The organism is Shewanella sp. 1CM18E, assembly GCF_023161665.1.
Lineage (GTDB): Bacteria > Pseudomonadota > Gammaproteobacteria > Enterobacterales > Shewanellaceae > Shewanella.
Genome location: NZ_JALNTW010000004.1, coordinates 202524 through 317866, shown reverse-complemented (window position 1 = coordinate 317866; position 115343 = coordinate 202524). Strand labels below are relative to the sequence as shown.

Here is a 115343-nt window from a genome sequence, read left to right as displayed (position 1 = left end):
GCCGCGCTTAAGTTGGTCAACGGCACGTTCACGTGCTTGCTGGTTCATGTCACCGTGTAGTGGTGATGAAGCGTAACCGCGAGCTTCTAACTTCTCAGCTAGTTCAACACAGCTGTTACGAGTACGAACGAAGATAATGATACCTTCAGTCTTCTCAACTTCTAGAACACGTACAAGTGCTTCTAGTTTATTGTGTTGTGAAACTTGTACGAAACGCTGTTCGATTGTTTCAACAGTAGTGTGAGTCGCAGCGATGCTTACATGCTGTGGCTCATTTAGGTATTTGTTAGCAACACGCTTAATTTGCTCTGGCATAGTTGCAGAGAATAGCGCTAGTTGACGTGACTTAGGCGTGTGCTCAAGGATCCATTCGATATCATCGATGAAGCCCATTTTTAGCATTTCATCAGCTTCGTCCAGTACCATAGCTTTTAATGTATCAAGCTTAAGTGTGCCACGACGCATATGGTCCATAACACGGCCTGGAGTACCAACGATGATTTGAGGGCCACGACGCAATGCATTTAACTGCTGGTGCATGCTTTGTCCGCCGTAAATTGGCAGAACATGTAGACCTTTCATGAATTTTGCGTAGCTAGCAAATGCTTCTGCAACCTGAACTGCAAGTTCACGAGTTGGTGCTAGTACTAGAATTTGTGGTGCATTGGTAGTTGGGTCAATGCTGTTTAGTAAAGGTAGTGCGAAAGCACCAGTTTTACCTGTACCAGTTTGCGCTTGACCTAAAATATCTTTACCAGCCATTAGAGGCTCGATACTTGCTGCCTGAATAGGAGTTGGTTTTTCGTAACCTAACTCGTCAAGAGCACGCAACAAAGGCTCGGCAAGGCCGAGTTCGCGGAAAGTTTTTTCATTGGATGACATGGGTTGTAGCCTTGTGGAATAGCTGAGCACAATAGTATGTGCTTAAGTGTAATAGACAGAAAATCAACCCCGTGTCGACTTCCCGCACCGAAAACGTATCAGTAAGCCGACTAGTATAGCAGCACCTAATTGGTAATACCAATTAATCTTGAATTTTTATCGAATTACAAAGCAAATAGTAGGCCAAATAATGATTTACACATAATGAAAAGTCAGTCTTTGTTCACGTTAATGGGAATTTTGTAGCAGTAAAGTGTCTATTTTTAGCAATTGGTACGCAGATTCGCTTACTGCTGCAATAAAGTTAATATTTAGCTTTTCCTGTGTATCTGTTGGTTGGTGGTAATCCCTGTGAGTCGGAACGCCAAAGTACAGCCAAGGAATGCCAACTTTATGTAGTGGGTAATGATCAGATGCTCTTAGATAATCAATAGTAATGGCTGAGCCGTCAAAGCTTTTAGGCTGCTGAGTACGTATACATAATTGATTATCTTGTATGAGCGTTTTACGGATCTCCACAGCCGAATGAAACCTTCTAAGCCCTTCTATATAAATCGCTTTCGTTCTATTGGGTCTGCCAATCATATCTAGATTTATAGCAAGTTGTATTTGCTTAGCTTGCGGCGTTGTGGCGGTTAAAGCGAATTGTTCGGTTAACGCATAGGCGCCGTATAATCCTGGCTCTTCGGCATCTGTGGCGACAAACAGGAGGTTAACGTCATTTGTTTGCTTTATTGCGTGTTCAGCGAGTTGTAATAATCCGGCAATGCCTGACGCATTATCATCAGCACCGGGATAATAACGCTTATTGCTACCGCCTAAATGGTCGTAATGGGCAATTACCATGCGCCAGTTGTCACTATGAGAGTTGGCTGGCACGACACCAATAATATTGATACCCACTTTATTGCTAAATGAGTGGCGATAAGTAAAAGCGTGCTGGTATTGGCCTTGCCATGGCTCAAGCCCAATTAGTTGAAAGCGTTGCTGCAGAAAATCTCGGGCAAGCGCCGCGCCTTGAGAGCCGGTTTTACGGCCGGCCATGTCGCTACTGGTTAGGGTTTTGATATCGGCGGTTATAGTTGCAGTATTAGCCCAACTGAGCTCCGGCTTTTTATTGCAACTTGGGCCAGAAGCACAGCCACTCAGTGATACAAATATAATTAAGCACAGTAAACGCAACATCCATTTTCGCCTTTTTAATAACTTGCTAACTATTATGTTAGCAAGTTATCGGCTTAATGAGGCCAAAACAAGTGAACTTATATTTGGCTGAATTGCATAACGTTTTTGTTAACCTGCGGTAGGTCAATGGCTTTAACCTTGTACACTTTTACCCGCGAGAACAAGCGCCGCTTAGCACCGACTTGAATTAACGACTGCTCTTTAAGATTGCCCACTGCCACACTCGATACTGTGCCGTTTGGCAGTGCAATCGTGCTGGATTCTTTATCGCTGCTAATGACTCTAGCGCTATGAACGCTGCAACTGCCAATTAAAGGGTCGACCACGGCAGTAAGTAAAAGGCCGAGTGAAAACACTAGGCCCAAGCTTAAAAAGAGATTACCAAAATGCATTTTTTGCTTTTTAAACCTTTATTACTTAGCTAAAAGTGGCTTTAAGAAGCGTGCTGTATGGGACTCTGTATGCTCTGCAACCTCTTCTGGGGTACCCGCAACTAAAATAGTGCCGCCACCAGATCCACCTTCAGGACCTAGATCGATAATCCAGTCTGCGGTTTTAATCACATCAAGGTTATGCTCAATAACAACGATTGTGTTGCCGTGAGACTTGAGGCGGTGCAGTACATCCAATAGCAATTGAATATCTGCAAAGTGCAGACCGGTTGTCGGTTCATCAAGAATATACAGTGTTTTGCCGGTATCACGCTTAGACAGCTCTTTGGCAAGTTTAACTCGCTGCGCTTCACCGCCTGATAGCGTAGTTGCACTTTGACCTAAACGAATATACGACAAGCCGACATCCATCAAGGTTTGCAGCTTACGTGCAACAGCTGGAATCGCTTCAAAGAACGGACGCGCTTCTTCAACTGTCATCTGCAGCACTTCGTGAATGTTCTTACCTTTAAAGCGTACATCTAAGGTTTCACGGTTATAACGCTGGCCTTTACAGCTATCACATGGCACATACACATCCGGTAAGAAGTGCATTTCTACCTTGATTAAACCATCGCCTTGGCAAGCCTCACAGCGACCACCTTTGACGTTAAACGAGAAACGACCCGGCTGATAACCGCGAGTTCGCGACTCTTGTGTTGCAGCAAATAGCTCACGGATTGGGGTGAAAATGCCAGTATAGGTAGCTGGATTTGAGCGTGGAGTGCGGCCAATTGGGCTCTGGTCGATATCGACCACTTTATCGCAGTGATCCATACCAACAACTTTCTTATAAGGTGCTGGCTCATCAACAGTCGCGCCGTTAAGTTGCATGTGAGCAATTTTGTAGAAAGTGTCGTTAATAAGCGTTGATTTACCTGAGCCAGACACACCTGTGATACAGGTGAATAAGCCAACAGGAACTTGCAAATCAACATCTTGGAGGTTGTTACCCGATGCGCCAAATAGCTCGATAAGCTTAGTTGGGTCAAATTCAGTACGTTCAGTCTTGATGTGAATTTGCTTTTCGCCAGATAGGTACTGACCTGTGATGGACTCTTTGCAGTTAAGTAGGTCTTGCAGTGTACCTTCACCAATCACTTGACCACCGTGCACACCGGCACCTGGGCCGATATCAATCACGTGATCAGCCATACGAATCGCATCTTCATCGTGCTCAACCACAATCACAGTGTTACCGAGATCGCGCAGATGAATAAGGGTTTGTAGCAAGCGCTCGTTATCACGTTGATGCAAACCAATTGATGGTTCGTCTAACACGTACATTACGCCCACAAGGCCGGCACCAATTTGGCTGGCAAGACGAATTCGCTGGGCTTCACCGCCTGACAATGTGTCAGCAGAGCGTGAAAGGCTTAAATAATTTAAGCCAACGTTCACTAAGAAACCTAAGCGATCGCGCACCTCTTTAAGGATTTTTTCGGCAATTTGCGCGCGTTGGCCTGTTAGCTCAAGTTTGTCAAAGTAGTCCATGGCTTCGCCAATAGACCACTGAGTCAAAACTGGAAGATTCAGATCTTCAATAAACACGTTACGAGCTTCTTCACGCAGACGTGAGCCGCCACAGCTTTGGCAAGACTGAGTATTAATAAACTTGGTGAGCTCATCACGGACCGCATTTGATTCGGTTTCGCGGTAACGGCGGTCCATGTTGTTTAAAATCCCCTCGAATGGATGATTTCTAACAACTACATCGCCGCGATCATTGATATATTTAAAGGCGATGCTTTGATTGCCTGAGCCGTAAAGTACAATTTTACGTACTTCATCGCTTAGTTGCTCGAACGGCTTTTCAATATCAAATTTGTAGTGCTCGGCAAGCGAGGTCAGCATTTGGAAGTAATAGAAATTACGTCTGTCCCAGCCGCGAATTGCGCCGCCTGCTAATGAAAGCTCGGTGTTAGTGATCACGCGCTCAGGGTCAAAAAACTGCTGTACGCCTAGACCATCACAGGTTTGGCAAGCACCCGCTGGGTTGTTAAACGAGAATATGCGTGGCTCAAGTTCTGCCATTGAGTAGCCGCAAACAGGGCAAGCGAAGTTAGCTGAGAACACATGCTCTTCAGGCTTATTTTTGCCTTCAGCAGGATCCATGCTAGCAATCTTGGCGATACCGCCAGAAAGCTCTAGCGCTGTTTCAAATGATTCGGCTAAACGTTGCTTGATATCACCACGTACTTTAAAGCGGTCAACCACCACTTCAATGGTATGTTTTACGTGCAGGTCTAGCTCTGGCGGATCGGTTAAGTCGCAGACTTCCCCATCGATACGGGCGCGGATATAACCTTGTGCCGATAAGCTTTCAAGTAGCTTAACGTGCTCGCCTTTGCGGTTATTAACTACTGGAGCGAGCAGCATTTGACGACTGTCTTCTGGTAGCTCAAGCACCTTGTCGACCATCTGGCTGACGGTTTGTGCGGCTAATGGCTCACCATGAGTTGGGCAACGTGGCTCACCAACGCGAGCAAACAGCAGACGTAAATAATCGTAGATTTCGGTAATAGTACCCACGGTTGAGCGCGGGTTATGAGATGTTGATTTTTGTTCGATAGAAATTGCCGGGCTCAAACCTTCAATATGGTCAACATCAGGCTTTTCCATCAAGCTTAAAAATTGACGCGCATAAGCAGATAAAGACTCGACATAGCGTCGTTGCCCTTCTGCATATAACGTATCAAACGCTAGAGAAGATTTACCTGAACCCGAAAGTCCTGTGATCACGATAAGTTTGTCGCGAGGAATGGTCAGGTTGATGTTTTTAAGATTGTGGGTACGAGCACCACGTACTTCAATATTTTCCATCTAGCGTTCAGATCTCAAAGCCGAAAAAAGTGGTTAAGTATCTCACAAATTTGCCTCAGGAAATAGACAGAACTGGCTATCAATTGTAGGTGACAAAATAGATTTTTCCATGGTGAAGCCCCTAAGCCCTTTGATATGGCTGCTTTGAGAACCAAGAACTTAAAACATGGCTTGACTATACATCTTTAGTTTTTACTTTTGGGCTATGAAAAACTTCGTGATAAACTCCGCGACCTAATTAAGGTTGACTGATCAGGGCGGGGGCATGGCCAACAACGGACTTTCTAAGACTGAGAAAAAAGTCGCGTTTTCTTTAGCCAGTGTATTTGGATTGCGCATGATGGGCTTGTTTATGATCATGCCTGTTTTTGCTCTTTATGGGCAACACCTTGAGGGATTCTCGCCTTTATGGGTGGGTATTGCGATTGGCGCATATGGTTTAACGCAAGCGGTTTTGCAGATCCCTATGGGGATTTTATCTGACAAATTTGGCCGCAAACCTATCATCTTAGCCGGATTATTAATCTTTGCATTAGGTAGCTTAGTAGCCGCCAATGCTGAAACCATTTATGGCGTCGTTGCCGGTCGAGCCTTGCAAGGTATGGGCGCGATTGCCGCTGCCGTATTAGCACTTGCTGCAGACTTAACCCGCGATGAACAGCGCACCAAAGTGATGGCGATTATCGGTATGTGTATCGGATTCTCGTTTGCACTCTCCTTACTAGTGGGCCCAATTGTAGCGCAGCACCTTGGATTATCCGGGCTGTTCTTTATGACTGCTGGCCTTGCTTTGCTTGGTATGATTATTGTGCAAGCCTTAGTGCCTAATCCTATTTCACAAGCACCTAAGGGCGACACGGTCGCCGCGCCAGAAAAGCTCAAGCGCATGTTGCTCGACCCACAATTATTTAGACTTGATGCCGGTATCTTTATTTTGCATCTGGTATTAACAGCTGTGTTTGTGGCTTTACCGCTCGATTTAGTTGATGCGGGACTTGCCAAAGAAGAGCACTGGATGCTGTATTTTCCAGCCTTTATGGGCGCGTTCTTTTTAATGGTACCGCTGATTATTATTGGGGTTAAGCGCAATAATACCAAAGGCATGTTCCAAGTTGCCCTGTTGATTATGATGGCAGCTCTTGGCTCAATGGCGATGTTTGCCGATAACTTAGTGGTATTGAGTATTGCGGTGGTGCTGTTCTTTACTGGCTTTAATTATCTTGAAGCATCATTGCCAAGCTTAATTGCAAAGTTTTGCCCGGTTGGCGATAAAGGCTCGGCAATGGGCGTTTATTCGACTAGTCAATTTTTAGGTGCATTTTGTGGTGGTTTACTAGGCGGTGGTGCCTATGAATTACTAGGTGCATCTGGGGTGTTTTCTGTTGCATTAGGCTTGATGGTTATTTGGTTTTTATTGACCTTCGGTATGAAAAATCCAGTGCTACTCAAGAGTTACACATTAGAGGCTAACGTAACTGATAAACAGAGTGCAGTGACCATGGCGACTGAGTTGTCGGCACTTACCGGTGTGTCAGAGGCGATAGTGGTACTCGAAGAAAAAGTGGCTTATTTAAAAGTAGATGACCATTTCGATTTGAGAGAAGCCAGAGCTGTGTTACGCTCTGTCGATTAGTAAAAATTTAATATACGTTCCAGGAGATTTCAATGGCTAGTCGTGGTGTCAATAAAGTAATTTTGGTCGGTAATTTAGGGCAAGATCCTGAAGTACGTTACATGCCAAATGGCAATGCCGTAGCCAACATTACCGTGGCGACAAGTGAGTCTTGGAAAGACCAACAAGGTCAACAGCAAGAGCGTACTGAATGGCACCGTGTTGTGATGTTCGGCAAACTAGCTGAAATCACTGGTGAGTATTTACGTAAAGGCTCTCAAGTTTACCTTGAAGGCAAGCTACAGACTCGTAAGTGGAAAGACCAAAGCGGTCAAGATCGTTACAGCACTGAAGTGGTTGTCGATCAAGGTGGTAGCATGCAAATGCTAGGTAGCCGTAACCAAAATGCGGGTGCTCCATCTCAAGGTGGCAACCAGAACTATGGCGGCCAGCAACAGCAGCAAGGTGGCTACGGTTCACAGCAGCCTCAACAGCAAGGCGGTTACGGTTCACAGCAGCCTCAACAGCAAAACAGCTACCAGCCGAAGCCACAAGCTCCAGCTCAGCAAAGTGGTTACCAACAGCAACCACAACAGCAACAAGCACCTCAACAAGGTGGTTATGCACCTAAGCCACAATCTGCACCAGCTCCGCAGCAAGCGCCACAGCAGCGTCCAGCTCCGCAGCCACAGCAGATCACTCCAGATTTGGATGATGGCTGGGATGACGATATCCCGTTTTAAATGATATAAATACTTAAATGTTAACTTGAACATTGAAAGCCCAGCGAGTAGCTGGGCTTTTTTATGGCTGTAATTCGTAAAATATAATCTTACCCAAAAGTACTACGCCTTTTTTCTACGTTTGTTCGCTTTGCTGTAAACAGGTCAAAGCAAGCGTCAAAAGCAATTCAATTACTGCTAGTGTAGAAAACCGATAAATGGTTGGGCTTAGCCATGCCAATTGTAAGCGGTTTATCTAAACATAGGTTCTTATTAAATGCAGAGGTTGTATTTGCGATGCGGGTAAAGCTTTCAATTTTTTTGCTGATTTTTTGCTGTTCATTACCTACGTGGGCGCAGGACAGCGATATTGAGATCAGTGGCCTAGTAATTGATAGAACCTTAACGCGCTTTGGTAAGGACTTTAGTTTTTACTATTCAAGTTACTGGCGAGATCTGCCGTTTACACAGGGCTTTAATGTCACTCTATATGAAACCGTTTTCCCTCAAGCTGGAACTTTGCTTAGTTTGGAAGTTAACGGCGTCACGATTTATAAAACTCACTTTGGGCGCAGAGCTAGCCCGATAAAAGAAAGAGCAGAACAAGCTATATTACTCACCATAGATCATCTTGCTCGAGTTAGAGCAAATGCCATTACAGGAGAGTTAGCTGATAGTTCAGACGGATATTAGGATAACTAAAATGAATAACAGGATGTTAATTTTAGCCGCTGTATTCTTGGCTAATTCAGTACAGGCTACAGAGCTAGTTTATACGCCAATCAATCCCAGTTTTGGCGGCTCGGCGCTTAATGGGTCTTATTTGCTAAATAAGGCGAATGCACAAAATGATCATACCGCCAAAACGACGGAAGAGGATTTTGTTTCTCGTTTTAAAGAGTCGCTTGAGCGCAACATTATGAATACGATTACCCGTGGTGTCGCTAGCGGTGAAATCACTGACGGAACATATGACACCGGGGACTTCCGTATTGAAGTGGCCTCTATTGGTGGTGGAGTGATGCTTACTATCACTAATTTAATCACTGGTGAAGTCACAGTGATTGAAATGCCAACATACGGAGGGTAAAACATGAAACGTTTAACTACTTTTATGGTTGCACTTGGTTTGTGTGGTTGCAGTCTTATTCCTAAGCCTGAGCTAAATATTACAGAAGCTAAACTCAACCCAACTAGCGAAACGATGCAGGCGCTAATGGCTAAACCTGGTCCTAAGTATCCTATTCCTGTCGCTGTTTACTCTTTTAGAGATCAAACCGGGCAATATAAGCCGCAGCAAAATGTTAGCTCTTTCTCTACTGCAGTAACCCAAGGGGCCACATCTATGTTGGTGCAAACGCTGCTTGACTCTAAGTGGTTTACGCCAGTAGAAAGGGAGGGCTTACAGAACCTGCTGACTGAGCGAAAAATAACAAAAAAGCAGCCTGAGAAATCTAAGAAAGAAGAAGTGCCCCAGCTAACCAATGCCCGTTTGTTATTAGAGGGTGGCATTATTAGTTACGAGACAAACATTAGTACGGGCGGTGCTGGCGTAGAGTATTACGGCATAGGTGCTTCGGAGATGTATCGTGAAGATCAAGTGACCATTTACTTGCGCGCTGTAGATGTACATACGGGCAAAGTTATGATGTCAGTTTCAACCACTAAGCGCGTATTCTCTCAAGAAATGCGTGCCGGCTTAATCCGCTTTACTAGCCTTAATCGACTTGCTGAAGCAGAGGTTGGATTTACTACCAATGAGCCGGTGCAGTTTTGCGTATTACAAGCCATTGAGCTCGCTGTTGCCGAATTGGTAGATAAAGGCGTTGCTATGGGGTACTGGGCGCCAGCTTAAATACCACAAGTCATAGCTCTATGTTGGAGAGGCCCTGCAAGGGCCTTTTCTTGGTTATCTTTTATTTAGTATTCAATATTCAGTCCTTTCTACCGCGTACTTTTTTATTTACGGATAATTTGGTTGTTAAAGCAGCTTTTTGTAGCTATTCACTTCGCAATGTTATATTAATGTTAAGCGCTTATTGCCGCAGCGGAGTAGTGCAGAAGAGCAAAGGATTACCTTACTCTTTAACATTTGCGGCTCAGTCAGATTCATGGAGAGAATTCAATGAGTAAAATTGATGAGTTAGTGTTTATTCATCAGGTTGCATCACCTTGTCATTTGGCTATTTTAGCCGAGTCAATTGGCTTAAAAACTCGAGTGATAAAAAAGCCTTCAGATTTAGTTTTGGCAAAGGAATGCAATCGTTTTTTTCTAGTCGCTCAAAAAGGAACTGCATTAGATAGTAAAGGGATCCCGTTGGTTGCTGCTAGATTAGTTTCCCAATATCCAATTGCGCTATACCAAGTTGAGCGCGATACCTTGGATCCTAAGGCCGCAATGTTGCTTGGCATTAAAGGTCTATTGTATGCCGATCAGGGGATGGATTTACTATTGACGGGTTTGCGTAAAATGGTTGCTAATGAGCTTTGGTACGACAGGGTTTTGCTTAGCGAAATGTTTAATCATTTGGTCAAGCGTCTTGATAATGGTGGAGAGTCATTACAAGACACAGTTGTTATGCTACAAATGCTAACCGATCGCGAAAGAACCATTATCCAACTTGTTTCAAGTGGTGCGCGTAATAAAGAGATTGCTCATCAACTTTGTATCAGTGAGCATACAGTCAAAGCGCATATATCTTCTATTTTCAGAAAGACGCAATCACGTAATCGAGTTGAGTTATTACGTTGGGCACAAACTTACCAAAGCCAATTCGAGCTGTGCTCTTAGTGAGTTATTTTGCGATTTAGATTATTGATTTAGATTATTGATTTAGTTTATGTATTTAACATATAAAGAAAGGGAGCTAGTGCTCCCTTTTTTGATTGTTACTTATATCTTAGCTTCTAGTTTTGCATCACTGTAGCAGTGTTGAAATCACCAGTTTGAGAAACGTTAATTACGTTGCCTGAACCAGTTTGTGAACCCATAACTAGGTTGTCGTTACCTGTTTGTGCGATATTCAGGCTGTTATCAACTCCGCTAACTTCAAAAGAATCGATACTTTCACCGCCAACCCAGTTACCGTTACCTGTTTGTGCGATTGTTGCAATATTCTCATCGCCAATAATGATTAGGTCGATAAGGTTCAGATCACCTTCTTGGGTCATTTCAACTTCAGTATTATCAAAACCATCAACCGAAACTAAGGCTTCGTTTGCATTGCCATCTTGCTCAATATCAACATCGTTACCAAAACCTTCCACATCAGCGTATCCGAAGTTTTCATTACCTTCTTGCGCTATTTCGATACCGTTATCATCAAGTTCTGTGAAAGCGACGGCTTGGTTATCATCACCATCAGACATGATTGAAACATCATTATCGTTACCATATTGACCGATAGTGGCAAAGTTACCTGTTCCTTCTTGATCTAGCATTAAGCTATTTTCGTTACCAAAAACTTGGAACTCAGCACCATTGTTATCGCCATCTTGTTCGATGCGAATCATGTTGTCGCTACCCTGAATTTCAGCAATTAATGTATCGCCAATAGTGTTAGACATACCATCTTGTTCTATTTCGATATCGTTATCATCGCCAGTTGCCAGTGCTAGGAACGCTGTATTGCTAGTACCTACTTGATCGATTTCAATCTCATTATCAGAGCCGGTCAGCTCATAGACAAAACCTGTGTTGCTATCACCTTCTTGCGAGACGATAAAGTTGTTGTTGTCACCTTCAACACCTTTTACAGCACCAAGGTTATCATTACCTTCTTGATACACCTCAACGTCATTATTGTTACCAACATTAGGTGTAACCTCTAATGACACAAAACCTGCGACGTTATTATCACCAAACTGGGTAATATCACCGTCATTGCCATCGCCCTCAACACGGAACGTGGCAAAGTTATCGTTACCGTCTTGCTCTATGTAACTTGTATTTTCGTCACCGATTAACTCGACTACTGCGCCGTTTTGCTCACCTAGTTGAGCAACGGTCGCTTCGTTGCCATCGCCTGTGATATCGATATCTGTTTCACTGAAAAAGCCGCCTTGCTCTACAGTAGCTGAATTGCTGTTACCTGTTACGTCAGCAGCTGCAATATGCCAATCTTCAGTTTGGTTGATATCAATCGCATTATCTTCGCCTGTTGAATCAACATAAGCTTCGTGCCATACGCCGTTTTGAGTAACGTTTGCTTCTTGTGCATCACCCGTTTGATCAACTGCAGCTATGTTTAGATCACCTGTTTGGCTTACCGTAGCATCCTGGCCAAAAACAGCGCCTGATGCAGCTGTTGTTTGAGTAATTTCTGCAGTGTTAGCTGAATCCGCTAATGCAGCGCTGCTCATACCTAAACTTGCTGTGATGGCTAACGCAATCATAGTTTTAGTTGTTTGCGATCTCATTTGACGCTCCCTTTAATATTGAGTAATTGTGATTGCGGCACCATCTGCAATCTGTTCAATTGAAAAACTGGCACTCCCCAGCTGATTAATTTGTACTAAATTGTCATTGCCAATCTGGGTGATAGAGGCTTGATTATCATTACCAGATTGTAAGAGTTCGACTTCGTTATCTTGACCAAACTGCAAAATTTCAGCCTGATTATTAGTACCGACCTGTAATAAGTCAGCGATATTATCTTCACCAAGCTGGCTAAGCGTTGCTTGGTTAAGCACACCAGACTGTGCAAGGTTAATAACGTTGTCTCGGCCTGAACTCTCGAGAAGTGTTTGTAGTGTTATGGGCAGCTCGTAGGCCACTAGCTTAGATTCATCGCCAAGACATGAGGCTGAATAAAGCGTGAGGGCAAAGATGACTCCAATTGTTTTAAAAACGGACACTTAACGCTCCTTTTCTTTCAATTACAAAGTGAAGCTAGCTTCATTTTGCGGTTTGCTGGTGAACGCTAATAAAAGGCCGTTCGCCAGATCTGCAACTCAAGTTACCTTGCTGCTTTTTTGCCGCAATCAGAAAAAGGTCTACTTATTCGGGGCGCTTTTTTGTTTAGTGAAATAATCCGATTTTTAGCTAACCATATGCTGAAATTGGTTTTTTTATCTTTTATTGAACTAATTAAAGGTTTTTTCTAATTCCATGGGATTAGTAGTTTAGTGCTAAATGAATTACGCCTACTTTTAAATGAACAGTCACTATGGCAACAATCCTTACGGTTAAAAAGCTCGCGGCGCACAGACCTATTTCACTGGCAAGCTTGCTGCTAATGGAGATGTTTAATGCGCCAAATTGGGGATACTTAAAGGATTAAAGGGACCTGTTATGTTGAAAAAATTAACACCGTTAGCAGTCGCTATCGCAGGAGTAATTGCGGTTTCGTCTGTACCTGCACAAGCTAAGTCTGTTGTGCAACCTGAATATATTAAAGACTCACTTATCGTTGTTTATAAAGACAATGCCACTAAGGCTGAACGTGAATCAGCACAGCGTTTAGTGCGTGGGTCAATGCGAGATCTCGACGCCAATGGTGTTGATGATCGTTTTGCCAATTTGCTTGATGGTAAGTTAGCTCGGTTAACTTTAAGATCTGGCTCTGATGTGGGGCAAGCAATTAAGATTATTAGCCGCCACCCTGCGGTTAAATACGCTGAACCAAACTATGTTATTAAGGCTATCGGTACACCAGATGATCCTGACTTTGTGTCGTTATGGGGACTAAATAATACTGGCCAAGACGGTGGTACTGCTGATGCTGATATTGATGCTGTTGAAGCGTGGGACATTACAACGGGTGATAGCTCTGTCGTAATTGGTGTAATTGATACTGGTGTTGATTATAACCACCCAGATTTGCAAGCCAATATGTGGACTAACCCTAATGAGATCCCTGGCAACGGTATTGATGATGATGCTAACGGCGTAATTGATGATATCCATGGTTTCAATGCTAATAATAATAGCGGTGACCCAATGGACGACAACGGCCATGGTACTCATGTTGCTGGTACAATCGGTGCTTCAGGTAATAACGGTGTCGGTGTGGTTGGCGTTAACTGGGATGTCAGCATTGTTGGTTGTCAATTCCTAAATGCTAGCGGTTCAGGTTCAACTGAAGGCGCAATTGCTTGTATTGACTATATGACAGACTTAAAGGTGAATCATGGTGTTGATATTAAAGCGACCAACAACTCTTGGGGCGGCGGTGGATTTAGCCAAGCGTTAAAAGATGCTATTGAGTCTGGCGGTGATGCAGGGATCTTATTTGTTGCAGCAGCAGGTAACGGCGCTTATGACAATGACGCTAGTGCTAGTTACCCTGCAAGTTACGACTCTGACGCGGTGATGGCGATTGCCAGTACCGATCGCAATGATGCAATGTCTGGCTTTTCTCAGTGGGGTTTAACCAGTGTTGATATGGGCGCACCAGGCTCGGCAATTTTATCAACGACTCCAGGTAATACTTATTCAACTTTCTCTGGTACTTCTATGGCAACACCGCATGTTGCCGGCGCAGCTGCATTGGTATGGTCTATTAATCCAGATCTTTCACCAACGGAAATGAAACAGCTATTGATGGACTCTGGTGATGTGAACGCGGATCTAACGGGTAAGACTGTTGCAGGCTCTCGCCTTAATGTGGCTAACGCTCTTGATCTGGCCGATCCAGATCCTGGATATCGCTTTACTGTGACTCCAGCGTCGCAAACTGTAGAAGCGGGAAGTTCGGTCAGTTTCGACTATAGTGTTGGCAGTGTCGCAGGTTGGGATGGCACTGTTGCATTGTCGGTTGCAGTATCACCGGCACTAGCAGGTGTAACTTTATCAAGCAATAGCGTAATGGCTGGTGATTCGTTTACTGTTAATGTAGCAACTGATGCTGCGGCTGCATGGGGTGACTACACCATTACAGTAACAGGTGATGATGGTTCAACAGTTAAGGATAAAGCTGTTTCGTTGAGCGTGTTACCACAAGGGTTACAGGACTTTACTTACACTAACACCGACTCAGTGGCTATTCCTGATAACGCTCCAGGTATTGTGAGTACTATTGATGTTGCTGATGATGTTCAAGTATTTGGTGTTAATGCCAATGTTGATATTTCACATACTTGGATTGGTGATTTAGCTGTAACACTGACTTCACCAGCGGGTACTGAAGTGGTATTGCATAACCGTGAAGGTGGCAGTGCAGATGATATTGTTAAGAGCTGGGACTTAAGCGCATTTAATGGCGAAGTTGCAACAGGTACTTGGAGTTTATCTGTTGATGACAATGTTGGTGCAGATACAGGCACATTGAATAGTTGGGGATTAGTCATTTCTGGCGTGGGTGAAGCAGCGCCAGCAGCGCCAATTGCTGATTTTAGCTATGCAGTTGATGGTTTGAACGTAGCCTTTACTAACTTAAGTAGTGATGTGAATGATGACATCGTTAGCTACAGCTGGGATCTCGGTGATGGCAGTGTATCAACAGATATGAGCCCATCACATGTTTATGCAGTAGCAGGAACTTACACTGTTTCTATGCTAGTAACAGATGCTGACGGAAACACTGATACAGCAACAATGGATGTTGAAGTGTTTGAGCACAATATTACTGCAGCAGTTGCACGTACTAAACTGTCGCGTCGCGGAAGCGCATTAGTTGACTTAACTTGGGATGGCGCTGCTGGCGATGATGTTGTTATCTATCGTGACGGCAATGCAATTGCTACAACAAGTAATGATGGTCGTTACCGTGACCGTTTCACAGATGCACCAGCATCAGTAGAATATAAGATCTGCGAAGCCACAAGCAGTCTTTGTTCTGACGTGATAACAGCTTCTTTCTAGAAGTTCGTTGATTGCGTTTAAAGCGGCCATTTGGCCGCTTTTTTATTGGGGTTAGCGCTTACTCACTGACTTTTGTCGACTCTTCAAACTCATAATCACTGAGCTTCTCATTGTGACTAATATCAACCGCAGTTATAGGATTACCGGTTGCCCATAGCTTACGCAATTTTGGGTTGTGGCTAACATCGAGTTTGCTGATTTTATTATCAGTGATGTACAGCTTACTTAATTTAGGGCTATGGCTTACATCTAATTGAGTTAGCTGGTTATACATAAGCCCTAAACTTGAGATTTGGTTATTTACAGGCAACTTAAGTTCATTAAGTTTGTTTGAACCTAAATCAATTTGTACTAGGGCTTTGTTGGCGCTGAAATCCATTGATGTGAATTGGTTTTCTTTGGCTGAAAAGTAACGTAATGCCGGTACTTTACTGAGATCAAGTGCAGTCAGTTGATTACCCACAATGGCAAGATCGGTCAGTAAAGGTGTGTGACTAAGATCCAGCGAGCTTAGCTGGTTAAATGATACGTTTAGCTCTTCTAATTTCGGTGTGTGGCTTAAATCAATCTCAGCCAATTTAGCAGACATGACTGCTAACTCTTTCAATTTAGAGTTGTGGCTAAGATCAATTTTGCTAATTAACTTAGCATCTAGGCTTAAAGCTTCTAGTTGAGGAGTATGGCTTAAATCGATTGCGCTTAGTTGATTTGAGCTAATTGAAAGGTCTTTTAGCTTAGGGTTATGGCTTAAATCAATCGCACTTATCTGTGGTCCTGCCAAGGTTACCGTTTCTAGTGCTGGAAAGAATTTCAAATCACTAACACTCTGCATCGGTAAATGGCGACAATTTAACTTCTTAGTTTGGCTTGGATCCGTGACGCGATGAACTTCTACGCACTTTTTAAAATTAGCATCTGCAAAAACAAGTCCCTCTACTGAGTTGGCTGCTTGAGCCTGAGCTAAAGGCACTAGCCCCACTAATACGGCTATAATCGTTTTATTATTCATAATGTTGAGTGTCTGATTTGAATGTAGGCGCGCATCTTATCTTGTTAAGTTGTTCGTTTTCAAGTCACTATATTTAATAAGGTTTTCATCTAATTTAGCTATCTTTAACTGAGTTGTTAACAACAGTTTGACTAAGTGTAGGGCTCACTCTTGAAGAGGGATTTGAATAAATGCGCTCTTTTTGGACATAGATAAAAAATTTCATCAATTTCAATAATTTCTTAGAAACTCTACTTGTAACTCAATTCCTCCAAAAAAATACGATCAAACTCACATTTAGTTAACGGTTTGCTTACATGTCTTTTGTAAGCTGAGCAGAATATAAAGGCACAATAATAACAAGGTTATTTAAATTGTAGCTAACCGGAGATGAAAATGATGAAAAATATACACTTTCTCATTGCTATACCGATGATTCTTAGCATAGGGATGTCTAATGCGCTTGCTCAGTGGGATGAGAACACAGGCTGCTTGAGCTGCCATGAAGGAATCGAACAGTTTTCTGATATAGATATGATGGCGGAGTTAACTTGTGTTGACTGTCATAACGGTAATGGTGATGCCACAACCTTAGAGAATGGCCACAAAAATATGTGGGCAAACCCAACTGACTTGCGAGTTGTCGAGAAAACCTGTGGCAGTTGTCATAGCGAGGAAGTTGATAACGCAAGGACATCCTTACATGCCACTATGGCGGGTATGATTTCTGGTACCCGTTATAATTTTGGTAGCCAAACACGAGATTCTATTCACGCAACCTACGATGTAAAAGCGTTGAAAACCGGTAGAGAAGGCACAGTAGATTCATTAACGCAGTTACCTAGCTATGATCCTAGCAAAGCTGAGTCAGGTACGAATTCACCGGGTGATGACTATTTACGTAACCAATGCTTACGTTGCCATATTTGGAGTGATGGTCATCAAAGAGATGGTGATTACCGTGCGTCTGGCTGCGCGGCATGTCACGTTGAGTATAGTAATGCCGCAACCTATGAAGGTGGCGACAAAGCGATAGATAAGACGCAAAAGGACCGTCCACGTAAACACAAAATGACCAGAGCTCCATCAGTTGAACAATGTCAGCACTGCCACAACCGTGGCGGCCGTACTGGTGTCAGCTATATGGGAATGATGGAGTCAGATGGTTATGGTACGCCTTATAAAGCTGATGGCAGTAAGCAAGGCAAGTTACATGGTAAACACTATAACTTCTTGCAAGCTGATCTGCATTACGACGCTGGTATGAGCTGTATTGATTGCCATACAAAAGATGAAATGCATGGTGATGGCTATCTATATACCAAAAAAGAGTATGCGTTAGAGGTTCGTTGCGAGACGTGCCATGGCACAACATCAGCTGATGCCACTTTAGAAACTTCACGCGGCAATAAGATGACCAACCTAAAGCGTGACGGCAGTAAAGTGACTTTAACGACAAAGATTGATGGAAAAACGCTTAATGTGCCGCAGCTTAATGGCGCAGAGTTATCGGAAGAAGGCCAAGTGGCAATGGTCAAGATTGCTAGCCACATGGAGAAAATGGAATGTTCGACTTGCCATGCAGCGTGGGCGCCTCAGTGTTACGGATGCCACGCCAAGCAAGATGTCAGTAAGCCTAATGGCGACTGGCTTGTGGGTGAAAATAGCGACATATCACAGCTAGGTAAAAAATCTAACCTTAAAAAGCAGGCATTTAGCTGGAGTGAATCTCGCTCCTATGTACGTTGGGAGAACCCGGCTCTTGGGATTAATCATCGTGGTAAGGTTTCTACTTTTGTTCCTGGTTGCCAGGTGTTCTTAACTCAAGTTGATGGCGAAAAAGCGATCGTGACTAATAAAACCTATATGACTAAAGATGGCACTAGTGGTTTATCTCACAATCCGATTCAGCCACATACCATGAGTAAAACGTCGCGTACTTGTGAAGAGTGTCATACCAATCCTAAGGTTTTAGGCTTAGGTAGTGGTCAATACGATATCGAGCGTAACTTTCCAGATGGTAAGGCTCCAGTGGATTTTGAACTCGAACGTTTTGTGGATGAGCAGGGCAACCAACTGCAATCAACTTCCCACGAGGGGGCACGCCCATTTTATAAACAAGAGATGGATAGAATCAGCCGAGTAGGAGCTTGTTTAGCTTGTCATGGTAGTGATGAGCTAGGTGCAGAGGGGAAGGCGCCTGATGATGTGACTCATAATAAGGTGATTCAGAGAATGGTTGAAAAGGCGCGCTAGTCTTGTAGCCACGATAAAAACGAGCCTTTCGGCTCGTTTATATTAATCGCTTAATCAGGTATCCCGCAGTGAGTAGGACTATAGTGCTTAATAGGCATTAATGAGTGACGATTCAGTGTCTGGTGAATTTGTCTGAGAGAGTGAGGCAAGAAGGTGAATAAGTGATGATTTTTAGTCATAAAGGCGATTTTGTTGGTCCAATTTTTGTAGAAGATATGTGCAAGTAGGCCGGTAAAATCGAACAGGCTTTGACCGACTAATATAGGCTTGTCATCTTGTGTTCATATTATAGCGATAGCCTAATATCTATAGAAAATCAGCTTGTTGTCTTTCATTAGTATTTGTTGTCTAAACGGTTGATGTTGTGAGGTTTGTTAACTAGGTGGATGTTTTTTTACATTTATTGATAACGAAAAACTTGAATAACCGCTGCTTTGAACTAAATTCGATAAGAGCTGAATAATTTATGTGATTTATTTCATCTTTGAGAGTGATATTTCGTATTTTCAACTATTGATATTCGGCAAAAATCTGTAAAAATACCGCTTCTGTCCCTGATGAAAAAATATAGGGAAAACGGAGGTAAATGTTAGCGCAATTTACTTCTTATTTATTTTTGTATGTGTTGATTTAAGGGCATTAACATATATGTATAAGACTTCAAAAAAACCAGTTTGGTACGGTGAGCTAAGAACTGCTCGTGGCAATACCATTCTAATTCATGATAAACAGTTTCCTGATGCTTCTGCTGGACGCGTTTACTTCTATAACGCAACTCGCGAATCAATCATCGAGTATGCAGAAGATATCGTTAAGCCAAACTTACATGAGCTTGATGATCAGGCTATCGCAGAAGTTGAAAAGACTTGCGGTGCAGCTTGGTTTGCAGCCAGAGAAGAGTTTATGGCTAAGCATCAAGGTTGGGTTGAAGCAAACAACCCAAAGAGTGTTGCAGCACCAAAGAAAGCTAAAGCAGCACCAGCTGATGATGACGACGAGCCAGAGTTAGAGTCTGCCGATGGCGACGATTACGATGACGATTGGTCGGACGATTACGACGATTAAAAAAAACAGCGCCTTATAGGCGCTGTTTTTTTATGTGCTTTGTTTGCTATTACTCACTTTCAAACTGATAGCGACTAATGTGGTGATAGATTTCGCCCGGTGCGATTAACGCACTGCCCGCTATTTGTGGTTGATTTGGGGCATCAGGGATCTGCTGTGGCTCTAGACATAGGCCTTGATACTGCTTGAGCACTTGCTGGTTCTTACCTATAGTCCCATGCAAATAGTTTGCACCATATACCTGCACACCTGGCTGATTGGTATATAAAGTTAAGCTGCGGCCACTAAGTGGAGAGCTTAATGTGCCAAAGCGCTGCAATTTAGATTCGCTTTGGGGTAATAAATAGCAGTGATCAATACCCTTGGTGCTGGTGAACTCTTCTTGACCAATTAGTGACTGTAGCTGTGTTGGAATGGATAAATCTAAACCACTACCTTGGCTTCTACAAATCGCAGTAGGTATGCCGGTTTCATCCATCGCTAAATACTGCTCAGCATAGGTTTGTAGCTGATGGTTAAGGGTTGTTTCGCTGGCGTCTAAGTTAAAATAACTGTGTTGTGAAAGGTTGATAGGGCTGGTTTTATCTGTGCTTGCTAATATTTCTACGTATAAATTATTGCCTACAAGACGGTAATCTAGCTGAATATTACAATTGCCTGGAAAGCCCATATCGCCATCTGGGCTGCGTAAACTTAAGCGCACGCCATCAGGGAGCGTACCTAACTGCCAATTTCTTCGATGAAATCCTTCGTGACCGCCGTGTAAGCAATTACCAGCTTGATTAACATCTAACTGGTAGTGTTGATCAGCAACAGAAAACTGCCCCTTGGCGATTCGGTTAACAAATCGTCCTGCAATTGCACCTAAATGCGCTTGTTGAGTTAAATAGTCTTCAGCGCTATCGCATCCTAAAACAATGTTGGCACGTTCGCCTTCTCTATCTGGGGCCCATAGAGAGCGGATTATCCCACCGAGGCTTAATACCTCAACGGCAAGAGTGCCGTTATCCATGAGTACTCGTTCAATCTGTCCACCACGTGGATCCGTCCAAGGTTCAAGAGCGCGAATACGTACCATTTTTCGTCCTGTTAGCGTTATTTTAGTCGTCGATGCGTTTGGCACCATCGCTGGCTAAGCACAAGTAAATATCTGCTTCTAGCCCGGTTTTATTCGTAAACTTTTGTTCAATCGTAGCAACTACAGCATCGGTGAGCTCATGATCAACTAGCGCGACAACACAGCCACCAAGGCCACCGCCGGTCATACGCACGCCGCCACGATTTCCTATTACCTCTGATACTATCTCGACAAGGTAATCAATTTCAGTGGTGCTGATCTCAAAGTCATCACGCATTGAAATATGAGACTCGGCCATTAGCTGACTTAATTTAGCGATATCGCCAGACTCCAATGCCCAAGCTGCATTTTGTGTGCGGCGATTTTCACTGAGTACATGCTTAGCGCGCTTGTAGTAAGCCTCAGGTAGTTCGACTTTGGCTGCCTCTAAGGTCGCGAGGTCAAGATCGCGCAATGACTCAAGGCCGAAGTGGTTGGCAGCTTGTTGGCATTGCTCTTTACGTAAATTGTATTGGGCTTCAATTTCGCTGCGTTTAACATTGGAGTTGATGATCAACAAGCTCAAATTTTCTGGGATACTAACGGCTTCGCTATCAAGATCGAGGCAATCAATTAAAAAGGCGTGGTCTTGCTCGCCAAGGGCGCATATCATTTGATCCATAATGCCGCAAGCATGGCCTACAAATTGGTTTTCACCGCGTTGCGCAAGTTGAGCGATAGCAAGAGGTGAGAGTTTTATTTGGCTACAATCGTTAACTGCAGTACCAAAAGCGACTTCTAAAGCGGACGACGAAGATAAGCCCGCATTCATAGGTATATTGCTAACTACAGCAATATCTAGCCCTTTAGGAGCAAGCCCTGAGCTTGCCATTGCGGCAGTAAAGCCTTTTAAATAGTTAGACCAGTGCTTTTTAACTGGGGTGCCTTCCTCACCAAAGGTCCAAGATACAATCTCACCGGGATAGGCATCCGACACTGCGCGAAATTGCTGGTCGTCACGGCGCTTGGCCACAATAGCAGTATGAAAGTTAATTGCAGCTGGCAGCACAAAGCCGTCATTGTAATCGGTATGCTCACCGATAAGATTCACGCGTCCAGGGGCACAATAAAGCTCATCAGCTTGAGTGCCAAAAGTTTGCACAAACAATTTGTTTGCTCGCTGAGCGGGATTGGACATAATTTAATTTCCGAATGTTAGTATTTGCGTTCAGTACAAAACGTTGCTGTAAACTGAGTGGTTTAGCTGCGGTTTGATTCTAACGACCAAATTAATAACAGCGGTTTACCTAAATAGCTTGGTTTAACTCAAGCGATTGAGCGGCAGCGAGGTCATAATCTATGCTTGATGCTGTAAAGCGTACTTTAGTGCTCAAAATCCATCTATTGATTTATATCATGTCTTTGTAACTTGTGTAACTGAGTTTTTCTTTTGCCTGTCGGTTGGCGGGCTTGCTGATTAATTAAATTGGCTTGGAATAAGTATATAAGTAATACCTGATTAAGGTGCGGCTATTCGCCTTGAATTAGTTTGCTAAAAGTCGCTCTGAGTAGAGCAAATTCTTATATTGATTGGTGTTAGATGTGAGTATTACAGCTTTGCTCTATAGCGATGCTTAGCTAAGGTGAATCTTGATGGCGTTAAAGCAATGATTATCCTCCTACAGCAAATACTGTAGGAGTGAATCGCTGACTTTTTTTACTAACGAACTAACTCATTAGCCAATTAGTCTTTTGCTGCAACCGTAGTTTCAACTTGGTTTTTATGGTTAATCGCATCAGGGTTATCTGGTGCGGTACCGCTAGGGGTTAATAGCTCTTTAACTAAGTGCTCAACAAAACCGGCGCCAGCAGCCTCATAGAGGTTATATACACTGTCGACGCCTGATTCGCTTAGAGACTCAGCATCTTCTTTATATTTTACAATTGCACTTAACTTACCTTGATATTCAAGAGATTGCAGCTGCTCTACGGCAAAAAGATTACCAGCATGATGCGGCATAGTTAATAGCACTAGCTCAAGGTTTGGCGCCCTGTCGAGCTTTTCCCAAAAGTCAGTATCAGAGGCATCGCCTTGTACAACGTTTCGGCCTTGGCTGATATGAAAATCAACTAGATCTTGCTTGTGCTCAACACCAAGAATTTCACCATCATAACGAGATCTGAGCTCATCATAAGCACCTGAGCCAATGCGTCCCATACCTAAAATTAAGAAGCGCGGATTGCCAACCGGAATAGGTCTATCTTCAGGGTGCAGCGGATGTTTCTCTAAACGCTTAAGCCAAGCTTGGTACTTTTGATAAAGTCGGCTTGATGCGATATTCAGTGGTGCTGCAAACAAAAAACTAAAGCTAAGTGCTACCGCTAAAATGACCATCCACTGCGGTGGTAACCAGCCTTTTGAGGTTGCTACTGCAGCGACAATTAATCCAAACTCACTATAGTTGCCCAAGCTAAATGAGCTCATTAGTGCGGTACGTGAACGTAGCTTAAAGTGAGTGAGTAAATACAGAAATAAAATGACTTTTATCGGTACAACCAGCACTAAAATTGCCGCGAGTCCAATATCAGAGAAGCTTGGTAAGCCATTAAGGCCAACAGTTAAAAAGAAGGCGACTAAGAATAGTTCTTTAAAGTAAAACAGTGATTTAGCAAGCTCTGATGATTTAGGGTGACCAGCAAGCAAAATACCAATAATCAGCGCACCAAGATCAGGCTTTAAGCCAACAAGCTCAAATAGACCTGCGCCCATAACTAGCGCCATAACCAAACCAAACAGCACCAGTAGTTCGCCATGTCCTACGCGATCAAAAGCTTTATAAATAAGTGGCTTTGCTAGCGGGAGCAGCAATAACCCTAATGCCCAATAGGATGGAATGTCGCCTTTGGAAATCGTTAAAAATGCCACGGCAAAGATATCTTGCATAATCAAGATACCAATGGCTACACGGCCATATAGCGACTGCATGTCACCTTTATCTTCCAGTATTTTTACTGCAAAAATGGTGCTCGAAAAACTTAACGCGAAGGCGAGTAGGGCTAATTGATTTAGTTCGAGTCCGGTTAGTTGCTCAAGTCCTAAAAGCCCAAGCAGCTTTAATAACGGAATAAAAAACAGCATTGAGCCTAAAAGATGTAAGCTGGAACCTGCCCAAACTTCTGCTTTAAATAAACTTCTGAGATCGAGTTTTAAACCGATGGCAAATAGCAGCAGGGTTACACCTAAGTTTGCCAATTGCTCTAGCATAGGCAAACTGGACTCTTCAATCCCAAATAAAAACAGCATAAATCCCGCAACAAGATAGCCAATTAAAGGGGGAAGTCCCACACGGCTAACTAGCATGCCGCAGGCTAAGGTGATTATGAGTATGGCGGGTTCCATGGTGCTCCTTTTTAATTATGGAATGATGCACCATTGTATAAGAAATTTATGAAGTTGAGCTGAAAAATGTGAACAAATTTGATCGATGTTAACGTTTTATCTTCTTTGCTATGGCAGGTATATAAAAAGCCCCTGTTTAGGTTAAACAGGGGCTTTATTTTACGCTAATGTATAAATACTCGCGTCGGAAGCTATTTCACTAAGTGGTCTAAATGCTCAGCGAATGCTTTTGGTCGCATAAAGCCTGTAACACGCAAATCATCACGAATTACGCCATTTTCGTCAAACATCAATAAGGTTGGCAAGCCGAGAATGTCGTAATGCTCAAGTAGCTCGATATCAATATCATCGTTTTTGGTGACGTCGGCTTGTAGTAATACCATTTTATCCATTCGCTCTAGTACCTGAGCATCTTTAAAGGTAATCGCTTCAAACTCTTTACAGGCGACACACCAGTCAGCGTAGAAATCGACCATTACTGTTTTGCCTTCAGCGGTTGCTGCAGCGATTTCAGTTTTTAAATCATCAAGTGATTTAATGCGGGTGAAACCGTGGTTTTCTGCAGCGCTGTTAGTCGCAACTGTAGTGTGAGTATTAAAACCAAGTTTAGTCATTACTGCCTGCATGCCGTAAGAGAAGCTTGCTAGTAGCGCTAGCATCAACAGCACTGAACGTACAGTTTGTTTCCAGCTAAACTCGGTAAGTTTGTTTTGATGCATCAAGTAACCGATCAACACAATGCCCCAGATTGACCATAATAGATCTGAGATAAAGTTTGGCCAAATACGACCTATCATCACAATTGATACTGCGATCAATAGGAAACCGAAAATAGTCTTGATGATATCCATCCAGCTGCCAGCTCTTGGTAATAGCTTACCGCCTGATGTACCGATAATAAGTAAAGGCAGACCCATACCCATGCTGAGTACGTAAAGTGCTAAGAAGCCTTGCATTAGATCGCCAGTTTGCGCCACATAAATCAGTGCGCCAGAAAGCGGGGCTGTAGTACAAGGAGAGGCGACTAAGCCAGAGATTATGCCCATTACAAATACACCAATAACGTTGCCGCCTTTTTGGTTATTCGAGAACGCGTTCATCTTCTCTTGCCACTTAGATGGCAGTTTTAAGTCGTATAAGCCAAACATTGAAAGGCTTAATACAAAGAACAGAATTGCTAATACAATGAGCACTGCAGGGTGTTGTAATGCAGCTTGATACTTCATACCCGCAGACGCAACGATAAGCCCAACGAGAGAATAGGTAATAGCCATACCTTGCACGTACACCATAGACAGTGTGAACGCTTTAGCGGTAGACAGCTTTTCGCCCTGACCGACAATAATACCTGAAAGAATTGGGTACATTGGGAAAACACAAGGCGTTAACGCTAAGCCAATACCTAGACCAAAGAAGATCACTAAGGTCCAAATGAGGCTGTCGCCCGATAGCATAGCGCTTAAGCTATCTTGCTGGGTAATTGGCGCGGCCGGAGTTACTGCTTCAGTTGCAGTGGTAACATTGCTGCTTAGTGGCTTTTCGGTTTCAGTGAGTAAGCCATCATTTTTAGCGACTTCAGTTAGCTCTGCACTACGCTTGGTTGGCGGGAAACATAGTTTGCCTTCAGCGCAACCCATAAAGGTGACATTAAGCTTGTCGCCAGCGCTAGCCTCTTTAATCGCCACAGGCATTTCAACAAAGGTGTAGTAAACCTCTTGCTCACCAAAATATTCGTCAGTATGAGACTTACCTTGTGGCAGCGCTACTTCACCGATTACCGCACCATCAGAGGTTTCAAACTTGAGTTTGTCGCGATACATGTAGTAGCCATCGGCAATGACCCAGCTGATTTTGACTTGGTCGCCTTGCTGCTTAAAGTCGAATACAAAGGCTTGGTCGACAGGCATGAGCTCAGGCTCGCCTTTTAAGAAATCAAATTTATTACTGCTAAAAATGCCATCAGCATGCGCCAATGGCGTAAGCAGTAGTAATGAGGCTAAAAACAGGTTAATAATTTTTTTCATGGCTGTGTGGTTTCTTTTATCCAATCAAAATAGGCTGGCAATCCTTGAGTTACTGGGATTGCTATTAGCTCGGGTACATCATAGGGATGCAGCTTAGAAAGAGTGTGCTCAATGGCACTGTAATGCTGCGCTAAGCATTTAATTTGCAAATTAAACTCTTGCTCTTCACACAACTCTCCTTGCCACTCATATACGGATGAAATCCCTTGCGAGATCTGTACGCAAGCAGCAAGTTTGCGCTTAACTAGTTCACGAGCGAGCTCTTTGGCTTGGTCGGCACTGGGGCAAGTTGTGATGACGAGTATAAATTCGGTTTGCATTAAACTATTTCTATTGTCCAACAGATTAAAATTGTATTAAGCCAACGAGGTTAATATGGCCGATAATAAAGCTGAACGGTACTGTACGTGTTTTAAGTTAGCCTTGCATTAAGCTATGGCTAAAATAGTGATGCCAGTAGTTTTTGCTTACAATTATGGGCATAAATGCAGTCTTAGTTAGCATTTATACTGTTTATTGCCAGTACGCTTTTGGCAATGGCTTGAAAATAGACCGAGTTACCCCAATTTAGTTTTCATAAGTAGCAAGAAATGTGAGGTCAGTGTGTTTTTTATTTTGTTATTAATCTTTGTTGTCGTTCCTGTTATGGAGCTATCAGTACTGATCCGCGTGGGCGAAGTATTAGGCAGTTGGACAACTGTCGCCTTAGTGATTTTTACTGCTGTTGTGGGTGTATCTTTGGTGAGAAGCCAAGGGATCAGCACCTTAATGCAAGTGCAGCAGAAGTTAGCCCGTGGTGAAGCGCCAGGGCAAGAGATTGTTGAAGGTATGATGTTGGCCGTTGCTGGCTTACTGTTACTCATTCCAGGCTTCGTAACTGACTTTATTGGTTTGGTGTTGCTGACGCCGTTTACGCGTATTCCTGTGGCCGGTTTTTTCTACAAGCGCATGCAATTAAAAGTGCAGGCTAACGGTGGGTTCCAGTCAGGTTTTGGTGGTGGTTTTGGTCCGGGAATGGGACCACAGGGTCGTAATCCTTTTGAGCAAGGTGGCAATTCACCATTTGATCAAGGCAATACTTTTGATGGTGACTTTGAGCGTCGTCCAGATCCAAGTGACAAACGCCCAGAAAGCCATCAAGTCAAAGGCTCTACGATTGAAGGTGAAACGGTTTCCCATAAAGATGATGAAACTAATAATGAGTCACCTAAGCGATAAACAACCGCTGTTTTAGTTTTCTTCAAGCTGCTTTGGATTGCGCGGATAAAATCTGTCTGCGCGTCGCTCAATTAAATTAAATTTTCGGGTGTTTTTGTAAGGCAGCTTCATAAACCCTGAAACACCTTTACCTTGGATTTTATCAACATGAGATAAGATCCTATCGAGACTTGCCCTAAATGCCGCTTGCTTTCTTGGGTTAAGCAACCGCAGGTAACTGTGGATCTTCATGTGGTTAGGCAATACTTCAAAAATAATGCAGCCGGTATGATGGATTTGGTTTATCCAACCTAGCTCAGTCATAATCTCTTTTGGCAGCTCAAGATTTTCTTCAGGGTCGCGGCCATCTTCAAAGTAAGAATGCAGGCGAGACTTATCTTCAAGTGATGGCACATCACCCACTTCAAAAGGTAATTGCTGATCACTTGCGCAGCTAAAAGGCTGCGAGCTATCGCTGCGCTCAACATGCAAGGTGTCGCGAGCGTTAAAGAAACAAGCTTTAAATACTCCTATTCGGCGGATCCCACGAGCCAAAGTGACCATGTTATTAACCGCAAGTGTAATGGCGTGTTTTTGCTCTGCCTTGTAAATGGCTAAGTTAGAGTCGATAAAGACTCCGGTTTCGCGCCAATGAATTGCCAAGCCACCAACAATTGCATATTGGCTTAAGCGCCCCACAGCAGCAATAAAGCCTTTTTCGGTATCGCCCATACCCGCCATAAAGTTGCGGTAATACTTTTCGAGCTGCAGGTCGTCCATTTTGGCAATGGGATCGTCGTGGTTATGCTCTTTTAAGAAGGCTTTACGCGAGCTGTAGCTTACGGTTTCTACTTCTTTATCTCTTGGTAGATGCCAAACAGGGATCTCGGGTACTAAGGGAAAACTGTTGATTTCAGGCAAATGCATTCGATGGCTATGGGCCATACTTTTTAAAAAGTAATCTCCAGCTTTTTTTCGTTGCAGCGGATCGTCACTTAACATACCGTCTAAAGTACGTGCTAGCTCAACAGGCAGGCCGATACTGGTGGGGGGGATCACTTTACTGCCAAAGCGGCTGGCTTGGCCTGACGCAAGTGCATACAAGGTAGCAGCAACGCCTTGCTCATCAAATCGTGGGCTCGATAGCGCGCCGTTGAGTTGCTCGTCACCAATAAAGTACACATCGCCCATTCTTGCATTGGTATGTTGTTGATCGCTCGACATTAAGTCCATCACATTACCGTTAACTGGATTGCCTTCTGTATCACGCTGGGCAAACACGGCAGAGCCCCAATCGATCAGTGATAAGTGTTGAGTTTTAACGTCATAAACTAAGTTGGAAGGCTTGATGTCACCGTGGATCAGCGGTCTGCCATTATGCAAATATTGTAATATGGCTGCGAGTTGCCGAGCGATATTCATTATCATTGCCACAGGAAGTGCACCGACTCTAACGCAAAGCTGCTCTAAGTCTTCACCTGGCGCCCTTGCCATCACTAAAATGCCTTGCTTGCCTACATGCTCAAATTTGATGACTGGCGGTACATTAGGGTGAATAACTTGCGACAACATAAAGGCTTCTTCTTCAAGCCTATCTTGGATGTGCTGTGGCAAAGTGAGGCGTGAGAACTTAAATACATGGGCCTCATCCTGTTGGTTCACTCCCGCAAACACAAAGCCATAAGCGCCTTTACCAATAAGCTCTAAATTCTTATATCCTAGTTTGCCTAGTTGCTGTTTACAAAGACGGATCCACGCTTTGTGTTTACGTGCGTCATTAGCACCGAGCAGGTAGATTGATTGCTCTTCAGAGATATAAAAGTGCTGTAGTTCAGGTGTTTGCAATAGTGTTCCCTCGGTTGCCAATTCCATTAAATCAATAACCTGTAAAAATGTCCAAAGCTGTGTTTTTATCGGGTTATTTTCTCAATTGTAAAAAGCCTGTGTAGGTCACACCTAACCAATAATTTCGGATTAGATATTGATGTATATCAAATCTACCAGAATAAGAGAAAGGTAATCTTGAACTTGGGACTAGTATTTAGGATATGGGCCATTGAAAAGGCTTACATATCAATCCAGAGGTGGCTTTATGTCAGGGTTAGACAAATCACAGTTAATTGCATTACTTGAGTATCCTAGGCGTCGTATTTTGCAGTCAATGGAATTACGTTATTGCCCTCATGCAGGTTTTTATAATCCAACGGATATGGAATGTATTAATTGTCATCAAGGCATGGAATGCACTTGGATGAATCATAACGATGAAACTATAGCGGTAGAAAGAAAGACGGTAGAAGATTTAAAGCAGCAGTTATTGGTTGCTGTCGATTTTATTGATTCGAGCTTAACGCCGCATCATTTATCGCGCCGAAACTGTGAATGTGAAAACTGTGTTTGGCTTAGAAAAGTACAGCAAACACTTAATATGTAAACTTGCTTTATCTATACCTAAGCTGTAGCTGATTTAGATACAGTTTAAATGTTTGCTGTGTTTGCTGTGTTTGTATGACTTGGTATTAGTTGTTAACGACTTCTTAGTTATCGTTTGAGTTTTTTTGCTTCTGTATGGCTCTGCATATAGAGTAACGGCCATAGTGGTATACCAAGTCTTGAAGCTTTGTTAAGTTGAGCAGCTAGTTTAGTAACATTAATTAGATTTACTCTGCAATGTATTCTGGTCTGTGGCATGCCTAAGTTTCTCTGTTATGGACATAGATTATGCAACCAAGTTTTTGGCATGAAAAATGGGATGCCCAGCAAATAGGCTTTCATTTAGATGCAGTAAATCCTCTTCTAGTACAATATTGGCCGCAATTACAACTCAATTCATCTTGCCAGGTCTTTGTTCCTTTATGTGGTAAATCATTAGATATGTGTTTTTTGGCAGAGCAGGGGCATCAAGTACTAGGCTGTGAACTCAATGAGCTAGCGGTGCAGCAGTTCTATCAAGAGAACAGCTTGCCAGTAAAGCTTGAGACGATTGGCGAGCATCAACGTTTTACTACTGAGCAGGTAACCATTTATCAAGGTGATATCTTTACTTTTTCTGCTGCAGAAATGTCACAAACAACAGCATTTTACGACCGAGCAGCACTGATAGCTTGGCCTGAAGAGATGCGCTTAGCTTATGCAAAACAGCTGGCTAAATTAATTCCTACTGGCAGCGTTGGTTTGCTGATTACTTTGGACTACCCACAAGCTGAGTTAAATGGTCCGCCGTTTGCGGTATCTGATGATTGGGTTAATGCAAATCTTAGCGATGACTTTGAGATTGAATGTTTAGCGAGTGCCGACGTACTTGCTGAAAATCCACGCTTTGTGAAAAAGCAGGTGTCATGGCTGACTGAAAGTGTTTATAAGTTAACGCGTAAAGGTTGAACAAAAGGTTTTAGGTCTTAGGAAAGGCAAAGACGGAAAAGCAGCATAAAGCAAATGCGGTAAAGTTAAGATGATAAAAGCTGAACGGCCTGCTGCCTAGGGAATGCTTCGCTCACGGATAACAGAACGCTGCGCTTACGGAAAAGAATCAAAGCTGGGGCTTCACTACTCTGTTGAGACAAATACAACTGGGTCACAGCGAGAGTGCAGGGCTAACTGGAAAAATTAAAAGTGTTCGAAAATCTAAAGTCTTTAGAGCCGTAAGCAAAGCGTTCTGTGAGTGAGCTGGCGAACGTTCTGTTATCTGTAGCGTAGCGTTCATCGGATCTAACCAGATCAAAAAAGCGACCAGATGGTCGCTTTTTTATCGCTTGAAATCGTCAGAGTCTACAGACTCAATCGATTAGAAGTTGTAACGCATACCGATAGTGAATACGCTGTCGTCTTCTAGATCAATCTTAGCGCCAGCAATTTTGTAATCGCCTTCGTACATAGCGTAGTGGCCATATACCATAGTTGATTTAGAGATCTTGTAGTCAGCACCGACAGTGATGTTTTGTACGTTCACATCAGATGTATCTAAGTGCACGCCGCCAGACTTCTTGAAGTAAGAACCTAGACCTGATTCATCAACACCATACTGAACTTTCAAGTTAACACCGTTTAGGTTGTAAACTGCGTTTACAAAGTAAGTGTTACCTTCTAGCTGGCTGTTTTTCTTGTCGCCAGAAGTGATAGTACCTTCAGAGTTTTGGAAGAAACCGCCAACTTTAAAATCACCAAACTTAGCTTGAGCTACAGCGCGGTATGCATCAATGTTTGAGATACCTTTGTTGTAAGCTGCTGCGAAGTAGTAGTTTTGTGCTTTGAATTTCTTGTCACCAAGAGTTGCGCTTAATGCGTACTGAGCATCAGAGTCTGTACCAGCACCTTGATTGTTGTCAGTCATTAGGTAAGTCGCGTTTAATGTTACTAGATCAGCGATTTTTGGAGAGTAGTACCAAATACCATCTGCTGCACGAGTTTGAGCAGACGCTAGACGGTCGATATCGGCGTTAGTATTACCGAATGCATCGATGCCACCTTCAGCTTGCTTGAATACTGTGTCGTTACGGCCAACAAGTACTGTACCAGCTTGAGACTTAAGACCTAGGAAAGTGTTACGTGCTTTAAATACGTCACCAGATCCTGATGTGTTTTCTACTTGGAATTCCATTTGGTAGATAACGTCGATGTTGCTAGTTAGGCTTTCGCTACCTTTAACACCAACATGAGAGAAGTTGTTTTCTAAGTATGTACCGCTTTCACCAATGTTTACACCGTTGGTACCACCCTGAAGGGTAGTGCCTTGATCTGAGTTAGTAACAGCTAGATCTAGACGACCGTAAAAGCTTGGACCATCGGCTAGCGCGCCGAAAGAAGCTAGGGTTAAAACTGATGCCACTGATGCAGAGATTAGTGTCTTTTTCATTTCATTTGCTCCCAGAACCTAAGTTCCTATTCGTTTCTTATGGTTTTTTACATAAACTTTTGTTTTTGTTACTTGCATCCAAGCTCATAACAATTGTGGGGCTAAATATTACAGTTTTATGGCATCAAGATTGTGGACTGGATCAAGTTTTTGGGGTTCAAGAGCAGAATTGATACTTTTTTGTGACCATTGGGGAACTTTGGCAGATTAATTAGGAATATCTATAAAAATAGCTACTTAAGACTATCTCTAAAGTAGTATTTATGCGGCTTGCCAATATAATAGCTATTGCTTTTTAAGGGCTTACTAAGGTTGCATTTATGTTGATTTTTGGTTTTTAGGTGCGAACATAAATTAACCAGTAGCATGTTGGGGGCAAAAAGGTTGGCAAGAGGCTGTAAATGTTGCTTTTATGTTGTTATCCCTTTGTCAGTCTAGGTTTATAAAAGCTGCTTAATAAATAGCCATTAAAAAAGGCAGCCAAGCTGCCTTTTTAGTTTTTAACATGGATTATCGTTTTAGCTCAGATTACAGATTGCTCTGTTAACAGGCTTAGAAATCGAAACGCATACCCACTGTTACGATGTCATCATTTAGATCTTGTGAAGCGCCGCCTAACATCATGTTACCATCGTACTTAGTATAGTGACCGTATACTAAAGTGTTTTTGCTTAGACGGTAATCTGCACCTAGGCTGAACTGTTGTAGATCAACGTCACTAACAGTTTCTAAACCGCCATCAACACTTCCTACGTAGCGGCTTACATATTTACCAAGACCTGAGTCATCACTACCGTACATTGCTTTCAGTTTTAGGTTACCCATAACGTAAGCAGCATTTACGAAGTAAGTGTCACCTTCTAAATTAGCGTACTTGCTGTCAACGTGTTCGCTATTTTGGTAGAAACCACCAAGAATAACTTGGCCTAGCTTAACTTGGGCAACACCACGGTACGCTTTTACGTTGTCGATGCTGTCGTTATATGCAGCAGAGACATAGTAGTTTTGTGCTTTAAGTGCTTTATCACCAATAGTAGCGCTTAGGGCATACATATTGTCGGTGTCGATATCTTTACCGTTGGCATCGGTTTGGGCGTAATTGTCGTCCATCAAATAAGTGGCATTAAGTGTGACTAGGTCGGCAATCTTTGGTGAGTAATATGTGAAGCCGTCTGCGCTGCGAGATTGACCCGCTGCTAGCAAATCGATATCTGAGTTAGTGTTACCGAAAATATCGAAACCGCCTTCAGATGCTTTAAATACAGTGTCGTTACGACCAACAAGGATAGTACCTGCTGTGGCTGATTTAAGGCCTAGGAAAGTGTTACGTGCTGAGAAAGTGTTACCTGAATTGTCGAAGTTGCTTACGCCAAACTCCATTTGGTAAATCACTTCAAGATCGCTATTGATTGCCTCTGTGCCTTTAACACCTAACCAAGAGAAGTTGTTTTCAATGATGGTACCAGACTTTTGGTTTTGAGTTGCGATACCCATATCTGAGTTGGTGATCGCAAGATCAGCACGGCCGTAGAAGCTTGGGCCATCAGCTAATGCAGTAAAAGAAGTGGCAGCTAGTGCTGAAACAATCGTGGCAGACAGAACAGTTTTTTTCATTTTCATCTTCCTGTAGCGAAATCGCTATTTATAGTTGCAGGCTATCAATATTTGTTTGCCTAAAATGCAGGCTAACAAGTGTGAAGCTGTAATTGTCGGGCGAGATTCTTGCACGGAATGGGATAACTGGTTTGTGATCTACATCAAAGCTAGTGGAAGTTTTGTGATAGTGACTGTGTATTTTTACCGTTGACAAACAGTTACTTGGTTAAAAAGTAACACTGGATACAAATCAGGTGTCTATTTGAGTTAACTTTTTAATTGTTGTTTACAATTGTGTTTTGCTAGTTGGTTATTTTTTTAGAGTTTTACCGCTGATTAAGATAAAATTAGCTCTGCTAATAGCTTTTAATTTCTGACACATTTTCTACATTGAGTATCATTTTGAATAATCACACATTGTCTGACGCTTACTTAAATCGCTTTGCGGGTATTGGTCGTTTATATGGTCAACAAGCTCTTAGTTACTTTGCCTCCGCTCATGTGGTTGTTGTGGGGATTGGCGGTGTAGGAACCTGGGTTGCTGAATCATTAGTACGCAGCGGAATAGGGCAAATTACTTTAATTGATTTAGATGATATTTGTGTGACGAATACCAACAGACAAGCTCACGCGCTCAAAGATACTATTGGCGAGTCTAAAGTAGAAGTGATGGCGCAGCGTCTAAAGCAAATTAACCCTGAATGTATCGTTAATGAGGTTGAAGACTTTATTACACCTGAAAACTTGTCAGAGTATTTTCAAGGTAAAAAAGCTGGTGGCAACATAGATTACGTTGTTGATTGTATCGATGCAGTTAAAGCAAAAACCGCATTAATTGCTTGGTGTAAGCGCCAAAAACTGTCGATAGTTACTGTTGGTGGGGCTGGTGGTCAGATGGACCCAACTCAAGTACAGGTTGCTGATTTGGCTAAAACTTACCAAGACCCGTTATTAGCAAAAGTGCGTAATATGCTAAGACGTGAATATAACTTTTCAAAAAATGTCGCTCGTCGTTTTGCTATTGAAGCCGTGTTCTCCACTGAGCAATTAGTTTACCCACAAGCAGATGGCAGTGTATGTAATACCAAAGCTACCGCAGAAGGTAGTATGCGTATGGACTGTGCTTCAGGTTTTGGCGCTGTGACTGTGGTGACTGGCACATTTGGCTTTGTTGCGACTAGTAGAGTGTTAACAAAGTTAGCCGCAAAAGCGGTAGCAAAATAGTTTTGTTTAATCAGTTTTAATATTAGCGCCATAATGGCGCTTTTTTGTGCTTGTAACTTGATTTAAATACATTTTATATCGTTATTGCTTTGAGTGAACTTCTTAAAGTTTGATTGATGTTTTGGCATTATTATTGCTAATACCTAGTTAGGAACAGATTTCTGACACTGGGTAGACTAGGTATGCAAAACGTAGCTTTCAAATTCACTTCTTTAAAAATGATGTCGGCTAAAAAATTCTTTTTTACAACAATGCTATGGCTAGCTCTTGCCTGTGCAGCATTATTGTTTGCTCCTAACGCACTGCTTACTTCACTCAGCTTAAATGAGTTTTCACAACAATATGCACATTTTATTGGTTTGGGCTTAATTATTGGTGCCGCTTATTTATTGACGCAGATACTAAGTTATTTTCTTGATGAAGCTATTAGCTATTTAAGTGATAAGCGTTCAGTTGAAATCATTGAAGAAAAAGTCAAATTATTGGATCCAACCGAAAGAGCATTACTGCGAGAGTTTTTCTTGCAGGGAGAAACGATTTTAACTTTGCCTGAGCAAGAGCTGGCTGTGAAGAGCTTATTAAAAGCAGGCATTTTAGAGTGCATAGGCAATCAAAAGCATTATGCAATTCAAGCTTCGACTGCAGATTTTAAGATCTCAATGCGTGCCCGTGTTCATCTTAATCGCCAAGTGTTACGTTTCCCGGTCGGTGAGCCTAGTGCTGAAGAGATGAAGAATTTAATTAAAGCACGCCCGCACTTTGTGCATAGCTTTGCAGCGCCACGAAAGCAAGCCGCCTAATCTTAGTTTACGACCGATAAATTGTAGACAAAAAAATGGGGGCGATAGCCCCCTGCATTAGAAAGAATTACTCAAGATCAATTCTCGGGATCCGCAGACTTGGTATAGAACATCCACATCAGATATGAAATGATGCCAATAGTACTAAAGATAACGATCATCGAAAGCAAACCTATTGGGTTGCCAAACATCAAATCTAACCAGAATGCCATTTGCGAAATCCTCTTTCTTTTTAATTCCTAATCACAATACGCTGTAGGTGGTGGTGGTTTTTTGATCTGGGTCAAAAACGCTTTGAGTTATTAATTAATTGGGTGTTAGTTGTTAAGTAATATGGTGTTGATCACGTTTCGCTAATTTTTGATAAGCTGATGAGATCTACTAATTTGGCTAGCTGGTATGGAATGTGGGCGCACACTGACCGTTAAGCCTGAAAAATGCTCAGTTGAGTTAAAACACACAGTAAAGTGCTTGCCATTAGTTTCTCTGTAGGTATAATTCCGTTCACTTACTGAGGTCGAGCAGATTTAAGTAAGTGTTATTGATAATGCCTGAGTGGTGGAATTGGTAGACACGTCGGATTCAAAATCCGATTTCGAAAGAAGTGACGGTTCAAGTCCGTCCTCAGGTACCATTATCAACAAAGCAACCTGCCATCGAGCAGGTTTTTTTATGCCTGAAATTTGGGTATTAAGCGCCTATTAGACACTTAGTGATAAAAACTTTTTAAAGGGTGTAATAGAGCGACTATTTCTGAGTGAGTTCTTTTCGTTGGAAACTCGCAAAGTTTTTGCTGAATATTAAAAGGCTAGACATCGTGCCTAGCCATGATTTCGATAAGGTTAACGCATTATACCGACCACTCAAATGGATCATGGTTAGCTAAGACTTTAGCGTAGCTTGCTTTTATATGCATTGTCGAAAAATAGTGTCCTGTTCCATTCTCACTATGTTGATAGTTGATGTCAGCAAATTCAGGCATAGCCATAAATTGTTGAGGCAGGATATCTAGATCAGCTTTGGCAAGGTTATATGGAGCGTGAGTGAAATTGTCTTCGGGGACAAGCTCCCCTAACGCGGAATAGCGTCTAATATAATCAGCCATTGTCGCACTAACTTTATCTTCAGTTACACCTAACCATTGTTTTGCATAACTCTCTACAATATATCTATCTGAATAAAAGTAGCTGTCGATATCACCATGTATCAGCATAATATCTTGATATTTTGTTTCTTCGATAAGTTTTAAGTGTTCTGAATTTACATCATTGATTTCCAGTTCTAAGCCTGCAACAGCAATTAATTGGTTGGCCGTCGTTAGACGGCCGTGTTGGCTAAATAAACGGATAAAATCTACCAAAGGTTCCATATGTTTAGGCCGGTAGTAAGCCAAGGCTTTCTAGTTTGTCTGCAACATAGCCAAGTTTGAACTTTTCAAGTGTTGCGCGAGTAGGGGTTCCTGTTGCTTGATCCCAGCCCATTTCAGCATAGAAAAGATCTAGACCTAGTTGCATGTCTTCTCGACCCATCTTAATCGTGCCCTCATCTCCAAATACTTTATCTGGATCAAGATCATAGACCCATTCAGTTAATACGTCGTGTTTATTGCGCTGGTCAATTTCTTGCATTTGTAACACTGAAAGAGCTCTATGTAGTTGCAGAATTCCCTCTGCTTTATCATCCAATTCCTGTTCACTAGTTTGTATTCCTGTCACTAGACTAAACATTTGTGACTCGATGGAACTATCACCTTGGTAGTCTTTCTTTACATCGGGCGAAACAATAAGTGGGAACATCCAATTGCATAAAGTGAGTGAATCATGCAATACGTTTTTCACTAAGCACCATTTTGCAAATTTAGCTTTTGGTACATTCATTGGTTTATAGTGTTTAACTGGATCAAATGCACCAGCTCCCCACATTTTATCGGCCACCTCTGCAATCTTCCCATAAGGCAATCCGCAGTTAACTAAGTTGATGTGAGAATGGCATTGGGGATCTCGGTTAAATACAGTGTTTAGCAATGCGCCTACTTGTCCAGCAGTTTCGCTGGCGTGATGTGTTCCTCCAACCATTGAGCGGTTGAATACTTTTACACCTTTATCCAGAAATACACTGTAATTTTTACCCGTTAGACCATAAGCTGCATCACTTTCAAGATTAAATATTAGGCCAGCCATGCGCGGTGTTTCAATTCCGTCAAGAATGTCTTGGATATTGTAGAGTTCACCTTCTTCATTGATAAACTCATGTAAGCCTTTACCTAAAAATCGGCCTAAGACATTTGAGCCTTTATATTGCTTTCCTAAAGCTAAGCGTGTGTAAAAGTCCTCCATGAAGTGCGCATCAAGATCTTTTTGTTGTTGCCAATTAATGGCAGCAAATTCTTCAGCAGGTAGTAATTGCTTCCAAAAATCACGCGTAATAAATTCACGCATAACATGTGATAGCTGTCCGTACGCACTCCATACCCCATAATTATCCATGTAATAAGCGCCAACAGTTTGAATGTCTGTTCGCTTTTCAGAGTTTGCAGGCAATCCCATAACATACCAAGGATCTAAGAAGCCCATACAAGTATTTGAAATGTTATCAGTAGGTAATTTATATTCGGTCTTCATTTTTGGGTTTTTAACTTCACAGAAGCAGCGTATAGGGCAGGAATGGCAACCACCAGGTCGTTTAAATACTCTATTTGCTTCTTCACGGCCAAAATACATCTCAGCCATAGAAGTGCGCATACCAACTTTTTGGCGATCATCCCAAGGGGTTTCGCCCACATCTACAGGCTTGTCAGCTGCTCCCCATTTGACCCCAGGCCCGCCTCGCCAGCGGCTTATGCTAGAACTATATTCTGCCCAAGTTTGCGGTTGATGTGGCACGACACCTTGGTTATTTGCACCAATAATACCTAGAATATGATCATCTAATTTTCTTAGTTGTTCATTGTTAGCCACAACATTAACGACGCCAGTACCAATAATGCCAATAGCTTTAAGTTGTTTAGAGCCCAGAACTGCACCATGACCACCCGCAGAATGACCGCCCTGAGTTTGAATTGTTGACTGAGATACAAGGTTTTCACCAGCAGGACCAATTGCTGCTACCTGAGCTTGCTGTCCCATCATTTTACTAACAGCGGCAAAGGTATCAAACATCCCCTTTCCCCATAGTGAATCAGCTGGTTCTAGAGTGACTTTATCGTCAATTATTTTTAACCATACAGGCGTTGAAGACTTACCTTCAATAATTATTGCATCATAGCCTGCATATTTCATTTCTGGAGAAAAGTGTCCGCCAAAATGACCATCTGTAATTAAATGGTTTCTAATTACAGGACTTCTAGAAGTAATAGTCGTTCTTGCAGAACATATTGCACCTGAACCGCTTAATGGACCTGCTGAAATTACTAACCTATTTTCTTCATCCGTAGCGGTTATTCCGTCTTTATGGTTGTCCCATAATACTTTGTATCCTATTCCCATTCCGCCGATATAATTATGGTAGGTACTAGTTGGTTCTTTTTTTATAATATTGTTTGTGAGGTCTACACGTAAAATATATCCAGCCCAACCACCAAATTCTTTATTCATATATAAGGTCCTATAAAATTATGGAATTCAAATTAATTAAATTAGAGTTAAATACTTTTCGTGATGCTCAACTTCAGCTATTGCTTCTTCCCATGTATAGAACTTAATTGCACCTGTTGGACAAACTTCAGCGCAATTTGGCTTTCCTTCACAAAGGTCGCACTTTAAGGCTTTTTTAGTATTTTTATCTATTGTAATTACTTGTTGTGGACAGTTTTCTGCACAATAGCCGCAACCAATGCATAGCTCGTCGTCAACAATTCGAGCACCGGTTTTTTCATCGATATAAATAGCTTGTTGTGGGCAAGCTGCCATACAAATATTACATTGCCTACAGGTCTCTGGAACTACTGTGCCGTCTCCCTCTTCACCTCTTTGTTGGTGGAAGTTATCTTGTACTCCGTGGGGGCCGAAATTTAGATTCTTGGCGACTTTAATCCTTGCTGTATTAGGGCTTACCGCTGATATGCCATGACTCCAGCTACAAGCAATTTCACAGCGTCTGCAGCCAACGCAAAGTATTGGGTCAACAACCATTAATCCACCAGGTAAAACTTCAATAGTTGTATTGTCATCATCGCTACTACAGCCTGTGAGAAAGCTAACTAATGATCCACAATAAACAGTTCCGACAGCAACTTTCGCTCCATTGGCAAGCAGTGCTCTCCTTGTAATCATTTTGATTTCCTCTTAGTAATATAGATATTAAAGTTTTTATAACGATTATTTCTAAAAGGAGTATTTACTAACGAAAAAATAAACAAATTGATTGTGGTCACAATTACCCAATTGGTGGGGTTTATATTTGAAATGTAGGCGTTTAATCACAGGTCTAATTTTTCAATTTCTAGTAATTAGAATGTTTCGATTGATTGTGTTTTAAAATTAAGTCTAATAATTTTGCATGTTATTACCTTGGTTTTTGTGTTTTAATTTGTACGTTTAATTGAATTTGGTCACATAAATACATTTACTAGTTTATTAATGTTGGTTTTGTTGTGTTGATATAGTGTTCTTGTTTTTAAGCTGGCTTTGTGATTTTTTATATTATTAATTTAATTGTTGAGTGAATTAGGATGAACAATATAAGTTTTACCACTAGTTGGGGCGCTTTACTGACATTTACTCCACCAATGACAGTTGATGAAGTGCGGTTACTAGGAGTTGAATGTAAAGAATGGCAAGGGTATGCGGATTTAAGCCATAGTTCGGCAATTGAATTGGCACATAAGCGAGCCATGCGTTTACCTACATCTGCAGAGCTGTTTGAACTTCATTTATGGATTAATCAACAAAGTGAACATTGTTGGCCCCCGCATAACATTTATCGCTCCTCAACAAGTATTGCTGACGGGGAGCATTACTCTGTACGTTTAAAAAACGGTAAGTCCTACAGTGTTAATGATAGCTACTATGGGTTTGTTTCTTGTGTTTACGATTCATAATCAAACAGAGGTATAACTATGAATGAGATTATTTTTGAAACAAGTTGGGGGGAAAAGCTTTGTTTCTCTCCGCTTATATCTAAAGCTGTTGCGGACAAATTTGATATTGAGTCTGAAGAATGCCAAGGTTTTGCGGATATGAAGTTTCATAACGCTGCTAGTTTGGTTAGTCGATTAGGTAAGCGCTTACCTACTTCAACGGAATTGCATGAGTTGCATCTTTGGCTTACTAAGACATCTGATCGTAGTTGGCCTATTGGTGTTAATGCCATTTGGTCTTCCACAAAATCTAAAAATGGTTGTCATTGTTCGGTATTACTCTTTAATGCAAATTGTGATGCTGATAATGATAGCCGCCATTGTTTTGTATCATGCGTAAGCACGATAAATTATTGAATTTAATATTATATTTAAGTTTTTCACTGGAGATATTTATCGGATATGAAAGGGAGGGGGAGTAAATAGTTAGTCGTTATAGTCTTTGAGCTTTGAGTGGCTCCCTATGTTAGGTGTATTGATAAAAAGCGAAGGGAGCGAGGATTGTGCTAGCAGGTTTTGAGAGCCAATAGAATCTTCTAGAGGCTCAAAGTAGCATCTTTAAGACTTTAGCTCTTTAAGATCTCTAACGGCAATGCCAGCATTTGATCGCCACTTGCTGCAAAGTACCAGATGATGCCGATTAGTGCGCCAACAGTTAGGAAGTACCAAACGGCAGAGAAGATTTGACCGTATCTGTCTAGCGGTAACAGGTGGCTTTGGTGACGGGTTTTCCATTCAAATACGATTTCTGCACTACCAATCAATAGTAAGAAGCCGAGTAGGGCCAAACCAAGGGAGTAACTAATATAAACCCCGACCGCCGCACCTAAAATACATGCGATTAAGCCCATCACACTGTTCATTGAAAAGCTGATGCTCTTTAAAATATGGCCGCCATCAAGCGGTAATATAGGGAGCAGGTTGAATAGGTTTAATAAGGCATTAAAGGTGGCTAGGCCAGCAAAGAAGATATTGCCTGTGATCCAGTAAGCAATAAGCGATGCTATCGACATTAATAGGCCGAAGGTTGGCCCCATGATTGAAATCACCACATCTTGCCAGCGAGTATTAATTTTCTCGTCACTGAGCGCAAGGCCTCCCATAAATGGGATGAGGTAAATACCTTTAGTCTTCATGCCAAAATACTTCATTGCGCGAATATGGCCATACTCGTGGAAAACCAAGCAAGCAATTAACGCGAGTGCAAACTGAAATGAAAATAACCATGAGTAGGCTGCTACGCTAGCTCCGGCTAAAAGCACTTTAATTACCTTGGCGCTTTTCAGCAGTTTAAAACCAAGTGATGCTAAGCCGATAACGCTGAACTGTCTTTTCTCGGCAATCGCAACGGTTGGCGTTTGGCGTTCAATGTCTTTAGTCGTACGTTGGCCACTGGTGATTACTTCATCGTCTTTGAGTAAACGGTAATCGATGACAAAAGGTTGCCACTGTAAGTCGGTTTCTAAGGTGATTTTTATCGTTGGAGTGACGATAGCCTCTGCAGACTCAGTACCTTCAAAGTCTGCGGGAGTAGGTGCTTGGGTTGCCAGTTCAAAGGTATGGCTTTTTAGTCCTTCATTATCAGGGCTTGCTTGAATCACAGAGACTAAAGCATCGCCCCAATATAGTTGTTGCCAGCCTGCGAGTGAGCCTTCAAGGCGCAGCGGTTTCCCAAGGCAATCGATTTTCAATAATTCCACGTTTTATCTCTAAAGCGAAAAGTCACTTAATTATGCCGTGAATAGCCTGCGCATTGAAAGTCGAAAGCATACAAAAGGCCTATCGAGCCTGATGTACTGACAATAATTGACCATTAGTTGCTGTAATCGAAATAGATCTCTTGGTTTTTATTGTGGATATGACAAGGACCATGCTCTCTTTGTGTACGCTGAAAAACATTGCCGATATGGATTTCGACATTAGAATAAACGTGCTTGAGGGCGTGGACACAATAGCTTTTATAGTAGTTATCGACTTCAAGTTTTAGCGCGTCGTGCTCTAGTTCTTCTTGCGCTCTAATGGTTGCCATTCTGCGCTTTTCATCAAGCATTACGGTGACTTGCTCAACCATCATTGCATCGTCTTGCCATTGCTCTTTTGGTGGCAGCTTTCTTAATTGCGATTCAATATTTAGCATGGCAACGACCATGGACTTAATACTCTGATCCAGTTGCTTGAGCTGTGATTTGAGTTCACTGAGCTCCATGGCACAAAACACTTCAGTTTTGGTGTCTGCGGTAGCGCCAATGGCTACGGCTTGTATACCTTTATTGGCCTCTGCTTTGCCACCGACTAAATCGCCACGTCTGCCTGAAGAATCGCTAACAATAAGCTGTTGCCGAGTTTGGCTATGGCTGTGTAGCAGTTGTTTAGTTACCAAAATATTGGCCTGTGCCTGTAAGCGAGAATATTGCACAAACTGCGCACTAATCTGCCCTTGAGCGACTAACGTTGTTGATAGGCTTAGATCTTTTAATTGACGACCAATGACACCTTTACTGACGGTGATATCGCCTTTTGCATGCAGTGTGGCTGAATCGACAAAGCCCATTACAGTAATGTCGCCCGTACTTTTGACGACCATGCCTTCGCATACATCACCTGTGATTAAAATACTGCCTTTGAAATCGACGTTGCCATAGCCCACATCGACGTTTTTTATCTGCAGTACGTCATCAACTTGCATACCTGTTTTATTTTCAACAGGTTGACCTGCTACAGTGGCAATAAGTTGATTAGGGTTTTTAGGGTTGAGTTCCGTGCCTGAACCAGCTGCTAGTTTTAGATCTCTTCCGGGTTTAGCGATTAGCTTTTCACCATGAACGTTGTAGCCATCAGTCCCAGGTGTTGCCGGTGTTTTTTCAATTAATAAACTGCCCGGCTTGACCATTATCATTGCGCCAAGGTTACGCATATCAACAGTGCCATCACTGTTAGATTGTGGCTGTAATAAGCGCTCTCTTGCTAAAGATACTTTACGCTCTAACTTGGCTGCTATGCCGTTAATGGCTGCGCGGCCACTGGCAATAACGCCTGCGCAGCTTTTACCCGGAGCAAGTGTCGCAAACTCAGTTAGTAAGCTATCGATTTTGGCTTTACTTAGCCCCATGCTTATTCGTTGCAGTTTAAGGTTTTGCAAGATATCTCTGATATCAATACTCTTACCACCATAAGCGGCCGTGAGTTGCATGCTAGCTTGCATTTTATCATCGCTGATCTCAAAGCTAATAGCAGCATCACGTTTATCAGCAATTTCAAAAAATAGCTCTATATTGCCATCGGGTTGGTTATTTAGTTGATTAACTTGAATAACAGCTTGAGTGATTTGCGCTTGAAGGGGGAAGAGGTAAGCAAAGTCTGGCAGGGTTAATAATTGCTGCAGATCTTGCTCTGAAATCGGCCCATGTGTATTAGGGATGATTTTCAATTCGGCTTTTTGTTGATCATGACTTAGCTCTATGAGCCCAGGATGTAGCATCGAACACCTCTAGTATCTTTTATTGTTTTAAGAGATTGCTAATACCAATATAACCATATAAAAGGTGGGTAAAAAAGCTTCAAGCACAAATAGTGTGAATCAAATAAAACAAGCGATACTAGTCGCCTAAGTTGCTGATAGTGCCAACAACTAGGACGATAGGTAATAAGGGCGGTAATTAGGCTTTAGTGTTGCTATAAATTTTGTATTTGTTGTTTTCTGCAGCGACATTAACTGAACCGAAATATTCAGCTATGGTGTCTGAGTATGGTAGGTGACGATTTGCAACAATGTGAAATAAGCCGCCAGACTGCAAATTTTTAGCGCTGTCTTTAACAAAGGTGGTTGCGATATTAGTGGTGCTTGCTAAGCCATCGTGAAACGGTGGATTTGAGATAATACCATCATAGCGGTTATTGGTTTGCGTAAGTCCATCAGATGCAAAAACCTTGGCGCTAAAACCATTAGCAGCGAGGGTTAATTCACAAGAAGCTAAAGCCATCGCATTAATATCAACACAATCTATTTTTAACTCTGGCTGCACTTTTAATAATGCTGCGGCAATTACACCTGCACCGCAACCAAAGTCGAGCACTTTACCGCGCATCTTCGGTAAGTTTTCAAGTAGTAGCTGCGTGCCTTCATCAAGCTTTTTCTCGCTAAATACGCCAACTAGATTACAGATAGTAATTTGGCCTTGAGGCGTATCAAGTTGGTATTTACTTTGCCAGTCAGTAAGAGTTAACTTTGGTGCAGCGGCATTTAGCTCACTTAAAAATACTACACAGTGACGTGCGTTATCGGCTTTAAATGGCTTGTCAAAGTAGCTAGGGAGCTGTTTAGGCAGTGATTTGATACCACCTTTGTTTTCACCAACGACAATCAACTGGCCTTGAGATTTTAGGTGCTTTGCTGCCAAGTTAAATAGGTAAGGTGCTAACGCTTTAGCTTTAGGAAAATAAACAATAACTGTATCAAAGCTATCGTCATTAGGTAGTTGATGACCAAAGTGCAACGTTAAGTTTTTAGCTGCATAAGGCAACATCATCAAGTGGTGGTGATAATCTAATGCTAACCCGCATACACTGCTAGCAGTGTTGAGAAGTTCTTTTGGTAGGTGGTCACTTTCATAGTTAATGACCAATACAGATTGGTCTTTAACTAGTTCACTATTTCTGAGAAGGACTTGCGAAGCGTTGGTTAGCATGAGTTTTCAAGGTCGAGGTTTAATTGGCTGCAATTATACCGTAACGGCTTTGGAATGCGAATTTGATAATATCGAAGCTTGAGCAAAAAAAGACCGCTAAATTAGCGGCCTTATGAGTTTGTTCTGCACCTTGACTTACGCATAGCTTACATCGTTGTGCTATTTAGTCCGCGGTAGTAGGCTCATCATCTTTTCTGCAATATCGGTATTGTCTTGATTGCCTTTGAAAAGATCAGCTGCAGGGCCGGCTGCAAATACCTGCACATCGCCACCAGTGTGACCTGTTGTGGTCCAGCCGGTAAAGCTGCGGGTATCAATCAGCTGTTTTAAGCTAGTTTCCAATGCTTGTTTGCCTTGCATACGCGCATTGCTTAGTCGTTGTAATTCAGTGTCAGTGACTTCAAAACCAAGCTTGTCGTTAATGAGAGTTTGCCAGCTATCAATAGCAATGGCTTGCTCTGCAATACTTGCTGGGCTGGCTTTAATGCCCTGCAGTAGTTGGGTATCCCAAGCATATTCTCCGTTAGCACCAATAGATAAACCGCCGGTATTATGGTCGGCGGTTACCACCATTAAGGTGTCTGGATTGGCACGAACAAATTGCTCTACCACTTCAATAGCGTTGGCAAAACCATGCATTTCACCCATTGCCGTGGCGATATCATTATTGTGGCCAGCCCAGTCAATTAGGCTGCCTTCAACTAACAACACAAAGCCTTTGTCATTTTGTGACAATAAATCGAGTGCCTTTTGGGTCAGTAGGCTGAGCTGAGTAGATTCTTGCTTGTCGATAACCCAAGGTAATTGCACCTCGGCAAACAGTCCAAGCACTTTGCCTTGGGTGATGCTACTTAGCTGTGAAAAGTCATCAATGTGTTGATAACCTTTGGCTTTAAACTGTTCAAGCAGAGCCTCTGAAAAGTACTTTTGTCCACCGCCTAAAATGACATCAGCGTCAGAGTCTAAGTAACTTTTAGCTATTTCATCGTAATTGCGACGGCTTTCATTATGCGCTAAATAGGCCGCCGGCGTTGCATGGTTAACTTGCGAGGTAACAGCAACACCTGTTGCCATACCGCGCTCTTTAGCCATTTGCATTATGGTGGTTAACGGACGCTTGTTAACATCAACTGATATCGCGCCGTTATAACTTTTGACGCCGGTAGCTAATGCTGTTGCTGAGGCGGCTGAGTCGGTGACAAAGCCACTTTGTCTTGCCGGGTAGGTTGAAGCCATACCGACAAGTAACCTATCAAAAACTGTTTGCTCTATCTCTTCTGTGTCAGGGTTATTTTGGTAATAACGATATGCACTGGTATAGGCAGGCCCCATACCGTCACCCACCATGATAATCATGTTTTTAGGGCGCGACGGCGCATCATTAATATCGAGATTTGCCGCAGCAAATAGAGGTAACATAACTAGGGCGCTAATGGCCCAAGTTAATGTTTTTGTTAAGTTCATGCCGATTCCTTTGGCTAAGCTGTTTTATTTATACGGGCTTCAATAGCATCCATTAGCATGCCGGTGATATCCACATCGAATGCTGCTTGAATTTCCTTAATGCAAGTTGGGCTGGTAACGTTAATTTCAGTTAGCTTGTCACCAATAACATCAAGACCTACAAAAATCAGGCCGCGCTTTTTCAGCTCTGGTCCGATAGTGCGAGCGATATGCCAGTCAGAATCCGAAAGCGGTTGTGCTACTCCGCGACCACCTGCTGCTAAGTTACCGCGGGTTTCACCTTTTTGTGGAATACGCGCAAGCGAGTAAGGCACTGGTTCGCCGTCTACCACTAAAATCCGCTTATCACCTGCTGTGATATCCGGGATAAAGGCTTGTGCCATCGCGTATTGGGTCCCTTCTGCAGTAAGGGTTTCGATGATAACACCTAGGTTAGGGTCATCTTTTTTCACTCTAAAGATTGAGCTACCGCCCATGCCATCTAATGGCTTAAGGATGATGTCACCTTTAGCTTGATGGAAAGCACGAATTCGCTGCTCATCGCGGGTAACGATAGTTTCTGGGGTGAACTCAGAAAACCAAGCTGTAAAGAGTTTTTCGTTAGCATCACGTAGGCTTTGCGGCTTGTTTACAATCAAAACACCTTGTTCTTCTGCACGCTCTAGCATGTAAGTGGAGTAAACAAATTCGGTATCAAATGGTGGGTCTTTACGCATTAAAATAACGTCTAGATCGGCAAGAGGCGTATCGATAGCGTCTTCTAGCTGGTACCAGTTTTGTGGGTCGTCTTGAACAGTTAACGCGCTCATGGTCGCCATTGCCTGGCCGTTAACCATGGCGAGATCTTTCATCTCCATGTAGAAAAGCTGATAACCACGGGCCTGCGCGGCCATTAACATTGCAAAGCTAGAATCTTTCTTGATGTTGATGTCGCTGATGGGATCCATCACGATGCCGAGTTTAATCATGGAGCATTTCCTTATCTTATATTCGTTTCAACGATGAATATGGGGGCTATGTTGCCGGTTTTCCAGCGTTTAACCGATAAACTTTTACTAATATAGCGAGTGGCAAATCAATTAGGTATTTGCCACTGCCTGACAAGCGATTAATCAATCTCTAGCCGATATCACCGAATTTAAGCTGCAGCGCACTAATGGTGGTGAGCGCGGCTGTTTCAGTACGAAGCACTCGTGGACCAAGCAATACGTCGGTAAATTGATGTTCTTCTGTCATGGCGATTTCTGGGCCTGATAAGCCGCCTTCTGGGCCAATAACCAGTCTTACGCGATTGTTTGGTAGTGTTAAGCCGTTGACACCATGAGAAGCTCGTGGGTGCAAGTTAAGCTTCACGGCATCAGATTGTTCTGCGCACCAGTCTACTAATTGCATTGCAGGGCGCACAATTGGCACCACGCTGCGACCTGACTGCTCACAAGCGCTAATAACAATCTTTTGCCATTGCTGAATTTTCTTCTCTAAACGCTCGCCTGTTAGCTTTACACCACAGCGCTCTGAAAACAGAGGTGTAATAGTGTTAACACCCAGCTCGACCGACTTTTGAATGGTAAAGTCCATTCTGTCACCACGAGAGATCACTTGGCCTAAATGCAAGTTAAGTGGCGACTCACTATCGTTGGCCTCACAACTAAGGACCTTAACTTCAACGTTTTTCTTACTGGCACTGACAATTTCAGCAAGGTAATCATTACCATCGCCATTAAATAAGCTAACTTGCTCACCTGAAGCCATTCTTAATACGCGGCCTACGTGACCAGCCGCTTCTTCATCTAAAGCAACCGATTGGCCGACAGTTAATGTTGATTGTTGATAAATTCTTGGCACTCTCATGATGTTACAAGCCTTATTCTGCGTAAGTCGTTGAGTTATTTAGGCGCTGACACTGAGCTTGAACAAACTCATTGTGGTTGCCTTGTACTTTGGCAATCTCTTGGTCACGTCGACATTCCATAGTATCAACTGGGTAGGTTTTATCCCATGCTTTAAATAACTTTAATTGGCTGCTGGATATTTTCAATCCGTAAGCTTGTTGCATATAGAAATAGGTGCGAGCAATTTGGCCACGAGTATGGGCTGGTGGTTGTACTTTACGGCCTTTGAAATCAACAGTGAATTGGCACTCACCATATTGAGTTGGCTTGGCATTCCACTGACTAAAGCGATAGTTACTGCGGTCGCCGTTCACTTCGCCAATTGCAGGTACTAAATTGTGTAAATCTGATTCCATTTTTTTAAAGGTGCGATCTTTTCGGCCACAGTTTTTACGACCACCTTCTTGCCAGCAAAGTAGTTGATGACCGAACTCCCACGCCGGAACAACATGCTCCCATTCTATGCGTGAGGCGCGCACTTTTTGTTTACGAATTTCATAGCCACAAGTATCAAGCTCTGGGATCCATTTTTTGCCTTTTACTGTGATATCACAGCCGCAGTAAAAACTAGTTTGCGGCAGGTTATTGAGATAAATCTTACGTATATTTTTCTTCGCTTGGTTAAAGCTTTTTGCATGACCGGTTGAAGCATAAGTTGTTTGAGGTAACAGCCACATAAGGCCGAGCGCTACTGCGAGCACTTTGATAAATGACATCTAAAAAATCCCTAAAAAATATCGCGATGACGAAACGTATGTTCGTTTGGGCGGGATTGTAAGTGAGCAGCGCGTTAGCTGCAATGGTAGAGAGAGCTGCAAAGCGATTACCGCATTGTTTATTGTCATTTACGAATTCGTTATGACATGCGTTGGCTGTTTGCTCTTTTTGCCCGAGGTGCTTGAGATGGCTTAAATAGCGGTATTTATTCGATATTACTTAGGTACGAAACTTAGGTACTAGTAATGGTTCTGACTCAATTTGACTGTAACTGGCTGCCGCACTTACGACAGCGATATTGAGTTTCTCCTCGTAATACTTTGTTATGTCTGCGTACACTGAGCTTTATTGGCCCGCAAAGGCAAAAATAGTCAAAGGTTTTGCCTTCAACGGCTGTGGTATCAAAGCTATGGGTGGTGCGAGGTTGTAGGTTAAACACTTGCAGCATAAGGCTTTGCCACTCGCGGCCATGGGGTTTTACTCGACCAAAAACTTGTGCAGCGAGTAAGTGGCAAATTTCGTGTGGCACCACTTCATCAATAAAAGCTTGATGATTAGTTTTAAGTAAAGTGGCATTAAAGCGCAGCTTGTTTAGCTGCAAGTGAGCAGTGCCCGCACTTTTGCCTCTAAGCGCAAAATTGATCTCTGGCCTTGGAAAGGAGCGCTTAAGTTTCGTTTCGGCTATTTGATAACAACGTTCCACTTGCTGGGCGATCAGTTGCTGCTGCGGGTCGTTAAATGTCAAAGGTTGGCTGTTTTTTGCACTGGCAGGCGTATTAGTTCGCGATTTAAATGGATTAAGCGCTTTGAACATGAGTAATTAAATTGATTTGATGAAGCCTTATACGCATTCTAACTGAGCGCACAGAGGCTGACCAGTTGGGTCTGATCCAGCCTCAAAGATTTATTAATGTAGCGCTTTAAAGGGTTGCGGCCGCAGCCTTAACCATGTCTCTGACCTGATTGACTATATCGGTTTCAATTTTTGCATCGTAAGCTGCAATCCGTGGAGTATGGATATGGCCCACTGGAATGCTGCTATTAAATTGGTTTTTCAGCAATATAGCTCGGTATGAGATCTCATTAGATAAGTATCCGCCGCCAGAGCCTTCAACGGAAGTGGCGTTGGTTAGTTGCGCTAATGATTTGGCTTTAAATTCGCCTTGCTCCAAGGTTGATACAGTGTGGTTATCGATAACTTTCCATGGCCCTTGAACACTTTGCATAGCGTTAATTGGCAAAGAGAACTCGACAAATTCAGGCCCAGTTAACTTACTGCCGTTAAAAGGCGGGGCGATAGGGGCTTGTTTGTTTGCGCCTGTAAGCACATTGAGGTTATCTGGGGCCGCAGCACTGCGATTTAAGCCTGGAAAGCGTTCAATATCAAAATCTTCACGCCCCATACTCACAGTAAAAATCATATCTACACTGGTATCGCGATAAATGGGGGTGAGTAACGACTCAATCATGCCCTCATCGAAATCGGCAAAGCGAACAGGGATCATTACGGTTTCAATTTGCACTTGTTTGCCATTAACCTTAAAGCGATAACCATCAAGCGCTAAAGCGGTTAACCCAGAGGGGTTGCTTTGGTCGATATTTTTATCAAGAAAGAAAGGATCAAAGCCCGTTAGTAGGATTTTGATATCGTTATCAGTTTTAAAATCAATATCACTAAATCCACGAGACGACTTCTCTACGGCATCAACTAAAATATCACGCTGCCAAGCGGCTAATGCAAAGTTAGGCTGTTGAGTTTTAAGTTTTTCACGAATGGCTAAGCGGCTCCAATATAAAGAGCGGTCATCTTGATGGCCTGATTGCACATCACGCACGGCTTGTTGCCATAATCTTAAGCCTTGGTTGGCAACCATTTGGGTTATTTTAAGCTCATCAGAGTGACGGCTGTACTTGTCACTAAGCTGACTAACAAAAACTTGATAACGGTCAACGACTTCAGGTATGGCTTGTTTTGCTGTAGGTAGACGTGACTCTTCAACATCTAATTTTGCCCAAGCTGGTTGACATATTGCTGCCATGGCGAGAGTTGCGCTAAATAAAGCCGTATTAAAAACAGTCATTGTGGGTCCTTTCTAACGATGGGTACTGTATCAGTTACGGGTGAAGCCAACCCATAATTGGTGGCACTTTTTAACCTAAAATTTGCAGTTAAGTATGCCTGACAAGATGGATGATGAAAAGTTGTCCACTTTTAGGCAGAGCTAAGTAAATGATTAACCTTGAGTGTTAGCTTGATGGTTCAGATTTATGTTCTGATCAACAAACGTATGGCTGAGATCGTTACTATACTGTCATACACCGTAACAAGTGATGGCCTGAAGATATCTACTCGACCAAGTACATTGATATCTATGTGGTGCAATTCATACCTGATAAAGGCCGGTATTCACTCAGACGAATTAAACATCTAAGTCTAGGGAGTAGATGATGAAACGTGTCAGTATTATTGGCCAAAGTTATGACGACTTCTTATGTGAACAGTTAAAGCGTAGAGAAATATTTGCTGAATACTGTGCAGTTGATGAGCTAGAGCGCTTTAATTTTAGTTGTCATCTATTGTTACTCGATCTTCGATGCTTTGAACAAATCGTTTGGGCTGAGTCTGTGATCCGCAAGTTACATAAGCATACCTTGGTATTAGTGTTGATTGACCGGCAGCAGCTAAAGTGCGATTCCGTGCAGCAACTTATCGGTCAGCACGCGTGGGATTATCATACCGCCCCTTTTGAAATAGACAGACTTGCTCGCTTAATGGGCCATGCAATTGGTGTAATTCGGATTCGCCAACAATGCATGAAAGAGGGCGGAAGTAATACTAGTAATTCTGGCCCTGTAAACCCTGTAATGCGCTCTGCAGCCATGCAAATGCTATCAAAAAATATCAATCGAGCAGCCCCTACCGATATTCCTATTTTAGTTCGTGGTGAAAGTGGCACAGGTAAAGAGCTCATCGCCCGAAAAATTCATACCCAATCCTCTCGGGCTGACGGTCCATTTGTGGCTGTTAATTGTGGTTCGTTAATTTCAGGGGTTGTGCAATCAGAACTATTTGGCCATGAAAAAGGTGCATTTACCGGCGCGGTAGGTAGTCATAAAGGTAAAATATCACAAGCCGATGGTGGGACACTTTTTTTAGATGAAATTGGTGATCTACCGTTGGAGCAGCAAGTGAATTTACTGCGTTTTTTACAAGAAGGAACATTTGATACGGTTGGTGGTACGTGTGCGCAGTCATCGGATGTGCGCGTGGTTGCTGCGACCCATATTGATTTGGAGTTGGCGATTGAAAGAGGTGAATTTCGTTTAGATCTTTTTTACCGTCTTAACGGTATTACAATCGAATTACCTCCATTGAGAGAGCGAAAAGAAGACATCATTCCGTTGGCGAGTTATTTTTGTGAAAAGTATACTCACGAATACAATGTAGGCAAATGTCAGTTAAGTAAAGATGCTTGCTATGCCCTGTTAAAGCATGAGTGGGTAGGTAATGTGAGGGAACTTATCAATCGCATTAGAAGAGCGGTATTGTTATGCGAAAATGGATTAATTAAAACTCAAGATCTCGAGCTTAAAGAAGTCATAGTGCAGCCTTGTTTTGCCCAAGGCCTTAAAACGATAAAAGATGAAGTGGAAAAAAATGCTTTAGTTACCGCAATTCAAAAACATAACGGAAAAATGGACATTGTTGCTAGTGACTTACAGATCTCCCGTGCCACCTTGTATCGACTTATCGATAAGCATGAGATTTGTGCGGCTGAATAAATAATTTCTCAGTTTTGAGAATGCAGTAATTAATTATGAGTCTAATTAATTCAATGGGTTAACTTAAGACAGTCTCAGAAATGAGATTGTCTTTTTTTATGTGAAAATTAAGTCCATGAATTACTTTGTTTTTATTGTTTGGCGTGCTGTTTGCTACTTGTTTGACACGGTTTTGATGATAGTTAGAGTGTTGAATGAAGTTAAGCAATGTTCCAATGTACTTATGCCTATCCCTAGTAGGTTTTTCATCTGCTGTTTGGTCGGACAGTGATGCAAGTACGCTTACTCATCACATTGATAATCGCTCTACCGTAGGTACCAAGTCTTTTAGCAACAACACTGGACGTATCGCAATCAATCAGGCAGCTGGTGATAGCAACCTGCAATCAAATAGCCATGCTATTGCTGATCAAGTCATTATCTTATCGGATCAACAAAATCCTTACCTAAAACTGTTAGATGATCATACGGCATATAACCTTACTCATATTGAAGAACTTGCATTTGAAAATGCACAAGGGCTTGTCAGTATTAATCAGGTTAGTGGTCAAGGAAATATTCAAGCCAATCTTGGAGCTATCGCTCTACAGTCTGTGATTGGTTTAGGTCTTGATGATAACGCACTTGATAATATTGTAAGCCCCACCGCTTTGCCTCTCGAACGCAACGATACAAACCATGCAGTTATTGCTCCAGACAGTTTTGAAAATGCCCAAGGCATAGTTCAAATCAACCAAGTTTCTGGCGATGGCAACAGCGCCATAAATCAGTTCTCGCTGCAGTTACCTAGTGGGAATTAAATTGCTCAAATGGAGATATGAAAATGGAAATGAAAAAATTAACCCTAGTCATGTGTATCGGTGCGGCGATTAGTGCGCCAGCATTTGCTAACGGAAATGACTCTTCTGAGTCTAATTCTGAGTCGAACAGCTCTGTTGAATTGAAGAAAGAAGTAACCGTTAAAAAAGATGTGGAATTTTCAGGTAAAGTCAAGATAGACGGTGATATTCGAGTTAATGGATTAGGTATGGCAGTTGTCGATAATGTGCAGACTACTGGAGCCAATGGTGTTGGCAATTCATACGTAGAAAACTCAGCGAGCATCTCAGGCTCAGCGTTTAATAATGCCAGCGGTAATATTGGCGTTAACCAAGCTGCTGGTGACTATAATGTGCAAGGTAATTCGGCTGCATTAGCGTCAATAGACCAAAGCTTTGCTTTTGGTTCTGGTGATGCAGAGATCTTCAGTACTCAACGTGGATCATTTAATTTAACCAATAACTATGCAACAACCAATGATGCCAGCATTAAAGGTGATGCCTTTAAAGGTGCCTCAGGTAACATTGGGGTAAACATTGCTGCTGGTGGCAATAATATTCAAGCTAATAACATGGCTGCATCTGCACATAATGGTAGTTTAGGTGAAGCTAGTGTATCTAACTCGCAAGTCTCGGCCCATAACGGGATTAATAACGAAAGTGTTGTTCAAAACTCAGCAGAATCAGTAGAAGTTACTTTAGGTTTTGGTGCCATAGGCGGTTATAGCGGTACGTCTGAACAGACTGGTAGTTACTACCCTGAGATTTGGAGAGATGACGGTTCCCACGCTAACGGCGATGATGCTGAACTTTGGGGACATCTAGATATGGACGCTAATAATCCAACCGGAGATTCAGGTTTAACTTTTGAAGAGGAAGGTGTTATCGGTTTACTTGGTGTTGTAAGTGGTGAGCTACCTTTCTATATCGAGACAGTGACTCAAAAAACCACCAATACAGCATCTCTGAGCGGAAATGCTTTCCAAAATGCCTCAGGTAACATTGGCGTTAATATGGCATCTGGTAATGGTAATTTACAGTCAAATAACCTATCACTTACTAGTATGACCGGAGGAGCCATTGTTTCAGAAGCTCCTTAATCAACACTAACCATTAGTGTGATAATCGGCCTGGGCATTGCTCAGGCCGATACATACAAGGAAGTCATCTATGAAACGTTCGTTTGTTATCTTAATTACCTTTTTATCTTTTAATGCGTTTGCTGCAGACATCATGTTGACAGGCATGATCCCTGGAATGGGTAACTACAGCAAAAATATTCAAAGTATCAGAGAGCAAAAGTTTGAATATGTTGTGCAGCAAAGAACAGACTTTTCTTGCGGTGCAGCTAGTTTGGCAAGCATTCTTAAATATGGCTACGGCAACGAAACAATAACCGAACAAGAAGTGTTATTGGGAATGCTAAAAGTGTCTGATATTGAGCTTGTGCAACAGCAAGGCTTCTCCTTATTAGATATGAAGCGATATTTAAACTCACAAAATATGCGTGGGCGCGGTTACCGTGTAGGTATTGCAGAGCTCCAGCAGTTAAAAATTCCTGCGATAGTGCTATTAAATGATGGTGGTTATAGCCACTTTGTCGTGATGAGAAGGTTCACCGGGAATCAAGTTTACTTAGGCGATCCCGCGTTAGGGAATCGTATCTTAACTTTTGACGAGTTTACCGATAAATGGAATGGCATCGTATTTGTGGTGATAGGTAATCAATACATTAAAGATAACCCTCTATTACACCCTCGGCCGCAGTTGACTTACAAGATATTGGATCCCTTGCAGCCATTATCCGATGCTGAATTATTAGAGTTTGGTTTCGAGTATGCAGACATGCTCTAGGAGGCAAAATGAAATTTTGCTTTATGACAGGATTAGTTACAGGTGCAGGGATATTACTGGCTAACACAGTATTTGCATCTGAAGTTCCGTTAGAGGCTTTTGCTGGAAAGTCGCCTTTACTGGATCAAGAGCTCGCTGAAATGCGTGGTAAATACACCGAGAATGGCCAAGATTTTTATTTTGGTCTTCACATGCAAACCCACTATATCAATGAGCAGGGGCTGTCTCAGCAAGTTCATATGCAAGTGGAGCTTGCGAATGCGGAAAGTGGCCCAGCTATGCGCATTACCATTGCCGATAATGTATTAAATGCTAACGATAGCGTTAACTTATCTGCTAACGGTCAGCAGCGGGGACTGCAACAATCGATTCAAATCGCGGGGGATTTTAATCAAGTAAATAATCAGTTTGATTTAGAGCAAGGTCACTTAGCGCCATTAAATAATGGAGTTGAAATCGTTATTGGTCAGACTTTAGTTAACAGTCGCGGTGACGTGGTTTACTCAACCGCCAGTGGTCAGCTTGGCTATGAGGTTGGTATGTCTTCAGCTTCTTTTGCGCAAGGGGTTGCATCACAAGGTGGTAACGGTCAATTGGTGCAATCGATTAAAATTGATGGGGCATTTCATCAAGTCACTAATCACTCTTTGATCCGTTATAACGGTATTAGTTTAGGTGTAAAACAGCGTCAATTATTAGGGATGCAGGTACGCGATATTATAGGTATTGGACTATAGTTTTTTTAAAGTATAAAAATAGGGAACAAGAAATGGATTTTAAATGGACTAAAGTGGCGCTACTGGTATCCATTTCGAGTATGCCAATGATGACTTTTTCTGTTGATGCAAACCAAGCTCAGATGACTGAAGCCGAAGAGCTACAACTATTAAAAAAACAGCTTATTTTGCTCAACCAGCAATTACAGATGCAGCAAAGAGCCATTAATCAAATGGCTCAAAAAGTACTGTCTAAAGAGGCGCAGCTGAAGCAAGCTCAAACAGCTAACACCACTCAAACTAAAGCCGCTCAAGCTCCCCAAGTTACTGCGCAGCAAGCGCGGGTATCAACATCTTCTCAAGCGCAGCCTCAAAATCAACAGGCGGCAATCGAAAGAGCGCCACAACAACCAACCCAAATTGCTAATTCACAAGCACAAAGTCCAACTCAGGCTGCTGTGAAAAAAGAACCTGAACGCTCGCGTAGCACTGAAGATGTGCTGCAAGAAGCGCACAATGTATTTGATCGTAAACTGACGATTGAGCCATCTCTAACCTACAGCTACTACGGTCGTAAAGATTTAGTGTTAAGGGGCTTTTTGGCATTAGATGCGATTTTCCTCGGTAACTTAAATTTGGATCGCATTCGCTCAAATACGGTCCAACTAGATCTCACTACTCGCTATACGTTAAACGATAGCTGGCAGTTTGAAATGGCGATGCCATTTGTGTACCGCCTAAACAAGTATGAGTCAGTAGGTGAAGGTAACTCGAGCCAGCTTTATGAATCAGCTGATGTAGAAGGCGCGCAAATTGGTGACATGAGCGTTGCCGCCTACTATCGAATAATGACAGAAGGTGACGGGTGGCCAGATTGGGTTTGGAACGTAAGAGTGCGAATGCCAACTGGAGATGATCCATTTGGTATTAACCTTGAGTCGTCTGAATCAGGTAATTTGACCTATCCCGATCAAATCGCTACAGGTGCCGGTGTGTGGGGCATTTCAACCGGGTTTAGTTTAGCTAAAACCTATGACCCCGCCATTGTGTTTTTTAACCTTAATTACGGTACTTTTCTTTCGGAAGAGTATGGTGATTTATCAGGCCTTCCAGGATTATCTCCAGGAGAGATTGATTTAGGTGACTATATTGATTACAGCTTAGGGTTAGCGTTTGCTGTGTCAGAGCGCATGAGTATCGGGATGAGCTTTAATCAGCGCTTCTTTACTAAAACCCGCCAAAAGCCCTTGGGTGGTCAGTGGCAAGATATTGCACGTACTGATACCAATACGGCTAATCTAGGTTTAGGTGCCACGCTAGCCTTGACTGAAAACTTTTCTATGGTCACTAGTATTGGTGCCGGCTTAACGGAAGACTCACCCGACTATCAGATTAGCTTGCGTTTCCCTTACCGTTTTTAATGGCTTAAGTAAGCATTGGTTTGCACGGATAAATTAAGCGCCTTGATAGGCGCTTTTTTATGTCAGCATGTTTACATCAGCTGATTTACACCATTAGCGACTGTAACGACTCTTGGCTAGTAAAGCGCTTATGAAAGAAGTCTAGAAAAACGCTGATGTTAGTCGCTAATTGACGACGGCTAGAGTACACGCCATAAACCTTAAAGGCTTCCATAGGCCATTCTTGTAAAATAGGCACTAGCGAGCCGCTAGCTAGCTCATTTTTACAAACGGAGTTGGATAGCATGGCAATGCCAAAATCATCCATAACTAATTGTTTTACCATTACAGCGCTATTGACCCTGACTTTACGCTGAAAATTAACCATAGTTTTTCTAGCGCCTTTACCAAGTGGCCAAATCGGCGCGGAGCGTGAAGTACCAAGTAAAATACCGCTGTGTTCAGCCAAGTCTTGCGGGGTTGCAGGGGTGCCATGGATTTTTAAATAGCCGGGGCTAGCAACCAAAATAGGTTGGCGCTCGAACAGTAACCTCGCTACCAAGTCTGATGATTGCAGCGGACCATATTTAATTGCAATATCGTAGCCTTCACCCACTAAGCCAACTTCACTATCGGTAAACTGCACGTCAAGTTCAACATTGGGGTAGAGGCGTAAGAAACCACTACATAAAGTGGCGATTAGTTCTTGGCTGAAAGATACTGGAATAGCGATACGCAGTAAGCCTGAGACATCATTGTGGGTATTTTCAACCGTGGCTTTTGCAGCTTCAATTTCATCGCTTATACTGGAGCAGTGCTGATAAAACAGCGCACCGACCTGAGTCAAACTCAAATTGCGCGTATCTCGCTGCAAAAGTCGTACACCTAGCTGCTCTTCAAGCTGGGCAACCTTACGACTAATGGTTGATTTTGGCATGCCTATTTCACGGGCAGCTTGAGAGAAACCTTTGGCTCTAACTACCGCCGCAAAGAGCATCATACCGTTTAAATCTGGCATGTTATCTCCACTGTCTCAAATATGGAACAAAGCGTCTAGCGCAGTTTAATAGCAATTGACGGGATAACAAAGTTATATTTACCAGCTAAAAATTTCAGAGGCTAAAAGCAGAGGATCTTTAGATGACCAGCCAAAATCAGCCCGCTAACACGACTCAAGTGCAAACTGCCGATCCGCTTTTTCTAAAAGCAGAGCAGCTAGCTAAAGACTTTTCCTTGTTTCCTGAACACAGTAAGCAGTCGCTTTCTGACGAAGTTAAAGGTCTTTTAGACGACGACGCGATTCAAGCCAATCTTAAAGATTTGGCCCAATTAGACGTCGATGGTTACGTCACTAAGGTTATTCAACCTACTCAAGATAAAAACCGCCCTGGTGCTAAGCGCATCATTGCGGATCTTAAAGGTAAGCTCATTACCGAAACTCATATTGGCCCTTTTTATAGTGCAGAGATCGAACTGAATTTTGGTTCTCGTACTCGCCGTATCGGTTTTGTAGCGCAAGAGCGTACAACTTCAAATGGCGCTTGGATGCCTGAGCACCATATCGCTTGCTGTAAGGCGATTCGTCATTTTGCTGAATTGTCTATGCCAATTGTTTACCTTATCGACACCCCTGGTGCTGATGCAGGTGAGGTGGCTAACAGCCAAAACCAAGCACACTCAATTTCTAAAGCGATTGCTGAGAGCGCAAACGTTGACGTACCGACTGTCGGTATCGTTATCGGTGCGGGTTACTCTGGCGGCGCTATTCCACTGGCTGCAGCAAACATTTTGCTATCGCTACGTGACGGTATTTTTAACACCATTCAGCCTCAAGGTTTGCAAAGTATTGCGCGCAAATACAACCTATCTTGGCAAGAATGTGCTAAATCAGTGGGTGTATCGCCTGAAGAGCTATACACCTCTGGTTGTATTGACGGTATTGTTGATTTCTCGCCATCAGATAAAGATGAGCGTCAGCACAACCTACGTCGTGCAATCATTAGCAGCATTGAAGCTGTAGAAAAAGCGGCGGTTAACTTTGTACGCGAATCAGAAGACTTACGCGAGCATTACGATCGCAGTTTAACGCGTTTCCTTAGCCCATCTAAGAACCTTGAAGCGCTAGAACTAAATGCAGAGCTTGCGGTTGCTAACAACCCAACCATGCATTTAAACCTATTTGGTAGCACATACCGTTACCTACGTTACCTAACCCTACGTAGCCGCATTCATTCAATCTCGCAAGAGCAGTATGGTCGTCTATCTAAGGTGAGCGTACCAGAAGGTGATTTGCTAGCGCGTATTCAGCAAGAGCAAGATCGCGTATTCCAGTCTTGGTTATCAAGCCCTGATAAACTGGTTTACGACGAAGAGCTAAACAAGCTTTGGGGTAACTTCATCGCTAAGCGTGATGACGTATCTACTGAGCGTAATATGCTGACTCGTTTGATTTTGGGTGAACCAAAAGAGAACTACAAAAAAGCTCGTAAGGCGCTTATCTTTAACATCAGCTGGTCTCTATACCACCGCTGGAAAGGTAACGCAGAAAACAACTTTAAAGGTCTAATCAACTACCTAGAAACGCTTCCATCAGAAGTGACTCAAGCTGATTGGCCTGAGCTAAACAAGCTGACGGTACTTGACGTGATCATTCACGACGAGCTACGTGAAGACTTTATTTGGCAGTGTCATAACATTCTTGTATTCAACGCACTTTACGACAACGTAGTAGGCAATTTAGCATCTATCGCTAAAGAAGCCATGATGTCTAAGAGCTTGTCACGTAACTCAGTTGATAACCTGTTGCATGAGTCGATTGACCGTGCTTTATCAACCCAAAACGTTGCTAACGACAAGAGCAAGTTCTACAAGTGGCTGAAGTACTTTATGACTCAGTCAAACCGTGCAGAACTATTGACTCGTACAGAGCAGTGGAAGAGTGTTGGTTTCCCACAGCTGAACGACAGTCTATTCGTTATTCTAACTTACTTCTTCGAACGTCTACTGCCAGAGTATTTCGACAGCGAAGAAGAAAGCAGTGAATACACTGGCGCGATTAACCCTGTGCGTATCGGTCGTCGTAAAGACTTCTGGAACCGTTTAACTATGGGTTACCAAGATTTGCTAATCCAAAAGGTTCTGCGCGATGAAAAGCGTGCGGGCAAAATGGGTTGGGATGCAATTGTTGCTAAGTTCTTCACTGAGTTTGAAGAAATCAATGGCGATAAGATCTCTGCTAACTTGCTTAACTTCCCTGGTTTCCGTCTATCTATTGAAGATGCGCTAGACAAAGGCATTCGCCCATGTGGTTTAATCACAGGTCTTGCTGATTTCGAACATAACGGCCAGCCAATGCGCGTCGGTGTAGCGGTATCAAACACAGCATTCCAAGCGGGTGCATTTGATATGGCTGCTGCAGAGAAGTTCAGCGCGCTGTTAATCGAGTGTGCTAAGCGTAAACTGCCAGTGATTTGTTTCATCAGCTCTGGTGGTATGCAGACTAAAGAAGGTGCTGCAGCACTATTCTCTATGGCAGTCGTGAACGACCGTATTACGCGCTTTATTCGTGATAACGAATTGCCAGTATTGATGTTTGGTTACGGTGACTGTACTGGTGGTGCACAGGCGAGTTTTGTGACTCACCCATTAGTGCAAACTTACTACCTATCAGGCACAAACATGCCATTTGCTGGCCAAATGGTTGTACCTGCATACCTACCATCAACTTCAACGCTATCTAACTACTTGTCGAAAGTACCGGGTGCGATGGATGCATTGGTGACTAACCCGTTTAGTGACACAATTGACGCTCAGCTACAAAGCATTGATCCATTAATGCCTAAGCCAACAGCTAAAATCGTTGATGTGATCAGTAATGCGGTTTCTACTTTAGTGCCAGAACGATTAGTGGCTGAAGAAGAGATTGTTCAAGACGATCCACGTCAGCTAATGAAGCCGATTGAAAAAGTATTGGTACACGCTCGTGGTTGTACTGCGGTTAAGCTTATCCGTAAAGCGCACGACAACAACATCAACGTGGTATTAGTTGCATCAGATCCTGATATGACTTCGGTACCAGCAGACATGCTTAAAGGCGACGATAAGCTAGTTTGTATTGGTGGTAACACTTCTGATGAAAGTTACCTAAACGCATACTCAGTGCTAAAAGTTGCTGAATATGAAAACGTTGATGCCCTGCACCCAGGTATTGGTTTCTTATCTGAAAGCCCACAGTTTGCCGCACTTTGTGTTAACAATGGCGTTAACTTTGTCGGCCCAAGCGTGCACAGTATGACGACTATGGGTAACAAGTCGAACGCGATTAAGACTTCTCAAGCGCAAAACGTACCGGTAGTTCCTGGTAGCCACGGTATTTTGAATAACGCAGAGCAAGCGGTAAACGTTGCTAGCGAAATTGGCTACCCGGTATTGCTTAAAGCAGTACAAGGTGGTGGCGGTAAAGGTATTCAGGTTGTTGAACGCCCAGGCGACATGATCTCCTTGTTCCAAAAGACTTCTACCGAAGCGGCAGCAGCATTTGGTAACGGTGACTTATACCTAGAGAAGTATGTTACTTCACTACGCCACATCGAAGTTCAGTTGCTGCGTGACCAGTTTGGTAACACCAAAGTACTTGGTCTACGTGATTGTTCTGTACAGCGTAACAACCAAAAAGTGGTTGAAGAGTCTGGTTCAACTATGTTGCCTGATGAGCTTAAACAGCGCGTGATGGAATACACTCGTGCACTAGGTGACGCAACAGATTACATGGGCGCTGGTACAGTAGAGTTTATCTATAACTTAGACGCTAACGAAGTCTACTTTATGGAGATGAATACGCGTCTACAGGTAGAGCACCCAGTAACAGAGGCTACTTCAGGTATTGATATCGTAAGCGCAGGTTTTGATATTGCAGCTGGTCGCTCGATTGCAGAGCTTGAGCCGCAAGAAATTGGCTACGCGATGGAAGTACGTGTAACTGCTGAGAAAGCGGCACTTGATAGCAATGGCGTTCTACAGCTATTACCACACCCAGGTTTGATTACTGAATACCAAATGCCAGAGCGTGATGACATTGAAATCATCTCTATTGCGGGTGAAGGTAAAGAAGTATCACCATACTACGATAGCTTAATTGCACAGATCATTTGCCGCGGTGAAAGCCGTGAAGACGTAATCACTAAGCTACATGATTACCTAGCAAATCAAGTTGTGATTAAAGGTATTGCGACTAACATTCCATTGTTAACGCGCATTCTTAAAGATGGCACGTTCAACGAAGGTGTTTACGACACTAACTACCTACCGCGCTTTATGGCAGAGCTAGATGTACCAGAGCTCATTGCTGAAATGGAAGCAGCAGCAGAAACGGTAGGTGTTGATACTGCATCGCTGCGTGTTGGTGAAAGTAACGAGCTTAAAGTTATGGCACAGGGTGCGGGTATCTTCTATACCTCTCCAGCGCCTGGTGAAGCTGACTTCGTTAAAGAAGGTGACATTGTTACTGTAGATCAGACTTTAGCGCTTACAGAAGCGATGAAGATGTTCTCGCAAGTAACCCTTGCCGGCTTTAACCGTAAGAATGCGGTACTTTACCCTGAAGATCAGCAGTATCGTATTGAGCGTATTCTTAATAGTAACGGCCAACAAGTATCACAAGGCGAACTACTATTTGTAGTATCACCTGTGACTAAGTAAAGGCTGTAAAGCTGAGCAATTAAAGTTGCTCAGCTTTACTGAACAAATAAAAAGCCCGCTAATTTGATTAGCGGGCTTTTTTGTATTTAGTTAATTGGGTACTTAGGTCGCTTTTTCGCTTGATGTTTAGCTATTACGCGTTGGCATTTACCGCGTATGCTGGCAAACAGGCCGCTATGAGTGGTCGATTGAGACACTTGGGAATAGACCTTAAATTTATTCGGCCCGTGACGACGGCTAATATTAAACTGCGGATATAAGCTTTGTAGGTGGATCGCATCCTTCTCTGGTGATAGCTCGGGGTTAAGCTTATACAGCTCACCGCCGACAGGGCGGGTATGAACCACAGCTGCGGCATCTATCACTGCAATTTTATCGTGCTTAGGGTTGTTAATCAGGTGTGGCCATAATGCATCTAGCCCCCAGCCTGATGGGCTTTGCCCCATACTATGCTTTAAGTTTTCTAGCGCAGCTTTGGAGAATACCGGCACCATGACTTCAACAAAATTACTGTAGCGTAATACCGAATCAGGCTGGCAGAGCAAGCTTGAGTGTGAAAAGTAAGAGTTCATTGTCAATGCCGGTTGCGCTAAAGCTAAATCAAACCCTTCAAACAAGCTGAACATTCTATTGATGGTGTTCGCATCAGCGAGAATATCATCATCAGGGATCCATACGGCCTCATATTGAGAGATCAGCGACCAGTTATTACTAATCAGTTGATGTACGATAGGCCATTTACCGCCTTTTACTTTTTCATAATAGGTTGCTTCGTGGCGAAATTTATCATCTGTATCACCAAAATAGCTTAAGAATAAATCGAAGTTAGGCGCGGCATTTTCTAACCACTTAGGGTGCAATGAGTTATCGCCAATACGAGCAATAACCAAATATCTTTTCATGTTTTATTCACTCTTTAAAATCATTTATTGCTCAGTAAATACTGGCATTTTTTGGCCATTAGCCAAAGAGGTTAAAAATAGTTTGCTAGCGCTTAATGCTTGGTCAATCGTGACATCCATATCTAGGTAGCGATAGGTGCCTAAACGGCCAACAAAGGTGATGTTTTTTTCTTGCTTAGCAAGGTTGATATAACGCTCTAGCAAGCTATTGTCATCACTCAAACGAACTGGATAATAAGGCGTGTCTAATTCAGTCGCTTCACGGCTATATTCTTTAAAAATGACGGTTTGGCTGTGCTCTTCCCAGGGCGCAAAGTGCTTATGCTCGCTAATTCGGGTATAAGCTTGGCTGGTATCACAATAGTTGATTACTGCATTACCTTGATAGTCGCCATCATGAGTTTCTTTGACAAAATCTAAGGTTCGATAAGGTAAGCGCCCTAGCTGATAGTCAAAATAGGCATCTAATGGTCCAGAGAAAAAGACATGAGCATACTGGCTTTTCATCGCAGCATTAAATGGGGTGTTTAAATGGACTTTAATATTGGGATGGTCGAGTAATTTTTCGATTAATACCGTGTAGCCATCTGCAGGCATCCCCTGATATGGGTGATTAAAGTAGTTATCATCGTAATTAAAGCGCAGCGGTAATCGCTTTAAAATACTCGAAGGTAAGCTATCGGGTGAACGCCCCCATTGCTTGATGGTGTAATGCTTGAAAAAAGCTTGATACAGCGATTCGCCAATCATCTTCTGCGCTTGCTGTTCAAAATTCTGCGGCTCGATAATGCTCTCATCAGCTTGATTGGCGATAAATGTTTTTGCCTCGTCAGGTGACATCTGCTTATTAAAAAACTGGTTAATCGTATGCAGATTGATAGGCAGTGAATAAACCTGGCCTTGAGTGACGGCTTTTACCCGATTGACGAAGGGTTTAAATTCTCCGAGTTGGGTGACGTAGTCCCAAATATGTGTTTTATCTGTATGGAAAATATGCGGTCCAAAATGATGTAGCATTATTTGGCTCGACTCATCTCTTGCTGAGTAACAGTTACCCGCAACATGAGCTCTAGGTTCGTAGACGGTAATAGTGTGGCCAGCTTGAGCTAGCTCATTGGCGATAACTGCGCCGGAAAAGCCAGCACCAGCGATGGCAATATTTATTGGCATATTTAAATCTGCAATCAACTTAATTTAACTGTAGTTTATCTTATAAAGGCGGCATTAAGTTATTTTTGCGCAAATGAGAGTTAATTCAGGCGTCAGCTAATATTCAAATGTTAATCAATAGTTGTTAATCTTTGTATTGATTATACGGGCATGGAAAGCAATTGGTGGAAATCAAACAAAAGTGTTCACTGTTTCAGGCTGAGATAGATAAACAACTTGCTGAGCTAAAAGCACAGAACCTCATTTTGCAACGAGATAATCAGCGACTTAGGCAGCAAAATAGCTTGTTAGAGCAGAAGCTCAATGCCGCACTTGATGGCACCGGCCTGTGTGTTTGGGAGCAGCATATCCCCAGTGGAAATCTGACTATGTACAACATGGAGTGGGGCTCACTTTTAGGCTATACCATAGATGAACTTGCAGCGCACGTCGATAGTTGGAAAGGCAATTTGCATCCAGATGATCGCGATTGGGTTATTGCTAATTTTGACGATCATATCAGTGGTAAAACTGATTCCTACGATGTTACTCATAGAATGCTGCATAAAGATGGCTCAGTTAGCTGGGTATCGGATAGAGGCCGAGTCATAGAGTTTGATGATAATGGTAAGCCATTAAGAATAATGGGAACCCATATCGATATCACCAAAGAGAAGCGTTATGAACTAGAGCTAGATAAGCTGGCGCATAGAGATCCCTTAACGGATTTACTCAATCGAAAGGCATTACTAAAAGCCTTTGAACGTCAACGTAATAGTATTGGCTGCGGCGCTCTCATGTTTATTGATTTAGACGATTTTAAATCTCATAACGATCGCTATGGGCATAAGTTTGGCGACAGTTTGTTGATGCAAATCGCCAGCACTTTGCAACACATAATCGAAGAGTCGAACAATATCGCTCGTCTTGGAGGCGATGAGTTTGTGATTTTATTTGAGTCGTTGCAGCAGGTTGAACTAGCAAGTATTGCCGATAGAGTTCTAACGGCTTTTGCGGCTATCACCCATGTAGAGGGACGAAAAGTCAACATTGGGATGAGTATTGGGATCTGCGCATTCACTGATCAAAGTTTTGCTCAAGTCTATGAGCAAGCAGACCAAGCTATGTATAAGGTTAAGCGTCAAGGCAAAAATGCCTACTATTTCTATTCAGATATTTTTGTATAGCAAAGTCGTTTGTTAACTCCCCAGTAAAGCGTTGTGTCACTAGTTATTAGCTTTTACTTCAAGCGAAATCTTAGTTTAGGCTAAAGTGTTGTCGGGTTTAATTCTTGGCTTAACTTAATAAAGCTGTCAGCGGCAGGCGTTAGCGGTAAGTTCTTACGCCAAATTAATGCAAGATCCCATGTGAGCGCAGGTGCTAGTGCACGATAAGTCAAATTCGGCGAGTTAATTTTATTGCAAATAGGTTCTGGCAATATGGCGAGCCCCATTTGTGCGTCTACCATAGTAGCAATAAAGTCCCATTGGCCACTTTGTGCTGTAATGTTTAATTCAATATTGGCTTTATGAGTTAGTCTGCGGATCAGCTTAGCGAGAGAAAAGTCATCGTTGTAAAGTATAAAAGGATACTGAGCGAGATCAGCCCAAGAGATGGTGTTGTTTAGTGCGAGTTTATGCGTTTTAGGCAAACAGGCCAATAGTGGGTAACCTTGTAAGTTATGGCTACAAAAGTCTTGCGTATGGGTGGTTGGTAGCGCGGTAAAGGTCAAATCAAGAGTATCGTTAAGCAGAGCTTGTTCAGCGGCATAGCCACCAAGTTCAACGATGGTTACATCGATTTTAGGAAAGCGTCGACGATACTCTGACAGTAGTTCAATAATCATTTCGCCCATCATGGGACAGACGCCTAAACGTAACTGCCCAGTTTGAAGTCCATTTAAATTATCCATCTCCTCTTGTAGCCGATGCCATTGCCCGACAATTTGCTTAGCACTAACCGCAAGCAATTGACCCGCTTCAGTGGCGAGCACTTTTTGATTATTACGAATAAGTAAAGGCTGGGCGAGATGCTCTTCAAGCCGCTGGATAATTTTAGTTAAAGTGGGTTGAGTTAGATGCAGTTTTTCTGCCGCGCGGGTGTAGTTGCCAACCTCAACTAAGGTAAGGAAACAATATAAGTTTTTGATTTGAATATTCATGCCAAAAGTGAATTCATTTGATGCTAACTATTCATTTTACTAATAGTGAGGTGGCGGTTATTTTAGCATCAATTAAACAGGTTTGTTGGTTTTTAGTGCAGCAATCCCGATGCACTAGAGGAAAAGAAATGAAGTCATATCAAGGTCTATTTGCTCAAGCGCTTTATCTTGCAGCGAAACCATTAGATAAAGAGCAGAAGCAAAAGCTAGCAGCTAAATCAATAAAGAGCCAAAAGTCAGAGAAAAAGCGCCACTTTTTCTCTTTCTAAGGTAGTAAATGGCTTGGGCTGGCTTATTTCCAGCCCTGAAGCCAAACTTTGTGGTCTGTTAGTTCGCGCCAATCAATTATCGATTGTTTGCGAGTGAGAACCGCTTCTATCAAACACAAGCTTACCTCACCATCCTCATCAAATTTCACCTTAGTGACTAAAAAGTGTTTCTGCTTATTTAAAGGCTGAACCGCAGTCCATTTGCTATTCAATAGCTTTTTGGGATTTATTCTATTCATGTCAATTGTTACGAATAACAATTGATGAAGGATCAATCAATAGATAATTAGTTATCTAATACTAGAGGATAGTTATCTTGAAATTGAATATGTATCCAGAGTTATTTTTTTAAAAATAGCCTTTCGTATTTGTTGTTAATAATATCTAGCCTCTGTTTATAGCGTCAGTATTTTGTCTTTAGTTTTGTTTAGTCGAAAAAATGTCCAGCCAACAAGGCGGCTTTACTCTTTTATTTAAAAGTTAATTTATATGTCCGATAATATAAATTAATTATTAATGCTGACCGTGGGTCTATATTGTTAACTGTTTATTTTTATTATTCTTCACCTCTTTTAGTTAAAAGGCTATTTATTTTGGTTTATTATTTTAGGTTAAGTCTTTTTTTTGGCTTTTGCCTCTGCATTTTAACCTATCAATTTATGTGACTTATAACGATTTTTTGTGATTTTTTATTGTTCGGGTTTTAAATGTCTGTTGTTGGCATGTTTTTAGCAGGATGCTTAATTATTAGTTGGTTTGGTTTTAAACTAGTGTCAGTTTTTATATCATCTTAGGCATAGGTTTAATTTATACTGCGCTAATGCATTTTTTAATTAATGAAAGAGTTAATGAAGTGAGTCTTTTTACTAAATCATTAAAAATTAATTATAGCGATTTTTACTCACTTGTTGTCAGTACCGTGGTTTCGATTTGGTTATGTGCCTTTACTGCATCTAGCGATGCAGCTGAAACTAAAGACACTGAAGCGGGCCAGTTAGTGGCACTGACTGCTGAGTTGTTACATGTAAAACAAGAGCTTGAAGCTTGGAATAAGTTAAAGCCTGCGATAGAGCGATTGGTCGAGAATGAAGCTGATCTTGCTTTATTGATATCCGAGCTGAGTAAAGTTGTCGAGATTCAGCAGCAACCGGTTAAGTTTGTCGTATCTAAAGAATCGGTAACTAATAAAGGTTTTATTGAAGAATTTATTTCCACTGATGCTATGGCTAAAAAAAATACAATTAAACCGAAAGTCGTTAATAAGGTAGAGAAGGCACTAAAAAATAATAAGGTGACCGAAATAAAAAATGCTCCTAATGCTTATGGCATTCACCTGTCTTCTTACTCTAAAAGTAATAACCTAAAGGCAGGTTGGCTTAGTTATAAAAAAAGGTTTCATGATTTTTTGGTTGATGGCCAACCAATGAAAGTCGATTTTGTTAGTAAAGGTAAGAGTTTCTCTCGGTTGGTCTATGGGCCATACTCGAGTAAAAAATCGGCATTATCAATATGCCGCCTATTAAAAGTCGAAGGGCAGTACTGTGCCGTAGTTGAATATAAGGGTGAGAGAATATAAAAGGATTTTATGAAGTATTATGGAAAAAGAACTTTGTTGTAAATTTAATTAAAGTTAAATTTTATAATGCCGATTAGTTATCTAGCTTTATCTTTTCTATTTTTAGCCTGAGTTTAACTTGGTTTGTTGTCACCTTTGGTTTTTATTTAGTCAAAGTGTGTCTTGGCGTTATTTATTAAATACAATAATGTGTAAAATGGAGTTTTAAATGAAAAATATTTCTATGGTGGCAAAAGCTGTTGGCTTAGCATTAGTTATGGTTGCATCTGCACCAGTTATGGCTGCTGAAACAGAGAATGCTACAGCATCTGTTACTGTTAAAAATGCTTTTGAAATGGTTGTGGCTAAGCCATTAAACTTTGGTGAAATCACTGCAGTAGTCGACCTAGCAGATGCTGATGGCGTAAGTGCTAGTATTACAATGTCGCCAAACCCAACTGAGCAGGCAACTGTGGTTAATGGTGCTTTGAATGCAGCAACTATTAGATTATTAGTACCGGGTGAACCAGGTGAAGTTACCGTTGCTGGTGTTGCACCATATTCAGAGTTAAGCGTGACTTTACCGACAACTCCAACCAATGTTGTAGCTGCTTCAGCACCTCCAGGATCACCTAAGTTTGTATTAAGCGCTATTACTGCATACATCACATCTGGCGATAATGACGGCTCTCTTTATGCTGCAGATAAAAAGTTGACTGCAGACGGTCAAGGTAATGCGAGCTTTAACTTTGGTGGCACGTTAACGACAGATGTGTATGTTGCTGATACCAATGTTATTGATAGACAGTATCAAGATGGTGAGTTTACAGGCACTTTTCCTATTACTGTTAGCTACTAAGTAAAAATAGACTTAGGTGGCGAAACATATGTTTCGCCACCTTATATAAAAGGCTAACTTTGAAATCTATTTTATTTTTGGTTTTAACAACGGCCATTTTTGACGTAAGTGCAGATGTGTATTTTGAACAGCCGCTATCGTTTGGCACTATAGTGATACGTGATAACAGCATTCAAAGTAGTGTGGTAGTGCCTACCTTTGGCCATAGCACTTCTTCAGGGCAACTGCTGATCATTAAACCCGGGCAAGCAGCTGAAATGGTCATTACTGATTACCCACCTTATGTCGATCTTTCAATTACTCCAATGTTGCCTGTTATAACGACTGTTGCATCAGGAGATACTGAACAATTCACCTTAAGTGAGATCTATATTGAGCCGAATATTCGTACAGATAGTGCTGGTATGGCTATCACTCAAATGGGTGGCAAATTGATGACTTCAGGTAATGGTAAGCATTATTTAAATACTTCCTACCAAGCCGTTTTTTATTTAGATATTAGTTATTAGTTCAATTAACAACTACAGAGTAACTCTGTAATTTTATAGGGCCTAGACCCACAATAGAGCGAACTGTATTCCATTTGTTTTGAGTATTTTCTATGTTTAAGCGCTTATTAAAAGCTACATTTTTTGTGTCAATATGCTTATTTTCATTTATCAATTCAGCTCAAGCTAGCTTATTGGTGTCTCCTATCCGGGTTGCTTTTGAGGGACGCGAAAGATCCCATGAGATTGTACTTATAAATAGCAGCTCTGAAGTCAAAACATACCGTCTTGCGTGGCAAGAAAAGTTAGCTTTACCAAGTGGTGGCTATAAAGACCTAACAGCAGAAGAGGCAATTGGCTATCCCTCAGCTAGCAAAATGCTGCGCTTTAGTCCGAGGCAGGTGACTTTGAAGCCTAATGAGCGTCAGATAGTTAGGTTGGGTCTAAGGCGCCCTAAAGATCTTGCTGATGGAGAGTATCGTTCGCATTTAAAGCTAGAAGCGTTACCGCCAAAACGAGCTAAAAAGTCAGATGGTGAAATGTCGATTAATCTGGACGTTTTGTTAAGTTACAGCCTGCCAGTAATCGTTAGGCAAGGAAAAGCTAACCCTAAAGTTGAGATTACGTCAAAGGCATTACGCTTTGATCAACATAGTGGTAAAACCGTATTGAACGTTAATTTAACTCGAACAGGTGAATATTCTACAGCTGGGAATTTAGTTGCGTATTGGTTAGGGGATCAAGGAGCTGAGCAAGTTGTTGCGCGCTTAAATAACGTCAATATATATCCAGAGGTCAATCAAGCTGTTAAGTCTATGGCTTGGATTGCAAAGGATTTCACCCGGTCTAACGGCAAGCTGCGTATTGTTTATGAAGGGCAGCAAGAATTTAACGGGCAAGTTTTTGCAGAGAAAGAGTTTGCTGTAACCGCAGAAGCATTTACTAACAACTAGCTATTTTTGTGGTGGATGTTGACCAGAGTTGGTGAATACTTTGTTGTTAGTCGAATTTAAGGGAAAGTAGTGCGCTATCGCCTAAGTTATGCATTACTTTTATCTCTGCTTGTCAGTTATGCAGGCTCCGCAAGTGCGCAGCCTGCTTTTATTGCTTTTATATCGTCTCAACACGCCTTACCTGTAGCTATTCAATCAGAGCAAAACGTTCAGCTTGCAAGTTTAAATAATGCCGACGTTGCGCGCACTTTAGCGAGGCTGAAGCAAAGTTACAGTTTGTCACTGCAGGAGCTACAATCTCAAGCTGCAGTTTTAGCATCTACAACTGATGTCACGAGTGTAAACGCTGAACTCTCCGGCGAGCAGTTGGGTATTCCCGAAGGGGAGGAATTACTGCTATCTCTTTATGTCGATAATCATTATTTGTCAGATGTGTTTGCTATTAAAAGCAAGCAAAATGCGCAATTTAGTTTAATAGGGCTATTTGAGTTAATTGATTTTCCAATTGAAGGCGACTTTGACAATCGCATAGTTAAAGGCTGGTATTTAGATGAGACTCGTCAATTTTTAATGCGCCTACCTGAAGCGGGAGAGGAAGTCGTTAATGTCTCGGTTAATCAGCAGGATTTCGAATTAGAACCTAGTCATTACACCCTTATGGCTGATGATATTTATATTGCCGGCGATGAGATTGAAAAGTGGTTTGGTATCACTTTTGACTATAGTTTTTCAGATTTAAAGGTAGAAATTAGCAGCTCCTCGCCGTTACCTGTACAACAAAGATTAGCGCGAAAAAAGCGTCAACTAAATCAAGCTGTAAGTCGCAATAGAGAGGCTGTGTTGCCTTGGAAAGAATCTAATTATCAAGCGATATCCTCTCCTTTAGTCGATGTGCAGGTTAACGCTGCAGTGACAGAACACAACAATTATCAAAGTTACTCGATAATTGGCGGTCATGATTTCGCATTCTTAAGTAGTGAGTTTTATGCCAGCGGCAATAGTAACGATGCATTGACGGACTTACGTTTAACCTTATCAAAAGAATCGGCTGCTGGGGACTTACTAGGCCCATTAAAGGCGACAGAATTTAGATTGGGTGATATTACTCCTGTGAGCGTTGGAGTTGATGGCACGCTAGGTCAAAGTCGCGGTGTCTCAGTAACTAATGATAAAACAGGTGTATCGGCCAACAATAGAACCATCAATCTCAGTGGTGATATTCAACCTGGCTGGGATATAGAGCTATATCAAAACGGTTTACTGATCAGGCAGGCGCTTAGTTTGCAAAATGGTCGCTATGAGTTTAACGACATCGAATTGCTGTATGGTGATAACCAATTTGAGATGATCGCTTATGGCCCGCAAGGACAGGTTAAAACCGAAACTAAACAAGTTTATGTTGATAGTAATAAGCTCAAAGCTAACGAGAGCAGCTATAGTGTTTCGCTTGCTGAAATTGGTAAAGGTTTATCTGGTATCTCTAGTACACCTGATGATAATGAAACGGGTTGGGTGCTAAGCTCGACCTATGAGCGCGGTTTAACTGATTGGGCATCGATTAATTTAGGTGTGCAAGAGCAGTTATCAGATCAGGGCACTTCTGTCGATACTTATGCCATTGGTGGTAATTTTAATCTGTTTGAACGTTTTCTTGTTGATGCTGATTATCAAATGAAAGACCATCAAGACAGCACATTTGCTGTTTCAGGGCGAACCCAAATTGGTAACCAATCTTTAAGCTTGCGTTATCAGGTATCAGAAAAGACCTTAGAAAATTTAAGTCAGCAACAACATACAGAATATAATTTTGACCACAGTGGATATATTTTTCAAGGCTCTCCCTATCGTTTAAATTATCGAAATCATTGGCGACAAACTCAAACGAGTAATGGCGCAAAGCACGATGAGTTCGGCAACTTGCTCGCGATAAGTACTGGTTGGGCAAACATTAATAACCAATTAACTTGGTATACTGGGCACTCTTCTAATGACGCAGCTTTAGATGACTCGCTTACAGGCCAATTGCAGCTGCAAAAGAGTTTTGGGTGGGCGTTTAGCAGGGTGAAATTAGATTATTTTATTCAGCCAGAAGCTGAAATTTCTAGATTCTCTACTGAGTTCTCCATCCCAATTAACACTCATCTACAATCTGAACTTGAGCTTGATTACTACCCTATAACTGATCTGTTAAGTAGTAGTGCTAGCTTAAGCTGGCAGCATAATGCATTTAGTCTTAATTCTACTGTTTCTTATGATAATACTGGCGACTGGTCATTAGGTTTGTATGGCCGCTTTAGCTTTGGTTATGAGCCGCAAACTGAGCAAGTGTTTATGTCATCGCGTAGCTTATCTGGTGCGGGAGCCTTAATGGTGCGAGTGTTTGAGGATGACAACCTTAATGGACGGTTTGATGCTGGTGAGGCTGTAATTGAAGGCGCAAGAGTCAAAGGTGTGCAACAGTACCGCTATGGCACTAGTAATCAAGATGGCGTGGCGATGTTAACCTCAATGTCTAGTCAGAAGAAAACCGATATTGTGCTTGATCAAAAAAGCTTAGGTGATCCTTTCTTAATTCCCGCTATTCCAGGGGTCTCTATCACCCCAAGGCGTGGTCATATACAGACTTTAGATTTTCCTGTCGTTAACGCAGCAGAAGTTGAAGGTACTGTGTATGTGCGCGAAGTCGATGGTACTGAATCTATCGCACCTTATGCCACAGTCAACTTAGTCAATGCGGCAGGTGATATTGTCGCCACTACAGAAACAGAGTTTGATGGATATTACCTGTTTACCGATTTAATTCCGGGTGATTACCAGTTATCTATTGATACAAACTACCTTGAACGTAAGAAGTTACGTGGTGAGTCACAAATGGCGATTACCTTGCAAAATAATGGTGATGTAATGAATGGTGCTGACTTTACGTTTGCAGAGATCATGATGACCAAAGGCTATGTAATGAACCTAGGTAAATTTAACTCACTGGCAATGCTAAAAACCTATTGGCAGTTAGTTAAGCACAATTATGATGATGCCATGAGCCAGCAAGTGTTTTATATCGAAGATAAAAAAACTAAGCGTTATGCGTTAAATGTAGCCTTTTTGGCTCGTAAACAACAAGCTGAAAACGGTTGCTCTCAAATTACAAAACAAGGTCTAAAGTGCAGTGTCGAGCCTTTTGAGTTCGAATTTGAATCATAATAAATTTAGGCTTTTTCTATTTAAATCATATTACTTTTCAGAGACAGTCTTGTGGAAATGAGTTTTAAAATGAATCTAGTGAACTATCGAGCTCGCTTTATAGCAGCGGCTTTGCTTGTTGCCATAATGAGCTTAACGGGCTGTGCTAATCAGGCTGATATCGCGCTTGAAAAGCAACGTGTTGCAGAGCAAAAACAACTAAAAGACAAAATAGAACAATTAGAGCAAGAGCTTGCTGAGTGGCATCAAATGAAGGCTGGTCTATCCCGTTTGATTGTTATTGAGGGCGACTTGAAGTTATTGGTTGAGCAACTCACTATGTTGGCGGCAGGAAACCAATCACCAGCTAGACCAGCTCCAATAACGCCTAAAGCGACTAAACAAATGCCAACGTCCGTTTCGTCAGATTCAATAGCAGTAGCAAGTTCAACGATGGAGGTTAAACACCAAATTTCGAGCCAAGGCAGTGACAATAAAGTTGACGAAGTACAGGTTGAGCAAATGGTTGCACCTGAGAGCTCGAAAACCAAGGTTAATGTGCCAGAACCTTTAGCTATTAGAAGTTACGCTTCAGCGTATCCGGGTGGGCCTGAACAACCTATCGAGTCTAATCCAAAGGTTTTGAACTATGCGAATAAGACGCAAGCAGAAGCTAAAACCGCTGGGAAGAAAAGTGGTTTTGCATTGCAGTTATCATCAGTGGATAAATTCTCTCGTATCGAGCCTACTTGGTTTGAGTTAAATAGTCGTTTTGGCACTCAGTTAGCTCGTTATGTGCCGAGGTATGAGCGCGTTTTAGTTAACGGAAAAACATATTACCGAATTAAAGTTGGCGAGTTTACCCAGCGTCAACAAGCATTGTCAGCATGTACTAGCATGAAGCAAAGTGGTTTGGATTGTATTGTTGCAACCAGCACTGGTATTAATCTTTATAGTAGCTAACTCCCACAATCGTTGCTGATATGATGTTTTAATTAGCCTTAATATTGGGTTACAGAAGTGGGAAAGTTAATTTCCCACTTAGGTTTCTAATTGGCGTAAACCCTATGGTTAGTCATTAGATATTAAAGCGACTCCAAAACCGATAAGCGCAACCCCACAGAGTTGATTAAGTTTGCGTTGCGCTCTCATTAATACGCTTTGTAGCGGCTTTGAAGTGAATAGCAGTGCCACCAGAATGAACCAAAGCAAGTGTAATAGCATGATGTACACGCCATAAAGTAACGCCACTTCATTATTGCTATCTAAAGTCATTACTTGACTAAAAATACTCAAGAAAAACAACATGGTTTTTGGATTCAATACATTACATAAGAACCCTTCTAGTAAGTAGCTAAAATGATTAGCAGATGTCTCCGAATCCGTTTGGACACTAAGGTTTTGATGTTTAGCGAGCAAGCCTTTTATTCCTAAATAGATTAGGTATAGAGCGCCAGCATATCGGATTAGATTAAATAGCCACTGATTATGTGAGACTAGGTAACCAATCCCCAGTAATGAATAACCAATATGAACACTAATCGCTAGGCTAATGCCTATTGCGGTATAGCATCCGGCTTTACGACTTCTATTAATACTATTTTTAAGCACTAATACAAAGTCAGCCCCAGGACTAATAACAATAATAAACCCTAAAATAGCTAGACTGAGAATTTCCACAACACCTCCTAAATTCGATAATTAAGGCGGCATTGTAGGAGGCTTTATAGCTGGTTATAATCGAAATAACTTCACCTAATTGTGAGTTAAATTCACAGATGAGACATTTAAAATCATTTTATACTTTTCATGTTGCTGCTAGTTCTAATAGTTATAGTGAAGCAGCAAATAAGCTGCATCTTACTCATGGCGCAGTGAGTAAACAGATAAAGTTATTGGAAACTTATCTTGGCGTGCCACTATTTTTTAAACAGGGAAGAAATGTTCATCTTACGCAAGAGGGACATGAGCTGCTAAAAGTTACTCAGCAAACATTTGATACGTTAACTTCTGGGGTTAAACGTGTTCAGCAGTTAAATCAGCATTATCTTGAGGTGAGCTGTGAACCGACTTTGACCATGCGTTGGTTGATGCCTAGATTATCTGCTTTTAATGAACAATCCGGTATTGATGTTAGGCTTTCAACTGCTGGTGGGCCTGTTACGCTAGGGGCCACAGGCTTGTCTATGGCGATTCGCCGCGATGATTTCATTATTCCCGAATATTACCTACAGCAATCATTAGTCGATGAGTGGGTTGGTCCTGTTATGTCGCCCGATTATTGGCAAGCAATAAGTAAAGATCTATCCAGAATGAAGCTGCTACATAGTCAGACAAGATCTCAAGCATGGGAACGCTGGTTAGAAACTATGACAGAGCAGCCAAGTCATAAAATGGAGCAGCAGACGTTTGCGCATTTCTATTTTTGTTTTCAGGCTGCAGTTGATGGGTTAGGTGCAGCATTAGGTTCGTACCCGTTAATTATCGATGATTTAAGACGAGGTAACCTTATTGCGCCTTTCGGCTTTGTGCCATCTGGTCATAAATATGTGGCTATAACTGATGCGAATTCGGTGAGTGTGGAGCAGCAGACTTTTTCATTATGGTTAACGCAGCAATTAGCGAGTTGTGTGCCTTTAGATAGGGAGCTTGGGAAAACAGCGGTTCCCAAGCTAACTGACGCAATAATTATTTGAGGGTTAATTGAGTAGTTGATGATCGGCTGGTAACTGGCGGCTTATCCATAACACTAATTTGTGCTTCATATTCGGGCCGTCTTCTTTGTCTTTCGGAAGTGCTTGAATAAGGTTGTCTTGCACTAATAAGCGGTAAATACATTCGACCTTGTCTTTGGGAGAGATCCCTTGGCCAAAATCGGCAAAGCCTCTTTTCTTGGCGTAGCCAACACCAATTTCCATCGCGAGTTTCAGTAGTTGTGCATCGTGCTTACCTGACTTCATATAGGCATTTCTTCTGTCGATTGATGTTCCTTTACATTACCTAAGTTATTGTTAATGGCAATAGCCAGTTAGCTAATTTTCTTTAGTGAAATAGTCAAAGCAATGGCTTGATCTAGGTCATTAAATACGCCATATCTGCTCCACCTATATCTAAGATTTGCTAAGCTAAAATTAGGATAAGGATAATCAGCAGAGGTGACTTCATGGGTAAAGTGTTAGTGATTTCGCAGCGGCAAGAAGCACATATTAATGCCGTGGTAAAAGGTGTTGAATTAGCTAAGTTACTTGGTAAACGTGCCGAGGTATTTGCCTATAGTTTTGAATATTTTGGCGATGCCGAGTTTTACAATCCTAAGTTTGTCGCGGTGGCTCAAAAGCATGTGATGAAGCAGCGTGAGGCTAAAATCGAGCAAATGCTGCAGGATATTGATGAGCAAGACACACCTATCCACAGCGTGTGGAGTAAAGATTTATTTGAACATGCCTGTCATCATTCAAAGCGCCATGGCTTTGATCTTATCGTAAAGGCAGTACATCACGCCGACCATTATCTGCCTGTCGACTGGAGTCTCATTCGCCACACTCGCGTGCCACTCATGCTGTTAACCGACAACCCAATGCATAAAGGCAATAGCGTGATGATGGCGCTGGATCTAGACAGTAAAAAAACCTTAAAGCAACAGCTTAACCAAGCGGTGATCCGTCAAGCAACCGCGCTGGCACAGGCTACAGGTAGCCAATTGCATTTGGCCTACGTGATCCGCTTGCCGCAGGTTATCCATGATATGGAAATTGTCGATACCCATGCATTGGTGCGAGAAGCCAAGCAAAAGCATCAGCCTTTATTCGATGAGCTTAACTTAACTGATGACTGTGTGCATATCACGGTCGGCGAGCCCGACTTGTGTTTGTATCAGTTAGCTTGCCAGCATAAAGTGCAATATCTGGTGCTTGGCGCGGTGCAGCGTCAGGGCGTTTATGCTTATGTGGTGGGTAATATGGCCGAGTCTATTTTGAGTCGTACTCGCAGCAATGTATTAATCGTGCCAGCAAGAGAAGGGCAGTTACTGCCGATAGAGTGAGCAGCCAATAAGATAACAAACAAAAACCACCTCAAATGAGGTGGTTTTTACTGTCTAAACAAGCCCGCTATCGGGATTAGTTAGTTGAAAATTCGTTTTCAACTAAGTGCTGCTTGTTTTCAGCTTGAGGCGTGTGGCACTGAGTACAGTTGTAGTACTCGTTGTTTAACTTGCCGTCGGCCAACATATGCGATGGATCCACTGCGGTTGCTTTCATACGTTTTGCTTTTGCTGGGCTATGACAGCTGATGCAACCATTACGCTTAAGCGTGATTGGGTAGTCTGCTTTGTGCGGGATCATAGGTGGTTGATGTACAAAAGTACGTTCAATAGATTTACCACGCTTTGGATATAGCGGCGCAGGATCGGCAGCGCGAATATCGGTGATCTCAGACTTACCCAGTGAGCTGATGTTCACAGGTTCTGCTTGAGTGTTCGCTTGCTGACCAGAGCAAGCACTAAGCGCCATCACTAGCGCAGCTAAGGTGAGTACTTTTTTCATTGGTTGTTCTCCGCCTTTAGGGCAATTCGATTTTGATTCTTTCGATTCTGAAACTGGAAAACGCGTTGGGCGCAAACGTCGATACAACGGCCACATTGAGTACAATCGCTGTCGGTTATCATTGGCTGTTTACCTTTGAGGGCAGGCTTTAATACCTGTCTTTCAGGGCAAACGGCAAAACAATCCATACAGTTATCGCAGTCTTTGGCATTAACAGCTGATACCTTTACCGGGCTCACTTTACCTAGCAGGCCAAATAGGGCACCTGTTGGGCATAAATGTCCGCACCATGCTCGCTCACTGATAAACAGATCCAGTAAGAAGATGGCGGCCAAGATCCATAAACCACTGCCTGCACCAAATAGCGCAGCACGGTATATTACTGGCACGGGATTAACCCATTCCCATACCGTTAAGCCTGTCATGATTGGCAATAACAGTACCAGTGCTAGCAGGTAGTAACGTAAATTTTTTGGCATCTCAGTTGTGCGAGGCAAGTTCAATTTACGTCGTAGCCAGCTAGCGAGGTCAGTCACCATGTTCACTGGGCAAACCCAACTGCAAAATACTCGGCCACCTAATACTGCGTAAAACAGCGCAATAATAGTGGCGCCAAGTACCAAGCTTAGCTCGGGTAAGTGGCCAGTTAGTAACACTTGCAAGGTGGCAAGTGGATCAGACAATGGCACAACGCCAAAGAGTTCGCTGGCAGAAAGGTTACCTTTAAGCAACCAAACGCCAGCCCACGTTGCGATAAAGGGGCTAAGGGCAAACAATGCAAAGACACTGACTTGACTAATACGGCGTAAGAACAAGAACTTGTGGGCACGCCACCAGCCTAGTTCTTTTACTGCCGCAGCTGCAAAGCCACGTGTTGTCGGTTTTTGCTTTAGTGTCTGGCTCATAATTCAAGCCCCTTGTTTAGCATCTCAAGCGTGGTCTCTTCGGTGTTGATATAGGTATCGTGTGCAGCCGTTTTTCCAACAGCAATATGAGCAGGTAACACCTTGATCGCAGCTTGCTCTAACACACAAGCATGTTCACATTTACCGCAGCCTGTGCAGCTATCGCTGTTGACTGTAGGTAAAAACATGGCGTGATGACCGCTGCGCTCATTGTGCTGCATTTCTAGGGTTATAGCGTCGTCGATTAGCGGGCAAACCCGGTAACAAACATCGCAACGTAGCCCTTTAAAGTTAAGGCAATTTTTCTCATCAATTAAGACTGCAACTCCCATCTTCGAGTCTTCAATATCCGTTAACGCGTGATCCAGCGAGCCTGATGGGCAAGCTTTAACACAAGGGATATCTTCACACATCTCACATGGGATCTTACGTGCGGTAAAGTAAGGCGTGCCTGTAGGGACACCTTCAAACCAGCGGGCCAGTTTGAGGGTGTCGTAAGGGCAGGCGTCTACACATAAACCGCAGCGTACACAGGCTGAAAGAAAATCGTCTTCACTTAATGCACCTGGCGGCCTTATCGCGAGTGGGTCTAACTGACTCGATTGCTTAGCAACTGCCGTTAATCCCATTCCAAGTAAACCCATTGCGCAGCTAGCTTTTGCCGAAGTGGCTAAAAACTGACGGCGATTAACGCCTTTAGCTGTGAACTTACTGTGATTGACCGTACTCATTTGCGTTAGTTTTCTCCGCTTTTGCTTTAGCGATTAAAGTTAAGTTTGTTAGTGGAAAGCTTATGCTTTCATCACTTTAACTGGACACTTCTTGAAGTCTGTCTCTTTTGACAGCGGATCAGTCGCATCAAGTATTAACTTGTTGACCAGCTGACGCGCATCGAAGAATGGCATAAACGCCACGCCTCTAGGCGGCTTGTTGCGGCCTTTTGTTTCAACACGGGTTTTCACTTCGCCGCGAGGAGACGCCACAATCACTTCATCACCACGTTTAAGACCACGGGCTTTAGCGTCTTCAGGATGCATAAAGATCTGTGCATCTGGGTAAGCGCGGTAAAGCTCTGGCACACGTGCTGTCATTGAGCCTGTATGCCAATGCTCAAGTACACGACCGGTTGATAACCAGATATCGTATTCTTCATTCGGCTCTTCAGCTGCAGGCTCATAAGGCAGAGCGAAAATAACCGCTTTACCGTCTGGCTTGCCGTAGAAGTCAAACTCTTCACCGTTCTTCACATACGGGTCGCCTTTTGAGAAGCGGCGTAGGGTTTCTTTACCATCAACCACAGGCCAGCGTAGGCCGCGCGTCTCATGGTAAGCATCAAAATCAGCTAAATCGTGAGCGTGACCGCGACCAAACTGAGCGTATTCTTCGAATAGGCCTTTTTGTACATAGAAACCAAATGCCTCAGCTTCGTCGTTAAACTCGCCTTTACAATCGCTTGTTGGGAATTTGTTAACTACGCCGTTGGCGTAAAGCACGTCAAATAGGGTTTTATCAGCAAGTTCAGGTTGCTTAGCAATTAGCTCTGCAGGCCAAACTTCAGACACTTTAAAGCGCTTAGAGAACTCCATTAGCTGCCACAAGTCAGATTTAGCGCCTTCCGGTGCTTTAACTTGCTGATGCCACATGTGAGTACGGCGCTCTGCGTTACCGTAAGCGCCTTCTTTTTCTACCCACATCGCTGTTGGTAGAATCAAGTCGGCTGCCATTGCTGTGACTGTTGGGTATGGATCAGACACTACGATGAAGTTCTCTGGGTTACGGAAACCTGGGTACATTTCATCGTTAATGTTTGGACCCGCTTGCATGTTGTTGGTACACATGGTCCAGTAACAGTTCAGCTTGCCATCTTTAAGCATACGGCTTTGCAGTACCGCGTGGAAACCAGGCTTAGGCGGAATAGTGCCTTCTGGTACTTGCCATAGTTTTTCGGTAATCGCGCGGTGCTTAGGATTATTTACTACCATGTCTGCTGGTAAACGGTGCGCAAACGTACCGACTTCACGAGCAGTACCACAAGCAGAAGGCTGACCTGTGAGCGAGAACGGGCTGTTACCAGGGGTGGCAATCTTACCGGTGAGTAAGTGGATGTTGTAAAGCATGTTGTTGGCCCACACACCACGGGTGTGTTGGTTAATACCCATGGTCCACAAGCTCATCATCTTCACGTTTGGATCAGCATAAGCTTTAGCCATAAGCTCTAGCTTTTCTGGCTCAACACCACTCATTTCAGCTGCGTATTCTAGCGTGTAAGTGCTTACGAATTTAGCGTACTCATCGAAGCTGATTGGTGCGAACTTGCCGTTGCCTGGGTTTTTGGCTTTTTTCTCAAGCGGATGATCTGGACGCAGACCGTAACCGATATCGTCAGTACCTAATGCAAAAGTGGTGTGCTTATTAACGAAGTCTTTGTTGACGGCATCGTTTTGAATGATGTAGTTGGCAATGTAGTTAAGGATCACCAAGTCAGACTGTGGACGGAACACCATCGCGTTGTCAGCTAAATCGAAGCTACGGTTTTCGAACGTCGATAACACATGCACGCGACTTGTTGGGCTGCTTAAGCGGCGATCTGATAGACGCGCCCATAGGATTGGGTGCATCTCAGCCATATTGGCGCCCCAAAGCACGAATTGGTCTGCAGCTTCTAAGTCATCGTAACAACCCATTGGCTCATCGATACCAAAGGTACGCATAAAGCCAACAACCGCTGACGCCATACAGTGACGCGCATTTGGGTCGATGTTGTTAGTTAAGAAACCAGCTTTATGTAGTTTAGAGGCGGCATAACCTTCCCATACTGTCCACTGGCCAGAACCAAACATACCAACTGCTGTTGGGCCTTTGGTTTTAAGGGTGTTTTTCCACTTGTCAGCCATGATGTCGAAAGCGCTATCCCAGCTGATTGGGGTAAATTCACCTTCTTTATCGTATTGGCCGTCTTTCATGCGAAGTAGCGGTGTGGTTAGACGATCTTTACCGTACATGATCTTAGAAAGGAAGTAGCCTTTAATACAGTTAAGGCCTTTGTTAACAGGGCTTTCAGGGTCACCTTTGGTGGCGACCACTTTGCCATTGTCTGTGCCCACAAGCACACTACAACCTACGCCACAAAAACGACAAGGTGCTTTGTCCCACTTGATGCTATCTTTTTGCTCTGCAGCTTCAACTATCTTAACTGGCAGAGTCGCACCTACGGCTGTTGCAGCGGCAACGGCAGCGTTGGCTTTTAGAAACTCGCGACGGCTAATGCTCATGGTGTTCCTCACTCTTTTTTTCTACTGGATCGACTTGATGATAAATTAGACTGCTATTTAACACGCCTTCTAAGGCGTTAATCGCTTCAACGCTATCGAGGATGGCGCGTTGGGTGTCACCTTCTACGGTGACCACAAACTTACCTTCATCAGTAACGGCATGGATTTCGGTGCCATTAAGAGCAGAAATACTGCTATTAATCTCGGCAACAGCATGTGGCGCGGCATGCACAACTAAGCTGGTAATGTGAAATTCTTGGCTCATCTGTTTACCTTTTATTGGCCGGTAAATAACTTAGGTTGAAGTCGGTTAGCTGCTATCTACCAAGGTTAATATCGAGTCTAGACCTCATATAAATTGTGGGTATACCTCACAAGAGGTAATGAGAGTTTTTGTCGACCAAGATCAACTTTTTGGTGGTGATCTAGTTCTCAATTTTACTAATAAATATTAGGCGGCTGTTCGAAATTTGTCCATCTAAAATGTTAGCTTGCGCTACATTAAAAAACCAAGATATTCAAAAGCTTGGTTAATGAGAATGGTTCGTATTTGCTGGTCGTGAAAATGCCAAAAAAGCCAATGTTATTAACCTTAATTCACTCAGTTCTATGGCTAAATCGATGCTGTGGTGATCAGTTTTGAGTATTGAAAATTGATAGGGTTGTTATGAGGCAAACAGTCTAACTTGCCTCATAAGATATAGTCTGATTGCGCGCGCATATTTGACGGCGAGTATAGAGCTTGAAAAGTGCTTGCTAGTATCGTTATCTAATTGGTTGGTTACCAATCGCTCCCGAGTCGAGCAAGTGATTAGTAACCGGTTAGCTCCATATAACCCATACCGCTATGGCTGCCCGAAATCGTTATTGGTCCTTCCCAGTAGGGCACTGATAACGGCATGTTAGCATCAGCATTTAGCGCTTGGGTGGATATCTTTATCGACTCAGATTCAATGCTAATATCCCAAGCCACTGGATAACGGCCTGATTCGGTTTGTTGCCAGTCAGTGGCAGTCATTGAGATCTGGTCGCTACTAATAAGCGTGCCGCTGCCATCTGGATACATGCGCTTAGCACTGTAAAAGTCTTGCTGTTTACCGCTATTATCTCTTAGTTGAAACAGCATTAATGCTGAGCCGTCATTCAGCCTGAGTGCAAACCAATCCCAGCCTTGTTGAGTCTTAGATAAAAACTGTGAGCTCCACTCTCTATCTAGCCAGGCATCGCCGCTAACTTTAATGGTTTTGCCATTACGTTCTATACTGCCACTGACTTGAATAAAAGGCTGGCTATAGTAGTAGCTCGCTACCGTACCTGTGGCATTCTTACGGCTATAGCCGTTATCGCCTTGCAGTTGAAAAGGTGCCTGACTGTTGAGTTGCAATTGGTAGCTAAAATCCGCTGTAGTGACATTAAGCGTTGCAGGAAACAGTTGCTGATTGTTACTGCGCCACTGCCAATCATCCTGCTGGATAATCAAAGGATTGGCTTGTGTGCCAGAAAAGTTAGCGTTACCTCTAGACCATCTTTCAGCAGCCAAATGCTCATTTGTTGAGGTGAGAGCTGTATGAGACATATAAAGCTGCTCAGTCTGCCAACTGTTTGTGGGACTTACTCCCTTCGCGCTTACTTCTGTTGTCTTTTCTGTTGTCTTTTCTGTTGTCTTTGGCGGCGCTAAGGCGATGCGAAATTGAGTCCACTGCATACCAAGTTGTTCGCCGGTTTCAGTGGTAAGGTTGGCAGTTAGGTACCACCATTCTTGGCGAAAACTATCATGGGCCTGATGATCTTCTGGAAAACTCAATGTTATTCCGGGCACTACCGGGCTGTAACCGTCAGTGTCACCATCTAATAGTTGCCCCATGCCTGCTGTCGGCTTTTCGCTATTATTAAAACAACCGCTAAGCAAGACGCAAGGCAGTAAAGCGAGTAACGCGTAGTTAACGGGCTTCATAATGCCTCCTGCTGCAAACTGCTTATCAGTGGTTTTCGGGTCTGCCATAACAAAGGCAAAATCACTGCAATTGCGCTAGCAATTATTGCGATAACCAGCACTCTAAAATAAGCCTGCCAATCCCATACCATGGCGATACTCCAGCCAAATGCTTGCAAGGTCACTTTATTAATCAGCAAGTAACCCAGTAGTGCTCCCGTTGGTAAGGCCAATAAACAGGTAAACAGCACGATTAATAACATTTGCCCTGACACTAAAGCGCGCAGTTGATTGCGGCTGACTCCTAATGCATACAGCCTAGCGAGTGGGGCTTGCCGCGCTTGAGTCAGCATTAAGCAGGCGCTGAATAAGCCTATGGCTGCAACCAGTAAGGTTAAGCTGTTTAACACTAACGTAATCGAGAAGGTGCGCTTAAAAATCTCCAATGCCCGTTGTTTGATTTTGGTTTGGTTGTACATTTGCGCTTCGCTAAGCGAAAGTTCTTGCTGTAATAGAGTTTCCAGTTCGCCAATGTTATTAGCGTAGCTAGCGGCAATACTAGTCGGCAGTTCAGATAAAGCTAGCTGTTGCCAAGTTGTTTGGCTAACAATGACTTGGCCTAGTGGATCACCATAATCATAAAAAATGGCACTTATTAATAGCGGCTCAATGTTTGCTTGTTCAAATTCAGGTAAGTTGATTTGGTCGCCCACATTGAGCTGGTATTTTATCGCCAGCGGTTCACTGATCATGACGCTTTTGGCATCGAAGAATGATTGCCAGTGATTATTGCTGCTCACTTTAATTTGATTGCTATTACGCAAAGAGTGGTCATCGCGAGTCATCAAACTCAGTGGCACCTGTTGATACTGACTGTTGTGGACCCACTGGCCAAAAATGGCCGTGACTTTAGGCAGCTCAGCTAGTAGTTCTTGGGTTTGCAATACTTTGTCGCTAGGGGGGCGAATATACAGATCAGCATAGAGTCTATCATCGAGCCAATGTTTTAAGGTGATTTCAAAGCTGCCGACCAAAGTATTCATCGAGATATTCGCTGTCAGGGCAAGCAACATCGCCATCATGGCTAAAGACAGCGGTGCAATCAGTTCTTTGCTTTCGGCAACGGCATAACGCCACAGACCATTACGGGTAAAGCGCTCAACTAACGAGATCCCGATTTGCAACACCAGTGGCAACAATAATGGGATCGCTATGGTCACCACGCCCAGCAAGGCTAAGCTATATTGAAAGTTATCGGTGAGCGGAAACAGTAGCGCGCTACCACCGAGCAGAAATAGGGCAATGATAAAGAGTTTTTTGTGTTGTTTTTTGGCTTGGCTTTGTTGCTCATAGCGGCTTGCGCTTCGCGCCAAAGGCTGTTTGGCTAAGGTGTTAAATAACGGGTAACAAGCAAGCAAGGCTGAAAAAAAGGTCAACCCTATGGCTTGGTATAACCAGCTCCACTGCCATAAGCCCGGCATTAGCCTTGCGCCGTAGAGCTGCTCTAAGGTCAGGGCAATCATAGGCTGTAGCCAATGGCTGAGCTGTAATCCAAGAATGAACCCGGCAAAAGAGCCGACCAATACTAAGCTAAACAGTTCTATAAGCAATGCCGATAGTAACGCGCGCTGCGGCACCCCTTGTTGTTGCAGTTGTACCAGTAATTTTTGCCGTTTCAATAAGCTATAACGTACACCGTTATAGGCAATAAATAGACCGACCACAAAGGCGAGCAAACTCATGGCGGTTAAATTCAAATGAAAGCTTCGGGTTAAGCTTGTTAGTCCTTCACCTTGATCTTGCTCGGCAAAGTCAAAGTGCTGGCTGGTTTGCTGGGCAAAGGTGTCATTGACTTGTTTGGTCAGGCCATCAGCTTGACCAAATAGCGCAATATAACTGAGTTGCCCCTGACGATTCAGTAGCTGCTGCCCCAGTGAAATATCCATAAAAATGGCATTGCCTAGACCTAGGCTGTCATCTAAGGCAATGACATTGAGCGTCATGCCATTTAGTGTCATCTTGCCAGTTGGCGCAGCATCGTCGGCAAAACTTTGGCTGGTTAATACATAGGGCGCACCCGCGAGTAATTTAGCGAGGGGGATCTCGGCGGACAATAGCGATACGCTTTGCTCTGTACTGTGATTATTAGTCTGTGTTTTGTTGCTGCCGGTAACTTTTTCGCTTTGTATCGACAGCGCTGCAACTAAATCACTGGCTTGTATATCCCAGCGTTGGCCTTGCTTGTCAGTCACTGTGCCATTTAACACTGCGAGTGCTTGCGTGACTCCGGCTCGCCTTAGGGCAAAATAAACCGCTTCATCAATGGATTTCTTACCCGTTGCTGGGGTGAGCAGTAACTGGGCGCGCTGACTGAGGAGTTCGGTTGCTTCTGAGTAACTGCGCACTGCATTTTCGTTAGTGGCTCTAACCCCTATCAGCAGGGTTACCGCTAGGATAATACCCAGCAAAATAGCGCCTGCTTGTAATGGCGACTTTAAGTAGTGGCGCGCAAAGACTGCAAGGCTTAACCCTACGGTTAAGCCAAAACCTGAAGCGTTATTTGAGCTGTTACTCATGGATTTTACCTTGCTCAAGGTGCCAACGCCGCTGCATAAAGCTAGCGCACTCATTACTATGAGTGACCATTAAAATGCTGGTTTGTGACTCAAGGGCAAGTTGAGTCAATAATGCCATCACTTGCTGACCGGCTTTTTCATCTAAATTACCGGTGGGCTCATCGGCTAATAACAGCTGTGGTTTGTGGGCAAGGGCGCGAGCGATGGCTACACGTTGTTGCTGACCGCCCGATAGGGTTTCAACGTTGCGGTCTATCACATCCTTGAGTCCGAGTTGTTGAATGAGGTAGTCACACCAAGGATCCCACTTTTGCTGGTTTAAGCGCAGTGAAAAGGCGATGTTGTTGCGAACATTTAATGGCGTTAATAGATTAAATTGTTGGAATACTACGCCTAAATGCTGACGCCTAAATCGGCTCCAATGCGTGTCTTGCCAGTTTGCGGTGTTGCTTGAATTTAAAAGTAACTCACCTTGGTTGATAAATTCAAAGCCGCCGATGATATTGAGCAGGGTGCTCTTGCCACTGCCGCTCGGGCCGGTGAGGGCAACGGTATCTGCGCGATTAATACAGAGGTTAATCTCATTGAGTACTTGGTGATATTTATCACCATCATCAAACCCTTTTGAGACCTGCTTTAGCCTAACAATCTCACTGCTCATTACAACTCCTGTCGCTGGGCTTTCCCTGAAAGATCTTGATTAATCTACCACGGTTTTAGCCTTATACGTATCTGTTTCGCAATAAGATCTTTAATAGGCTTAAGCCTTTCTAATTGGACTAGCCTTATACAGGCAAAGCGAGTTTTGGTTTAAGTGTACGGTTTAACCTTTGTTGAATAATTAAGCGTTTTTTTGTTGTGATGAGAGAACATCAATGCTAACAATTAACTGTCGTTAGCTAAGCGTACACTGACAACCCCACTATTATTGGCTTTGAGGTGTTAGCTGCAGCGCAATGGGCTTACCTAATATGAAAATGCTAAACAGTGAGCCAGTCTCGCGAGCTAGCGGGTGGGTCATAGCCACTAAAGCCTTAACTGCTACAACAATAAACTTAGCCCTGTGGAAAATGGATATGAGCAGACTTCGAACCTTTCGTAGCCGAATTTTAACGCAAATGGCGCTGCCGTTAATTGCGATAATGGCCGTCGTTTTTAGCGTGAATGCTTGGTTTAATTATCAGGCTGAAGAGCGTGATATTTACACTCACCTTGGTCAAAAAGCTGAAAACGTTGCCTTGCGTATTCAACATTTTTTACAAGGAGCTGAAACTAACACCGCCTCAATTGCAGACTTTTTGGCTCAAGCGGATAAACAGCAATTACTTGCTGATAAGAATAAACTGCATGACATACTGACTCGACGCTTAGACAGACACCCGGATTATTATGGTAGTGCTATCGCCTTCCAACGCTTTTTTATTGAAGATCGTGAGCTCTATGCGCCTTATGTATACCGTAACGATGGTCAGATAGAGTCACTTGATATCGGTGTCGACAGTTATGACTATACCAATGGCGAATGGGACTGGTGGAGCAAAGCCATCGTTAACCAAAATGGTTTTTGGTCAGAGCCTTACCTTGATGAGGGCGCAAGCGATGTCATGATGATCAGCTATTCATTGCCCTTTGGTCAGCCTGCTGCTTTTGATGGCGTAGTAACCGTTGATTTAGGTCTCAACAACCTACCTAGCATGGTGGGGATAGCAGCAAAGCGTTTGGTGATTATCAATGACCGAGAACAGCTAATTTACCATCATAACCGCAGCCTATTACTACAACATAGCGGTGAAAAGTGGCTGTCTCCCTCCAGGAGTAATCAACGTTTTCTCGAATTAGCACGTCAGGGGCAATCAGGATTTACCCACATAGAAGACAGCTTTGGTGAGCGTTATCTTGCAAGCGTTGCCGTGGTGCCTGTGCTTAATTGGCGGGTGATTATCATGACGCCTGAGCAAGAGCTGCATAATGAGTTTCTAAAAGGCTTTTTAACCCTAGCGCTTAATTTAGCGCTGTTCTCTATCATATTGTTTTTGACCGGCTATGTAACAGCAAGCCGATTAACTCGCCCTATTGAAGAACTTGAATCTGGCATTATGGCATTTGGCGCCGGCGATGCTAAACAGTTAGCAAAGCCCAAAGGCGCTGCCAGTGAAATCGTCACCCTAACCGATAAGTTTAATGACATGGCTGAGGTACTAGCGCAGCGAGAAGCGGCGTTGCTAGATTCTCGTGGAAACCGTTTCGCTAAGTTAATTGATGGCATGAGCGATAAGTCGTTTTATTGCTCTTTAGGCGCAAATGGCGAGATTGTTAGAGTTAGCGAAGGAGTTGAAAAGGTGCTTGGCGTATCGCCTGAGTTACTCAAGCGCAAATATCAGCGCATGTTTTCAGATAACCCAATCAATGAACTCAATTGGCAATACATGGATAAGGCATTAAAAGGCGAAAATGTGCCGCCCCATCAAATTGAGATGCTCGACGCTAATGGTGCAATCCGCCATTTAGATGTGTTTATGCAGCCACTGCTGTCAGATCGACAAGAGCTATTGTCGGTTGAGATGTTATTTAATGATGTCAGTGAGCAGTTCTCTGCAGCTGCTTGGTCAAATGCGGTATTGGAGTCAGCGCCTGAGGCGATGTTAATTGTCGATGAGTCTGGCCAGTTAATTTTTAGCAATAGCCGTTGTCAGTTGCTGTTTGGTTATGACGAAGCGCAGATGAAAACCATGACAGTGGATGAGTTGGTGCCAGAAGCGCATCGAGGAGGCCATGCTGCGCAGCGAGCCAAGTTTGTGGCAGAAGGGCGTGATCGCAAAATGGGCGCCGGCATGGGCGCAACTTTAATGGCAATTAAGGCTGATGGAAGTGAGTTTCCGGTAGAGATTAGTCTTGGGTTATTGCCAGAAGATGAAGAGGGTAAGCGACAGGTTGCAGCAACTGTGCGCGACATGACGTTGGAGTTAGCCACAGCGCAACGAATTAAAGACAGTGAAAACCGCTTTCGCGGCCTAGTGACCAATATTCCCGGGGCTGTGTATCGCACACGAATTGGCGAGTCTTGGCTGATGGAATATGTCAGCGATAATATCAGCGATATTACTGGCTTTCCTGCTTCTGATTTTATCGAAAATACCAGCCGCAGTTATGCCAGCTTAATATTGGAGCAGGACAGCGATTTCGCGCGACAGACTATTGAAGAGGCCCTTTTAGAGCAAAAGAGTTTTGAAGTGCAATATCGTATTAAACATCGTGATGGCAGCATTCATTGGGTGCATGAAAAAGGCAAAGCGATTTATGATGATAATGCTGTCGCTCTTTGGTTTGATGGCAGTATTAATGACATCACCAGCAGTAAAATTGCGCAAGAGGAGATCGCGCAGTCTCAGCAGCAACTCGAAACGATTACCGAATCCATTCCAAGTACCGTGTATCAAATGCATTGGTGCAGCAATACCGAGCGTACATTTACCTTTTTATCTAGTGCTTGCATTGCCACTTTAGGGTTTCACCGTGATGAAGTGCTCAATAATTTTGACCGAGTGGCTGAGTGCATTGTCAGTGAAGAGCGATCTCATATTATTGAGGCATTGTCGGGCAAGAGCAGTAAAGGACTGCAGTGGACTGAAGAGTTTAGGTATCGCCACCCAATAGGCGATATTCGCTGGCTACAAGCTGGCGCTCATGGTGACTTACAAGATGATGGCTGTATTATCTGGAACGGCTATCTAATGGATATTACTGACCGTAAACAAATCGATAAGGACTTAGAAGACAGGGAAGCCCACTTTAGAGCGCTGTTTGATAACGCCGGCATCGGCATTGTCAACGTCGACGAGCACGGCATGGTACTAGATTGCAATGAGCAATTTAGTCAATATATGCAGTGCACAACAGAACAGGTAAGAGGCCGCTCTTTCTTTGATTATCAATTTGATGCAGATCGCGATGCCACAAGAGCCTTGTTTAAAGAGCTGACTGTTAACGGCAATGATTGTTTAACCTGCGAAGTGCGTCTAGTTAACCATGCATCTGAATGCATGTGGATGGATTTAACCTTAACGCGATTACAAAACTCCCAAGGTGAGCTTAACTCGGTAGTGTTATCCATGGCTAACATCACCTCATTAAAGCACCTTTCTCAAGAGCTTACCGAGGCGAAAGATAGCGCTGATGCTGCCAATCAAGCTAAGAGTGACTTCTTAGCAAATATGTCCCATGAAATTCGCACACCAATGAATGCCATTATTGGTATGTCTCAGCTTTGTTTGCAGACAGAGCTTGATGCTAAACAGCAAAACTATGTGCAAAAAATTGATAGAGCTTCTAAGTCGCTGCTGGGGATCATTAACGATATTCTTGATTTTTCTAAGATTGAAGCTGGCAAACTTGATATCGAGTCTGTGCCATTTCAGCTCGATACCATGCTTGAAGATCTTAGTGATATGTTCTCAACCAAAGCAGCCGATAAACAATTAGAGTTGCTGTTTGCGGTAGCGCCTAATATTCCAAGGCATCTTAAAGGGGACCCACTGCGCTTAAGCCAAGTACTGATCAACTTAATGAACAACGCGATTAAGTTCACTGAGCAAGGTGAAGTGCTGCTATCGATAAGCCAGCTAGAGCAAGTCGACAATCATATTATGCTCAAGTTTAGTGTGCGTGATAGTGGCATTGGCTTAATGGAAGAGCAGCGCAACAAACTGTTTAAGTCATTTAGCCAAGCTGACACTTCTACTACACGCCGTTATGGCGGCACAGGGTTGGGGCTAGCGATTAGCAAGCAGCTAGTCGAGCTAATGGGCGGTGAAATCGGCGTGGATAGTCAGTTTGGTTACGGCAGTACTTTTTACTTTACCGTGGAGCTCAATGTTGCCGACAAAAAATTATTAAGAGTTAAGCAAGAGGTCGAAGGGATGCGCATTTTAGTGGCCGATGATAACGCCACTGCGCGAGATATATTGCGCACGACTTTAGACAATATGGGCTTTGAAGTTGATGTTGTTAAAAGCGGCGCAGAGGCGGTCGAGCGTTGCCAGAATCAAGACTATCCCGTCGCGCTTATCGATTGGCTAATGCCAGAGATGGATGGGCTGGAAGCGGCGCAAAAAATCTTATCTAGCCATAATAATCCACCTAAAATTCTTATTGTTTCGGCCCATGCCAATAGCGAGTTTACCGAGCAAGTCGCCAACAGTGGTATTGCCGGCTATATCACTAAACCTATTAGCGCCTCACGCTTACTTGACGGCATCATGTCATCTTTGGGAAAAAACGGGGCCATGCCGGTTAGGCGCAGCGGGGTAGAGGTAAGTAAAGAGCTGCTGGGGCAATTAAAGGGCAAGCGGGTGTTATTAGTTGAAGATAACGACATGAACCAAGAGGTTGCCAGCGAGTTTTTAGAGCAAGTTGGCATAGTGTTATCGATTGCTGAAAATGGTCAGGTGGCACTGGAGAAATTGGCGTTACAGAGTTTTGACCTCGTCTTAATGGATTGCCAAATGCCAGTTATGGATGGCTATCAAGCAACGCAAGCCCTAAGAAAACTACCTGGCCTATCAGATTTACCTGTTATCGCTATGACTGCCAATGCCATGGCGGGTGATCGCGATATGTGTTTGCGCGCGGGGATGAATGACCATATCGCTAAACCCATAGAAGTATCACTGTTATATACCACTTTGTTGCACTATTTAGCTGACGACACGAATGCGGAGGTTTCTGCTGAACCTATAGAAAATGAGGCAATCGAAGACATTAATTTTTGGCCTGCTCATGAAGCGATTGATGTTGATAAGGGGCTACAACTGGTACAGAACTCAGTGCGTCTTTATAGGCGGATATTTGAGCGTTTTTACTCTGGTCAAAAAGATATAGCAGCCCAAATTGAGCAAGCGTTAGCCCAAGCTCAAGTCGGTGATGCTATTCGTTATGCTCATACCTTAAAAGGCGTTGCTGGCAACTTGTATTCAGCGCCGTTAGCTGAGCTTGCACGGGGAATAGAAGCTAAGTTAATAGCGTCGGCCACAGCAGATGTTGGTAGCGAACTGACAGAGTTATCAGTGCTTATTGAATCGGTTTGTAACGCCATTGAAGCGTGGAGTGCAAGGTTAAAGCAAGAGCAAGGCTCGGTTGAGCCCTCTGCAAATGAAACGCTTATGTCTGAGTCTGAATTGAGTGAAGCTATCGCTCGCTTATTGCAGATGTTAGAGGAGGCGGATGCCGATGCTGTGGAGCAAATGCACACGATTCGCAATTATGTACCAGAGTCGTTATGGCAAAAAATGAGCCCTGCAGTCAGCATGGTTAATAGCTATCAATTTGATGAGGCCGCAGAGCTGATTGAAGTGTTATTTAAAGCGCGAGGTAAGGCTAATGAGTGAGCATAGTCGTTTAAAGCTGACATTAAAGATTTGCCTACTGAGAAACTTTGCTTGGCTATACTAGATAAGTAACTGGCTTTGAATGAAAGGTTTTTAGTCTAAAGGGTTGCGCTATCAAGGAGAGCGAGGTTAATGGAGAAAGCCACTGTTTTAGTTGTTGATGACACACCAGAAAATATTGATATTTTGGTGGGGATATTAGCGCCCAGTTATAAAGTGAAAGTGGCTATAGACGGACCTAAAGCCTTAGCACTCGCGGTAAAAACATTGCCAGATATCATATTGCTGGATGTGATGATGCCTGGCATGAATGGCTATGAAGTGTGTAAGCGGCTTAAACTTGAACCATTAACCTGCCACATCCCCGTTATCTTTGTTACCGCACTGAGTGATGTTTCAGATGAAACTCAAGGCTTTGAGTTAGGCGCTGTGGACTACATTACTAAACCTGTTAGTGCACCAGTGGTCAAAGCTCGGGTGAAAACGCACTTGGCCTTGTATGATCAAAAACGCTTACTTGAGCAGGAAGTTAAGGCGCGCACTAAAGAGCTTGAAGAAACTCGCTTTGAGATTATTCGTCGCCTTGGTCGTGCGGCAGAATATAAAGACAATGAAACAGGTTTACACGTGGTAAGGATGAGTCATTATGCTCGCCTGCTGGCTATTGAGTCCGGCTTACCCGCGCAATACTGCGAGCTAATTTATAACGCAGCCCCTATGCACGATATAGGTAAAATTGGTACGCCAGATTCTATTTTGAAAAAGCCAGATAAGCTTAATGAAGATGAGTGGCAGGAGATGCAACGCCACGCTGAAATTGGCGCTGAAATTATTGGTGAACACTCAGATCCGCTGCTTGAAATGGCGCGTAGAATCGCAATTAGTCACCATGAAAAATGGGACGGCAGTGGCTACCCACATGGCTTAGCTGGCACAGATATTCCGATAGAGGGACGCATTATTGCTATTGCCGATGTGTTTGATGCATTAACCTCAATCCGGCCTTATAAAAAAGCCTGGTCAGTTGCAGAAACCGTTGCGCTAATTGAGAGTGAATCAGGCAAACACTTTGATCCAGAGCTGGTGGTGCATTTTAAGCAAGTTGTAGACGAAGCGATAAAAATTCGTGATAGCTATGGCGAAAATACGTAGTGGCATTACTGAATCGGCATAACTTTGTATGAGTTAGCAAAAAGGCGCATTAAGCGCCTTTTTTATTAACTAACAGAAGTCTGGTATTAACTGCAGCTTAGTCTTGTTCTTCTAGCGAGTATGGCAGTGCGATAAGACTTAACGTTGAAGCTTCATCACCGGCAATTCTAAGCTTTGCATCAAGCTCTGTGTCGTTAGCCAATACGGCAGTTAGCAATACTTGGCCATCACGCTGAGTGCTTTCGATAATGCTTCCAGCTCGGCGGTAGCCTGCATCATCCTCTAACGCAATTTCAAGCTGGCTTTCACTGGTTAATGGTAACGATACCTGACCAGTTACAATATAAAGGGCACGCTTATTACCGCCGCGATACTTCATACGGGCAACGGTTTCTTGGCCCATGTAACAGCCTTTTTTAAAGCTAATACCGTTAACTGCCTGCACGTTACACATTTGCGGTACAAATTGACCTTGGTGGGCTGCGGCAATATTTGGGTAACCCGCTAAAATCTCCAGTGCTTGCCATGCGCTTGCATCAAAGATAGGTTGCTCGATTTTAGCCACTAATGCATCAGCATGTGCTTGGTCGATAGCCAAGATATAACGACCGTTATCATGAATAATCGCGCCATTATCAATCAAGGTTAGTTCAGCATTAAGCTCACCAAACTGTGTGGTTAGCCAAGCTTGAGCTTGCTCGCCGGCCACACCGAGTAATAACCAAGCATCACTAACATCAGTGAGCTCCGCTTTGCTAAATACCGCGTACTTTTGCAGTTGTGGTAGGTCTAATGCCAAGGTGTCTTTTGGCATCAGTAGAAACAGGGTGTCATCTTTGGCAAAGGTTCTAAAGGTCGCCAACATCTTACCCTTAGGATCACAATGTGCGCCCCAGCGCCATTGGTCATTTTCAAGTGAGCTAATATCGGTGGTCACTTGGCCGTGAATAAAGCTGCGACCTTGCTCACCTGTGACAGACATTAAGCCTAAGTGTGAAAGTTCAGCAAAAAGCAGTTCTGGCTGTGGGTCGTTAAGAGACCAAGTAGGCTGAGAAGTTGACAGCGTCATCTGAGAGTCCAAGAATTAAATCAAGTAAGGACAATGATTGTACCGCTAATTTCCAAGCGTGCAAGCGCAGTAGCTCAAACAATTTGTGTCGCAGTAGATAAAAACAAAGGCCGTATAAACTGATTTATACGGCCTTATTTTACGTGCTATTAGCTTGGTGCTAACTCACCAGGTTTATAGCTTCAATCAGTGAAGTAAACGGGTTCTAATCGTCCCTTCAATTGCCTGCATTTCAACTAAGGCTTCATCAGCTTGATCTGAGTCGACTTCCATCACTACATAACCAATTTCAGCGGTAGTTTGTAGATACTGAGCAGCAATGTTGATGCCTTTCTCTGCAAACGCCGAGTTAATCTTGATTAGAATACCAGGGCGGTTGTGGTGAATATGCAACAAGCGAGATGTGCCTGTATGTTGCGCCAGCGATACTTCAGGGAAGTTAACTGCTGTCATGGTCGAACCATTATCAGAGTACTTCGCAAGCTTACCAGCAACCTCAATACCGATGTTCTCTTGGGCTTCAGCTGTGCTGCCACCCACATGAGGAGTCAGTAACACGTTATCTAAGCCGCGCAGTGGGCTGATAAACTCATCATCATTTGACTTAGGTTCAACCGGGAACACGTCGATTGCCGCACCTGCAAGATGCTCTTCTTTAAGTGATGCCGCTAATGCATCAATATCGACTACGGTACCGCGAGATGCGTTAATCAAGATGCTACCTTTACGCATAAAGGCAAGTTCTTCATGACCAATCATCTCTTTGGTTTGTGGTGTTTCTGGTACGTGTAGGCTCACTACATCTGCCAATGAAAGCAGTTGCTGCAGTGAATGCACTTGCTGGGCGTTACCTAACGGTAGCTTGTCTTCGATATCGAAGAAAATCACTCGCATACCTAGTGTTTCAGCCAAAATACCTAACTGAGTACCAATATGGCCGTAACCGATAACACCTAAAGTTTTGCCGCGAGCTTCATAGCTGCCAGAGGCGCTTTTTAGCCAACCGCCGCGGTGGGCTAGGGCGTTGCGCTGCGGAATACCACGTAGCAACATAATGATTTCGCCCAATACCAATTCAGCCACACTACGAGTGTTTGAGAAAGGTGCGTTAAACACTGGGATCCCCAGTTTTTCAGCAGCTTTTAAGCTAACTTGGTTGGTACCAATACAGAAACAGCCAATACCAACTAGTTTTTCAGCGCGGGACAAGACATCTTCAGTCAATTGGGTACGGGATCGAATACCAATGAAATGCGCATCTTTAACGGCCGCATGAAGTTCATCTTCAGCAAGTGATGCTTTGTGATATTCAATATTAGTGTAACCAGCACGTTCAAACACATCTACCGCAGATTGGTGGACGCCTTCCAACAGCAGGATCTTAATTTTATCCTTGTCCAGCGAATGTTTCGCCATGATTTATGTACCCTTTTAGTTTATATGTATTATGTATACTTAATGCCACCGCAGAGCCGACTAAACTCTACGTTGTAGGAGTGGTTTGGGTATAGACTGTCAATGTACTAAGGACTGTAAAGCCTCGACAACCGAAATTTGCTTCGAGAGTTCGAAAGCGTAACAGAGGTAACAAAGTAGCACTTTTTTTGGTTGCTGTGGAGGGCTAGATGGCTAAAGTGTTTATTCGTAATTTAGAACAATATGGTATATGAGGGAGTTATTTTGAATAAAAGCACTGTGTGGCTAGTGATATTCTTCGCTGTATTGATTTGGTCAGGGATTAATCCTAAAGACCAATTTACTTGGTTTTTAGAAGTGGCGCCGGCGATTATTGCCTTGCCAATACTAATCCTTACCCGTAAAAGTTTTGCGCTCACCAGTTTAGCTTATGGTTTGGTCTTAGTGCATTGCGTGATCTTAATGGTCGGCGGGCATTACACCTATGCTGAAGTGCCGTTATTTGACTGGATCGCAGATTGGACCGGTGGTGATCGTAACAATTACGATAAGGTTGGCCATTTAGCTCAAGGTTTTATCCCGGCATTGTTAGCGCGTGAAGTGTTTATTCGTCTTAATGTGGTTAAGGTCGGGGCTTGGTGTAACTTCTTAGCTGTTTGTTTTGCATTGGCATTTTCAGCCTTTTACGAGCTGATTGAGTGGTGGGTTGCAGAGCTAACCGGTGAAGATGCCGAAGCCTTTTTAGGTACTCAAGGGTATGTTTGGGACACGCAGTCTGACATGGCAATGGCATTGATAGGCGCAATCGCCTCAGTGTTACTGCTCGGACATTTGCATGACAAGCAATTGAGTGTAAAACTAGCTCAGCAGAGTTAACATTAAGCTAACAGGTTAAACCACTCAAATGCAGCAGAGGGTGAATAAACTCTGTATACTCTCGCTGTTTTTGGCGGATCGCATGATGCGGTCTGCATAAATATTTAATAATGCCGAAGTCATCTCCGTTATCGAGTCGACATATTGCAGGTGTAAGCTGCTATTGCAGCAATAACTACATTAGCTTTTGTTTTGTTTAGCGGACAGGCATAACTTTTCAGGGAGAAAAGTGATGAGTAAAATTGACGAAATAGTCTTCCTTCATCAAGTGGCTTCCCCTTGCCATTTAGCTATTCTTGCAGATTCTATAGGACTAAAAACACGGGTTGTCTCGGATATTGAGCAGTTAGAAACTGATACCAATAAACGCTGCTTTTACCTCGTGTCTCAGCAAGGTGCTGCGTTAGATAATAATGGTATTCCTCTAGTGGCGACTCAACTCGTTAAGCATGTACCTGTTGCCTTATATGAGGTTGAACGCGAGCGTTTAAATGGTGAAGCAGCATTATTAGGCGGCTTTTGTGGCTTACTGTTTCTTGAGGAGCGCATGGATCTATTGCTTACCGGATTACGCAAGATGTTGGCCGATGAGCTTTGGTTTGATAGACCTTTGCTAAGCAAAGTATTTCGTCATTTAGTGAGTAAGGTTGAAGTTTCTCAAGACTTAACTACCGAGAGCGCTGAAACCTTAGAAGTACTGACAAACCGTGAAAAGACCATTATTCAGTTAGTGTCTAGTGGTGCGCGTAATAAAGAGATCGCCAATAAGCTCAGCATTAGTGAGCACACGGTTAAAGCACACATTTCCTCGATTTTTAGAAAGACCCAAGCTCGTAATCGAGTCGAGTTGTTGCGTTGGGCACAATCATTTCAGAGTCACTTAGATTTATTTGCACTGACTCATTAAAAACACTTCGATTAAAAAATGAGTCCACAGAAAAGGCTTTATTAAAAATTGACCTTGGAAAGCTATAACTCGCTTGGTTATAGCGCTATGCAATTAGAGCCTTAACTTAAATAGCCATCAACTAAAGCTGCTAGCCTGGGGTGATGCTCTTTGTATGCTGATTTAATTTATGGTTAATCTAGCGCAGTTAATAATGACGAATCGCAGTAAGAATGCCTAAAACAGCTGTTAAGCATGAATAACCTAAGTTTAGGGTCGTTTATTTAAGTTGTAAAATTACAAAACTGTAGCTATTTGATCGGTTTCCGGCTGTTTTAGAGCGCTAAAATTGTTTGTCCTTCCCCTTTTGTAAATCACTTTAAATGTAATCTGTTGTGGCTTTATTTGGCTCGGCAGTTGGCTTTGTGTCTAATTTTTGTTTTGCTAATGTTTACTTTTGTGCGATTTTTACTTGCTTCGCATTCAGTGAAGTGCGAACTCGACAAAATTCCAAATTATCTGCAGCAAATCCTAGTTAACTCCTTGCAGCAAACTTTTGCCTGTATACACTGCGGACACATCAAGATTTAAATGGTAATAAAGTTATGGAAGTTTTCATCAGTTTGTTCGGTATGCTGTGTCTAATGGGACTGGCAGTAGCCTTATCAGAAAATAGAAAAGCAATTAACCTTAGAACAGTATTAGGTGCACTTGCGTTTCAAGTCGCCTTTGGTGCATTTGTTATGTATGTGCCAATGGGTCAAGCAGTGCTAGATGGCGCATCAAACGGCGTAATGCATGTTATTGGCTATGCTAACGAAGGTTTAACCTTCTTATTTGGCGACTTAGCAAAATTTGGTGTTGGCTTTATCTTTGTGATTAACGTGCTATTTGTTGTGGTCTTTATTAGCGCATTAATTGCCGTACTTTATTACCTTGGCATTATGCAGATGGTTATTGGCCTTATCGGTGGCGGCTTATCTAAGCTGCTGGGCTCAAGCCGTGCAGAATCATTATCGGCAACGGCTAACATTTTTGTTGGTCCAATTGAAGCGCCATCAATGGTGCGTCCTTTCGTAAAACACATGACTCGCTCTGAGTTATTCGCAGTGATGACGGGCGGTTTAGCATCGGTTGCTGGCGGCACCATGATTGGTTATATCCAGATGGGTGTTGACGTTAAATACGTGCTAACCGCAGCGTTTATGACTGCTCCTGCTGGTTTATTGTTTGCCAAACTAATGTGGCCAGAAACTGAAACGCCACAAAACGATATCAAGAAAGTGATGGACGATGTGGAAGACAAGCCAGCTAACGTGCTTGATGCAGCCGCTGGCGGTGCCGCAATGGGTATGCAGCAAGTCATGTCTGTATCAGCCTTGTTGTTAGCATTCGTAGCGCTAATCGCTATGGTGAACGGCATGTTAGGTGGTATTGGTGGTTGGTTCGGTATTGAAGGCCTAACCATGCAAGCTATCTTAGGTTACTTACTTGCACCGCTTGCTTGGGTGATGGGTGTACCTTGGAGCGAAGCGACTCAAGCGGCATCGTTTATTGGCCAAAAGATGGTTATCAACGAGTTTGTTGCTTATATCGACTTCTTAAAAGTGGCAGATCAGCTATCTGAAAAGACGCAAATTATTATTAGTTTTGCCCTGTGTGGTTTCGCTAATATTGGTTCATTAGCCATGGTTATTGGTGGTTTAGCAGCGCTTTGCCCTGAGCGTCGTCAAGACTTAAGCGCTCTAGGTATGAAAGCCCTAATCGCTGCAGCTCTAGCTAACTTAATGAGCGGTACCATTGCAGGTTTGCTATACAGCTTAGCGGGTTAACCACTCTGGTTTGAAATTGTAATTTTTATCATGAGTAGGTGTTTATACCAATCAGTATAAACATTTAGTCACTCAGCGAGAGTTTAGCGGTTTTGAGGCAAGGCAACGAGTGAAGAGCATAGTTGCTCTACGTTCAAGCTCGTTAACACAGCATCAGAATCGCTAAAACTCGCCATTCTGGAGCGCTTTTGGCTGCCTACTTCTGCGTTGAATAGCTTGATAAGGGAATAACCATTATTGCAGCTATTCGCCTTGAATTAGTTTGCCAAAAACCGCTCTGAGTAGATTAAATTCTTATACTGATTGGTATTATTAGCGCAAACAACTACTCAATTTTTTTAAGGAAATATCATGACTCCACATATCAATGCCGAAAACGGTGCTTTCGCTAAAACAGTATTAATGCCTGGTGATCCACTGCGTGCTAAATACATTGCTGACAACTTCTTAGAAAACGCTGTATTGATTACAGACGTACGTAATATGTTGGGCTACACCGGTGAGTACAAAGGCAAGAAGATCTCTGTTATGGGTTCTGGCATGGGTATTCCATCTATCTCTATCTACGCTAAAGAGCTGATCACTGAATACGGCGTTGAGAATATCGTTCGCATCGGTTCTTGTGGCGCTATCAGCGATAACATCAAGTTAATGGACGTTGTTATGGCAATGGGCGCAAGTACTGATTCTGCAGTAAACAGAACTCGCTTTGCACACACTGACTTTGCAATGATTGCTGACTTTAACCTACTTAAGCGTGCTGCTGATTCAGCTGAAAAGCTAGGCGCTAACTACCATGTCGGTAACCTTTACTCTTCAGATCTATTCTATAGCGCTGATGAAGAACGTTACGACCTAATGGAAAAGTACGGCATCTTAGGCGTCGAAATGGAAGCGGCTGGTTTATACGGTGTTGCGACTGAATATGGCGCTAAGGCATTGGCGATGATGACAGTAACGGACCACATTCGCCAAGGTTTGCATTTGACTGCTGAAGAGCGTCAGCAAACGCTGAATGACATGATCAAGCTTACTCTAGATGCGGTAGAAGACTTACTTTAATCAATATTAATGGTTGCTTAAGCTTATTAAAGTATTTTGCGCGCCATTAGATAGTGATCTGTTGTAAGTGTAACGTTTTACCCTATGGCCGCGGCTAGGCACATTAAGTTGGACGCCCAGCGTTATCAACAAAAAATACTAAGCCTAGTCGCGCGCCAATTCAGCCCAAGTAGCAAATCTGCTGTTTGGGCTGAATTGTTTCTGTTCATTACATGATATCTATCCTGCCTATATCCCTATTACTTTTTATTTCAACTCTATATTCCAACTCTTAAGCTAAAATAGCCAAGCAAGATTTTGATAGGTTTAAAGATCTTTGCAGACAAAGTAGACTAGTTGCACTAATAGTATTTTTGGAAAAAGAAATGTCGATTTGGTTTAAGCCTGTAACGCTTGAGATCTGCGCTAAGATGGATGCCGGAATGCACGGCAAAGGCACCTTGATGCAAACCATGGGGATTACTATTACCGAGATTGGTGATGACTATATGGTAGCGACTATGCCTGCAACGCCTGCGATACATAACCCTCTAGGGATAGTGCATGGTGGCGCAAATGTCGCGTTGGCTGAAACGGTTGCTAGCTATGCGGCAAACTTTGCAGTCGACTTTGAAAACTACTACTGCGTTGGCCAAGAGATCAATGCTAATCATCTCAAAGCTTCACGTAATGGCCTGTTGACGGCAACGGCGAAACCTATTCATTTGGGCAAGCGCAGCTCGGTGTGGGAAGTGCTGATCCATAATAGTGCAGGTGAGCTCTGCTGTATTTCGCGCATGACGGCGGCAGTCGTTAAGCGTTAAGCGTAAGCTTAGTGTTCTTGTTATATTGCTAGGCGTAAATTGTTTGGCTTAACCCTGTTTTATTGTTGGTTTTTTGATCATAATAAAGTCATGTTTCGAGTATCGGTTATTGAATTAGCTAGTGATGTGGCTAAAAACTGCTCCGATAAAGCATGGCAATAAATAGGGGGAAGCGATGGATAACGCAACAATATGGGAATGGGTAGGATACCTAGCATCGGTCGTCGTCGCGATATCGCTAATGATGTCTAACATTAAAAAGCTACGTTGGTGGAACCTAATTGGTGCTGCGCTATTTGTGGCTTATGGCTTAGCCATTGATGCCATTCCGGTTGCACTGGTAAATTTCTTTATTGTGTTGATTGACGCCTATTACCTAGTGAAGCTTTATAAAGCGGATTCACAAATTAATGACACCACAGAATTATAAAAAATAACCAATTAGGGGAAGAAATGACTCATTCTTCCCTTTTTTTACAAATGTAAATAGAGTAAAAACACTACCTTCTGGAGTTATCCTCTGTTTTCTTCTCAATAAATCGTTGATTTCTAGTGTTTAAAACTCACAAACTTAAAACTTGTTGGTGATTAAACCTGAACATTTTATTTATTGATTAGCATCAATACTGTTAATTAAATTCAACACTAATCTGCAAGCTCTTAATTAAATTGAAGTTTACTGAGCACCATCTTTCCGCCTCCTTTAATCTGTAATTTAGTTTAAGCTTATCGTCTTTAATCGTTTTATTGTTTTGTGGAAGGTGTTTATTCTTACCACATCGACAAGCGGCAAGTAGCCGCATTGCCATAGCGTATCGCAGATTAGGGGTAAACCATGGCCACCGTATTTGATTTAATCGAAACTTGGCTCGAAGCTAGCCAAGGTGAGGAGTAATTTATGAGTCAGCAAAACCGAGTTCTTACCGCACAAAATGGCGCACCAATCAGTGATGACCAAAATTCACTATCAGCAGGCGAGCGTGGTCCACTATTACTGCAAGATTGGCACCTTATTGAGAAGCTAGCGCATTTTAACCGCGAGCGCATCCCTGAGCGTATCGTGCATGCCAAAGGTACCGGTGTTTACGGTAAGTTCACCCTAACTCGCGATATGAGCGAGTACACAATCGCTGACCACTTCAACGGTGTAGGTAAAGAGACTGAAACCTTTGTGCGTTTCTCTACAGTTGGTGGTGAAATGGGTTCTGCTGATGCAGAGCGTGATCCACGCGGCTTTGGCCTACGTTTTTACACGACTCGCGGTAATCACGATATCGTAGGTAATAACACGCCGACGTTCTTCTTACGTGATGGTATTAAGTTCCCAGACTTTATCCATACCCAGAAGCGTAATCCACAGACAAACCTGAAAGATCCACATGCAATGTGGGACTTCTGGGCACTAAATCCAGAAGCTATGCATCAGGTGACAGTATTGATGTCAGACCGTGGTATTCCAGCTAACTACCGTCAAATGCATGGTTTTGGTTCACACACATTCTCTTTCTGGAACGCAGAAGGTGAGCGTTTCTGGGTGAAGTTCCACTTTAAGACTAAGCAAGGTATTGCTAACTTAACAGCTGAGCAGGCGGATATCCTTAAAGGTATTGATCCTGATTCGTCACAGCGCGATATGGTGGCAGCGATTACTGACGGTAACTTCCCTAAGTGGGCCGTTAAAGTACAGATCATGCCAGAAGCTGAGGCTAATACTTACAAGATCAACCCGTTTGACCTTACCAAAGTATGGCCACACGCTGATTATCCACTGATTGAAATTGGTGAGTTAGAGCTAAACCGTTTACCGCAAAACTACTTTGCAGAAGTTGAGCAAGTGGCACTAGCGCCAAGCAACTTGGTACCAGGTGTAGGGGCATCGCCAGATAAGATGCTGCAAGCACGTTTGTTCGCTTATGCTGACGCTCAACGCTACCGTATTGGTGCCAACTACAACCAGTTAGCTGTTAACTGCCCACATGCAACAACAGCTAATCATCATCAGCGTGGCGGAGCAATGGCGGGTACACAATGTCCATTCTCTGGTAGCCAAACAGGTGGTGATGCAAGCAGAAACTACGGACCAAACAGTTTTGACGGCCTACAAGACCAAGCGCAATTTGCTGAGCCACCACTGCGTTTAGATGGCGAAGCTGACCGCTACAGTCGTTACGACCAAGATGATTTCAGTCAAGCTGGTGACTTGTATCGTTTACTGCCAGAAGATGAAAAAGCGCGCTTGATTGCTAATATCGTTGGTAGTTTGAGTCTAGTTAGCGAAGCTACGCAGCTGAAGATGGTAGAACACTTTACTGCTGCTGATAGTGGTTACGGCCAACGTGTTAAAACTGCACTAGGCATGTAACTTAGCTAACTCTGCATTAGCAGGCATTAAGCTTAAGTAAGCGACATCAAAAAAGGCAAAGCAGTTATACTGTTTTGCCTTTTTGCTTTTAACCGTTTAGCTAAGATTAACCATGATTAAAACATCAAGGTCGCAACACCTAGCAGTGCAAACAATACGGCGCAGCCGCGGTGGATCCAAGTAAGTGGTAGCTTTTCAGCGCTAAAGTGACCAGCAATAACAACTGGCACATTGGCGATTAACATGCCCAGTGTCGTTCCAAGTACTACCATTGCTAAGGCATCATATTTTGCCGACAGCACCATAGTGGCTATCTGGGTTTTATCGCCCATCTCTGCAATAAAGAATAAGATAAAGGTTGCTAAGAAAGGCCCCATGGCATAAAAGCGGCTTTCTTCTGTATCGACTTTATCAGGGATCAGCACCCACAGTGCAATCGCAAAAAATGAAGCGGCGACTAAATAGCGTCCCACATCTGGGCTTATCCAAGATATTGCCCATTGCCCTAACCAAGCGGCAGCAAAGTGATTCACTAAGGTTGATAGAAAAATACCTAGAATAATGGCGGTTTTATTTTTGAATCGCGCAGCTAAAATCAGTGCTAATAATTGAGTTTTGTCGCCGATTTCGGCAATGGCTACGGTAAAGGTTGAGGCGAGCAGTGCTTCCAAGAGTTAATCCTGTAATGGGGACTTATTAGCAATAACTAAGCACAGCAGCTCTTCCCCAAATTTAAGAGGTGCGGTGCTCAGGTCTTGCTGGGCAAGATCAAAATCGATATTTTGATCTGCTGTATGTACCATGGCATGTGGCCAATTATGTTGATACATACTCAGTAGATAACAGTCACAATGTATAGTCTATTGTGTTGTCATGTTACTGATAGCTACTCCCCCGAAGCGAGAGGCCGCATTATAACGACTACGCTGTTTTTTTCAACGCTAAAGCCAAAGAGTGCAATAAATTAATTGGTAATTTAGGACTAAGTAACGTAGCTGTCGCTTAAACTTTACATCTATGTTAACGAGTCGTGCCGAGTTGATTTTAAGTGCCCTAGAAGGCTTGCCCGCAGGGAATACTGCTGTTAATGTCGGGACAGTCATTTTTTAGAGAAAGAGCCGTAATGAAGCAATTCACTCAGTATTTTCCACGATTTATCCAGCCTCAGTGGCTAAGTTGATAAGGTGAATACACGTTTTATTTAACTAGCCGTTGGGGCCAATTGGAATCTTTAAGGTCGATGATGACCAGATTCGATTGGGGGCAGTTATTGATATTGTTAACTTGCAAAATTCTCTCCCTCAAAGTCGTTCTAAATCTGACCTACAAAAATAAATTATAAAATTTAACAGGACAATTTTGTGAACTCAAAAATACTTGGCTCAATTGCCATCGTTGCTGGTACAGCAATTGGCGGCGGTATGTTGGCTTTGCCTTTAGCAACAGCTTCATTAGGTACCATTCCCGCTTTACTTCTATTGGTTGCTATTTGGGGCGTATCGATTTACACCTCACTCTTGATGCTTGAAATCAACCTACGTACTGGTGTCGGACTTAATATGCACTCGATTACCGGCAAGACTTTAGGTCGTGTTGGTCAACTGTTTCAAGGTGCATCTTTCTTAAGTTTACTGTTCGCATTAACCATGGTTTATCTAATGGGCGGCTCGTCGCTGCTTGAATCAAAGATGGACCTTGTTGGTATGGAGATGGACAACCAAATTGCGGTACTCATCTTTACTGCGATCTTTGGTGGTTTGATTGCTGTCGGCGTACGCTGGATTGATAAAGTATCGCGCGTACTGTTCACCTCGATGATTGCGCTGTTAGTGATTGTGGTAGCTTACCTGCTGCCAGAAGTCGATATGAGCCTGATGATGCGTGACTCAACAGAGGGTATGGTCAGCAGTAGTGATTTGACTAATCTTTGGTTAGCGGCAATCCCAATTGTATTCACCTCATTTGGTTTCCATGTCTGTATCGCAACAATTGTGCGCTACTTAGATGGCGACGCTATGTCACTGCGTAAAGTACTAATTATTGGCTCAACCATCCCACTTGTTTGCTATATCCTGTGGTTAATGGTGACCTTAGGTACCTTAGGCGGCAAAACCGTTTATGCTTTCGATGGCTCTTTACCTCAGTTAGTTTCAGCGCTACAAGGCGTGGCTGAATCATCCATTTTGCAGCAGTTTATCGATCTGTTCGCTAACCTGGCATTGGTGACTTCATTCCTAGGTGTGACCATGAGCTTGTTTGACTATATTGCCGAACTGACTCGCGCTAAAGAAAACGCCCTTGGTCGTGCGCAAACTTGGTTATTAACCTTTGTACCGCCATTACTTTGTGCACTTTACTACCCAGACGGTTTCTACAAGGTGTTAGGTTATGCTGCTATTCCATTGGTGGTGATGATTATCTTCCTGCCGATTGCGATGGCGCTTCGCCAGCGTAAGCAGAACTTAGGTGGTTACCAAGTTTGTGGTGGTAATACAGCGCTAGGTTTAGCCGCTCTTGCGGGTTTAACCATTATTCTTGCCCAGCTATGGGTAGCACTGTAATTGATAATGTCAGTGTAAAACTGCAATAACAGTGGTTGATAACAGCTTTGTAAGAGAGTAATTCATAGGCTGTTGTTCCCTGCGACTCATGTGATAAAGTCGAGCACTAATATGAAAATATTGGCTCGGCTTTTTTGTTTTAAGCCTCCAAATAGATTCTCATAATCTGATGTAATAGCAATCAGTACAAGCCTAGGCTTTTAAGCTGCGGTGAAGAACAAGCAATCAACAAAAATTCTAAAAATACTCTTAATAAAACTATTTAATAAGAGATAAAAAATGGACTTATTAAAATGAAAAAATGGCTTTTAACAGCAGCTATCGCGACCTCTTTTGGCGCTATAGCTGACGAAGGTATGTGGCAGCCCCATCAGCTTCCTGCAATGGCAGATGAGCTAAAAACAAAGGGATTAGAAATTGACGCTAACTCAATTTCAAAACTGACCGAGTTCCCGATGAATGCAGTAATTAGTCTAGGTGGCTGTACTGCATCATTTGTATCGCCAAAGGGCTTAGTGGTGACTAACCATCACTGTGCTTATGGCTCAATTCAATACAACTCTACTCCTGAAAATAACTTACTGCGTGATGGCTTTTTAGCTAAGTCGTTTAGCGATGAGCTACCAGCAACACCGGGCTCACGTGTGTATGTGACTGAAAGCGTAGTAGATGTAACAGACAAGGTTAAAAATGGCCTTGATGGCGCGACAGGTAATGCGTTTTATAAAGGCATTGAGCTACAGGAAAAGAGCTTAGTTGCTGAGTGTGAAAAAGAAGACGGTTACCGCTGTAAGGTTTATAGCTTTCATGGCGGTCTAGAGTATTACCTTGTTAAGCAATTAGAAATTCGCGATGTACGCTTAACTTACACTCCAGCATTGAGCGTAGGTAAGTACGGCGGCGATATCGATAACTGGATGTGGCCACGTCACACCGGTGATTATGCTTTCTACCGTGCTTACGTATCAAAAGATGGTAAGCCAGCAGATTATAGCGAAGACAACGTGCCATACGAGCCAAAAAGCTTCTTGAAAGTATCAGCTAAAGGCGTCAGCGAAGGCGACTTTGTGATGGTTGCAGGCTACCCAGGCCGCACCAACCGCTACCGCACTGCTAACGAAGTTGAAAACCAGTTTGAGTGGGCGTATCCAGAAGGTAAGATTTTGCGTGAGCGCATTATCGAGATCATCAAAAATACTGCACCAGAAGGCAGTGATGAGCGTATTAAGTATGAAAGCGCGATTGCTGGCCTAGCAAACTACGCCAAAAACTTCACCTCGATGATCGAGTTTTACGGTAAATCAACCATGCTTGATGACCGTAAAGGTTTAGAACAAGACTTAGCTAACTGGATTAACGCCGACAGCAAGCGTAAGCAGCAATACGGTAAGGTGCTAGCTGAGCTTGATAAGCTGATTGCTAAAGGTCAGCAAGGCCAAGAGCGTGACTTGCTATTAAGCTACATGGGTTACAGTACTATGATGAGCACAGCTGATCGCTTGTACCGTTTAGCTAATGAAAAAGCACTACCAGATATGCAGCGTGAGCCGGGCTATCAAGAGCGTGATATGACTCGCTTTACTTCAGGTATGGAGCGTATCGAGCGCCGTTATGCGGCAAGTGTTGATAAAGCCATACTGGCAGACTTAATTAGCCGTTACGCTGCACTACCAAAAGATCAGCGTTTACCAGCGTTCGATAAAGCCTTTGGTATCGGCAACAAGTTCGACATGGCGAAATTTAACAAGACGTTAGATAAGATGTACGCCAACACTAAGTTGTCTGACAAAGACACCCGCCTAGCGTGGATGGATAAGTCAGTTGCTGAGTTTAAAAAGTCAAAGGACCCATTTATTCAGTACGCAGTTGCGACTTATGACGAGCGCATGAAGCGTGAAAAGGCTGAAAAACAGTTAGCAGGTGATTTGATGAAGGTGCGTCCACAGTATATGGATGCGATCATTGCCTATAACCGTGAACAAGGTAAGCCAGTTTATGCTGACGCTAACTCAAGCCTACGTGTCACAGTGGGTCATGTGAAAGGTTACTCACCAGAAGATGGCCTTAAAGCTGTGCCGTTTACCCGCCTAGAAGGCATATTGGCAAAAGACACAGGTGTTGAGCCGTTCAATGCACCAGAGAAGCAGTTAGAGCTTATTGCTAATAAGCAGTACGGTGATTACTACGTGAAATCACTCGACTCTGTACCGGTTAACTTCCTATCAACCCTTGATACCACTGGTGGTAACTCAGGTTCACCTACCTTAAATGGTCGCGCTGAACTTGTGGGTCTGCTATTTGACGGTGTGTACGAGAGTATCATTGGTGATTGGGGTTACGATCCACAGACTAACCGTTCTATCCAAGTGGATAGCCGTTATATGCTATGGGTAATGAAGTATCTTGATAATGCCGATAACCTATTAGAAGAAATGGAAATCGTTGATTAATCAACTAGTCATATAGACCAAGGTGAACTTGGTCTTTTGTGTATTAAAGCCGAAACATGAAAGTGTTTCGGCTTTTTTGATCTACCATTTTGAACGGCCAATGCGTATTAACAGGGTAAGATTTTTCTCTGCAGTATAAAGCGAGCATCAACAAGTGCTGAATATTATTAGCTAATACTCAATACTCAATACTCAATAGCTTATATTTGATAGCGTGCGACATTTAAATATTAGGATTTTATTATTTAAATAAGGTTTGTCTAATTAATGTTGTTGGCTATTTGTCTATGTATCCCTAACTATTTTTAAATATTAGCCAGTATTAATGCTAAAGGTTGTTGCTGTTATTACTTTGGATGTTTTTTAAATTGGAATTCACCATATCCAATTGTATTTAATAGTTTTTGTTTGGATTTGTAACTCTAACTATGCATCGCTTGCACTACAGACTATTTTATTTTAGGGAAGCATTTACTGTTTCAGTTTTACGCATTAGTAAATTCAAATGGCTGGATGTTAATACTTGCCGGCCTAAATTAGTCTCGGCTCAAGCGTTTTGTGATCAACGGCGGATATTTGTAAATCAATTGCTACTACTTAATTAAATATATTGCTAATGATAATTATTATCATTACTGTTTCATCGACCTCATTCTTACTGTTAGTAAAGTAAGTTATTAAAACGATATTAAGTAATAAGAGATTGACGAATGTTTAAAAAGACCTCAATAGCTCTAGCAGTGTTACTTGCGACACAATCTTCATACGCTATTGCACATACCAAAAAAGAAATAAAGCAAAGCACTAATGAGCAAAGCGCTGCTGTGCAGCCAATAGAAAAGATTGAAGTGCGTGGCGTAAGGCAAAGGCTAGAGAAGTCTGGTGTACTGTCTGACAGCATCATGAAAACAGAAGTCATTAGCTCAGAGCTTATGGACAATAAGAATGCGGTTAACCTAACAGAAGCAATCAATAATACCCCAGGTGTTAGGGTTTCTAACGAGTGTTCTATGTGTGGCGTTAAGCGGATTATGCTTAACGGATTACGTGGTGAGCAAACCACTATTTTAGTTGATGGTTTACCTGTACACGCCATGATTGCTGGTTATTACGCAGTAGATGCGATTCCAACAACCGGACTTGACCGCATTGAAGTGGCCCGTGGTGCAGGTGCATCGTTAATTGCCCCAGAGTCTATTGGCGGTACCATCAATATTATTACTAAGACTGCCCAAGAAAATGGCGCAACGGTTGATGTATCTGTCGGTGAGAACGGCAATAAAAAAATTGGTTTATTGGGTACAGGTATTAGTGATGATGGCGCGACGCGAGTAACACTGATTGGCCAGTTTGATAGTCGTGATCAGGTAGATGAAGATAACAACTTAGTTAACGAAGCGCCATCGCAAGACAATCGCACCTTAACGATGCGCCTGTCACACGATTTAACCGATAAAGACAACATCATTGTGCGTTATTCAAATGTCGACTCAGAGATATTTGGTGGCCCAATGCTAGGTAAAGAATATGCCGATGGCACTGCAACCAGTGCCGGCGGTGTATTAGCCAGTTACGACGGTGTCGACTCTGATACCTTGTTTGCTGGTAACGACGTGCGCAACGACTTTGTCGGTAAAGCGTGGGAAACCACTGAGTGGATCCATACTCAGCGTGACGAGTTATCGCTAAGCTGGCTACGTGAGCTAAATGACGATCTCAATATGACCCTCTCTGCCAGTTACTCAGACCATACTCAAGACTCGTTCTATGAAGGGTTTAAGTACTACGCTGAAGACACCATGCTGTATTTAGATGCACGCTTTAATTACTACCTAAATGATTCACACCTATTAACCTTTGGTGTTGATAACCGCAGTGAAGAGATGCGCTCACGCTCAAGCGGTGAGGGACATCAAGACTACGTATCAGATTCATTTGATTACGACATGCTAGGTTTCTATCTGCAAGACACATGGCAAGCAACTGACGAACTAGAGATTGCTATGGCATTACGCTACGACCATGTTAAAGCAGACTTTATTGACCCGAAAAAAGACGGTGTTGAAATTGACCAGTCGATTCTAGCCCCACGTGTTGATATTCGTTACAACCATAGCGATGAATGGACCTCTCGTTTATCGGCTGGTCGAGGTTATCGTGCGCCGTTATCTTTCTTTGAAACAGACCATGGCGTACTAGATGCCGAATTGGGTTTTGAAATCGATATTGAAGAGCTTGAGCGTTCAAACTCAGCGACTTACGCCTTAAGCTACAGCGGTGATGCACTAACAATGACTACATCGTTAGCTTGGACCGAAGTTGAAAACCTTGCCATGTTAAGCGAGACAGATAATGGCGTGCCGTTACTCAGCCAGCTTGATGAAAAAGCCTCTGTTACCACAGCCGATATTGCCCTTGGTTATGATGTGACTGACGACTTAACCCTTAACTTTACCGCTGAAGGCTTCTTTTATGATGATGCCTTTAAATCCTCTTACTCTTTAGCACCTGTAGAAGAGCGTGTGACGTTAAATGCCGATTACTTAATTCATGGTTGGGACATTTTTGCCAATCTAGTATGGATTGGCGGCCGTGATTTGAGTGAATACGGTTATGAAGGATATAACCAAGTAGACAGCTCTGGAGCGGTGATCCAAAGCTCGAAAAAATCAACTGATGCACCATCTTACTGGACGCTTGATCTGAAAGTAACTAAAGCAGTAACAGACAATATCGACTTTTATGCAGGGGTAAATAACCTATTTGATTACACCCAAGTGAACGAAGGTGAAACACCGTTATTCTTTGATGCCAGCGGTGGTTACGATGTTGCTTACATCTGGGGACCACTGCGTGGCCGTGAAGTCTATGCAGGCTTTAAGGCAACCTTCTAATCAGGGTTAGTAGTCTGGATTAACATACACGATTAACGAGGTTTACTATGTTTAACCCCAGCAGTAAATGGAGAGGTCAACAGCTAGCGCTGTTACTACTAGGGCTTGTGGTTATGACTCCCAAATCACAAGCGCTAGAACTGCTGGGGTTTGAGCATGCTAATTTAAAAAGTGGTCAAGTGAGTACGCTTGACCACTTAAAAGGTAAGCCGAGTTTAATGATGTTTTTTGAGCCAGAGTGCCCTTGGTGTTTTAAGCAAGGCAAGGCGTTTAATCGCTTATTAGCTCAGTGTGATAACAAGGTAAACATTGTTGCCATGGGCGCCAACGCAGACCGTTCAAGTTTGAAAAAGACTTTATGGAAGATGCATCTAGACTTTGATGGGTTTGAGGCTGGCCCCACTATGATGCAACAGGTTGGGCAGTTACCCGCCACACCAATAACCTTGCTGCTCGATGAGCAGGGTAATTTGGTGAGTTACCTTAGGGGCTATATCAAAGATGCTCAACTACAAGAGTTGTTACCCAAGGTGCTTGGGGTTAGTTGTTTGGCCAATGTGGGCTAACCTTGGAATGAAGGTTGATTACATTTTTTTTAAGCAGTGGCTACGGGGAAGTGTGCTCTATGTTTTAGCTTCATAGCTACCAATCGCCTGCAGCGGGCGTATGTGCAGATACTGCCGTGACACGCTATAAATACATCCTTGTAAGCTCGGCCATGACGTCCATGTCATGGACGGTCACGGCCGTATCTACACTGACTTAGACAAGCATAATTCTGGTGATTCGGAGTAATGGCTATAAGGCTAGTTCATTATCCGTATTAGTTG

Annotated in this window: 92 protein-coding genes and 1 tRNA gene (1 of these 93 only partly in view); 47 read left to right on the top strand and 46 right to left on the bottom strand. The window is 43.0% G+C overall.

Features of this window, described 5'->3' with window-relative positions; all coding sequences use genetic code 11:
* The 4 genes from MSG37_RS08615 to uvrA all read right to left on the bottom strand — a co-directional run.
* Positions 1-882 carry the 5' portion of a DEAD/DEAH box helicase gene (locus MSG37_RS08615; protein ID WP_248470183.1) on the bottom strand. The gene continues 966 nt to the left of window position 1, outside the view, so the window shows 882 of its 1848 coding nt (coding positions 1-882); its start codon is at positions 880-882; its stop codon lies off the left edge, out of view.
* A gap of 228 nt (positions 883-1110) precedes the next feature.
* Positions 1111-2067, bottom strand: coding sequence for a M28 family peptidase (locus MSG37_RS08610; RefSeq protein WP_248470182.1), 957 nt, complete (start codon positions 2065-2067; stop codon positions 1111-1113).
* A gap of 77 nt (positions 2068-2144) precedes the next feature.
* Positions 2145-2459, bottom strand: coding sequence for a hypothetical protein (locus MSG37_RS08605; RefSeq protein WP_248470181.1), 315 nt, complete (start codon positions 2457-2459; stop codon positions 2145-2147).
* A 21-nt stretch (positions 2460-2480) separates the two neighbouring features.
* Positions 2481-5321: an excinuclease ABC subunit UvrA gene (uvrA, locus tag MSG37_RS08600; protein WP_248470180.1), complete on the bottom strand. Its 2841-nt coding sequence runs from the start codon at positions 5319-5321 to the stop codon at positions 2481-2483.
* A 265-nt stretch (positions 5322-5586) separates the two neighbouring features.
* Here uvrA and MSG37_RS08595 point away from each other — a divergent pair, with 265 nt between their 5' ends.
* The 6 genes from MSG37_RS08595 to MSG37_RS08570 all read left to right on the top strand — a co-directional run bounded on the left by MSG37_RS08595 (position 5587) and on the right by MSG37_RS08570 (position 10446).
* Positions 5587-6954, top strand: a complete 1368-nt coding sequence (locus tag MSG37_RS08595; protein ID WP_248470179.1) for an MFS transporter — start codon at positions 5587-5589, stop codon at positions 6952-6954.
* A gap of 32 nt (positions 6955-6986) precedes the next feature.
* Complete coding sequence (gene ssb, locus MSG37_RS08590; protein WP_248470178.1) at positions 6987-7676, top strand: single-stranded DNA-binding protein; 690 nt, start codon at positions 6987-6989, stop codon at positions 7674-7676.
* A gap of 276 nt (positions 7677-7952) precedes the next feature.
* Entirely contained in the window at positions 7953-8348 is a 396-nt protein-coding gene (locus MSG37_RS08585; protein ID WP_248470247.1) for a curli production assembly/transport protein CsgE, read from the top strand.
* Between the two features lie 10 nt (positions 8349-8358).
* Complete coding sequence (locus tag MSG37_RS08580; RefSeq protein ID WP_248470177.1) at positions 8359-8745, top strand: curli assembly protein CsgF; 387 nt, start codon at positions 8359-8361, stop codon at positions 8743-8745.
* A 3-nt stretch (positions 8746-8748) separates the two neighbouring features.
* Positions 8749-9510 (top strand): CsgG/HfaB family protein, encoded by a 762-nt coding sequence (locus MSG37_RS08575; RefSeq protein ID WP_248470176.1) that lies wholly within the window; start codon positions 8749-8751, stop codon positions 9508-9510.
* 270 nt (positions 9511-9780) lie between these two features.
* Positions 9781-10446, top strand: coding sequence for a response regulator transcription factor (locus tag MSG37_RS08570; RefSeq protein WP_248470175.1), 666 nt, complete (start codon positions 9781-9783; stop codon positions 10444-10446).
* A gap of 116 nt (positions 10447-10562) precedes the next feature.
* Here the strand turns inward: MSG37_RS08570 and MSG37_RS08565 are convergent, their stop codons facing one another.
* Entirely contained in the window at positions 10563-12074 is a 1512-nt protein-coding gene (locus MSG37_RS08565) for a curlin (protein ID WP_248470174.1), read from the bottom strand.
* A gap of 12 nt (positions 12075-12086) precedes the next feature.
* Positions 12087-12512 (bottom strand): curlin, encoded by a 426-nt coding sequence (locus tag MSG37_RS08560; RefSeq protein ID WP_348984459.1) that lies wholly within the window; start codon positions 12510-12512, stop codon positions 12087-12089.
* A gap of 436 nt (positions 12513-12948) precedes the next feature.
* On the opposite strand from MSG37_RS08560, the gene MSG37_RS08555 reads away from it, so the two are divergent.
* Entirely contained in the window at positions 12949-15459 is a 2511-nt protein-coding gene (locus MSG37_RS08555; RefSeq protein WP_248470173.1) for a S8 family serine peptidase, read from the top strand.
* A 58-nt stretch (positions 15460-15517) separates the two neighbouring features.
* Here MSG37_RS08555 and MSG37_RS08550 read toward each other — a convergent pair whose 3' ends face one another.
* A complete protein-coding gene (locus MSG37_RS08550) occupies positions 15518-16468 on the bottom strand; it encodes a hypothetical protein (RefSeq protein WP_248470172.1) in 951 nt (316 codons plus the stop codon).
* 375 nt (positions 16469-16843) lie between these two features.
* Here MSG37_RS08550 and MSG37_RS08545 point away from each other — a divergent pair, with 375 nt between their 5' ends.
* Both MSG37_RS08545 and MSG37_RS08540 read left to right on the top strand, forming a co-directional pair.
* The gene (locus tag MSG37_RS08545; protein WP_248470171.1) at positions 16844-18703 is read left to right on the top strand and encodes a multiheme c-type cytochrome; all 1860 of its coding nucleotides are present in this window, start codon (positions 16844-16846) and stop codon (positions 18701-18703) included.
* A 648-nt stretch (positions 18704-19351) separates the two neighbouring features.
* Positions 19352-19768, top strand: coding sequence for a hypothetical protein (locus MSG37_RS08540; protein WP_248470170.1), 417 nt, complete (start codon positions 19352-19354; stop codon positions 19766-19768).
* 49 nt (positions 19769-19817) lie between these two features.
* Here MSG37_RS08540 and MSG37_RS08535 read toward each other — a convergent pair whose 3' ends face one another.
* The 5 genes from MSG37_RS08535 to cutA form a co-directional block, all read right to left on the bottom strand.
* On the bottom strand, positions 19818-20846 hold the full coding sequence (locus MSG37_RS08535; RefSeq protein ID WP_248470169.1) for an aldose epimerase family protein: 1029 nt from the start codon (positions 20844-20846) through the stop codon (positions 19818-19820).
* Between the two features lie 22 nt (positions 20847-20868).
* Positions 20869-22023: a galactokinase gene (gene galK / locus MSG37_RS08530; protein WP_248470167.1), complete on the bottom strand. Its 1155-nt coding sequence runs from the start codon at positions 22021-22023 to the stop codon at positions 20869-20871.
* 546 nt (positions 22024-22569) lie between these two features.
* Positions 22570-24225 (bottom strand): cation:proton antiporter family protein, encoded by a 1656-nt coding sequence (locus MSG37_RS08525; RefSeq protein WP_248470166.1) that lies wholly within the window; start codon positions 24223-24225, stop codon positions 22570-22572.
* 191 nt (positions 24226-24416) lie between these two features.
* Positions 24417-26249, bottom strand: coding sequence for a protein-disulfide reductase DsbD (locus MSG37_RS08520; RefSeq protein ID WP_248470165.1), 1833 nt, complete (start codon positions 26247-26249; stop codon positions 24417-24419).
* Positions 26246-26569, bottom strand: coding sequence for a divalent-cation tolerance protein CutA (gene cutA, locus MSG37_RS08515; protein WP_248470164.1), 324 nt, complete (start codon positions 26567-26569; stop codon positions 26246-26248). The genes MSG37_RS08520 and cutA overlap by 4 nt, the downstream gene beginning before the upstream one ends.
* A 283-nt stretch (positions 26570-26852) precedes the next feature.
* Here cutA and MSG37_RS08510 point away from each other — a divergent pair, with 283 nt between their 5' ends.
* Positions 26853-27467, top strand: a complete 615-nt coding sequence (locus MSG37_RS08510; protein ID WP_248470163.1) for an FxsA family protein — start codon at positions 26853-26855, stop codon at positions 27465-27467.
* A gap of 12 nt (positions 27468-27479) precedes the next feature.
* Here MSG37_RS08510 and MSG37_RS08505 read toward each other — a convergent pair whose 3' ends face one another.
* On the bottom strand, positions 27480-29291 hold the full coding sequence (locus tag MSG37_RS08505; protein WP_248470245.1) for a protein kinase: 1812 nt from the start codon (positions 29289-29291) through the stop codon (positions 27480-27482).
* A gap of 247 nt (positions 29292-29538) precedes the next feature.
* Between MSG37_RS08505 and MSG37_RS08500 the strand changes: the two genes are divergently transcribed.
* Both MSG37_RS08500 and MSG37_RS08495 read left to right on the top strand, forming a co-directional pair.
* Positions 29539-29880, top strand: a complete 342-nt coding sequence (locus tag MSG37_RS08500; protein WP_248470162.1) for a hypothetical protein — start codon at positions 29539-29541, stop codon at positions 29878-29880.
* Between the two features lie 287 nt (positions 29881-30167).
* Entirely contained in the window at positions 30168-30827 is a 660-nt protein-coding gene (locus tag MSG37_RS08495) for a thiopurine S-methyltransferase (protein WP_248470161.1), read from the top strand.
* Positions 30828-31230: 403 nt separating this feature from the next.
* On the opposite strand, the gene MSG37_RS08490 is transcribed toward MSG37_RS08495, so the two are convergent.
* Together MSG37_RS08490 and MSG37_RS08485 are read right to left on the bottom strand one after the other, a co-directional pair.
* Complete coding sequence (locus MSG37_RS08490; RefSeq protein ID WP_248470160.1) at positions 31231-32298, bottom strand: porin; 1068 nt, start codon at positions 32296-32298, stop codon at positions 31231-31233.
* 552 nt (positions 32299-32850) lie between these two features.
* Positions 32851-33912, bottom strand: coding sequence for a porin (locus MSG37_RS08485; RefSeq protein WP_248470159.1), 1062 nt, complete (start codon positions 33910-33912; stop codon positions 32851-32853).
* A 384-nt stretch (positions 33913-34296) separates the two neighbouring features.
* Between MSG37_RS08485 and tcdA the strand changes: the two genes are divergently transcribed.
* Together tcdA and MSG37_RS08475 are read left to right on the top strand one after the other, a co-directional pair.
* Positions 34297-35118 (top strand): tRNA cyclic N6-threonylcarbamoyladenosine(37) synthase TcdA, encoded by an 822-nt coding sequence (gene tcdA / locus MSG37_RS08480; RefSeq protein ID WP_248470157.1) that lies wholly within the window; start codon positions 34297-34299, stop codon positions 35116-35118.
* 182 nt (positions 35119-35300) lie between these two features.
* Positions 35301-35918, top strand: coding sequence for a superinfection exclusion B family protein (locus MSG37_RS08475; RefSeq protein WP_248470156.1), 618 nt, complete (start codon positions 35301-35303; stop codon positions 35916-35918).
* A 77-nt stretch (positions 35919-35995) separates the two neighbouring features.
* Here the strand turns inward: MSG37_RS08475 and MSG37_RS08470 are convergent, their stop codons facing one another.
* Positions 35996-36130, bottom strand: a complete 135-nt coding sequence (locus MSG37_RS08470; RefSeq protein WP_012153859.1) for a DUF3149 domain-containing protein — start codon at positions 36128-36130, stop codon at positions 35996-35998.
* A gap of 337 nt (positions 36131-36467) precedes the next feature.
* On the opposite strand from MSG37_RS08470, the gene MSG37_RS08465 reads away from it, so the two are divergent.
* A tRNA-Leu gene (locus MSG37_RS08465) sits at positions 36468-36552 on the top strand.
* 216 nt (positions 36553-36768) lie between these two features.
* Here the strand turns inward: MSG37_RS08465 and MSG37_RS08460 are convergent.
* From MSG37_RS08460 to MSG37_RS08450, 3 genes are read right to left on the bottom strand one after another with little or no spacing between them, the layout of a single operon-like run.
* Positions 36769-37287, bottom strand: a complete 519-nt coding sequence (locus MSG37_RS08460) for a hypothetical protein (protein ID WP_248470155.1) — start codon at positions 37285-37287, stop codon at positions 36769-36771.
* A 4-nt stretch (positions 37288-37291) separates the two neighbouring features.
* Positions 37292-39511 (bottom strand): aldehyde ferredoxin oxidoreductase, encoded by a 2220-nt coding sequence (locus MSG37_RS08455; RefSeq protein ID WP_248470154.1) that lies wholly within the window; start codon positions 39509-39511, stop codon positions 37292-37294.
* Between the two features lie 36 nt (positions 39512-39547).
* A complete protein-coding gene (locus MSG37_RS08450; protein ID WP_248470153.1) occupies positions 39548-40189 on the bottom strand; it encodes a 4Fe-4S dicluster domain-containing protein in 642 nt (213 codons plus the stop codon).
* Between the two features lie 398 nt (positions 40190-40587).
* Between MSG37_RS08450 and MSG37_RS08445 the strand changes: the two genes are divergently transcribed.
* Both MSG37_RS08445 and MSG37_RS08440 read left to right on the top strand, forming a co-directional pair.
* A complete protein-coding gene (locus MSG37_RS08445; RefSeq protein WP_248470152.1) occupies positions 40588-40956 on the top strand; it encodes a hypothetical protein in 369 nt (122 codons plus the stop codon).
* An 18-nt stretch (positions 40957-40974) separates the two neighbouring features.
* Positions 40975-41352, top strand: coding sequence for a hypothetical protein (locus MSG37_RS08440; RefSeq protein ID WP_248470151.1), 378 nt, complete (start codon positions 40975-40977; stop codon positions 41350-41352).
* Positions 41353-41561: 209 nt separating this feature from the next.
* Here MSG37_RS08440 and MSG37_RS08435 read toward each other — a convergent pair whose 3' ends face one another.
* From MSG37_RS08435 to MSG37_RS08395, 9 genes are all read right to left on the bottom strand, one after another.
* Positions 41562-42695: a site-2 protease family protein gene (locus tag MSG37_RS08435; RefSeq protein WP_248470150.1), complete on the bottom strand. Its 1134-nt coding sequence runs from the start codon at positions 42693-42695 to the stop codon at positions 41562-41564.
* Positions 42696-42808: 113 nt separating this feature from the next.
* Positions 42809-44473, bottom strand: a complete 1665-nt coding sequence (locus tag MSG37_RS08430) for a FapA family protein (RefSeq protein ID WP_248470148.1) — start codon at positions 44471-44473, stop codon at positions 42809-42811.
* Between the two features lie 178 nt (positions 44474-44651).
* On the bottom strand, positions 44652-45680 hold the full coding sequence (locus MSG37_RS08425; RefSeq protein ID WP_248470147.1) for a class I SAM-dependent methyltransferase: 1029 nt from the start codon (positions 45678-45680) through the stop codon (positions 44652-44654).
* A 159-nt stretch (positions 45681-45839) separates the two neighbouring features.
* Positions 45840-47099, bottom strand: a complete 1260-nt coding sequence (locus tag MSG37_RS08420; protein ID WP_248470244.1) for an alkaline phosphatase — start codon at positions 47097-47099, stop codon at positions 45840-45842.
* Between the two features lie 59 nt (positions 47100-47158).
* Positions 47159-48112: a glutathione synthase gene (gshB, locus tag MSG37_RS08415; RefSeq protein ID WP_248470146.1), complete on the bottom strand. Its 954-nt coding sequence runs from the start codon at positions 48110-48112 to the stop codon at positions 47159-47161.
* Between the two features lie 151 nt (positions 48113-48263).
* Complete coding sequence (rsmE, locus tag MSG37_RS08410) at positions 48264-48995, bottom strand: 16S rRNA (uracil(1498)-N(3))-methyltransferase (protein WP_248470145.1); 732 nt, start codon at positions 48993-48995, stop codon at positions 48264-48266.
* 13 nt (positions 48996-49008) lie between these two features.
* Entirely contained in the window at positions 49009-49713 is a 705-nt protein-coding gene (locus MSG37_RS08405; RefSeq protein ID WP_248470243.1) for an endonuclease, read from the bottom strand.
* Between the two features lie 296 nt (positions 49714-50009).
* On the bottom strand, positions 50010-50567 hold the full coding sequence (locus MSG37_RS08400) for a SprT family zinc-dependent metalloprotease (protein WP_248470144.1): 558 nt from the start codon (positions 50565-50567) through the stop codon (positions 50010-50012).
* Between the two features lie 106 nt (positions 50568-50673).
* On the bottom strand, positions 50674-51792 hold the full coding sequence (locus MSG37_RS08395) for a hypothetical protein (RefSeq protein ID WP_248470241.1): 1119 nt from the start codon (positions 51790-51792) through the stop codon (positions 50674-50676).
* Positions 51793-52201: 409 nt separating this feature from the next.
* On the opposite strand from MSG37_RS08395, the gene MSG37_RS08390 reads away from it, so the two are divergent.
* The 6 genes from MSG37_RS08390 to MSG37_RS08365 all read left to right on the top strand — a co-directional run bounded on the left by MSG37_RS08390 (position 52202) and on the right by MSG37_RS08365 (position 58345).
* Positions 52202-53536: a sigma-54 dependent transcriptional regulator gene (locus tag MSG37_RS08390; protein ID WP_248470143.1), complete on the top strand. Its 1335-nt coding sequence runs from the start codon at positions 52202-52204 to the stop codon at positions 53534-53536.
* Between the two features lie 194 nt (positions 53537-53730).
* A complete protein-coding gene (locus MSG37_RS08385) occupies positions 53731-54336 on the top strand; it encodes a hypothetical protein (RefSeq protein ID WP_248470142.1) in 606 nt (201 codons plus the stop codon).
* Positions 54337-54359: 23 nt separating this feature from the next.
* Positions 54360-55454 (top strand): hypothetical protein, encoded by a 1095-nt coding sequence (locus MSG37_RS08380; RefSeq protein ID WP_248470140.1) that lies wholly within the window; start codon positions 54360-54362, stop codon positions 55452-55454.
* Positions 55455-55524: 70 nt separating this feature from the next.
* Positions 55525-56208 carry a C39 family peptidase gene (locus MSG37_RS08375; RefSeq protein ID WP_248470139.1) on the top strand — a complete coding sequence of 228 codons (684 nt, stop codon included), beginning with the start codon at positions 55525-55527 and terminating at the stop codon, positions 56206-56208.
* 8 nt (positions 56209-56216) lie between these two features.
* Positions 56217-56945 (top strand): hypothetical protein, encoded by a 729-nt coding sequence (locus tag MSG37_RS08370; RefSeq protein WP_248470138.1) that lies wholly within the window; start codon positions 56217-56219, stop codon positions 56943-56945.
* A gap of 32 nt (positions 56946-56977) precedes the next feature.
* Positions 56978-58345, top strand: coding sequence for a transporter (locus tag MSG37_RS08365; protein WP_248470137.1), 1368 nt, complete (start codon positions 56978-56980; stop codon positions 58343-58345).
* A gap of 85 nt (positions 58346-58430) precedes the next feature.
* Here MSG37_RS08365 and MSG37_RS08360 read toward each other — a convergent pair whose 3' ends face one another.
* Entirely contained in the window at positions 58431-59342 is a 912-nt protein-coding gene (locus MSG37_RS08360; RefSeq protein WP_248470136.1) for a LysR family transcriptional regulator, read from the bottom strand.
* A gap of 122 nt (positions 59343-59464) precedes the next feature.
* Between MSG37_RS08360 and MSG37_RS08355 the strand changes: the two genes are divergently transcribed.
* Positions 59465-64021, top strand: coding sequence for a biotin carboxylase N-terminal domain-containing protein (locus tag MSG37_RS08355; protein WP_248470135.1), 4557 nt, complete (start codon positions 59465-59467; stop codon positions 64019-64021).
* 86 nt (positions 64022-64107) lie between these two features.
* Here MSG37_RS08355 and MSG37_RS08350 read toward each other — a convergent pair whose 3' ends face one another.
* Together MSG37_RS08350 and glf are read right to left on the bottom strand one after the other, a co-directional pair.
* Positions 64108-64923 (bottom strand): DUF707 domain-containing protein, encoded by an 816-nt coding sequence (locus MSG37_RS08350; RefSeq protein ID WP_248470134.1) that lies wholly within the window; start codon positions 64921-64923, stop codon positions 64108-64110.
* 24 nt (positions 64924-64947) lie between these two features.
* Complete coding sequence (gene glf / locus MSG37_RS08345; protein ID WP_248470132.1) at positions 64948-66093, bottom strand: UDP-galactopyranose mutase; 1146 nt, start codon at positions 66091-66093, stop codon at positions 64948-64950.
* A gap of 164 nt (positions 66094-66257) precedes the next feature.
* On the opposite strand from glf, the gene MSG37_RS08340 reads away from it, so the two are divergent.
* Positions 66258-67259 carry a diguanylate cyclase gene (locus MSG37_RS08340; protein ID WP_248470131.1) on the top strand — a complete coding sequence of 334 codons (1002 nt, stop codon included), beginning with the start codon at positions 66258-66260 and terminating at the stop codon, positions 67257-67259.
* 80 nt (positions 67260-67339) lie between these two features.
* Here the strand turns inward: MSG37_RS08340 and MSG37_RS08335 are convergent, their stop codons facing one another.
* Positions 67340-68233 carry a LysR family transcriptional regulator gene (locus tag MSG37_RS08335; protein WP_248470130.1) on the bottom strand — a complete coding sequence of 298 codons (894 nt, stop codon included), beginning with the start codon at positions 68231-68233 and terminating at the stop codon, positions 67340-67342.
* A 128-nt stretch (positions 68234-68361) separates the two neighbouring features.
* On the opposite strand from MSG37_RS08335, the gene MSG37_RS08330 reads away from it, so the two are divergent.
* Positions 68362-68502, top strand: a complete 141-nt coding sequence (locus MSG37_RS08330; RefSeq protein ID WP_248470129.1) for a hypothetical protein — start codon at positions 68362-68364, stop codon at positions 68500-68502.
* A 23-nt stretch (positions 68503-68525) separates the two neighbouring features.
* Here the strand turns inward: MSG37_RS08330 and MSG37_RS08325 are convergent, their stop codons facing one another.
* The gene (locus MSG37_RS08325) at positions 68526-68741 is read right to left on the bottom strand and encodes a TIGR02450 family Trp-rich protein (protein WP_248470128.1); all 216 of its coding nucleotides are present in this window, start codon (positions 68739-68741) and stop codon (positions 68526-68528) included.
* 581 nt (positions 68742-69322) lie between these two features.
* Here MSG37_RS08325 and MSG37_RS08320 point away from each other — a divergent pair.
* The 6 genes from MSG37_RS08320 to MSG37_RS08295 all read left to right on the top strand — a co-directional run bounded on the left by MSG37_RS08320 (position 69323) and on the right by MSG37_RS08295 (position 76500).
* Complete coding sequence (locus MSG37_RS08320; protein ID WP_248470127.1) at positions 69323-70078, top strand: SPOR domain-containing protein; 756 nt, start codon at positions 69323-69325, stop codon at positions 70076-70078.
* A gap of 208 nt (positions 70079-70286) precedes the next feature.
* Entirely contained in the window at positions 70287-70916 is a 630-nt protein-coding gene (locus MSG37_RS08315) for a hypothetical protein (protein ID WP_248470126.1), read from the top strand.
* 59 nt (positions 70917-70975) lie between these two features.
* The gene (locus MSG37_RS08310; RefSeq protein ID WP_248470125.1) at positions 70976-71425 is read left to right on the top strand and encodes a DUF4402 domain-containing protein; all 450 of its coding nucleotides are present in this window, start codon (positions 70976-70978) and stop codon (positions 71423-71425) included.
* A gap of 176 nt (positions 71426-71601) precedes the next feature.
* Entirely contained in the window at positions 71602-72357 is a 756-nt protein-coding gene (locus MSG37_RS08305) for a molecular chaperone (protein WP_248470124.1), read from the top strand.
* A 69-nt stretch (positions 72358-72426) separates the two neighbouring features.
* Entirely contained in the window at positions 72427-75558 is a 3132-nt protein-coding gene (locus MSG37_RS08300) for a sporulation protein (RefSeq protein ID WP_248470123.1), read from the top strand.
* A gap of 69 nt (positions 75559-75627) precedes the next feature.
* Positions 75628-76500: an SPOR domain-containing protein gene (locus tag MSG37_RS08295; protein ID WP_248470122.1), complete on the top strand. Its 873-nt coding sequence runs from the start codon at positions 75628-75630 to the stop codon at positions 76498-76500.
* Positions 76501-76608: 108 nt separating this feature from the next.
* Here MSG37_RS08295 and MSG37_RS08290 read toward each other — a convergent pair whose 3' ends face one another.
* On the bottom strand, positions 76609-77217 hold the full coding sequence (locus tag MSG37_RS08290) for a LysE family translocator (RefSeq protein WP_248470121.1): 609 nt from the start codon (positions 77215-77217) through the stop codon (positions 76609-76611).
* 98 nt (positions 77218-77315) lie between these two features.
* On the opposite strand from MSG37_RS08290, the gene MSG37_RS08285 reads away from it, so the two are divergent.
* Positions 77316-78233 carry a LysR family transcriptional regulator gene (locus MSG37_RS08285; protein WP_248470120.1) on the top strand — a complete coding sequence of 306 codons (918 nt, stop codon included), beginning with the start codon at positions 77316-77318 and terminating at the stop codon, positions 78231-78233.
* Positions 78234-78236: 3 nt separating this feature from the next.
* On the opposite strand, the gene MSG37_RS08280 is transcribed toward MSG37_RS08285, so the two are convergent.
* Positions 78237-78497 carry a DUF5062 family protein gene (locus tag MSG37_RS08280; protein WP_248470119.1) on the bottom strand — a complete coding sequence of 87 codons (261 nt, stop codon included), beginning with the start codon at positions 78495-78497 and terminating at the stop codon, positions 78237-78239.
* 203 nt (positions 78498-78700) lie between these two features.
* On the opposite strand from MSG37_RS08280, the gene MSG37_RS08275 reads away from it, so the two are divergent.
* Positions 78701-79579: a universal stress protein gene (locus MSG37_RS08275; protein ID WP_248470118.1), complete on the top strand. Its 879-nt coding sequence runs from the start codon at positions 78701-78703 to the stop codon at positions 79577-79579.
* A gap of 76 nt (positions 79580-79655) precedes the next feature.
* Here the strand turns inward: MSG37_RS08275 and MSG37_RS08270 are convergent, their stop codons facing one another.
* From MSG37_RS08270 to MSG37_RS08235, 8 genes are all read right to left on the bottom strand, one after another.
* Positions 79656-80081 carry a nitrate reductase cytochrome c-type subunit gene (locus tag MSG37_RS08270; RefSeq protein WP_012153886.1) on the bottom strand — a complete coding sequence of 142 codons (426 nt, stop codon included), beginning with the start codon at positions 80079-80081 and terminating at the stop codon, positions 79656-79658.
* Positions 80078-80986 carry a quinol dehydrogenase ferredoxin subunit NapH gene (gene napH, locus MSG37_RS08265; RefSeq protein ID WP_248470117.1) on the bottom strand — a complete coding sequence of 303 codons (909 nt, stop codon included), beginning with the start codon at positions 80984-80986 and terminating at the stop codon, positions 80078-80080. Before napH ends, MSG37_RS08270 begins: the two co-directional genes overlap by 4 nt.
* A complete protein-coding gene (gene napG / locus MSG37_RS08260; protein ID WP_248470116.1) occupies positions 80983-81717 on the bottom strand; it encodes a ferredoxin-type protein NapG in 735 nt (244 codons plus the stop codon). The genes napH and napG overlap by 4 nt, the downstream gene beginning before the upstream one ends.
* A 60-nt stretch (positions 81718-81777) precedes the next feature.
* A complete protein-coding gene (napA, locus tag MSG37_RS08255; protein WP_248470115.1) occupies positions 81778-84258 on the bottom strand; it encodes a nitrate reductase catalytic subunit NapA in 2481 nt (826 codons plus the stop codon).
* The gene (locus tag MSG37_RS08250) at positions 84248-84523 is read right to left on the bottom strand and encodes a chaperone NapD (RefSeq protein WP_248470114.1); all 276 of its coding nucleotides are present in this window, start codon (positions 84521-84523) and stop codon (positions 84248-84250) included. Before MSG37_RS08250 ends, napA begins: the two co-directional genes overlap by 11 nt.
* A gap of 546 nt (positions 84524-85069) precedes the next feature.
* Positions 85070-86212, bottom strand: a complete 1143-nt coding sequence (locus MSG37_RS08245; protein WP_248470113.1) for a lipocalin-like domain-containing protein — start codon at positions 86210-86212, stop codon at positions 85070-85072.
* Positions 86209-88767 (bottom strand): FtsX-like permease family protein, encoded by a 2559-nt coding sequence (locus MSG37_RS08240; RefSeq protein WP_248470112.1) that lies wholly within the window; start codon positions 88765-88767, stop codon positions 86209-86211. The genes MSG37_RS08245 and MSG37_RS08240 overlap by 4 nt, the downstream gene beginning before the upstream one ends.
* Entirely contained in the window at positions 88760-89428 is a 669-nt protein-coding gene (locus MSG37_RS08235; protein WP_248470111.1) for an ABC transporter ATP-binding protein, read from the bottom strand. Before MSG37_RS08235 ends, MSG37_RS08240 begins: the two co-directional genes overlap by 8 nt.
* A gap of 409 nt (positions 89429-89837) precedes the next feature.
* On the opposite strand from MSG37_RS08235, the gene MSG37_RS08230 reads away from it, so the two are divergent.
* Both MSG37_RS08230 and MSG37_RS08225 read left to right on the top strand, forming a co-directional pair.
* Positions 89838-95150: a PAS domain S-box protein gene (locus MSG37_RS08230; RefSeq protein WP_248470240.1), complete on the top strand. Its 5313-nt coding sequence runs from the start codon at positions 89838-89840 to the stop codon at positions 95148-95150.
* Between the two features lie 132 nt (positions 95151-95282).
* Positions 95283-96302 (top strand): two-component system response regulator, encoded by a 1020-nt coding sequence (locus MSG37_RS08225; RefSeq protein ID WP_248470110.1) that lies wholly within the window; start codon positions 95283-95285, stop codon positions 96300-96302.
* Between the two features lie 97 nt (positions 96303-96399).
* Here MSG37_RS08225 and ygfZ read toward each other — a convergent pair whose 3' ends face one another.
* Both ygfZ and serA read right to left on the bottom strand, forming a co-directional pair.
* Entirely contained in the window at positions 96400-97371 is a 972-nt protein-coding gene (gene ygfZ / locus MSG37_RS08220) for a tRNA-modifying protein YgfZ (protein ID WP_248470109.1), read from the bottom strand.
* A 186-nt stretch (positions 97372-97557) separates the two neighbouring features.
* A complete protein-coding gene (gene serA / locus MSG37_RS08215; RefSeq protein ID WP_248470108.1) occupies positions 97558-98787 on the bottom strand; it encodes a phosphoglycerate dehydrogenase in 1230 nt (409 codons plus the stop codon).
* Positions 98788-99051: 264 nt separating this feature from the next.
* On the opposite strand from serA, the gene MSG37_RS08210 reads away from it, so the two are divergent.
* The 7 genes from MSG37_RS08210 (at position 99052) to katB (ending at position 106608) form a co-directional block, all read left to right on the top strand.
* On the top strand, positions 99052-99663 hold the full coding sequence (locus tag MSG37_RS08210) for a DUF2238 domain-containing protein (RefSeq protein ID WP_248470107.1): 612 nt from the start codon (positions 99052-99054) through the stop codon (positions 99661-99663).
* 232 nt (positions 99664-99895) lie between these two features.
* Complete coding sequence (locus MSG37_RS08205; protein ID WP_248470105.1) at positions 99896-100570, top strand: response regulator transcription factor; 675 nt, start codon at positions 99896-99898, stop codon at positions 100568-100570.
* 584 nt (positions 100571-101154) lie between these two features.
* A complete protein-coding gene (locus MSG37_RS08200; protein WP_248470104.1) occupies positions 101155-102381 on the top strand; it encodes a NupC/NupG family nucleoside CNT transporter in 1227 nt (408 codons plus the stop codon).
* 348 nt (positions 102382-102729) lie between these two features.
* Entirely contained in the window at positions 102730-103443 is a 714-nt protein-coding gene (gene deoD, locus MSG37_RS08195; RefSeq protein ID WP_248470239.1) for a purine-nucleoside phosphorylase, read from the top strand.
* Positions 103444-103808: 365 nt separating this feature from the next.
* Positions 103809-104246, top strand: coding sequence for a PaaI family thioesterase (locus MSG37_RS08190; RefSeq protein WP_248470103.1), 438 nt, complete (start codon positions 103809-103811; stop codon positions 104244-104246).
* Positions 104247-104421: 175 nt separating this feature from the next.
* Entirely contained in the window at positions 104422-104676 is a 255-nt protein-coding gene (locus tag MSG37_RS08185) for a hypothetical protein (RefSeq protein ID WP_248470102.1), read from the top strand.
* A 468-nt stretch (positions 104677-105144) separates the two neighbouring features.
* Positions 105145-106608: a catalase gene (gene katB / locus MSG37_RS08180; protein WP_248470101.1), complete on the top strand. Its 1464-nt coding sequence runs from the start codon at positions 105145-105147 to the stop codon at positions 106606-106608.
* Positions 106609-106724: 116 nt separating this feature from the next.
* Here katB and MSG37_RS08175 read toward each other — a convergent pair whose 3' ends face one another.
* Positions 106725-107279 carry a TMEM165/GDT1 family protein gene (locus MSG37_RS08175; protein ID WP_248470100.1) on the bottom strand — a complete coding sequence of 185 codons (555 nt, stop codon included), beginning with the start codon at positions 107277-107279 and terminating at the stop codon, positions 106725-106727.
* Between the two features lie 690 nt (positions 107280-107969).
* Here MSG37_RS08175 and MSG37_RS08170 point away from each other — a divergent pair.
* The 4 genes from MSG37_RS08170 to MSG37_RS08155 all read left to right on the top strand — a co-directional run bounded on the left by MSG37_RS08170 (position 107970) and on the right by MSG37_RS08155 (position 115079).
* Complete coding sequence (locus MSG37_RS08170; protein WP_248470099.1) at positions 107970-109169, top strand: aromatic amino acid transport family protein; 1200 nt, start codon at positions 107970-107972, stop codon at positions 109167-109169.
* Positions 109170-109462: 293 nt separating this feature from the next.
* A complete protein-coding gene (locus MSG37_RS08165) occupies positions 109463-111619 on the top strand; it encodes a S46 family peptidase (protein ID WP_248470097.1) in 2157 nt (718 codons plus the stop codon).
* 710 nt (positions 111620-112329) lie between these two features.
* Positions 112330-114513: a TonB-dependent receptor gene (locus tag MSG37_RS08160; protein WP_248470096.1), complete on the top strand. Its 2184-nt coding sequence runs from the start codon at positions 112330-112332 to the stop codon at positions 114511-114513.
* A 113-nt stretch (positions 114514-114626) separates the two neighbouring features.
* Positions 114627-115079, top strand: coding sequence for a redoxin domain-containing protein (locus tag MSG37_RS08155; protein WP_248470095.1), 453 nt, complete (start codon positions 114627-114629; stop codon positions 115077-115079).
* The last annotated feature ends 264 nt before the right edge of the window (positions 115080-115343 follow it).

Excerpts from the sequence above, each read along its gene's own strand:
- MSG37_RS08610 (WP_248470182.1), bottom strand. The coding sequence starts at position 2,067 with ATGTTGCGTTTACTGTGCTTAATTATATTTGTATCACTGAGTGGCTGT.
- MSG37_RS08605 (WP_248470181.1), bottom strand. The coding sequence starts at position 2,459 with ATGCATTTTGGTAATCTCTTTTTAAGCTTGGGCCTAGTGTTTTCACTC.
- uvrA (WP_248470180.1), bottom strand. The coding sequence starts at position 5,321 with ATGGAAAATATTGAAGTACGTGGTGCTCGTACCCACAATCTTAAAAAC.
- MSG37_RS08595 (WP_248470179.1), top strand. The coding sequence starts at position 5,587 with ATGGCCAACAACGGACTTTCTAAGACTGAGAAAAAAGTCGCGTTTTCT.
- ssb (WP_248470178.1), top strand. The coding sequence starts at position 6,987 with ATGGCTAGTCGTGGTGTCAATAAAGTAATTTTGGTCGGTAATTTAGGG.
- MSG37_RS08585 (WP_248470247.1), top strand. The coding sequence starts at position 7,953 with ATGCGGGTAAAGCTTTCAATTTTTTTGCTGATTTTTTGCTGTTCATTA.
- MSG37_RS08580 (WP_248470177.1), top strand. The coding sequence starts at position 8,359 with ATGAATAACAGGATGTTAATTTTAGCCGCTGTATTCTTGGCTAATTCA.
- MSG37_RS08575 (WP_248470176.1), top strand. The coding sequence starts at position 8,749 with ATGAAACGTTTAACTACTTTTATGGTTGCACTTGGTTTGTGTGGTTGC.
- MSG37_RS08570 (WP_248470175.1), top strand. The coding sequence starts at position 9,781 with ATGAGTAAAATTGATGAGTTAGTGTTTATTCATCAGGTTGCATCACCT.
- MSG37_RS08565 (WP_248470174.1), bottom strand. The coding sequence starts at position 12,074 with ATGAGATCGCAAACAACTAAAACTATGATTGCGTTAGCCATCACAGCA.
- MSG37_RS08555 (WP_248470173.1), top strand. The coding sequence starts at position 12,949 with ATGTTGAAAAAATTAACACCGTTAGCAGTCGCTATCGCAGGAGTAATT.
- MSG37_RS08550 (WP_248470172.1), bottom strand. The coding sequence starts at position 16,468 with ATGAATAATAAAACGATTATAGCCGTATTAGTGGGGCTAGTGCCTTTA.
- MSG37_RS08545 (WP_248470171.1), top strand. The coding sequence starts at position 16,844 with ATGATGAAAAATATACACTTTCTCATTGCTATACCGATGATTCTTAGC.
- MSG37_RS08540 (WP_248470170.1), top strand. The coding sequence starts at position 19,352 with ATGTATAAGACTTCAAAAAAACCAGTTTGGTACGGTGAGCTAAGAACT.
- MSG37_RS08535 (WP_248470169.1), bottom strand. The coding sequence starts at position 20,846 with ATGGTACGTATTCGCGCTCTTGAACCTTGGACGGATCCACGTGGTGGA.
- galK (WP_248470167.1), bottom strand. The coding sequence starts at position 22,023 with ATGTCCAATCCCGCTCAGCGAGCAAACAAATTGTTTGTGCAAACTTTT.
- MSG37_RS08525 (WP_248470166.1), bottom strand. The coding sequence starts at position 24,225 with ATGGAACCCGCCATACTCATAATCACCTTAGCCTGCGGCATGCTAGTT.
- MSG37_RS08520 (WP_248470165.1), bottom strand. The coding sequence starts at position 26,249 with ATGAAAAAAATTATTAACCTGTTTTTAGCCTCATTACTACTGCTTACG.
- cutA (WP_248470164.1), bottom strand. The coding sequence starts at position 26,569 with ATGCAAACCGAATTTATACTCGTCATCACAACTTGCCCCAGTGCCGAC.
- MSG37_RS08500 (WP_248470162.1), top strand. The coding sequence starts at position 29,539 with ATGTCAGGGTTAGACAAATCACAGTTAATTGCATTACTTGAGTATCCT.
- MSG37_RS08495 (WP_248470161.1), top strand. The coding sequence starts at position 30,168 with ATGCAACCAAGTTTTTGGCATGAAAAATGGGATGCCCAGCAAATAGGC.
- MSG37_RS08490 (WP_248470160.1), bottom strand. The coding sequence starts at position 32,298 with ATGAAAAAGACACTAATCTCTGCATCAGTGGCATCAGTTTTAACCCTA.
- MSG37_RS08485 (WP_248470159.1), bottom strand. The coding sequence starts at position 33,912 with ATGAAAAAAACTGTTCTGTCTGCCACGATTGTTTCAGCACTAGCTGCC.
- MSG37_RS08475 (WP_248470156.1), top strand. The coding sequence starts at position 35,301 with ATGCAAAACGTAGCTTTCAAATTCACTTCTTTAAAAATGATGTCGGCT.
- MSG37_RS08470 (WP_012153859.1), bottom strand. The coding sequence starts at position 36,130 with ATGGCATTCTGGTTAGATTTGATGTTTGGCAACCCAATAGGTTTGCTT.
- MSG37_RS08460 (WP_248470155.1), bottom strand. The coding sequence starts at position 37,287 with ATGGAACCTTTGGTAGATTTTATCCGTTTATTTAGCCAACACGGCCGT.
- MSG37_RS08455 (WP_248470154.1), bottom strand. The coding sequence starts at position 39,511 with ATGAATAAAGAATTTGGTGGTTGGGCTGGATATATTTTACGTGTAGAC.
- MSG37_RS08450 (WP_248470153.1), bottom strand. The coding sequence starts at position 40,189 with ATGATTACAAGGAGAGCACTGCTTGCCAATGGAGCGAAAGTTGCTGTC.
- MSG37_RS08445 (WP_248470152.1), top strand. The coding sequence starts at position 40,588 with ATGAACAATATAAGTTTTACCACTAGTTGGGGCGCTTTACTGACATTT.
- MSG37_RS08440 (WP_248470151.1), top strand. The coding sequence starts at position 40,975 with ATGAATGAGATTATTTTTGAAACAAGTTGGGGGGAAAAGCTTTGTTTC.
- MSG37_RS08430 (WP_248470148.1), bottom strand. The coding sequence starts at position 44,473 with ATGCTACATCCTGGGCTCATAGAGCTAAGTCATGATCAACAAAAAGCC.
- MSG37_RS08425 (WP_248470147.1), bottom strand. The coding sequence starts at position 45,680 with ATGCTAACCAACGCTTCGCAAGTCCTTCTCAGAAATAGTGAACTAGTT.
- MSG37_RS08420 (WP_248470244.1), bottom strand. The coding sequence starts at position 47,099 with ATGTTACCTCTATTTGCTGCGGCAAATCTCGATATTAATGATGCGCCG.
- gshB (WP_248470146.1), bottom strand. The coding sequence starts at position 48,112 with ATGATTAAACTCGGCATCGTGATGGATCCCATCAGCGACATCAACATC.
- rsmE (WP_248470145.1), bottom strand. The coding sequence starts at position 48,995 with ATGAGAGTGCCAAGAATTTATCAACAATCAACATTAACTGTCGGCCAA.
- MSG37_RS08405 (WP_248470243.1), bottom strand. The coding sequence starts at position 49,713 with ATGTGGCTGTTACCTCAAACAACTTATGCTTCAACCGGTCATGCAAAA.
- MSG37_RS08400 (WP_248470144.1), bottom strand. The coding sequence starts at position 50,567 with ATGTTCAAAGCGCTTAATCCATTTAAATCGCGAACTAATACGCCTGCC.
- MSG37_RS08395 (WP_248470241.1), bottom strand. The coding sequence starts at position 51,792 with ATGGCAGCAATATGTCAACCAGCTTGGGCAAAATTAGATGTTGAAGAG.
- MSG37_RS08390 (WP_248470143.1), top strand. The coding sequence starts at position 52,202 with ATGAAACGTGTCAGTATTATTGGCCAAAGTTATGACGACTTCTTATGT.
- MSG37_RS08385 (WP_248470142.1), top strand. The coding sequence starts at position 53,731 with ATGAAGTTAAGCAATGTTCCAATGTACTTATGCCTATCCCTAGTAGGT.
- MSG37_RS08380 (WP_248470140.1), top strand. The coding sequence starts at position 54,360 with ATGGAAATGAAAAAATTAACCCTAGTCATGTGTATCGGTGCGGCGATT.
- MSG37_RS08375 (WP_248470139.1), top strand. The coding sequence starts at position 55,525 with ATGAAACGTTCGTTTGTTATCTTAATTACCTTTTTATCTTTTAATGCG.
- MSG37_RS08370 (WP_248470138.1), top strand. The coding sequence starts at position 56,217 with ATGAAATTTTGCTTTATGACAGGATTAGTTACAGGTGCAGGGATATTA.
- MSG37_RS08365 (WP_248470137.1), top strand. The coding sequence starts at position 56,978 with ATGGATTTTAAATGGACTAAAGTGGCGCTACTGGTATCCATTTCGAGT.
- MSG37_RS08360 (WP_248470136.1), bottom strand. The coding sequence starts at position 59,342 with ATGCCAGATTTAAACGGTATGATGCTCTTTGCGGCGGTAGTTAGAGCC.
- MSG37_RS08355 (WP_248470135.1), top strand. The coding sequence starts at position 59,465 with ATGACCAGCCAAAATCAGCCCGCTAACACGACTCAAGTGCAAACTGCC.
- MSG37_RS08350 (WP_248470134.1), bottom strand. The coding sequence starts at position 64,923 with ATGAAAAGATATTTGGTTATTGCTCGTATTGGCGATAACTCATTGCAC.
- glf (WP_248470132.1), bottom strand. The coding sequence starts at position 66,093 with ATGCCAATAAATATTGCCATCGCTGGTGCTGGCTTTTCCGGCGCAGTT.
- MSG37_RS08335 (WP_248470130.1), bottom strand. The coding sequence starts at position 68,233 with ATGAATATTCAAATCAAAAACTTATATTGTTTCCTTACCTTAGTTGAG.
- MSG37_RS08330 (WP_248470129.1), top strand. The coding sequence starts at position 68,362 with ATGAAGTCATATCAAGGTCTATTTGCTCAAGCGCTTTATCTTGCAGCG.
- MSG37_RS08325 (WP_248470128.1), bottom strand. The coding sequence starts at position 68,741 with ATGAATAGAATAAATCCCAAAAAGCTATTGAATAGCAAATGGACTGCG.
- MSG37_RS08320 (WP_248470127.1), top strand. The coding sequence starts at position 69,323 with ATGCATTTTTTAATTAATGAAAGAGTTAATGAAGTGAGTCTTTTTACT.
- MSG37_RS08315 (WP_248470126.1), top strand. The coding sequence starts at position 70,287 with ATGAAAAATATTTCTATGGTGGCAAAAGCTGTTGGCTTAGCATTAGTT.
- MSG37_RS08295 (WP_248470122.1), top strand. The coding sequence starts at position 75,628 with ATGAATCTAGTGAACTATCGAGCTCGCTTTATAGCAGCGGCTTTGCTT.
- MSG37_RS08285 (WP_248470120.1), top strand. The coding sequence starts at position 77,316 with ATGAGACATTTAAAATCATTTTATACTTTTCATGTTGCTGCTAGTTCT.
- MSG37_RS08280 (WP_248470119.1), bottom strand. The coding sequence starts at position 78,497 with ATGAAGTCAGGTAAGCACGATGCACAACTACTGAAACTCGCGATGGAA.
- MSG37_RS08275 (WP_248470118.1), top strand. The coding sequence starts at position 78,701 with ATGGGTAAAGTGTTAGTGATTTCGCAGCGGCAAGAAGCACATATTAAT.
- MSG37_RS08270 (WP_012153886.1), bottom strand. The coding sequence starts at position 80,081 with ATGAAAAAAGTACTCACCTTAGCTGCGCTAGTGATGGCGCTTAGTGCT.
- napH (WP_248470117.1), bottom strand. The coding sequence starts at position 80,986 with ATGAGCCAGACACTAAAGCAAAAACCGACAACACGTGGCTTTGCAGCT.
- napG (WP_248470116.1), bottom strand. The coding sequence starts at position 81,717 with ATGAGTACGGTCAATCACAGTAAGTTCACAGCTAAAGGCGTTAATCGC.
- napA (WP_248470115.1), bottom strand. The coding sequence starts at position 84,258 with ATGAGCATTAGCCGTCGCGAGTTTCTAAAAGCCAACGCTGCCGTTGCC.
- MSG37_RS08250 (WP_248470114.1), bottom strand. The coding sequence starts at position 84,523 with ATGAGCCAAGAATTTCACATTACCAGCTTAGTTGTGCATGCCGCGCCA.
- MSG37_RS08245 (WP_248470113.1), bottom strand. The coding sequence starts at position 86,212 with ATGAAGCCCGTTAACTACGCGTTACTCGCTTTACTGCCTTGCGTCTTG.
- MSG37_RS08240 (WP_248470112.1), bottom strand. The coding sequence starts at position 88,767 with ATGAGTAACAGCTCAAATAACGCTTCAGGTTTTGGCTTAACCGTAGGG.
- MSG37_RS08235 (WP_248470111.1), bottom strand. The coding sequence starts at position 89,428 with ATGAGCAGTGAGATTGTTAGGCTAAAGCAGGTCTCAAAAGGGTTTGAT.
- MSG37_RS08230 (WP_248470240.1), top strand. The coding sequence starts at position 89,838 with ATGGATATGAGCAGACTTCGAACCTTTCGTAGCCGAATTTTAACGCAA.
- MSG37_RS08225 (WP_248470110.1), top strand. The coding sequence starts at position 95,283 with ATGGAGAAAGCCACTGTTTTAGTTGTTGATGACACACCAGAAAATATT.
- ygfZ (WP_248470109.1), bottom strand. The coding sequence starts at position 97,371 with ATGACGCTGTCAACTTCTCAGCCTACTTGGTCTCTTAACGACCCACAG.
- serA (WP_248470108.1), bottom strand. The coding sequence starts at position 98,787 with ATGGCGAAACATTCGCTGGACAAGGATAAAATTAAGATCCTGCTGTTG.
- MSG37_RS08205 (WP_248470105.1), top strand. The coding sequence starts at position 99,896 with ATGAGTAAAATTGACGAAATAGTCTTCCTTCATCAAGTGGCTTCCCCT.
- MSG37_RS08200 (WP_248470104.1), top strand. The coding sequence starts at position 101,155 with ATGGAAGTTTTCATCAGTTTGTTCGGTATGCTGTGTCTAATGGGACTG.
- MSG37_RS08190 (WP_248470103.1), top strand. The coding sequence starts at position 103,809 with ATGTCGATTTGGTTTAAGCCTGTAACGCTTGAGATCTGCGCTAAGATG.
- MSG37_RS08185 (WP_248470102.1), top strand. The coding sequence starts at position 104,422 with ATGGATAACGCAACAATATGGGAATGGGTAGGATACCTAGCATCGGTC.
- katB (WP_248470101.1), top strand. The coding sequence starts at position 105,145 with ATGAGTCAGCAAAACCGAGTTCTTACCGCACAAAATGGCGCACCAATC.
- MSG37_RS08165 (WP_248470097.1), top strand. The coding sequence starts at position 109,463 with ATGAAAAAATGGCTTTTAACAGCAGCTATCGCGACCTCTTTTGGCGCT.
- MSG37_RS08160 (WP_248470096.1), top strand. The coding sequence starts at position 112,330 with ATGTTTAAAAAGACCTCAATAGCTCTAGCAGTGTTACTTGCGACACAA.
- MSG37_RS08155 (WP_248470095.1), top strand. The coding sequence starts at position 114,627 with ATGACTCCCAAATCACAAGCGCTAGAACTGCTGGGGTTTGAGCATGCT.